This window comes from Pseudomonas sp. B6001, assembly GCF_013386015.1.
Classification (GTDB): Bacteria; Pseudomonadota; Gammaproteobacteria; order Pseudomonadales; family Pseudomonadaceae; genus Aquipseudomonas.
This window is the reverse complement of record NZ_JACAOX010000015.1, coordinates 1-113,356: the sequence shown is the minus strand read 5'-3', so window position 1 is coordinate 113,356 and position 113,356 is coordinate 1. Positions and strand designations below refer to the sequence as shown.

Sequence of the window (113,356 nt, the reverse complement as noted above, 5' to 3'; positions counted from 1 at the left end):
ATGGCCAGCGGTTTCGAGGCTGATTGCCAGGCCGGTAAGGTGACGACTGACTGGCTTGGCGTCATCAACCAGCCAGGTCAGTTCCTGGTACATCTCCTCGGTGATACCGGTTTCTAATACGCCTACCTTCAAGGCGAAGGTGCCGGGAACACCCATGGGAGTCGTCTCCCACCACTCCTGCACTTCAATCAGATAGCCGAGCGGCTCAACTACCCGACGCAACGCGCCGATGGTGCCCTTGTGTGCATGTACGTAGAACGCCGAACGGATGGCCGAGCGCTTGACTGCTTCCGACCAGTTGTTGTCCCAGCGGTCAACCGACCAAGCCCAGGCCAATTGGTGAAGTAATTGCGCCGGACAGGTGTCAGGGTTGTACAAAGTGCGCAACGGCACATCGGTGACTTCGTCGGTCGCCGCTTCAATGGCCCGTTCCAATTGCGTGCTGTTTATAGGCAGTAGGCTTTTCACGACGGCCCCCCCTGCTTCACGGTAAAGCCGATGCAGTAAGCCGCCTGGTACTTGGTCGGCTTGATATCCTGCCAGTTGGGAAGGTCCACACGACCGACACCGCTGATATGTAGCTGCGCGTCGATGGCTGAACGTGGCACCTCAACGCCAAGCCGCCGTCGAGGGTTGACCCAACCCGCCAGACGCTGCTCAGCCGCTGCCAGGATCGCCTCGTTTTCCGAGCCGGTACCGGCCATGTGCAGCACCGCGTCAATGCGGTATTCAATGACCTCAGCGCTTTGCACGGTGAGGCGATCCCCGACTGGCCGGATGTCGTCATCACTGAGGTATTTCATCACCGCATCCAGCAGCGGCTGCTCGGCGACACCATTGCCCTGCAGGTGCAGCACGGTGACTACCACTTCCGCAGGGGATGGGCTTTCGGCCGTTGCATCCGCCACCAGGGCCGACGCGTTGCGAGCATGCAAGATGTAGCTGTTTCGCGGGCCGGCCGTGGTTAGCCCTTCATACACCAGCTGCACTCGCTCGCGCAGAGCGTCGTTGGACTCCATCACCCGAGGCGTCGGCGGAACGGTGTTGAGATTTTCTTCCTGAATCACCAGGCGCTTCAGGCGGACGTTATTAGCTAACTCATCAAGGTCGCCATCAATGGCATAAGCCAGCATCAGCGCCTTGGCCCCGTCATTTACTCGGGCCCGGTTCTGGATGCGCCGGTAAACGCCCAACTCCAACAGCTTGACCACTGGATCGCTTTCCAGCTCGGCGGTCCAGTTTTCGCCCATGTACAAACGAAACGCGGCCAGTTCCTCGGCGTAGGTTTGCTCAAAGTCGAGATCCTCCAGCACAGGCGGCGCCGGCAGCGCTGATAAATCCACAGTGCTCATGCGGCGACCCTCAGTAGCGCGTTTTCGCCCTTGAACAGGCCCTTGAGTTCAAACTCGATTCGGCCATCTAAAACAGCCACCACGCGCACCTGGCTGATACTGAGCCGGGGCTCCCATCGTCCCAGCGCCCGTGCCACTTCGGCCTGGACTGCGCTTTTCCAACCTTCGGTAACTGGCAGGTCGACGAAGCGGCGTAACTGGCTACCGTAGTCGGGCCGTTGCCGTCGGCTGCCCAACGGGGTGGTCAGGATGTCTTCAATGCACTGACGCAGATGCTCGATGCCGGAGATGGGCTGCCCAGTGCGGCGATCCATTCCGATCATCTGGGTTACTCCGGCGCGGGTTCGAGGTCAGGATGGTTTTGAAGAAATTCGTAATGATCAGAGGTCTCAGCGGTCACCACCCCCCTGATAACCACCAGGCTTTGGCCATGCGGTGTGATCAGCGTTCGCGAGGTGAACACGGTGTCGCGAAAACGGCGAGGCAGGCCAAAAGCTTTCGGTGACGACTCTACCTTCGGTGCTGGCAATGACTGGAGAGCAGCCGGCTGCTCGTCCGACTTGGGCTTGTTCATGTGGGCAAACTCCAGAAATGAAAACGCCCGCACGCGGCGGGCAGAAATAAGCGGTTAATCAGTGTTTGTGATTTGGGGTGTTGCCGCCTGCATCAATGATTTTGCCGGCACCGTTGATATCACCCGTTACCGTCAGCGGCCCGGTGATCGTCACATTGCCGGTGAGGCCGATGTCCCCGGACACCACCGTTACGGCGCTATCAGTGACAGTGGCGACGGTGCCGCCGACCATGATGGTGACGACCCCGGTAGGCAGCGTGATGCTGTAGCTACTGGCCTGCCAGTCATAGACCAGCGACCCGCCATCCTCAAACCGCCACACCTCAACATGATCCCGGTTGTCCGGCGGCGAACCAGCATCGCCATACAGGCCAGGAATGAAGGTGCCCATTGCCGGGTTGCCGCTAGGGCTGAACAGCTTGCCCTGCTCGCCCAGGCTGGGGACTCGCCAGTGCCGAGCCTTACCAGCAGCGACGCTGTGCCAGCGCACCCAAGCGCTTGTCCACTCCCCTGCTCTGACCCTGACAACTGGCGGCGAGGCCGTCGTATCAACGGCAGCCACCACGCAATCCATAAGCATGGCGGCGATCATGCGGTCGCTTTCCCCGCTGGAGTAGCTCATGCGAGCAACTCCGGCGCGACGTACTGATCTCGACTGCCTGGGCCAATATCAGGGCTGACACCTATCAACAGCGTGCCCGGCGGCTCATCCGGCCAAGGCCACTCTTCGGTACCGAGATAAATCGTCTGATTCCATTCCACCAGCCAGACCGTGTAACCATCCAGCTCAGGACGGGTCCAGTCCTGCACCGCTTGAATAAACTCGGCGCATTCGATCTCCAGGCCCCAGTTCTGTGCCCGCAGCAACACAATCAGCTGGGTCACCAGTTGCACCACCTTGCGATGATGATCAGCCCGAATGGGGTCAACGATGATCCGCGCTTCGAACTTGCAGATCATGGTGGTTTCGCCGGTTCCGATATCAGCCCCCGGCTCAATCTCGGACATCTCCAGGAACACCGCCGGCAACGGGATGTGATCCTCAATGTTCGGCCAGGCAGCAACGGTTTGAACACCTGGCAGATGCGCCTGCAGGTGCTGCTCGATAGCTTGATAAAGCTGGTCGAGGCTCAACGTTTTGTCAGACACGCGGCGTCCCCTTCAAATACTTCTGCAGTTCAAAGTTGAGTTCCTGCGTGAGGATCTCCAGCAGGCGTTCGTCCGCACGCTTCACCCAGGCATCAAAGTGCGGTCGCACTTGCTCCAACGACACCTTGGCCTTCGCCAGGGGGAAGCGGTTGTCGTTTTCTTCGACGAAGCCAGAGCGTCTGCCACCCTGCGCGGCATCCGGGTAATCGGTGGTGTTGAAGTGTTTGCTCGACGTGCGGATCCAGATATCAGCATTGCTGCCGTAGACCTTCTTGTAGAAAGCCCCCTGGTAACGCCGGCCGGCGACTGAAACACCCGCGCCGGTTTGCCGCGCACGCCCGACGCGGCTGGCCTCGATGGCATTGATACCGAACCACAACTTGCCGCGCATATCGCCGCCGGTCACCGGGTACGCCCGAAGACGTTGCCGGACGGCGCCAATAGCGATGCGTTCTTGCTTGCCGACAGCCCGTGCGATGTGGGTGCGCAACCAACGGATTGTTTTGTTGATTGCACGCCGCTGAGCCGCCGCTGCCGCTTTGGGCACCATGTCGCCGAACTCTTTCAGCGCCTGAACATGCACCGCCGACGGCGTTATGGTGAGCATCCCACCGTCGCGCTTCTGCTGGGTGTAGCTGCCGATGCTCATGCACGCTTCCTCAAGATCAAGGCCACCAGGCCATTGCCGTCCGGCTCAAGCTGCAGCAGGTCATAGTCGCCACCGCCATCCAACGCCGGCAGATCAACGCTGACCCGCAGACCTTTGACCAAGCCATCCGAATCCTTGACGCGAATCTCGAAGCGCGGCTCCCGCAGGCCAGTGTTGAGCTTGCCGAACTGAGGCTGTTTCCAGGGTGCCGAGAACATACCCAGCACCGGCTTCGGGCGCCCCTCGATCACGGCGCTGTCGCCCAGGGTCTCGAACACCACGTTGTCGATGTCGTCGATCAGATCGCGGAAGGCCACGATCACATCTCCAGCAGGATCTGCGCCCGAGGTCGCGTGCACAGGTGCAGCGGGTTGGACTGGGCTTCGCCGGCCACACCCTTGTTGAACGGCAGCGGCTCGATCTTGCTGTAGTACGGGATGCCCTGGGTGTTGACCGTTTCCATGTAGTCGGCCGGTGCGAAGGACGAGATGTACAGATCAGGGACGCCTTCGGGGACCAGCAGCGCCTTGTCGTCGTGGACAAACGCAACGCCGGCAACCTTGCCGCGATAACGCTCCCAGACGATCCCGCCGAACTCGAAGGCTTCACGGGCATCGCCACGTAGAGACGCGGCTTGCATGGTGTTGAGGTAAGTCTCTTTGACCGACTTGTGGACGATCAGCTTGTTCCAGAAGTTCTTGCCGCACATGGCGCGGGAGCCGCTGCTGGTGACGCTGCCGAGGGCTTCTTCCTGCATATCCAGGGCTTCACCGCATTTGACCCGCAGCTCGGTATCTGGACTGTTCAAGCCCATTGGCAGCTTCTGACGATTCACGCCGAAGGATTTATAAATATCCAACAGGACTGTCTTGCCATCGGCGTCCAGCACCTGCCCGTTTAACGCGCCCATGCGCTGGAATTCGTGGGTGGCATCCAGCTGTCGGCGGGCTTTTGCCAGGCGCTTGTTGACCACATCCTGCACGGCCTGCAATTCGCTGCGGGTACCGAAGGCACGGATGCCCTGGATCTCATCAGCCTTGATGGTGAAACGCTCAGGCAGGTGCACGGTGTTGAAAGGGATCAACGTGCGCTTGGTCCCGCCGACCACCAGGCCCGAGGTGCCGCGCTCGCCCGATGGAACCAGGGCCAGGGTGTCGCCGTCTTTCTCGATCTGCACGGTCAACGTGCTGATGCCCTCTTCGCGGAACAGGCCGAGGCTGCTGATACGGCCCGGCAGGTATTCCTGCTCATTGATTGCAGCGGTCAGCGAGGAGACGCTGAATGCATCGTCTTCAAAAATGGCGATATCGGCCATGGTGTACTCTCCAGAAACGAAAAATCCCGCACTCGGCGGGATGGATAGATGAGGTGAAAGCCTTAGCGGACAATCACGAAATGGGCGGCCAGGGCCTTTTCGGCGGCGGGGTCGAGGCCGGTCAAGTGCGCTTCGCTGACCTCGGCCAGCCGCACAATGGCACGACCGCGCCGGGCCACATCGGACTCTCCCAGCGGCCCATACAGAATCGCGACGGCGTTTTCGGTACCGTCCTCGGCGGTTGGCTGGTACGGGGCAAACTCGCTGCTGGCGGTGATTAGGCCGAGGATCTGGCCCGGCTCCAGGGCTGGGCCGGCGGCGACGTTGATCGCTTCGCGGGAAATGTTGCCAGCGCCTTCGGACAACAGGAACTCGCCCGCGTGCATCGATTCGATTTTCATGCTCTTGCTCCTTTCGAGGTTCCGTTCTGTGCCGCCTGACGGGTAGCCCAGATTGATTGGGTGTCGACCTGTTTGGCCGTAATAGTGGGTGCCGGGTCGTTGTCCAGCGGCAGGCTGTTGTTGATCTCAAAACCACCGCCGCTGCTGACCAGCTTGTCAAACAAGCGCGCTCTGACAGCAGCTTCATCCAAGCCAGCTGCTAGGAACTCACCGGTCAGTTCCGGCAATCGTGCCGCGACACACAAGCCGTGCAGCGCTTTTGCCTTGGTCAGCGCCGCAGTGACTACCGCTTCGCTTTCTAGCTTCGTCGAAGCGAGTATCGGGTCCACCAGGTTGCTGATGCCTGCCGCCGCACACCCTTTGGTAACCATCAACGCCAAGCCGGCCGCGTCCAATACGGGTGCTGGATCCGGAGGGTTTACAGGATCAGCCGGCTCGACATCTGGCTCTTCGTCTAACTGGGCCAGCAATTCAGCCGGGGCGTTCTGGAAGCGCTGCAACACACTGCCCTGGCCGAGACAGGCTTTGACCTTAAGGCCGTCGCCCACTTCATCTGCCAGGCCCAGCGCCACCGCCTCATTTGCAGTCAGCCAAGTCTCGGCGTTGACCATGCGCCGCAGCTCGGCCTCGTCAATGTCCGGTGCTTTGGACTTGTAGGCCGCGATGATCGCTTCCAGGGTCTGGTCCAGCACATCAGCAACGCGGCGGAAGTCTTCGGCATCACCACCGGTAAAGGTGTAGGGGTTGTGGATCATCAGCATTGCGTTGGCCGCAATCACAACGCGATGAGCGCCGCACACCGCGACACTCGCCGCACTGGCCGCCAGCGCATCAATGCGCCCGGTACAGCGCTCGCCCAAGCGCGACAACGCGTTGTGGATCGCCAGGCCATCGAACAAGTCGCCGCCGATACTGTTGAACGCAACAATCACAGGCGACGCGCCGTCATCCATGGCCCGTAGGTCCTGAACAAACTGATTAGCGCTGACACCCCAGGTGCCGATCTCGCCGTATACAAATACCTCAATGGTTTGCTGCTCGGCTTCACCGCTGGCCTGGAAGGTGTACCAACTTTTATCCGCGACTTTTACCTGCTTGCCAGCCTTGTCATAAATGCGCGGGATCGCTTTTTTACTCATGGTTGTTCCTTGTCATCAATCGGCTCGATGGCATCAAGCGTGGTGTAGTTGAGGCCCAGGTCCGTGGACCTGGCGAGGTCGGCGGCGTTTTCCGCGTCGATGGTTTCCGCGTCGTAGCCGTTGCGCAGGCACATCTCACTGCGTGAGCCGAAGCCCGCTTGCACTTCCATCCGCCGCGCCTGCACGTCCTGCACCGGCTGGATGTAGGCCCAGCCTTGCGGCACCCAACGTGTGCGCAGGTATTCGCGCCGACGTTGTGCGTAGTCCTCCAGCACCAGGGCGCCGGACAGCACTGCCATGTCCATCCATGCAGCACGCACCGGGCGACACAGTTGATGCACGTACACGCCGAATTGCAGCTGCTCCAGGCGTCGCCGGAACTCGTTGAGCACCACCCGCAACGCCCGGTCGTTGACCTCCCGCATGTCGCCGGTGAGGATCTCGTACGGCGTGCCCGAACCCGCTGCCGCAGCCATCAGTTGTTGACGCATGAAGTCCGGGTAGTTGTTGCCGGCGTCCGGTGGTTTGGAGAACTCCACCTCTTCACCTGGCCCCAGCTCCTGCATCGTGCCTGGCTCCAGGGCCACCATCGGTGTGAAGCCGTCGCGGTCGGTGGTCAGCAGTTGCCCCGTTACCGGGTCACGCGGTTGGTGCCCGCTGTCCGGCGCCGGTCGCTTGATGAAGCCAGCAAACAGATTTGCCACCTCCTGGCGAAACAGCACCGCGTCGTCGTAGTTGTCCAGGCTGCGCAGGCGTTTCAATACCGGAGCCAGACGCGGCACACCACGCAGTTGCCCTGGCTCCATGGGTTCGAAGATGTGCAGCACCTGCGTCGCTGGCACCCGCACCAACTGGTTGTACCCGGCGTTCAATGACGACGAATCGCGTGGGTGCGACAAGTACATCCAGTACGCCACACGCTTGCCGGCCGGGCTGAACTCGATCCCGGCGCGGATGACGTTGCCGTTTTTGGCCGTCTCGAACTTGTCGTGCGGAACAAACTCAGGGGCCAGCGCCTGCAGCTGCAGCGGCACCGCTAAACCTTCGCTTGGACTGCGCGGCCGCAAGCGAACAAAACATTCACCAGCAGTTTCCACCGTGCGTGCCACCAGAGCCTGCATGCCGTAGAAGTCGGTCAGCTCGTCCGCGTCCGCCTCATCCACCCAGTCGTCCCACAGCTGCTGCTTGAGTTTGCGCAGGGCCGCGTCGTCCGTGGTCGGCCTGGGCGTGATGCCGGTGCCGATCAGGTTGCTGACGCGCTTGTCGATGACGTTGAACGCGTACGGGTCGTTACGCACTGCCGCCCGCGAGCGAGCCCGCAGGTTGCGCAAGGCCGGCGTGTTGATGCTGTTGATGCCGTTGTCGGTGGCTTCCCAACTGGCCGAACGACGGCCCTCTCCGGCGCCTTCGTAACTGGCCTTGATGTTCGACGGCAGCAAGAATCCATTACGGGTTAGCGTCGGATAATGTCGGGCCATTAGAGTCCCTTGCCTCCATGCATGAGCCGAACCACGCGAGAGCGCGGCCCGGCGGCGTTGGTCAGCGACGTGCGGATCTCGTCGCGGGCCTTGAGCAGTTCGTCGATGGAGCGGTATTCCACCGTGCGGTCGCTATAGCGCACGGTCTTTTCACCGCGTGCGATGGCGCGCTCGATGGCTTCGAGGTGCTTCGGAGTAAACGACATATCAGCGTCTCTTCAGGTAACCGCTGGTGGAACTGCGGCGTTGTGGGGCTGCAGCGGGTCGCGGTTGGTCGACCGTGGCAACGGGTTGCGGCGCCACTTGCGGTGTCGCGGTAGCCTGTGGGGCAACCGTTACACGCTCAGCAGCGACCACCTTTTCATCGAACAAACCGGACTGTGCCAGCGAGTTCCGTACCCGGTCCCAGTCGTGTTCCTGATACCGGTTGATGCCGAGGTAATGCGCCATTGCCAGGCAATACACCATCAGGTCGAGGGCTTCGTTGCGCTCGGCCTTGCCCTTGATCCACTCGATACGCTTGTGGCCGCGGACGTACTTGGCGACCTTGCGCTCGGCCACGCACTGGGCGAAGAACTCGTCCGGCAGGTCGCTGGCAAAGTGCAGCGCGCCTGGGCCGGACTCGAACGGGTAACGGTTGTAGATCCAGTCCTTTGCGGTGTCGGTACCGACAAACCACAGCTCGGCACCGCCGCGTTCGGTCTGACCCTTCCAGGTCACATCCACCATGGACGGCCGCTGAGCGATTACCGGCTTACCAGGCTTGCTCGCGCCCTTGATGGCGAAGATGTTGCGCCAGCGCCGCACGCGGCAGAACTGGTAGACCTCGTCGGTGTGGTGGCCGCCGGAGTCGACGGCGACCGCGAGAATGCCCAGGCCGACGCCACACGGATGCCGGTACCGCTCTTTCAGCAGTTCATCCAGTACCGCCCAGGTGCGCTCGTCCGAAGGGTCGCCCGCGATCACCCTGTGGTCGATGACCCAGCGCTCCATGCCGACGCCCCAGCCCATTGCCATGAACTCCAGACGGTCAGCCTGTACGTCGACGGCGCCCGTGATCATCATTACGGCGGCGGGCATCGCACCGAGGGAAAACCCTTCCCGGCGCGCCCGCTCGATCAGTACCGATGCCTTGGTCTGCTCTTGCGCGCTGTCCCACACCTTAGCCAGGCGGGTGTTGTAGAACACCTGCATAGGCTCAAGGTCGCCTTTGGACTGGGCCTTTTTCGCCTTCTCGAATTGCTTCGCCAGCGACTTCCAGCCCGTCCAACCCAGCGGTGAATACAGCGCGTTGAGGTGGAAGCCGACCGTCTCGCCATCGCCCTTGGCATGGGCACGCCACTCGCCACGGGCGAGCATATCGCCCTTGTGGTGCTCCTCGATCAGCACGTCGCAGTCAGGCCCGGCGCACTCGTAATGCACCATGCTGAAGTTCTGGGAGTAATGCAGCCGCTCCCACTCCAGGGTCTGCATGTGCCCGCAAGTCGGGCACGGCACGTAGTAGTAACGCTGGTCGCTACCCTCGAACAGATCGTCGATGCGCGAGGCGCCCTTGATCGTCGGCGAACTGGAGAAGTAGAACTTGGCATTGCGGCCGAAGGTACTGCCCCGCGTTTCCGCCAGCTCGATGGGGTCGCCCTCTTCGCCTACGTCGACCTCCCAACGGTCGATCTCATCGCCGTACACGTAGCGCGCCGACAGCTCGGCCAAGTTGGCCGCAGAACCGGCGGTGGTGACGTACAGCGAGCCGCCTTCGAACTCCTTGGTGTCCATGGTGTTGCGCGAGTCCCGCGAGCGGCTCGCCGCCACACGTTCACGCAGCACCGGTGTGGCCTTGATGGTCTTGCCGATCCGCGACGACACACGCTTTGCCAGGCCTAGGCTGGGCAGCAGCGTGAGGATGTTCGACGGCACCATGTGGATCAGCGCGCCGATCCAGTTCAACGCGATCTGGGTTTTCATCAGCTGTGAGGCGACCATGGTCACTACGCGCTTACACGGGTGAGCCGGTGACAGGCACCGCATCGGCTCGCGTGCGTAGGGTGTTCGCACGGTGCGATATTTCCCTGGCTCGGCGGCGCCGGTATCACGCGGGATGCGCATGTACTCGTCGGCCCACTCGTCCACCCACAGGCTGGGGTCTGGACGCAGCCCACGGAAATACGCCTCACGGTACACCTCAGCGCCGTCAGGTTTTTCCGTCTGCATGGGTTAACTCGTAATGATCAGATCGCGTTCAAGGTCAGCCGAAGACATGCGCTCGGCCTCTTCCAGGGACAGCCTTAGCGCCTTGGTCAGATGCTGCTCAATTTCCCAAGGGTCGGACATCGCCGCCAGTTCAGGCGCCAGTTGCGGGGGCATACTGAGCAATTGATCGCGCAGCATGCGTCCGGCGTTGTAGGCCCCGGTGGTGACCGCCTTCATCTCCACCAGCGAGCCCTGCACCTTGTGAAACTCGGCTTCGGCCAGTTGGGCCAGGTAGTACTCGCGGTGTGCGCGGGCCTTCTGAAAGTCGGGTTGCCCGCTCTTCGCGCCAGCAGGCTGCGGCGGCGCAGCCGTGTTAGTCGGCTCGACCATGGGGGACAGTTGGCTGTAAACGTCACGCTGGAGCCGGTCTTGCTGGTGTCGAGCCGCGACGGCGGCCTTGCTGGGGTCGGCAGTTTCGAGGATCAGTGCTTCGGTTGCCAGCACGTCGACCTTCTTGCCATCTGGCGAGAGCACCAGGCGGTTGTTGTCTTTCAGCCAGGTGATGTAGCTCGGCGTCCTGCCGATGCGAACCGCGAAAGCGCTTTTAGACAGGAACAGTGGATCCGTCATAAGCCCTCCTTTTCAACGGCTTTTCAATGGAAACCTTTCAATTTCAATGGATTGAATTTCAGTAAGCTGGCGGGCCTGCCGCTAACGCTTTCCCGCGGGTTTCATGCCCCGTGTCCCTCGAATGCCGCCAGGGTCCCCGGCGACTTTTCGGCGCTCCATTTTGATGCGACGCCCTACAGGCCACGTATTCCTTAGCCTCCAGCCCATCACACTTGACCGCTGCCCGAAGGGGGCAAATCGCACACGCCCAACCGCTTGGCGGCCCAGCGTTCGTAGAGGCCGATGGCTACATCGGCGCCGGCCATCGCGGTGAGGCAGCCAATGCTGCCCGCCGCCAGTACCGACATGCCCGAGGCGTGCAACAACATCATGGTGGAGAGCCCGCAGACCACGCAGGCCCCGGACCGAAGCAGCAAGCGGCGAACCAGTGACCAGCCGCTTACCCCAGCTTTGTCTGCACGCCATGCCTCGCCCGATATCCCGCCGACCAGGGACAGCACGATCACCATCCAGATCGGCATATCAATAAGCGCTTGCTGCTCGTTCGTCATCGCCCTACCCCATAAACGCAAAAACCCGGCGCAATGGCCGGGTTTAGTGTGGTGGTGAGTCCCGCTGCTTGCGGTCGCACCTATCGAAGATGGGTACTTTTTACAGGTGGATTTTACTGGCAGCAAGCGGGTTTTAATGCCATGGCGCAATACGGGTGCAATACAGGTATGACGCAGGGACAACGCAGGGACAACGCATTCAATCGGCCATCGCTTCTGATGCCTTGTCTTACCTGTCCCACTATTCTTGATCGAAGTAGGACAGCTAAAGGCGCCTGAATACGGGGCTCTGCCCTACTGTCCTACCTTTATTCCTTTTCTCTTGTGTATAGAGAGAAAGCTAAAAGCACGCGTGCGCGCCATGGGCGCGACTACGTGCCCGCTATGCTCATGTGTGCGTGGGGCGGGTAAAGGTTGGACGGTAGGACAGACAAACAACGGCGCGGTCTGCGCCTGTCCAACTGCGCTAAATGCGAGTCGGACAACGCAGGACGGTAGGACACAGGCACGCGGAGTGACGTAGAGGGTCATGCAGCCTTCCCCATCAGCATCCCCTGGATGAACACATGGGCGTCATGCAGCCGCATGTAGTACGTCCGCGAGCTGCATGCACAGTGCAATAGCTTCTGTGAAAGGAAGCTTTCGTGGTTGCAGTAGTGCTCCCACACGACCAGTGCAAGGCGGGGCGGCAGGTGCTTCTTGACGATCAGCTCAATATCCACTGATTCATCCAGCAGCACCCGACTACCACGCGTGCCGCGTATCAGCTCCCCTTTGCATTCCATCAGCATGGCGATCATGTTGCCGCCACTCGGCCCGCCAACGTTTTCTGGTACAGGCGAATGCAGATCCTGCGCCCATAGTTTGAGCATCTCGTCGATTCGCTTAATCAAAACAAGGCTCCTCGATCACCGACTGCTGCAACGCAGACGCACGGCCCCAGCCCGCAGGCTTCTCATAGGCCCAAGGCCGTACCCCGCTTTTCGGCAATGCCGGCATTCGCCGCTTGCGCCAACCCAGCCGATGCATGATTGCCCCTACCCGCATCTGCTCGGGCTTGCCCCAATGACCGAAGTCGAGCTTCAGCGCCTGGGTCAGGATCTCGTTGCCAGTGGCGGTTTCGCCGATCTGAGACTCTTCCATCCAGGCCAGGATCGGCCCTTCCCACTCGTCCACCACAAAGCGTTCGTCCTGGGCTTCGGCGAACATCCAAGATTCATCCTTGGTCACCCACCAGATATCGCCGGCCTCGAAGCAAAACAGGGCTTCGGCCCATAGCTGATCGCGGATCTCGCGCAGTTGCTCCAGATCGACCTTGTTGCAGAACACCGGCCAGTAGCGACGGTTGCCCGTGGCGTCCTTGAGGTATTCCTCTTGGTTGGTGGTACCCACGAAAACACACTGGCGTGGCACGTCATTCGTTCTGCGGCCGTAGCTCTCGCGGTAGGTGTCGGTGGACGCGGAGAAGAACTGCTTGGCCTTGGTGCTTTCCGCCTTGTTAAAACTGTCCAGCTCGCCCAGCTCGACGATCCACTTGCCGCGAATCGCCTGGAAGCTGTCCTTGTCGCCGAGGGCAAAAGGCGTGTCCATGAACCACTCCCCACCGAGGACGCCCATGGCCGTGGACTTACCCGCGCCCTGCCCGCCTTCGAGGATCATCACCGAGTCAGCCTTGCAGCCTGGGCGCATTACCCGTGCGACCGCAGAGATCAGCCAGCGCTTGCCGACCTTGGCCGAGTACTCGTTGGCCTGGACGCCCAGCACATCGGTCAGCCAAGTTTCAATGCGGGGCACGCGGTCCCACTCGAGCTTCTCCAGGTACTCGCGCACCGGGTGGAAGGCATGGTCGTGGGCGACCACGCTGACCGCCTCGATCACATGCGAAGCCTTCACGCGTAGGTTGTACTGCTGCGCGAGCCACTTCATCACGCGCATGTCATCAATGTCGGCCCAATCGCCGGCACCGCCGCCGAAGGGAGCAGACCGCAGTTTGACGATCTTGGAGCTGAACACGCTGTAGCCGATGACACCCGCCCAGCGTTCGTCGTTGCCCAGGATCAGCTCGACGTTTTGCATGTGCGCGATCAGGGAGCCGTTTTCGGTGCGCGCCAATTGATCTTTCCAGCCACCCGCTGCAGGAGGTTTGACCACCGCCAGCACCTGACGGCGGACAGCCTCCAATCCCTCGGCGATGTGCAGGTCGTTGAAGTCGGTCCACTTGACCTCGCGCTCGCCAGAGAACACCGGAGCGACTACCTGACCGCCGACAACCAGCGCGGCATTGTTAGCCTTCTCTTCGCCTGGGTTCCAAGGGTCGCCGTTGGGGCGCTTGGTCTTCCAGTCATCATCGCGGCAGATGATCAGCGGGCAACCGGGGAAACGCTCGCGCATGGCCTTGGAGACCGGCAGCAGGTTGCCCGCGTCGAAGGCGATGGCAACAGTAAGCGACGTCGCCATGTGCAGGCTGGCGCCCGTGGCGTAGCCCTCACACACCAGCACCGGCTCGCCGGGTTCAGGATGCGGGCCAATCAGGTGGAAGGCGCCGTCCTTCGACATGCCGTAGGGCCAGTAAGCCTTGTCGCGGCCGGTGTCGTCTTGCTTGGCGGGGAAAATCACCTGCAGGCCGACGATCTGGTCGCGCACATTGCACATAGGCACCAAAAATGCGCCAGTGCGTGGCGCATAGCGAACCTTGAAGCCGACGATCTGCTTTCGATCCAGGTAGGCGCTCTTACCCTTTTCAGGCATGCGCTTGAACAGGCCGGCAGCACGGTTGGCCGCTCGGCGTGATGCGTTGGCCGCGATCTCGGCGGCCTTGCGCTTGGCATCTTCCTGGCGAGCGCGCATGACTTCGCGCTCTTCGGGACTCATGCGCCCGGCCTTCACCTTGATCTTTTGGGTGTCGCCGGAGCGCCAGTCACCGAAGCTGCCGAAGATCAGCGTCTCGTTTTTTTCGGTGCGGTGTTCGTGAATGACGTACCAGCCGTTTTTTTCCTTGCCCTTGTCCTGGGTGGTTTTGCAGCGGGTGAGTTTGCCGAAGATCAGGGGTTGGGCGGGTTCAAGGCCGTAGTCGGAGAACTGATTCAATACCTCATCGAGCATGGCGGGCATTCCTGGCTTCGTCGATGGATTGGCAGGTCACGCAATGCGTGCAGCCGGGGATCGCAACGCGGCGCGCTGTTGGGATCGGCGTGTCGCACTCTTCACAGAACATGAAGGAATGCGCGGGCGTGCCAGTTTTTTTCGCGTTTCGTGCGGCGAGTGCACGGTCCATGCGTTCCTGCACCAGGTCATTTGCAAAGTCGATGTCGTCAGCCACGGTCCGCCCCCCGAGTGGTCTGGTTGACGTATTGGGCGCGATTGAGCATCCCCAACAGCCCCTGGATTCCGCGAAATACCTGCAGGCGAATCTCGGCCAGTTCCTGATCACTCACAACGCCATCGCCAATGCTCTTGGCCCAGGTGTCGGCCAGGTCAGCCACGTGCCTGAAGTACGAGGCAATACCGGTGGTCAGGGTCTCAGGCATGTCGCTGGTATAGGTTTCAGCCAGCTCTTGCCACGTTGTGTCGCCGACCAATGCATGTACCGCATCGAGGATGCGGCGGTCCTTGGTCAATTCGAGGATCTCGCCGAACTCTTGAATGTTGACCGCGTGCGAGGGATGGGTGGGAGACAACTTGTGCTGCAACGTGGTGGCATTGCGGCCGGTGGTGGCGGCGATTGCAGCGGCACCGCCAGGATAGTCCCGTGCGGCGTGGTACAGGGCTAATTCGAGCGTCAGAACTTCCCTTTGCGCTCGTTCAACACAGCTTAAAGCTACTCGGCTCATGGCATTAATCCTACTAAGTTGCCAGTGCCCCGCGACGTGTAGTGGTGATACATTTGCCGCGTGGCTTGAAAGGGCCCAAACGCCGGCCAGATCTTAGGGATCGAAACCGGCACCGTGCCGAGGCGAACAATCCGTTGCTCACCTCTGGCGCAACAGCTGCCTAATCTGTGGTGGAAAAGGCAGCAACCCAAGACATCCGTGTCTTGGCAACGCGATAAAGGGAGGTGGTTTGCATGTGGTGTGCCCTCCTACCTTCGTCGCGACCCGACAGCACTGTGGTGGTGTGTGCCGGGGGAAACTGGGCGGCCCTCGGGCCGCCTTTTTTTCTTCCTAAAGTTTCCTAATTTCTGACTCTGTGATCGCAAAATGGCGAAGTACATCTGCAAGTGAGACAGCCCCTCCGCTTTCTCTACATAGAGCTTTAATCAACGAGACGCTAGGGTCTTTACTCGCGTATTTCACGTGCATCCTCAAATAGTTCGTTGATATACCGCACCTCTTTGCATAGTCACTCAGTGGGTCACGACCCAGGGTGTCAATGTATTTTCGTAGGCTCATCGCTATACCTCCGGAGCGCAAATTAACCTAATAGGTTATTTTTTTCAATACCCAGAAGGACATTCACCTGAAAGGTTAACCAATACAGAATCAGCGCATGAAAATTTCAGATACCCGCCTTAAAAATTTCCGCAGAGTTCTTGCGGACAAAAAAATGCGACTTACCGAAGCGGCAGACCGTTTAGGTAAGGCTCCAGCACAGGTGAGCGCTTTTGGTGGAAAAAATCCTACCAAAGGCATCGGCGACCAGATAGCAAGGGAAATAGAGAGAGCATTTGGACTTCCATTAGGTCACCTGGACGTTCCCTATGAATTTCACGAGTTAAGTAACGCATCAGTGGTCGGCGAAACCGGTCGAAAACTACCCCTAATTGGATCGATTGCGGCGGGTGCTTGGTGCGAAGCGGTTGGTAATTTCGAATCCGGTGATGCCGAAGAATGGATTGATGCTCCAGGACCAGTGGGAGCTAATGCTTTTGTTTTGCGGATAGAGGGCATCAGTATGGAGCCGAAATTTTCTGAGGGCGATAAAGTCGTTATTGATCCATCACTAGAAGCCCTACCTGGCCATTTCGTTGCTGCCAGAAGAGTCAGAGATAATTGTGTAACTTTAAAGCAACTAAAACAGGAAGGTAATGAACAATATCTTTACGCACTCAACCCAGATTGGCCTGAACGAATAATACGTTTAACTGAAGACTGGTATGTTTGCGGAAGAGCGAAGTGGAAAATTTCTGACCTTTGACCACGGCAGCTCTATGGCACATCACACTGAGATATGCCATAGAACCTATACGATTTACAACGCCTTAACCAATACACACCTGCCTTCCTTAAGGTCGGCAGATACTTGTTTATATTTCTTCTCTAGCACGACATCATCAGCGTAACGAACGTAAACTTTCTGATTCCGCCCCAAATGTCGAAAAGGATCCACTATCAAGCTTGAAATTAGTTTCGCGGCTTCTTTCCTAATCCCAGGCCACAACCCTGTGAATGGTGACTCCGAAAATACTCTGGCATCTATTAAGCTATTTAGCTTAATTGCATACTCTATTGCCGTTGCTCTGTCCATGATATTATTAAAATATGTCATGCCATAAAAGTTAATCAATGCAGCCCACTCTGGATCTTTGCGCTCGATAACAGCCTCATATTTTCTCCATACAGAAATGGAAAAGACGAATTCCTCGGAAAAATCCTTACTTAAAAAATGGTGCATCACAAGAATAAGGGCTTCTATATCACTATCTTGTATTAAATCCGTCGGACATCCAGCATAGAGCTCTGTTAAGTACTGACTTTTATATAAATTGTGATCCAGCATGACAGAAGACAGAGCTAGAGCACGATATACTTTGATTTTATTTAATGAAGATGCATTTTCATTCAGGTAACTTTTAGCACAACGAACCAATAAAGAGATACCAGCGCCTTCCTCTGTGTCGCCCACCTCAATGCTATCGTAGAGATCAACAAGCGCGTCAAAAACTGATAATTTACCTCGATAGTATTTAAGAAGTATAAACTTAATCAATCTATCAAAGGCATGTAAGTCCTCTAGAGCATCAAGCTCACACAGAGTTAAGCCCAAGACCCTTTTACTTAAACCAAGTCCCATCTCTGAAACATGAGCCAAATCTATATCATTAGCGATCAAGACATTGATAATTGAACCGACAGCATCAGACTTTATGTTTTTATCTTTAGATAGCTGCGATTTAGAAACCAATAAATACGGCAAGTATTTATTGGGTGATACTTTTACTGCCTGATCTATCATAGCTATCGCTGAGGCAATGTCACCGAGTGCTTGATGTATTTTAGAAGAATTATAATAAGCAGATACGAGATAGTCCAATACCGCTTCAGTACGTTCTGTAATTTGCAGCTCAGCTATCAATTCTGAGCTCAACTCCAGCGCTTCATTTTTAAAGATCTGTATTCCCAGCAGGGTATATAAAAGCAAGAGATTAACTTTCGCATTTATAGAGGTAGTCCAAGTAGGACCTTGTGATGCTGCGAACAACGCGGTATAGGCTCCCTTATAATCCCGCATCTCCAGATTGACAACACCTAAATAAAACCTCACCAACTGTAAAAAAACCAACTCTTCTGATTCAGCAATACAACCTTCCAGTTCAATTTTTGCGTCTGACTTTCTGCCAACATAAAGGTAGCTCAATGCAAGCTCTAGTCTATGCATTCCAGTGAACGCAGACGAATCACCATCTCCGGTCAGCGCATCTTCAAAGCATCGTATTGCAAGCTCGTAATTACGTTGAGCATATGCTTCAGTAGCTGTAACTACACTAGACTGCTGTGCAGAAGTTACATGATCAATCCAGCGATCAGAAAGAGCCTCGTCAATAACCCTATTCTTAATACGTATCTCACCGTTCACTGTCTTAGTAATACCAGATAGAAAAAGGCGGCTTTTGATTTTATCCTCAGGGAATTCTGATCTATTATACCGAATAGAAATTATTGCACTCCGTATCTGAGAATCACTTTCAACGAGAGTCCTAATATGGTCAATAGGAGCACGATCATATTCGTGCAAATATAATGCAGCAACCAGATCATCAACTGTTCCAGTTCCAACTTCCCTGCCTTGCAGAGCAACATCCTCTAGCTCCGAGCATAAATCCCAGGTCATTCTCGGGTTACCATCTACCCAATAATAAATTCTGCTCACTACTTCAGGGCTGAAATTCAGGCCAACCTTAGACAGAAACTCCTCAAACTCCATTCGGTTAAAATCTTCAAGATAAATTTTTTCCCCTATATTGAAAGGAGAAATATCTTTATTCTTTATCAAATCAGTTGGTTCAGCCACCCCAGACAAGACGTAAGTTAGGCGCGAGTACTCAGAAAAATTTACTCTATTAAAATACATGCTCCTTATCTGCGCCAACACGACATCAGAATAACTGCAGCCTACTAAAGAGTCGATTTCATCTAGGACAATCACCAGTTTTTTATTTGTAGAGCGAAGCAATAAGCGCAAATGACGATCATACTCAACGTTCGGCTCCAGCTCTAACTTTACTCGCTGCTCTTTAACTCGCAGCAAGTGCTGATCAAATACATCAGGATCGCACTCGATCAACATATCAATAACATTTCTAAACCATAATTTTGCGGTCTCAAAACGATTAGACAAATCCAAATACAATACCAAATCAGCTTTACGTTCACGCTTCATATTAATAAGTAGATTTGTCTTACCCATTTGCCTAGCAACTAAAATATAAGGAGGGCGCCCCATATTATCAATAACATTACGTAATTGCCTATCAGCGGCCCGCTCTACATATTGACATGAAGATACTATAGTATTGGGCTTGAGTTTTTTATTTATCATATTTCAGATCCTCTTCTACAGACTCAAGCAAATCCATTAACTTCTTATCAGCAAAAACTTCGACTCTGGTCTTTCTGAAGAACGACTTCACGAACCTTGGCGATCCTTTACTTTTGCTGACGATCACATCAAACTCGTGATCTAATAGTGAATGACTTAGCGCAGTGGCAATCATGATTGAAAGCTTCATAATCTCTTCTGCAGACCATCGCTTAAAATCAACAAACTGGACTTTATCATACATTTTATAGCGAGCAGGATTCACATCTGCCTTGGGACATCGCAATGACGAAAACATCCATATTAAACGACCTTGAGCGTTTGCAGTCTCAGCCAAGATAATTAATTGATAGGCAATATCCAAAAACTCTGAATATTCAGCACCTGCGGAAAGAGGAATTTCTTCTATAAGGACAGCTACAGGGACCGTAGAAACAACAGAGGACATATGTGGTCGAAGGTAACTGATAAGGGCGGCGGAATCGTTCGCCGCCGCTAATGACTCGCATACTACTCCATTTTTTTCAAGTAACAATCTACACACATCTTTCATAAGTGTCAGCGGCGATGCATTTTGAAAACTATCAAGAGTCACATGATGGAACTTCCACTTAGAAAGTTCTACCAATCGTCTCAACGATGCGGTTTTTCCTACACCTGGAGGTCCACTTACCCAAACATGCGAACTTTTGATAGCTCTTGACAAACTTTCATCAGCATTTCTAGGTATATAAAATGGCTCTGCCACTTTTGTATATGCATCAAATAGCACGTCACCCTCTATCATACTTTGGGGGCCGACCAAATTGATTACACAAAAGTTTTTAACAAAATTCTTCAAAAAAACAAATCTTATATCTTCTAGATCATCCGGCTTTGTGGCACTGATATGACCACAATCAATTAGAGTTCTTACATTTTCAGCACCAATATAAATATCAGAGCTGTTTCGCGAGACAATAGCATCTCCTCCAGCAACCAAGTTGAGAACTTTGATCTTATCTTCGACTCCCATCTTGATCCAATCGGTATTTAGCAAATCTAAAAAATCCGTATTCTTGCAGAGCTGCTTTAAATGCCTATGACCAAGTGAAAAGTACTTAGCTAAATTCGCAAGCCCAGCACCATTAAGGGGTGACGCATATAGCAAAAGACCAACGACTTGATGTGACCGCCCAGACTTTACTGCATCCAAAATAAAATGCCTAGATATAATCCCTCCCAAACTATGTGCAACTATAATAACTTCCTTATCAAAACAATTAGCTTCAATAAAAGATTGCAGGCCATTAGATAACTCTTTTATGCCCGACATTTTTTGTCCAAAAGGAGCACGCCAGAGACTTGTTGGATATGCGTAGCAATCATAGGCAATATGTGCCAGCTCTGAAGACTCTTGGAGGACCTTTAACATGGCCCCCCACGTACCAGCGGCGGATCCAGAAAGGCCGTGCACAAAGAGAATGACCTGCTTGCTTTCACTTTTCCTTTTAATGGGTATGGGCGAGTCCCAAAAAAAATTTTTTAACTTCTTGAACATTCCCACGACCCCTCCTTTGGAGAGGTCAGCATTGTCATAGAAACAAGCATCCTGAATCCTTTTTGGGTTGCACTGTCCATTTGATGGAACTGGAGTGATCGGCAGGGTGACGCCAACGATATGTCACTATTGCACAAAGCCATCACGTTAAAAACAACCATAAAGGACAATTTCTGGCTTGATTAATTAACCCCAGAGGTTAACATTGACTCACTCTTTCACCACAGAGCGAGGCAACACCATGCACACCACAGCCACTCTGCACGTCCACCCGGCCGCTGCTAACCCCTCCCGCATCTTCGAAATCCGCCGCATGGCACAAAACTACGGCTGCGCTTTCATCGCGTCCAAACCAAAGCTGAAACAGCACACCGCACCGACTCCTTTCGACCCAAACGGCGGAGGGCAAGCGGCATGAGCAAGTACAAACTCGATAACCGCACCCTAACCCTGCTCAAGGCTCAGGTATGCCTGACCGAAACCTTCAACCACTTCCTGCGCGCCGAGACGCAGCGTGAAGCCCTGGCCTTCCGCCTGAAAGTCGAACGCCGCAAAGTCGACACGCACTTCACTGTCGAGCTGGACAGCGAACGCCACACGCTGACCCTGACCAACAGCAAGAAGATGCACCTCAAGCTTGCAGACTTCATTGAAGAGATCGTCAACGGGCCAACCACCTCTGCCGATCCATCTCCTTTGCCGCATGCAAACCGCCGCTACGGCGTGTTTGAGATTGAACACAAGCAGCGGGTGTTCGACCTGGTGCAAACCGGCGGCGTTCTCAGTCTCTACATGGGCTTTGAGCAACCGATCAACCTGGCAATCCACCGCAACAAAACCCGCGCAGGCATCACCACTATCCTGAGCATCGGCATCAGGAAGCCACGCACCAAGTGCTTCACGGTGTACGGCAGTGACGTGGAGATCTACTCCATGGTCGCCGAATCCATCACCCATCTGGCTGCTTTGGCGACACCCGCCGCGCATGCAGCCTAGGAGGCCGAGATGGAACGTAGCCTGGAAAGAGCCGCCAAGTACTTTGGCCTCACTCGTCCCAAGCTGATCGCGCTCATGCGTGAGAAGGGCTTGCTCAACGACCGCAACCTACCGGCCTTCCCCGTCCGAGACCATGAGTACCTGCGGATCAAGGACAGCAACTGGTACCACGAGACCGCCGGCATGCAGTACAGCCAGTCGACTAAGGTCCGGCAGGCCGGCATACGCTGGCTCGCAGAACAGTTGGGCCTCGAACTGCCAGCCATCCCGGCAGACAACCGTGACGTGGCCTAGGGAGTACGCCCGCCAGATCGTCGCCATGCACACACGCGAGGAGCGCAACGCTGCGCTCCTCGAAGTGCCGGAGCATCTGCGGGAGCTGACCAAACGCCACTGCCTGAATGCTTGGAACCACCCTTCACGACTCAAACGCAAGGAGGCCGCTGCCCATGAGCAACATCAGCCAAACACCGCTACGACTGCAACCCGCACCGGATAGCGCCACCATCGAGATGCTGCACCAACTCTTCGGCGACGTGCTTATCCCCCTGGAAAAGCTGCGCGTGCATTACTTCAAAAACCTTAACGAAAAAACCTTCACCGAGGCGATCAACAGCGGCCGTATTCAGCTGCCAGTGACCACCCTGGATCACAGCGTCAAGGCATTGCGGTACGCCCACATAAAACACGTCGCAGCACTGATCGACATCCGCGCCTACAGGGCGGACGAAGACATGCCGCGACCACCAAACGATTCAACCGAGCACGACCAGTAACCCCAATGGCTGCCACCACCAGCCAACAACACACCAGGAGCACACCACATGACGGCAATACAAATCTGCGCACTGATCAGCATCGTTACCGTACTGACCATCCTTTATTGGGTAGGGTACAAAGGCGGCTTAACCGATGGCTTGGCAACTGGGATAGAGGAAGGCAAAAACACCGAGCGGGCCGACAGCGCCAAGGTCATCAAGGCATTGGAAGCCTCTCTGGGCTTCATCCGTGCCGACCACAAACACCTGGCCCTGCGGCACAGGAAGCTCATCGACAACCAAAAACTGAGCCCTGACAACCACCAAAACCTTCTGGCCATCGCCGAAAAACTCAAACTCGCCGCCGATACCTTCCGCGCCGTGAACTCCCAGACCCAGGCCGCGCAAGCCCTTGCCCTGCGCAATAAAGCCTTGGACATGGCAGCCCAGCTGGAGCCAGCCGTACAGGAGAACGCAGCATGAGCCTCGCCATCCCGATGCTGCGCCTGACACCTCAAGCCGCCGGAACCCTGCAACAGCAGCACACCAAGGCAATCAAGGATCTGCGCGCACTGACCCGCTATAACAAGGAATTTGACCGGCAGTTGAAGGCCCTGATCGGCTACGAGGCTCTGCGCCAGTTGCACAAATCAACCAACAACGCCCTGCTACTGGCCGATCTCGTGAAGGAGGCCGCATGAACTGGATCCTCACCTCCACCGGCAAGCGCTTTGACCTGTTCGAGCCTGACGCCGACATGATCGATCCACGGGACATCTCGCACTCGCTGGCCCACCTGTGTCGATTCAACGGCCACACCCGCGAGTTCTACAGCGTGGCCCAACACAGCTGCATCGTCGCCGAGTTGGTGCCGGAGGAATACAAACTCACGGCCTTGCTCCACGACGCACCCGCGGCGTACCTGGGCGACATGACGCGGCCACTCAAGCAGTGGATCAGCGCCTACCAACACTTCGAGGACTGTATCTGGTGGCGCGTTTGCGAGCGGTTCGACATCGCCCCAGAACTCCCCGCCTGCATCTACAAGGCCGACCTGATTGCGCTGCCGACAGAGCGACGCGACCTCATGCCAACCGATCCGGCTATCTGGGATTGCTTGGTCGGCATCGAACCCACGGACGAAACCATCCGCCCATGGCCTGCAGCAGAAGCTCGACTCACCTATCACCAGCGCCTGATGGACCAACTCGCTATCGAACACCGGAGGAAAGCGGCATGACGAATCACCAGGAGAACACCAGCGCCCTGCCCGCTTTGCTCCGCACAGCCAGTGGTGGCGACACGCTAGAAACAAACAGTCTCTGCTGCGCAGCAGCAGGCATTACTGCTCCTTCCAACGCCACTGCCGAGGCACTTCTACCCCACGAAAAGCTGCGCGGGGCAGCGCTCGCTGATGCAACGCTTAACGCTCAGGAGCGCCCGCTCGCGCAGCCTGTCTTGGGGTATGCGCACCATTCGCTCACCAGAACTTTAGAAACTGAAATTTTCTCGGACGAAGAACTGGCCGACCTTACTGGATACAAGCAGCGAGCCCATCAACGGAGATGGCTCAACGACCGCAATTGGGTATTCGTTGAGAGCCGTGGTGGCCGCCCATTGGTCGGGCGCATGTACGCTCGTATGAAGCTTGGCATGACCAGTCCAACGTTCGCAGAACAGAGCACACCGCCGGCGACACCAGCTTGGACACCTGACTTCTCCAGGGTGAACTGAGATGCGACCTCGAAACACCGAAAACAGGGACTTACCACCGGGAATGGTTCGGAGAAAACGCCCTCGCAAGAACGGTAAAGTGTGGGTGGGTTATTACTACAGAGACTCAACGGGAAAGGAGATCCCGCTTGGGGGAGACTTGAGCAAAGCCCGATTGAAGTGGGCAGAGCTTGAGTCCAAAGAAAAACCAGCCGATCTGACGATGATGAAGGGGATCTTTGATCGATACGTCCGCGACGTCATTCCGAAAAAAGGCGAGCGCACCCAAAAGGACAATCTGGCCGAACTCAAACAATTGCGGCCCATGTTCGATGGAGCGCCCATCGACTCAATCACACCAGCCAGCATCGCTGGATACCGCGACGCCCGTACCGCCAAGGTACGGGCCAATCGGGAGATCGCCCTACTCTCCCACGTTTTCAACATGGCGCGGGAATGGGGTCTGACCGAGCGGGAGAACCCGTGCCAGGGCATCCGTAAGAACAAGGAAACGCCGCGTGACTACTACGCGAATGCCGCGGTTTGGGACGCGGTCTACGGGATGGCTGAGCCTGAACTAAAAGAAGCCATGGACCTGGGCTACCTGACAGGCCAGCGGCCAGCAGACGTGATCGTCATGCGCAGGGACGACGTTGAGGGCGATTACTTCTTGGTCACGCAAGGCAAGACAGGGCTGAAGCTAAGGATCCTGATGTGCACAGAGGAGGGAGAAAACAGCTTGGGTAGGTTGATTCGGGAAATTACGGAGAGGAATGCCGGTCACCTCTCGAAGTACTTGCTGATAAACAGACACGGAAAGCGAATGACGAAGGGAATGCTGCGCTTGCGCTGGGACAAGGCGCGGGAGAAGGCTTGTGCCAAAGCAATCGAAGAGGGCGATCCGCTCCTCGCCGCGAAGATTGGCGGTTTTCAGTTTCGCGACATCCGACCGAAAGCAGCATCGGAAATCATCGATATTGGCGACGCAAGCCTGCTACTAGGGCACAGTAAGCAGGAGATCACAAAACGGGTTTACAGGAGGATTGGCGCCACTGCTAAACCATCAAAATAGGCAAAGTTTCGGAACGCCTACCCGAAAGTTTCGGAACGCCTCTCAAAAACCGTCATGTTCCACCCAAACCCCAGAAACACAAAAGCCCCGCAATAGCGGGGCTTTTGAGTAAATCTTGGCGGGAAACCAGGGATTCGAACCCTGGGAACGCTATTAACGTTCGCCGGTTTTCAAGACCGGTGCATTCAACCACTCTGCCAATTTCCCTTGTGCAACACAGGATTAGCGTAGCTCATCCTGCCTCAGCGGGCGCCATAATACCCGAATGAAACACACTGTCAAACTCTCGCCATAGCTTGTTACAGAGCGTCTGTTATGATCCTTGCGACTGAATGTTTCAAAACTGAAGGAGTGTCGCCATGCGCGAACAAAATTACGCAGTGAATGGAAACGCGCAGGCTGAGCAGCTAGAAGTTAGCCGCGTCCTGCGCAATACGTACGGCTTGCTCGCTCTCACCCTCGCGTTCAGCGGCGTGATGGCCTTCGTAGCCCAGCAAATGCGCGTCGGCTACCCGAATATCTTCGTCGTGCTGATCGGCTTCTACGGTCTGTTCTTCCTGACCAACAAGCTGCGCGACTCGGCCTGGGGCCTGGTGTCGGCGTTTGCCCTGACCGGTTTCATGGGCTTTATCCTCGGCCCGATTCTTAACCGCTACCTCGGCATGGCCGGCGGCGCGGAAGTGGTCAGCTCGGCATTTGCCATGACTGCCCTGGTATTTGGCGGCCTGTCGGCCTACGTGCTGATTTCCCGCAAGGACATGAGCTTCCTGGGTGGTTTCATCACCGCCGGTTTCTTCGTGTTGCTGGCTGCCGTACTGGCAGGCATGTTCTTCCAGATCAGCGGCCTGCAACTGGCGATCAGCGCAGGTTTCGTGCTGTTCTCCTCGGCCTGCATCCTGTTCCAGACCAGCGCAATCATCCAGGGTGGCGAGCGTAACTACATCATGGCCACCATCAGCCTGTATGTATCGATCTACAACCTGTTTATCAGCCTGTTGCAGATCTTCGGCATCATGGGCCGCGACGACTGATCGCAGCCGCATGCAAAAAGCCCGCTTCGGCGGGCTTTTTGTTGCCTGCGGCTTTATCATTGCCACAGGTTTTGCCTTCAGAGTGTTCCATGAAGTTCGCGATTGCGCTTTTTTCCGCCGCCCATGCGCCCTCCTCGCGCCGTGCCTTGCTGTTCGCCCAGGCGGCGCTGGCGGGTGGACATGAGATTGTGCGGCTGTTTTTTTATCAGGATGGCGTCTACAGCGCGTCCACTAACATTGTTGCGCCGCAGGACGAGCAGGATATTGCCCGTCAGTGGCGCGAGTTTGTCAGCGAGCATCAGCTTGATGGCGTGGTGTGCATCGCCGCGGCCCTGCGCCGTGGCGTGCTGAATGCCGAAGAGGCCACCCGTTATCAGCGCAGCGCGGTGAACCTGGACGCGCCTTGGGCATTGTCCGGGCTTGGGCAGTTGCATGACGCCGCCCAGTCCGCTGACCGCTTGATCTGCTTCGGAGGGCCGTGACATGTCGAAATCCTTGCTGGTGATCAGCCGACAGGCGCCGTGGTCCGGCCCCAGCGCCCGTGAAGCGCTGGATATCGTATTGGCTGGCGGCGCGTTTGATTTGCCGATTGGCCTGTTGTTTCTGGATGACGGCGTGTTTCAACTGGCCGCGAGCCAGGACGCCAGGGCCGTGCAACAGAAAGACCTGAGCGCCAACCTCCAGGCCCTGGAATTATTTGGCGTCGAAGAGGTGTTTGCCTGCAGCCATAGCCTCGGCGTGCGCGGGCTGGCCACCTCCGGCAACGCACAGCCGCTGAGCAGTGAACAAATTTCACAGATGATTGACCGTTACGACCAGGTGATTACCCTCTGATGTCGACCTTGCATGTGGTATCCCACTCGCCTTTTACCGACAGCCGGCTGGACAGCTGCCTGCGCCTCTGTGGCACCCAGGATGCGATCCTGCTGTGCGGCGACGGCGCCTACGCCCTGCAACCCGCCAGCGCGCCTTGCCAGGCCCTGCAGGCCAGGGGCGTGAAAGTGTTTGTACTGGCCGAAGACAGCCAGGCGCGTAACCTCGCCGTGCCTGAATGGGCCGGCAGTGTCGATTACCCGGCGTTCGTCCAGCTGTCGATCGACTATGACAAGGTCAACACCTGGCTATGAACACTTTGACCGTAGGTGAACGCACCCTCGAACTGGACAAGGACGGCTACCTCGTCGACCTGACCGAGTGGTCCAGCGACGTGGCCAACGCCCTCGCTACTACCGAAGCGCTGGAGCTGACCCCGGAACACTGGGAAATCCTCGAACTGCTGCGCGGCTTTTATACCGAATTCCAGCTGTCGCCCGCCACCCGCCCGCTGATCAAGTACACCGCCTTGAAGCTGGGCCCGGAAAAGGGCAACAGCCTGCACCTCAACCGACTGTTCAAAGGCACTCCCGCCAAACTCGCCGCCAAGCTGGCGGGCCTGCCCAGGCCGACGAATTGCTTATGACTGATTTTGCCCCGTTGATCACTGAAACCCCTGCTGAGCACCCGTTCGCGCCGTTCGTGCGCATCCTCGGCAAAGGCAAGCGCGGCGCCCGCAACCTCACCCGTGAGGAAGCCCGGGAAGCCATGGGCATGCTGCTGGACGAGAAGGTCGAAGACACCCAGCTCGGCGCCTTCCTCATGCTGCTGCGGCACAAGGAAGAAAGCCCGGAGGAACTCGCCGGTTTCACCGAAGCCGTGCGCGAGCGCCTGAATGCACCGTCGCTCAATGTGGATGTCGACTGGCCGACCTACGCCGGTAAAAAACGCCACCTGCCGTGGTACCTGCTGGCAGCCAAGTGCCTGGCACAGAACGGCGTGCGTATCCTGATGCACGGCGGCGGCGCGCATACGGCAGGCCGGCTCTACACCGAGCAGTTGCTGGATGGCTTGCAGATTCCGTTGTGCCGCAATTGGCAACAGGTGGAAGCGGCCCTTGAACAGGGCAACCTGGCGTTTATTCCCCTGGGGGACTGGGCGCCGCAACTGCAGCGCATGATCGACCTGCGCAACACCCTGGGCCTGCGCTCGCCGATCCATTCACTGGCGCGCATCCTCAACCCGTTGAGCGCCCGCTGCGGCCTGCAAAGCATCTTCCACCCGGGCTACCAGGGCGTACACCGCGATGCCAGCGGCCTGCTTGGCGACAACAGCATCGTGATCAAGGGCGACGGCGGCGAGATCGAGATCAACCCGGACACCATCAGCCACCTGTACGGCACTACCGGCGGCGAAAGCTGGGATGAAGAGTGGCCCGCCCTCTCCGCCCAGCGCCACGTCAAGCCTGCGGCCCTGGAGCCCGAGCATTTGAAGGCGCTATGGCGCGGTGAGGTGCAGGACAGCTACCCGCAACTGGCACTGATCGCCACCATGGCCCTGGCCTTGCGCGGCCTCGGCCACCCGCGGGAACAGGCGTTCGAACTGGCCCAACAGTACTGGGATGCCCGGGACAAATCGATTTAGTCGATCATTAACCCCCAGCCTTTGCGCTTTTTGTTCGAACTCAGACCTTTAGACTGCACTCCAACGCTTATTAGCCAAGGAGTCAGTCATGGGTTTGCTGATCGAAGGACGCTGGCATGACCAGTGGTACGAAAGTAGCGCAGACGGCGCCTTCCAACGGGAGCAGGCGCAACGCCGCAACTGGGTGACCGCCGATGGTGAACCCGGCCCGACCGGCGAAGGCGGTTTCGCGGCTGAAGCCGGTCGTTACCATTTATACGTATCCCTCGCCTGCCCCTGGGCGCACCGCACATTGATCCTGCGCAAGCTCAAAGGCTTGGAAAGCCTGATCGACGTGTCGGTGGTCAGTTGGCTGATGCTGGAAAACGGCTGGACCTTCGACAAGGCCCATGGCTCCAGCGGCGACAAGCTTGACGACTTCACCTTCATGCACCAACGCTACACCGCCGACACCGCCAGCTACACCGGGCGGGTCACAGTGCCGGTGTTGTGGGACAAGAAGCTCAAGCGGATTGTCAGCAATGAGTCGGCGGAGATTATTCGCATGTTCAACAGTGCGTTTAATGAACTGACCGGCAATCAACTGGATTTCTATCCCGAAGCCCAGCGCTCGACCATTGATGCACTGAACGATCGAATCTATCCCGCCGTGAACAACGGTGTGTACCGCGCAGGCTTTGCCACGTCACAAAAGGCTTATGAGGCCGCATTTGATGATGTGTTTGCCGAACTGGATCACCTTGAGCAGCACTTGGGTGAGCATCGTTACCTGGCGGGAGAATACCTGACTGAAGCCGATGTAAGGCTTTTCACCACGGCGATTCGGTTTGATGCGGTGTACTACAGCCACTTCAAATGCAACCTGCGGCGAATTGCGGATTATCCGAACCTGTCGAACTGGCTAAGGGAGTTGTATCAGTGGCCGGGGATTGCCGAGACGGTGGATTTTGCTCACATCAAGGGGCATTACTACGCCAGTCACCGCACGATTAATCCGACGGGGATTGTGCCGAAGGGGCCGTTGCAGACGTTTGAGGCGGAGCATGACCGCGCGAGACTGAGCGGAAAAGGCATCTTGAGCTGACAAACCCTGTGGCGAGGGAGCTTGCTCCCGCTGGGCTGAGCAGCGGCCCCAAAATCCTGGGAGCGCTTCGCACTCCAGCGGGAGCAAGCTCCCTCGCCACAGAGACGTTCTCGCCACAGGAGACGTGTCAGACTTGCGACTGAGCGCCTTCAAACCACTTCAGCTTCTCACGCAACTGCACCACTTCTCCCACAATCACCAGTGTCGGCGCATGAACCTCATGTTCCGCCACCATGCGTGGCAGGTCAGCCAGGGTGCCGGTAAACACTCGCTGGTTGGACGTAGTGCCCTGCTGGATCAACGCCGCCGGCGTATCCGCCGAACGACCATGCTTGATCAGCTGTTCGCAGATGATCGGCAAGCCGATCAAGCCCATGTAGAACACCAGGGTCTGCGAAGGGCCCACCAGGTCACTCCACGGCAGGTCCGAAGTCCCGTCCTTCAAGTGCCCGGTAATGAAGCGAACCGATTGCGCATAGTCGCGGTGGGTCAGCGGAATACCGGCATACGCCGCGCAACCACTGGCCGCGGTAATACCCGGCACCACCTGGAACGGGATGCCATGGGCCGCCAGCTCTTCGATCTCTTCACCGCCACGCCCAAAGATGAACGGATCGCCACCCTTGAGCCGCAGCACGCGCTTGCCTTGCCTGGCCAGGTCCACCAGTTGCTGGTTGATCAGGTCCTGCGGCACCGCATGGTCTGCGCGACGCTTGCCGACATACACCCGCTCGGCATCGCGACGGCACAATTCAAGAATCGCCGGCGCTACCAGGCGGTCGTACAGCACCACGTCGGCCTGTTGCATCAAGCGCAAGGCGCGGAACGTCAGCAGGTCCGGATCACCCGGGCCTGCGCCCACCAGGTAGACTTCGCCCGGTGCGTGGGGCGGCGCGCCGTTGATTTTCTCCACCAGCAGACGCTCGGCTTCATCGCCCTGCCCGGCCAGTTGCCGATCAGCAATCGGGCCCTGGAAGACATCTTCCCAGAACGCGCGACGTTGCTGCACATCCGGGAACAAGACTTTGACCTGGCTGCGAAACCGCGCCGCCAGCCCGGCCAACTGGCCGTAAGTCGACGGAATCCAGGTTTCCAGCTTGGCCCGGATCAGCCGTGCCAGCACCGGCGCATCGCCGCCGCTGGACACTGCGATCACCAACGGCGAACGGTCGACAATCGCCGGGAAGATCACGCTGCACAAGGCCGGCGCATCCACCACATTGACCGGTACGCAACGACGCCGGGCATCGCTGGACACTTGCGCGTTCAGCGGCTCGTCGTCGGTCGCCGCGATGATCAGGGTGCAACCGTCGAGGTCGGCCTCCTGATAACCACGCAAAATCAGTTCACCGCCACTGCCCTGCACCAGTTCACGCAACTGGTCTTCAATCTGGGGAGCAACCACCCGCAACAACGCGCCGGCGTCGGCCAGCAGCCGGGATTTGCGCAAGGCAATCTCCCCGCCACCGACGACCAACACACGACTGCCGCGCAGGTTATGAAACAGCGGCAGAAATTCCATTTAGCCGATGACCTCAACGCCCGCCATGTACGGCTTGAGCACTTCAGGCACGCGGATCGAACCGTCAGCCTGCTGGTAGTTTTCCAGCACGGCCACCAGGGTACGGCCTACTGCCAGGCCCGAACCGTTGAGGGTGTGGACCAGCTCGGGCTTGCCGGTTTCCGGGTTACGGAAACGCGCCTGCATGCGACGGGCCTGGAAATCACCGCAGTTGGAGCACGACGAAATCTCGCGGTATTTGTCCTGGCTCGGCACCCACACTTCCAGGTCGTAAGTCTTCACGGCACTGAAACCCATGTCGCCGGTGCACAGCGCCAGAACGCGGTACGGCAGCTCCAGCAATTGCAGGACGCGTTCGGCGTTGGCGGTCAGGCCTTCCAGCGCTTCCATGGAAGTCGACGGCTCGACAACCTGCACCATCTCGACCTTGTCGAACTGGTGCTGGCGAATCATGCCGCGGGTGTCGCGGCCCGATGCACCGGCTTCGCTGCGAAAGCATGGCGAGTGGGCGACAAACTTGATCGGCAACTGCTTGGCGTCGAGGATTTCCCCGGCCACGATATTGGTCAGCGATACTTCGGCGGTCGGGATCAGGTACAAGTCGGCTTCGCCATCGCGGCTGATCTTGAACAGGTCTTCCTCGAATTTCGGCAGCTGGCTGGTGCCCATCAGCGCCGGAGCCTGGACCAGGTACGGGGTGTAAGCCTCTTCGTAGCCGTGCTCGCCGGTGTGCAGGTTGATCATGAACTGCGCCAGGGCGCGGTGCATGCGTGCAATCGGGCCACGCAGCAAGGCAAAGCGCGCGCCGGACATTTTGGCCGCCGTTTCGAAGTCCAGGCCACCGGTCAGTTCGCCCAGGGCGACGTGGTCCTTGATCTCGAAATCGAAGGCTTTTGGCGTGCCCCAGCGACGGACTTCGACGTTGCCGTCTTCGTCTTCGCCGATCGGCACGGATTCGTGCGGCAGGTTCGGGATGCCCAGCAGGATCGAGTCCAGTTCGGTCTGGATAACGTCCAGCTCGACTTTGCCGGAAGCCAACTCGCCAGCCATACGCTCGACGTCCGCCATCAACGGCGCGATGTCTTCGCCGCGCTGCTTGGCCTGACCGATGGATTTGGAACGCGCATTACGCTCAGCCTGCAGTGCTTCGGTGCGGGTCTGGACGGTCTTGCGCTGTTCTTCCAGCGCTTCGATGCGCGCAACATCCAAGGCAAAGCCACGGGATGCCAGGCGGTCCGCTACGTCCTGAAGGTTGCTACGTAACAGTTTGGAATCGAGCATGTCGGTCTCTCGTTTATCAAAGTTTGGTCAAGGACAGGCCAGCCCAGGTGGCGAGCAGCCCGCCGAACACGCTGACGGCCAGGTACCCGAAGGCGACCGGTGCCTGCCCGCTTTCCAGCAGGCGTAGCGTGTCCAGTGAAAAGGATGAAAAGGTCGTCAGACCGCCTACAAAACCGACAATCAAGCCGGCACGAATCTCAATCGGCACTTCCGGGCGAAGCAGAAACCACCCGTACAACAAGCCGATGATCAAACAGCCCACCAGGTTGACCGCCAGGGTCGCCGCATAAAAATGCTTCGGCCAATTGGCGCTGACCCACGTGCTGGTGGCGAAACGCAATAATGTACCAGCGATGCCGGCCACGGACACGGCAAGAATCGTTCTGAGCACTACTTTCTCCGCTGTTTCGGACTGAGCCGGTCAAGTTGGGCAAGGTGATTGAGCTTTTCGCCGATCTTCAGTTCCAGGCCGCGGGGCACCGGCTGGTAGAACGGCTGCGGCTCAAGGTCATCCGGGAAGTAATCTTCGCCAGCCGCATAGGCGTCCGGCTCATCGTGGGCGTAGCGGTATTCATCGCCGTAGCCGAGTTGCTTCATCAGCTTGGTCGGCGCATTGCGCAGGTGCAGCGGCACTTCCAGGGAACCATGCTCGGCGGCAGCACGCAGGGCGGACTTGAAGCCCATGTACACCGCGTTGCTCTTCGGTGCGCAGGCCAGATAGGTGATGGCCTGGGCCACCGCCAACTCGCCTTCCGGGCTGCCCAGGCGTTCCTGCACTTCCCAGGCGGCCAGGCACAGGCTCAGCGCACGCGGGTCGGCATTGCCGATATCTTCGCTGGCCATGCGCACCACGCGCCGGGCGAGGTACAACGGGTCGCAACCGCCGTCGATCATCCGCGCAAACCAGTACAGCGCGCCGTCAGGGTTGGAGCCGCGCACAGATTTGTGCAGCGCGGAAATCTGGTCGTAGAACGCTTCGCCGCCCTTGTCGAAACGCCGGCGGGTGTCGCCCAACAGGCTCTGCAGCAAGTCGACGCCGATTTCGCTGCCATCCTCGGCCAGGTCGGAAGCGTTTTCCAGCAGATTGAGAAAACGTCGACCGTCGCCATCCGCAGCAGTCAGCAGGATCTTGAAGCCTTCCTCACTGACACTCAACTGGCGCTTGCCCAGGCCCTTGTCTTCGCTAAGCGCGCGCTGCAAGAGCTTCTGCATCGCGGCTTCATCGAGGCTCTTGAGCACATAGACACGCGCCCGGGACAGCAAGGCATTGTTCAGTTCAAAGGACGGGTTTTCGGTGGTGGCACCAATAAAGATCAGCGTGCCGTCTTCGACATACGGCAAGAACGCATCCTGCTGCGACTTGTTGAAGCGATGCACTTCGTCGACGAACAGGATGGTGCGCTTGCCGTACTGCCCGGCCTGCTGCTTGGCGACTTCCACCGCCTGGCGGATCTCCTTGACCCCGGCCAGCACCGCCGAGACCGTCTCGAAGTGTGCATCCGAGACTTTTGCCAGGAGCCGCGCCAGGGTGGTTTTACCCACGCCCGGCGGCCCCCAGAAAATCATCGAGTGCAGCGCACCCTGCTCAAGGGCCTCGCGCAAAGGCTTGCCGCGGGCGAGCAGGTGTTCCTGCCCGACGTACTCGTCCAGGTTGGTCGAGCGCAGGCGCGCCGCCAGAGGCTGAGCAATCGGGTCACTTCGAAACAGGTCCATGGGCAGCGTTTGAAACCTCTGGGCAGTTTATTCCTGGATCACGTCGGCACCCTTCGGGATGTCGAACTTGAACTTGGATGCCGGTACCGGCTGGTTGGCCTTGACCCCGGAGAACAGGATATCGGTGCGCTGGCCGACGCTGTCAACCAGGCGCATGTTGTTGATCACGCCGTTGCCAAACGACAGGGACAGCGTGTCAAAGAGCGTGTCCTTGGATTTCGGCTTAAGGGTGAATTCAATCACGTTGCTGGTCTGCTTGGAGGTAATGTCGAAGCTGTCGTTGATCTTCGACACATCGCCCGACAGCAACAGCGCTGGCGTCTGGTTCAGGCGCGGGTCGAGCTTCTTGATGGTCGCCTGCTCCAGGTCCGGGTCCCACAGGGTGACTTTTTGGCCGTCAGAGACGATGGTCTGCTCGGCCTTGCCTTCTGTGTGCCAGTAGAACAGCCCTGGGCGCTGCACAGCCATCTCGCCGGCGGTTTCCTGCAACTGGGTGCCACCGGCATCCAGCGTAAGCTGGGAGAAGCGCGCGGTCAGGGTCTGGGATTTGTCCAACAGGTTTTTCAGGCTGGCGACGGAAGCCGGGTCAGCATGAGCCGAAACAGCAGTCAGGGCCAATGCAGGCAACAACAGCATGCGGATAAGACGCATGGGAGTCCTCTTAGATTCGGTTGCAAGGCGTGCCGCGTGTTGCCACGCGGCACGTAATCAGTCACGCATCTGCGCTGGCGCAATCACTTCGCGCGAGCCGTTGGTGTTCATCGAGGTGACCACGCCGGCCATTTCCATGGCTTCGATCATGCGGGCAGCGCGGTTGTAGCCAATCTTCAGCTTGCGCTGTACGGCGGAGATCGAGGCGCGGCGGCTTTCAAGCACGAACTGCACCGCTTCGTCGTAGAGCGCATCGGTCTCGGCATCATCGTCGCCACCGCCGCTGCCACCGTCGAAGCCGCTGCCGGCCTCTTCGACGCCGGCGAGGATGTCGTCGTTGTATTCCGGGGCGCCACGCAGCTTCCAGGCCTCCACCACACGGTGCACCTCATCGTCGGAGACGAACGCGCCGTGGACACGGATCGGCAAACTGGTGCCCGGCGGCATGTAGAGCATGTCACCGTGGCCCAGCAGTTGCTCGGCGCCGCCCTGGTCGATGATGGTCCGGGAATCGATCTTGCTCGACACCTGGAACGCCATGCGGGTCGGGATGTTGGCCTTGATCAGGCCGGTGATCACGTCCACCGACGGACGCTGGGTCGCGAGGATCAAGTGGATCCCGGCGGCCCGCGCCTTCTGGGCGATACGGGCGATCAGCTCTTCGACCTTCTTGCCGACGATCATCATCATGTCGGCAAATTCGTCGACCACCACCACGATGGTCGGCAATTTGGTCAACAGCGGCGCTTCGTCGTGGATGCTTTCACGCTTGTACAACGGGTCGGTCAGCGGCGTGCCGGCGTCCTGGGCTTCCTTGACCTTGGCGTTGAAGCCCGACAGGTTACGCACACCCATCTTCGCCATCAGCTTGTAGCGCCGCTCCATCTCGGCAACGCTCCAGCGCAGGGCGTTGGCCGCATCCTTCATGTCGGTCACCACCGGGCACAACAGGTGTGGAATGCCTTCGTAGATCGACAGCTCAAGCATTTTCGGGTCGATCATGATCAGCTTGGCGTCATCCGGGCCCGACTTGAACAGGATCGACAGGATCATCGCGTTCACACCCACCGACTTACCGGAACCGGTGGTACCGGCGACCAGCAAGTGGGGCATTTTCGCCAGGTCGGTGATCACCGGCTTGCCGCCGATGTCGTGGCCCAGGGCCAGGGTGACCGGAGATTTGAAGTTGTCGTATTCCGGGGTCGACAGCACTTCGGAGAAGCGCACGATCTGCCGGTCTTCGTTGGGAATCTCGATACCGACGGTAGTCTTTCCCGGAATCACTTCCACCACCCGCACGCTGGTCACGGCCAGCGAACGCGCCAGATCCTTGGCCAGGTTGGAAATGCGGCTGACCTTGACGCCGGCAGCCGGCTGGATTTCGTAGCGGGTAATCACCGGGCCCGGGTGGATCGAATCCACCGAGACTTCGACGCCGAATTCCTTGAGCTTGATTTCCAGCAGGTGGCCGACGGCCGCCAGGGATTCAGGGGAGTAATTGAGCTGTTTCTTTTCCGCAGGATCAAGAATCGAGATCGGCGGCAAGGTGCCTTCCACGGCGCTGTCGACAAACAACGGCGCCTGTTTCTCTTTCTGCACGCGATGGCTCGGCTCGGGGGCCTTCGGCGGCGCAGGGGCAATCACCGGCGGCACTTGCTTCTCGCGGTCCGACATGTGCTTGGTCAGGGCCTGCTCGCGTTCGATCAGGCGTTCCTTGACCTTGGCCTGCTCACGCCGGTCCGGCGTGCTCGGGGCTACCACCTCGTTGACGCGGGTATCCACCTCGCGCAGTTGCGCAACCATGCGTTTGCGGTCCACCCGGGCCGACCACCAGCGATTGGCCGCGCCCTGGAACAGTTCGAGCAGGTCGAGGGTGATCTTGCCGGTCACGTCCATGACCTTGAACCAGGACAGGTCGGTAAACACGGTGAGGCCGAACAGGAACAGCGCAATAAACATCAGGGTGCTGCCCTGGATGTTCAGGGTCCTGCGGGCCAGGTCGCCGAGGCTTTCGCCCAGAGCGCCGCCGGCACCGGCCGGCAGACCGGTAGGTGCATGGAAATGGATATGGGCCAGGGCCGCGCCGGACAACACCAGGAACACCAGGCCGATCAGGCGCCAGGAGAACAGCCAGCCGCTCCATTGCCACGGCTCGTGACGCTGGCGGAAGATCTGCCAGGTCTTGATGGCCAGCAGCAACGGGAAGATGTAAGCGAAGTAACCCAGCACCATGAACAGGATGTCGGCGCTGTAGGAGCCGGCCGGACCACCGAAGTTCTGCACGTCTTCGATCTTGCTGTTGTGGCTCCAGCCTGGATCGTCCTTGCCATAGGTAAGCAAGGCCATCATCAGGAACAGGCACAGCGCGCCGATGGCGATCAGTGCACCTTCCTTGAGTCGGTAGTGCAGGTGCTGGCGCCAGGCGGGCACGACTGCGGCTTTAGGTGTTGCGGCGGATTTCTTCAAAACGGGTCTTTTCCTGCGCCTTTAGCGCGTCCATCTGTTGAATGACTGCAAAACACTGCCCAATCCGGGCAGGTAAAAAATGAACGAGTGCCAGTGGAGCTACTTTTAACACCCTGCTACTGATTCATGAAACGGCGATAACGCCCCAATGGCCGCATTGTACGGGTTTGTGTGCGCGATGCCACGCACTTGGCCCTACGTTACACAGCATAGCCAATGTTCAATTTCATAACGTTCAATTTGAGCATGCATTGTCTTTACTGACAAAGGCTTATGAGCTGTTTTTGCCAATCCAGGCTAGCTTGCCGACCGACGTACGCGATTACGACCACGCCCCCGGCATAGAGTTGCAGAAACACCCGTTCATGCTTATCTGCACCGATCCCATGTTCGGGGTAGCCCCAGAGCGTTTCGTCGACAATAATCACAGCTCTTGCAACGGACAACATCGCCGTTTCCGCCCTCCCCTTCCGTAAGCCTGGATGCCATGCTGACCTGGTTACAACGCAACACCCTGACCTTCCCACCGCTGGCCAAGGCCATGCGCGAACCCAATGGCCTGCTCGCGGCCGGTGGCGACCTGTCGGCCGACCGCCTGATCCAGGCCTACCGCCACGGCTGCTTTCCCTGGTTCTCGGAAGGCCAGCCCATCCTCTGGTGGTCGCCCGACCCACGCACCGTACTCTTCCCCGATGAGCTGCACGTTTCCCGCAGCCTCGGCAAATTGTTGCGCCAGCAGCGTTACACAGTGACCTTCGACCAGGACTTCGCTGCGGTCATCCAGGCGTGCGCGGCGCCGCGCAGTTATGCCGATGGCACCTGGATCACCGAAGCCATGCAGAACGCCTACCTGCAACTGCACCAGCGCGGCTATGCGCATTCGGTGGAGGTGTGGGACGCGGGCGAACTGGTGGGCGGCCTGTACGGCCTGGCGATGGGCCAGTTGTTTTTCGGCGAGTCCATGTTCAGTCGCGCCGACAACGCCTCGAAATACGGCTTTGCCACCCTGGTTCGGCAACTACAGGCCTGGGGCTTTGTGCTGATCGACTGCCAGATGCCCACCGATCACCTGCACAGCCTCGGCGCCCGCGCCATTCCCCGCAGCGACTTCGCCAACTACCTGCGCGACCATTTGGACCAAACCAGCTCTGCTCCGTGGGTTTCCTAGGCGACTTCCCCGCACCTGGCTTACACTTATTTCAAAGCTTATCCGAGGGTTGATCATGACCGAGCTGGCGCGTTTGAAGTTTTATGCCACTCAACCCCACTCATGCAGCTATCTGCCCGATGAGCAGGCCACCACGCTGTTCCTCGACCCCAGCCAGCCGATGGACGTGCATGTGTATGCCGATTTGTCGGAAATGGGCTTCCGGCGCAGCGGCGACCACCTTTACCGGCCGCACTGCCAGAACTGCAACGCCTGCGTACCGGCGCGCATCCCGGTGGCGCAGTTCCTGCCGGACCGCAACCAGAAACGCATCCTGAAGCGCAACGCCGACCTGACCGTTACCGCCACCAAACCCGGCTTCAGCGAAGAATATTTCGACCTTTACCAACGCTACATCGAACAGCGCCACGCCGACGGCGACATGTTCCCGCCCAGCCGCGACCAGTTTTCCACCTTCCTGGTGCGCGACCTGCCCTTCTCGCGCTTCTATGAGTTTCGGCTCGAGGGACGACTGGTGGCGGTCGCCGTGACTGACCTGCTGCCCAATGGCCTGTCGGCGGTCTACACCTTTTATGAGCCCGCCGAGGAACGGCGCAGCCTGGGACGCTTTGCGATCCTGTGGCAGATCGGTGAAGCCTTGCGCCTGGAATTGGAGGCGGTGTACCTCGGATACTGGATAAAAAACTGCAAAAAGATGAACTACAAGACCCAATATCGGCCCATTGAGCTGCTAATTAACCAAAGATGGGTCACGTTGAACTAGAACCTCTTGGCTTAAACACCCTTTTTCGGGCACAATGCACGCCGCTTTTGCCTGGCGCAGTTGCACCGGGCCATTCACTGGATACCGAGGGCTTTACTGCATGTCGAAAGAAGACAGCTTCGAAATGGAAGGCACTGTCGTCGACACCCTGCCCAACACCATGTTTCGTGTGGAGTTGGAAAATGGGCACGTCGTAACCGCGCATATCTCCGGCAAGATGCGCAAGAACTACATTCGTATTCTTACCGGTGACAAAGTGCGCGTCGAACTGACGCCCTATGACCTGAGCAAAGGGCGCATCACTTACCGCGCCCGTTAATCAAGTCAATACAAAACGCCCGGTTATGCCGGGCGTTTTTGTGTGCGCGCGATTTACCTGAAACCAGCAATCCCTTGTGGGAGCGGGCTTGCTCGCGAATGCGGCATATCAGTCACTGACTGTGTCGACTGGCACACCGCATTCGCGAGCAAGCCCGCTCCCACATTTGATCTGCATCGGTTTCAAGACAGCAAAAAGGCGCCTCTCGGCGCCTTTTTGTTTTGTTGCGTCAGCTATCAGGCCATTTCAGCCGTGGTTTCGAAGTCGAAGGTCAACTCGCCGTCCTTCAGATCGATATGCACCACGCCACCATGGTCTGCCAGTTCGCCAAACAGGATCTCTTCCGCCAGTGGGCGCTTGATCTTGTCCTGGATCAGGCGAGCCATTGGCCGAGCGCCCATTGCCGCGTCGTAGCCACCTTCCGCCAGCCAGTTGCGCGCCGCGTCCGAGACTTCCAGCTGCACGCGCTTGTCTTCCAACTGCGCCTGGAGCTCGGTGAGGAACTTGTCCACCACGCTTTTGATGACCTCATGGCTGAGGCGACCAAACTGAATGATGGTGTCCAGGCGGTTGCGGAACTCCGGCGTGAAACTCTTCTTGATCACTTCCATGGCGTCGGAAGAGTGATCCTGATGAGTAAAGCCAATGGAAGCCCGCGCGGCCGTTTCGGCACCGGCGTTGGTGGTCATGATCACGATCACGTTGCGGAAGTCCGCCTTGCGCCCGTTGTTGTCGGTCAGGGTGCCGTGGTCCATGACCTGCAACAGCAGGTTGAAGACTTCCGGGTGCGCCTTCTCGATTTCATCGAGCAGCAGCACGCAATGTGGCTGCTTGGTGATCGCCTCGGTCAACAGGCCGCCCTGGTCGAAGCCGACATAGCCCGGAGGCGCACCGATCAGGCGCGACACGGTGTGACGCTCCATGTACTCGGACATGTCGAAACGCACCAGCTCGATCCCCATGGCCTTGGCCAATTGCCGCGCCGCTTCGGTCTTGCCGACGCCGGTAGGCCCGGCGAACAGGAACGAACCGACCGGCTTGTCCGGCGACTTGAGGCCAGCGCGGGACAGCTTGATCGCGGTGGACAGCGAGTCGATCGCCGCATCCTGACCAAACACGGTCAGCTTGAGGTCGCGCTCCAGGTTACGCAGCAGCTCCCGATCGGAGGTGTTGACGTGTTTTGGCGGAATCCGCGCGATCTTCGCCACAATATCCTCGACCTGAGGCACGTCGATGCGTTTCACACGCTTCTCTACCGGCTGCAGGCGCTGGTAGGCACCCGCCTCGTCGATCACGTCGATGGCCTTGTCCGGCATGTGCCGGTCATTGATGTAGCGCGATGCCAGCTCGGCGGCTGCACGCAGCGCCTCATCGGTGTACTCGATGCCATGGTGCGCTTCAAAGCGCCCCTTGAGCCCGCGCAGGATGCCAATGGTGTCTTCTACCGAAGGCTCGGACACATCCACTTTCTGGAAGCGGCGCGCCAGGGCGCGGTCTTTTTCGAAGATCCCGCGGAATTCCTGGAACGTGGTCGAACCGATGCAACGGATATCGCCCGAAGACAGCAGCGGCTTGAGCAGGTTCGACGCATCCATCACGCCACCGGAAGCCGCACCGGCACCGATGATGGTGTGGATTTCGTCAATGAACAGGATCGCCTGCGGGCGTTTTTTCAGCTCGCCGAGCAGCGCCTTGAAGCGCTTCTCGAAGTCGCCACGGTACTTGGTCCCGGCGAGTAACGCGCCCAGGTCAAGGGAGTAGACGACGCTGTTGGCCAGCAGGTCGGGCACCTGGTTATCAACAATGCGTTTGGCCAGGCCTTCGGCAATCGCGGTTTTACCCACGCCTGCCTCACCGACCAACAACGGGTTGTTCTTGCGGCGACGCGCCAGGATCTGCGCCACGCGCTCAACTTCCAGCTCACGCCCCACCAGCGGATCGATCCGCCCCTGGCGCGCCAGTTCGTTGAGGTTGCTGGCATAAGCGTCCAGCGGGTTGCTCGAAGAAGAAGACTCACCGCCCTCGTCATCCTGCATATCCTGCTCACCTTCCGAGTGATCGCCATGCCCCGGCACCTTGGAAATGCCATGGGCGATGTAGTTGACGACATCAATACGGGCAACGCTTTGCTGCTTGAGCAGGAACACAGCCTGGCTTTCCTGCTCGCTGAAGATCGCCACGAGCACATTGGCCCCTGTGACTTCGCGCTTGCCGGAGCTCTGTACGTGGAAAACGGCACGCTGCAGTACCCGCTGGAAGCCCAGGGTTGGCTGGGTCTCGCGGTCCTCGTCATGAACGGGGATCAACGGCGTGGTGGAGTCGATAAACTCCTGCAGGTCATGCTTGAGTTTGTCGAGATTGGCACCACACGCACGCAGTACGGTGGCGGCAGCTTCGTTATCCAAAAGTGCCAGCAGCAGGTGTTCGACGGTCATGAATTCATGACGCTTCGAACGGGCCTCCTTGAAGGCAAGATTGAGGGTGACTTCGAGCTCGCGGTTTAACATAGCTTCACCTCATACCCAAGTGGTCGGAGTTAACCGTCCTTCTCGATTTCACAGAGTAGCGGATGCTGGCTTTCCCTGGCGTACTGGTTGACCTGCATGGCCTTTGTCTCGGCGATGTCGCGGGTAAACACTCCACATACTGCCCGTCCTTCTGTGTGAACGGCCAGCATTACCTTGGTCGCCAACTCGCGGTTCAGGTTAAAAAACACCTCGAGTACTTCGACGACGAAATCCATCGGTGTGTAGTCATCATTGAACAAAACCACCTTGTACATCGGCGGCGCCTGTAAAGCAGGCTTGGCCTCCTGGACAGCAATGCCTGCAGAACCGTCGTCGTCTTCTTGATGATCCGGGCGATCCTGATTGAATGTTAGTCGAATCTGGCTGATTGCATGCATGGAAAGAAAGGTTCGTCAGTGGTTCAAATACAGTGGTGGGGGCGACCTGTCAGAATTTCAACTCTGACCGACTGGTCGCCTTGACTATCGGCAAATCAGTGTTACAACCAATAGAACCCACAGTGGGTAAAAAAGGTCCGCGCAGTCAACCTTATTTATTCGGGTTAGGACGGATAAACTGGATGATACTCCAGTGATGGAGTCTGGTGCAGAGGGATATGGGCATGGCGAGCGGTAAGGTCAAGTGGTTCAACAATGCCAAGGGTTACGGCTTCATCAACGAAGACGACAAGACTGACGACCTATTTGCGCATTACTCGGCTATCCAAATGGATGGCTACAAGACACTAAAGGCAGGGCAACCGGTTTCCTTCGACATCATTCAGGGACCCAAGGGCTTGCACGCAGTGAATATCAGCGCTCCAGTCAGCGCCACTACCCCCAAAGAGGGCGTCGCTCAAAAATCAAAAAGACAACTGGCCTGATCAGCCACTGAGCAAACGCTCTAAAAAAAACCGGCCCATCAGGCCGGTTTTTTTACGCCCCTGTATCAGCTTACATATGCGAAATCAGCGCATCCCCGAACGCCGACGACGACAGCAACTTGGCGCCGTCCATCAAGCGGTGGAAGTCATAGGTCACCGTCTTGGCCGAAATGGCGCCGTTGGTACCCTTGATGATCAGGTCCGCCGCTTCGGTCCAGCCCATGTGGCGCAACATCATTTCCGCCGACAGGATCAGCGAACCCGGGTTGACCTGGTCCTTGCCGGCATACTTCGGCGCAGTACCGTGGGTGGCTTCGAACATCGCCACGGTGTCGGACAGGTTGGCGCCCGGCGCAATACCGATACCGCCCACTTCCGCCGCCAGTGCGTCGGACAGATAGTCACCATTAAGGTTAAGGGTGGCGATCACGTCGTATTCGGCCGGGCGCAGCAGGATCTGCTGGAGCATGGCGTCGGCAATGGCGTCCTTGACCACCACATTCTTGCCGGTGCGCGGGTTCTTGAATTGCATCCACGGGCCGCCATCCAGCAGGGTCGCGCCGAACTCTTCGGCCGCCACTTCGTAGGCCCATTCCTTGAAGGCACCTTCGGTGAACTTCATGATGTTGCCTTTGTGCACAATGGTCAGCGAGTCGCGGTCGTTATCCACGACATACTGCAAGGCCTTGCGCGCCAGGCGCTTGGTGCCTTCCAGGGACACCGGCTTGATGCCGATCCCGCAGTTCTGGTCGAAACGGATCTTGGTGACGCCCATCTCTTCCTTCAGGAACTTGATGACCTTGATCGCTTCCGGGGAGCCGGCTTTCCACTCGATGCCGGCGTAAATATCCTCGGAGTTCTCGCGGAAGATGGTCATGTCCACATCGCCTGGCTTCTTGACCGGGCTTGGCACGCCTTCGAACCAGCGCACCGGGCGCAGGCACACATAAAGGTCGAGCTGTTGGCGCAGGGCCACGTTCAGCGAACGGATACCGCCACCGACTGGGGTGGTCAGCGGGCCCTTGATGGAAACCACGTAGTCCTTGACCGCATCCAGGGTTTCCTGGGGCAGCCAGGTGTCCTGGTCGTAAACCTGGGTGGCCTTTTCGCCGGCATACACCTCCATCCAGGAGATTTTGCGCTTGCCGCCATAAGCCTTGTTAACAGCTGCATCGACCACCTTGATCATCACCGGGCTGATGTCGACGCCAATACCGTCACCCTCGATGAAGGGGATGATCGGGTTGTCAGGAACATTGAGAGAATGGTCTGCATTGACGGTGATTTTGTCGCCGACTGCCGGAACCTGAATCTTCTTGTATCCCATGCTGAACTCCATCTATGGATTGAACATCTGGCTGCGTTCGAGCCTACTCCAGATAAATGAGGACTGAAACCTCAGGCCCTGCACATTTGCGTCGAAAACAGCATATTTAGCGGCCTACAAGCTTGAAAGCAAAGGGAAAAGCGCCAATCTTGAGCACATCATGCGACTTTAGGCGCAACCCGCTGCCTGCGACCTTTAGACCAATGGACGACACACCTTTTGTATGAAGGCTCGGCGTAAGCATAGCGACCTATGTATAATGCCGCCGCTGACCAAAGAGTCACGACGGCCGACCGCTCTAGACAGACGCCCTCCGCCAGAAAAGCCGAGCTACTACAGTAGCTCACCCGCTTGACGCTCGACTGATGCAACCCAACATCACCGCGAAGAAACTTCGACATTTCGCTCATGGATGACTTTGAACGAACGCGCTTTACCCGGCGCATCTCGAGTTTCTGCGCATGCTTTCAGCAAAGAAGAGAGTTAATCCGAATATGCCCACCCGCTCGAAGATCATCTACACCTTCACCGACGAAGCCCCAGCCCTCGCCACCTATTCACTGCTGCCTATCGTAGAGGCCTTCACCGCTTCCGCTGATATTGCCGTGGAAACCCGCGACATTTCCCTGGCCGCGCGCATCCTCGCAAGCTTCCCCGAGCAACTGGGCGCCAAGGCCGTGCCGGACCACCTCGCCGAACTGGGCGACCTGGCCGTTACCCCTGAAGCCAACATCATCAAGCTGCCGAACATCAGTGCCTCGACCCCTCAGCTGCAAGCTGCGATCAAGGAACTGCAGGCCCAGGGCTACGCCCTGCCGGACTACCCGGAAACCGTAACCACCGACGCGGAAAAAGAAACCCGTGCACGTTACGACAAGGTCAAGGGCAGCGCCGTGAACCCGGTACTGCGCGAAGGCAACTCCGACCGCCGCGCCCCGCTGTCGGTCAAGAACTACGCTCGCAAGCACCCGCACAAAATGGGCGCCTGGGCTGCCGACTCCAAGTCCCACGTTGCCCACATGAGCACCGGCGACTTCTACGGCAGCGAGAAAGCCGTTCAGATCGAAGGCGCTGATGCCGTCAAGATCGAACTGATCGCCAAGGACGGTACCGCTACCGTCCTGAAGGAAAAAACCAGCGTACAAGCTGGCGAGATCATCGACACCGCCGTGCTGAGCAAGAAAGCCCTGCGCAGCTTCATCGCCGCTGAAATCGAAGACGCCAAGAAACAAGGCGTGCTGCTGTCGGTTCACCTGAAAGCCACCATGATGAAGGTTTCCGACCCGATCATGTTCGGCCAGATCGTTGCCGAGTTCTATAAAGACGCGCTGGCCAAGCACGCTGTGGTGCTGGAGCAGATCGGCTTCAACCTGAACAACGGCATCGGCGACCTGTACGCTCGCATCAAGGCCCTGCCGGCCGATCAGCAAGCGCAGATCGAAGCCGACATCCAGGCGGTATACGCTGCTCGCCCTTCCCTGGCGATGGTCAACTCCGACAAAGGCATCACCAACCTGCACGTGCCGAGCGACGTCATCGTCGACGCATCGATGCCTGCCATGATCCGTGACTCCGGCAAGATGTGGGGCACCGACGGCCAGCTGCACGACACCAAGGCGGTGATCCCGGATCGCTGCTACGCCACTATCTACCAGGCAGTGATCGAAGACTGCAAGGCCAATGGCGCCTTCGACCCAACCACCATGGGCAGCGTGCCAAACGTTGGCCTGATGGCGAAAAAAGCCGAAGAGTACGGCTCCCACGACAAGACCTTCCAGATCAAGGCTGACGGCGTAGTCCGCGTCACCGACAGCAAGGGCAACCTGCTGATGGAACAGGCTGTTGAAGCCGGCGACATCTTCCGCATGTGCCAGACCAAAGACGCGCCGATCCAGGACTGGGTCAAACTGGCCGTCAACCGCGCCCGCGCCAGCAACACCCCGGCCATCTTCTGGCTGGACCCACAGCGCGCGCACGACGGCGTCGTGGTCGAGAAAGTTCAGGCTTACCTGAAAGACCACAACACCGAAGGCCTGGACATCCGCATCATGTCGCCAGTCGACGCGATGAAGTTCACCCTGGAGCGCACCCGCAAGGGCCTGGACACCATCTCGGTGACCGGCAACGTTCTGCGCGACTACCTGACCGACCTGTTCCCGATCATGGAACTGGGCACCAGCGCCAAGATGCTGTCGATCGTGCCGCTGATGAACGGTGGCGGCCTGTTCGAAACCGGCGCTGGCGGCTCGGCTCCGAAGCACGTGCAGCAACTGGTTGAAGAGAACTTCCTGCGCTGGGATTCCCTGGGCGAGTTCCTCGCCCTGGCCGCATCCCTCGAGCATTTGGGTGTGACGTACAACAACCCGAAAGCCCTGGTACTGTCCAAGACCCTGGACCAGGCCACCGGCCAGTTCCTCGACAACAACAAGTCGCCATCGCGCAAAGTCGGCAACATCGACAACCGCGGCAGCCACTTCTACCTGGCGCTGTACTGGGCTCAAGCCCTGGCGGCCCAGACCGAAGACACTGCATTGCAAGCGCAGTTTGGCGAACTGGCCAAGACCCTGACCGCGAATGAGGCAACCATCGTTGCCGAGCTCAACGCTGTCCAGGGCAAGCCAGTGGACATCGGTGGCTACTACGCACCGAACGCCGAGCTGACCAGCAAGGCCATGCGCCCAAGCGCCACCCTCAACGCGGCAATCGCTGCGCTGGTGTAAGGTTGTAAGGATGCAAAGAAGCCCCGGCCCTGTGCCGGGGTTTCTGTTTCTGGACATGGCGCTTTTATTGAAGAAACCCAATCAAAATGTGGGAGCGGGCTTGCTCGCGAATGCGGTGGATCAGTCAATACCTCTTTAACTGACACGCCGTATTCGCGAGCAAGCCCGCTCCCACACTGAATGCAATCGCGCCTGAAGACAGCGTTACACCTTGAATCGAGGCACTTTATGACCTGGCTACCTCACATCACCGTCGCCACCATCGTCGAAGACAACGGCCGCTTCCTGATGGTCGAAGAACTCAAGGGCGGCCGCGCCGTGCTCAACCAGCCCGCCGGTCACCTCGACCCGAACGAAACCCTGACCGAGGCCGCCGTGCGCGAAACCCTCGAAGAGACTGGCTGGGACGTCGAAGCCACCGGGATTGTCGGGATTTACCTGTACACCGCTCCCAGCAATGGCGTGACCTATCAGCGCGTATGCTTCATCGCCAAGGCCCTGCAACACCACCCGGACTACCCACTGGACGACGGTATTCTGCGCGCCCGCTGGCTGACCCGTGACGAATTGATGGCCCTGCGCGAAGACTGGCGCAGCGAGCTGATCATCCGCTGCATCGACGATTATCTGGCCGGCCAGCGCCACAGCCTCGAATTGATCCGCCCTTCTCTTTAGCCTTGCAGACGCGAGCCTGCTAGAATCGCGTCCTTTTTAAAGACTCCCGTTGAAATCCTATGCGTGATCCAGCCCCTTCTGACACACAAAAGAAGCGCGTCATCGTCGGTATGTCCGGCGGCGTGGATTCTTCCGTTTCCGCCGTTCTGCTCATGGAGCAGGGTTATGAGGTGGAAGGCCTGTTCATGAAGAACTGGGAAGAAGACGATGGAACGGAATATTGCACCGCCATGGACGACTTGGCGGATGCCCAGGCCGTCTGCGACAAAATCGGCATCAAGCTGCACACCGCCAACTTCGCCGCCGAGTACTGGGACAACGTGTTCGAGCACTTCCTGGCCGAATACAAGGCCGGTCGCACGCCGAACCCGGACATCCTGTGTAACCGAGAGATCAAGTTCAAGGCGTTCCTCGACTACGCGATGATCCTCGGTGCCGACCTGATTGCTACGGGCCACTACGTGCGCCGTCGCGACATCGATGGCCGCACCGAGCTGCTCAAGGGCCTGGACGCCAACAAGGACCAGAGCTACTTCCTGCACGCCGTCGGCGGCGAACAGATCGCCAAGACCCTGTTCCCGGTGGGCGAGCTGGAAAAACCCGAAGTGCGCGCCATTGCCGAGAAACACGGCCTGGCCACCGCCAAGAAGAAGGATTCCACCGGGATCTGCTTTATCGGCGAGCGCCGTTTCAGCGACTTCCTCAAGCAGTACCTGCCGGCGCAACCGGGCGAGATCAAGACCACCGAAGGCGAGATCATCGGCCGTCACCACGGCTTGATGTACCACACCATCGGCCAGCGCCAGGGCCTGGGCATCGGCGGCTTGAAAGACGCCGGCGAAGAGCCGTGGTACGTGCTGGTCAAGGACCTGGAGCACAACGAGCTGATCGTGGGCCAGGGCAATGACCACCCATGGCTGTTCTCCCGCGCCCTGCTGGCCTCGGACATCTACTGGGTCAACCCGGTGGACCTCAGCAGCCCGCGCCGCCTGACGGCCAAAGTGCGCTATCGCCAGAGCGACCAGCCCTGCACCCTGGAAAAAACCGCCACCGGCTATCGCGCCACCTTCGACGACCCGCAGCGCGCCGTAACGCCGGGCCAATCGGTAGTGTTCTATGACGGAGAGATTTGCCTGGGGGGCGGTGTGATCGAAGTTGCCGAACCCTGGAGCAGCCAGGCATGAGCCCGACCCAGGAGCAACTGACGGCACTGGGCGGCGTGTTTCTCGCCGCGGTGCTGGTGGACAAGATCGCCAAGACCGGCCAGGTCACCGAGGCAGGCCTGACCTGCATGCTCGGCAGCCTGCTGATCCGCGACCCGAAGGACACCCTGGAAGTGTACGGCGGCGATGACCTGGCCCTGCGCGAAGGTTATCGCGCACTGGTCGGCGCCCTCGAGCGCGATCCAAGCACCTTGCAGCGCGAGCCGCTGCGCTACGCCCTGTCGATGCTCGGCCTGGAGCGTCAATTGGCCAAGCGCGACGACCTGCTGGACACCATCGGCAAGCGCCTGCCGCAGATCCAGTCCCAGGTCGAGCATTTTGGCCCGGCCCACGAAAACGTGATCGCAGCCTGTGGCGCCCTGTACCAGGACACCCTGAGCACCTTGCGCCAGCGGATCCAGGTGCACGGCGATATGCGCAACCTGCAACAACCGAACAACGCCTCGAAAATCCGCGCCCTGCTGTTGGCCGGTATTCGTTCGGCGCGGTTATGGCGCCAATTGGGCGGTCATCGCTGGCAGTTGGTGGTCAGCCGACGCAAATTGCTGAAAGAGCTTTACCCGTTGATGCGCAACGAATAAGTCGCAGCAACCGATTTTTTTATAGCCCCACGCGTAATACGCCGGTCAGTTGGCAACGGACCGGCGGATTTTTTCATGTATGATACGCGCCCCATTTCGTTGCCCGACTGTCCGAGAACACCCCATGCAGCTTTCTTCGCTCACTGCGGTTTCCCCTGTTGACGGCCGCTACGCCGGCAAAACCCAGGCCCTGCGCCCTATTTTCAGCGAATACGGCTTGATCCGTGCTCGTGTTCTGGTTGAAGTGCGCTGGCTCCAGCGCCTGGCCGCTCACCCTGGCATCAGCGAAGTGCCGGCGTTCTCTGCCGAAGCCAACGCTGTGCTGAACGCCCTGGCGGAAAACTTCGCTCTGGAGCACGCCGAGCGTGTCAAAGAGATCGAGCGCACCACCAACCACGACGTTAAAGCCATCGAATACCTGCTCAAAGAGCAAGCGGCCAAGCTGCCGGAACTGGCCAAGGTCAGCGAGTTCATCCACTTTGCCTGCACCAGCGAGGACATCAACAACCTGTCCCACGCCCTGATGCTGCGCGAAGGCCGTGATGACGTGATGCTGCCACTGATGCGCCAGACTGCCGACGCCATCCGCGAACTGGCGATCCGTTTCGCCGACGTTCCGATGCTGTCGCGCACCCACGGCCAGCCGGCTTCGCCGACCACCCTGGGTAAAGAACTGGCCAACGTGGTGTACCGCCTGGAGCGCCAGATCGCTCAAGTCGCGGCCGTACCGCTGCTGGGCAAGATCAACGGCGCCGTAGGCAACTACAACGCCCACCTGTCGGCCTATCCTGAGATCGACTGGGAAGAAAACGCCCGCGCCTTCATCGAAGACGAACTGGGCCTGGGTTTCAACCCGTACACCACGCAAATCGAACCCCACGACTACATCGCCGAGCTGTTCGACGCGATTGCGCGCTTCAACACCATCCTGATCGACTTCGATCGCGATATCTGGGGCTACATCTCCCTGGGCTACTTCAAGCAGCGCACCATTGCCGGCGAAATCGGTTCGTCGACCATGCCGCACAAGGTCAACCCGATCGACTTCGAAAACTCCGAAGGCAACCTCGGGATCGCCAACGCCCTGTTCCAGCACCTGGCCAGCAAGTTGCCAATCTCCCGCTGGCAGCGCGACCTGACCGACTCCACCGTACTGCGCAACCTCGGCGTGGGCTTCGCCCACAGCGTGATCGCGTACGAAGCCAGCCTCAAAGGCATCAGCAAACTGGAGCTCAACGAGCAGAAGATCGCCGCTGACCTGGACGCTTGCTGGGAAGTGCTGGCCGAGCCGATCCAGACCGTGATGCGCCGCTATAACATCGAAAACCCGTACGAGAAGCTCAAAGAGCTGACCCGCGGCAAGGGCATCACCTCCGAAGCGCTGCAAACTTTCATTGACGGCCTGGACATGCCAGCCGCCGCCAAGGCCGAGCTGAAACTGCTCACCCCGGCCAACTACATCGGCAACGCTGTGGCTCAAGCCAAACGCATCTGATAGAAGCTTGACCCCTTGAGACGCCCGGCAGCGCCGGGCGTTTTTATTCCCGTCTGAAAAGTGCTTTTTTTCAATAGGTTACACATGAATCCTGACATTCCTCTTCAACTTCTGGGCGGCATCACGGCACGGGAATTCCTGCGCGACTACTGGCAGAAAAAACCCCTGCTGATCCGCCAGGCCATCCCTGACTTCGAAAGCCCGATCGACGCCGACGAACTGGCCGGCCTGGCGCTGGAAGAAGAAGTCGAGTCGCGCCTGATCATCGAACACGGCGAACGCCCGTGGGAGTTGCGTCGCGGCCCGTTCGCCGAAGATGCCTTCAGCACCCTGCCCGAGCGCGAGTGGACCCTGCTGGTGCAGGCGGTCGACCAGTTCGTGCCGGAAGTGGCCGAACTGCTGGAAAACTTCCGCTTCCTGCCAAGCTGGCGCATTGACGATGTGATGATCAGCTACGCCGCCCCGGGTGGCAGCGTGGGCCCGCACTTCGACAACTACGACGTGTTCCTGCTGCAAGGTTCCGGCAAGCGCAACTGGAAGATCGGCCAGATGTGCAACTCCGAAAGCCCGCTGCTGCAACACACGGACCTGCGCATCCTCGCTGAATTCGAAGAGACCGCCGAATGGGTGCTGGAACCGGGCGACATGCTCTACCTGCCGCCCCGCCTGGCCCACTGCGGTGTGGCCGTGGATGATTGCATGACCTACTCCGTAGGCTTCCGCGCCCCGAGCGCCGCTGAAGTGCTGACCCATTTCACCGACTTCCTCAGCCAGTACCTGACTGACGAAGAGCGCTACACCGACGCCGATGCCCAGCCGGTCAGCGACCCGCACCAGATCCAGGGCGACGCCCTCGACCGCCTGAAAAGCCTGTTGGCCGAGCACATGAGCGACGAGCGCATGCTGCTGACCTGGTTCGGCCAGTTCATGACCGAGCCGCGCTACCCGGAACTGGTCGCCGGCCCGGAAGTGGAAGAAGAAGACCTGCTGGGCAGCCTGGAAAACGGCGCCGTGCTGATCCGCAACCCGAGCGCCCGCCTGGCCTGGTCCGAAGTCGACGACGACCTGCTGCTGTTCGCCAGCGGCCAGAGCCGCCTGTTGCCGGGCAAGCTGCGGGAACTGCTGAAGCTGGTGTGCGCCGCCGACGCCCTGCACATCGACAACCTCGGCCCATGGCTGGCGGATGAAGATGGCTGCGCCCTGCTGTGGGAACTGGTCAAGCAAGGGAGCCTGGGGTTTGCCGATGAATAAGATTCACGTAAGTGTCGCGGACTGGCAAAAGGATATCGCCGAGATACGGCGCATTCGTGAAGCGGTATTTATCGCTGAACAATCGGTTCCACCGGAGCTGGAATGGGATGCAGACGACGCGAGTGCCGTGCATTTCCTGGCGTTCGAAGGCGACTTTCCCATCGGTACTGCACGCCTGCTGCCTACCGGCGAGATCGGCCGCGTGTCGGTTCTCAAGGACTGGCGCGGCCTGAAGGTCGGCGACAAGCTGATGGAAGCGGTGATCGGCGTGGCCGAGAAACGCGGCCAGACCCGGCAGATCCTCAGTGCACAGGTCCATGCGGCGCCATTTTATGAGCGCCTGGGCTTCAAGATTGTCAGCGATGAGTTCCTGGAAGTCGGGATTCCTCACGTTGATATGGTGCGCGAGGGCTGATCCGAGACCGCGCCGCGCCCTTCGCAGGCAAGCCAGCTCCCACATTCGATCCAGTACATCCTTTGGAATGAGGTCAAATGTGGGAGCGGGCTTGCTCGCGAAGGCGCCATCAGCAACACCTCAAAAGGCCCTGCCATCCCCCGATGCCAGGGCCTTTTGCCGTCCAGGATTCAACTTGCACCCCGCCAGGCCGACAAACTGGCAATATCTAGCCTAAATGACTCGCAGAGATAACGGACATGTCCCTACGCACCCTGCTCACCCTGTTGCTCCTGGCCACCAGTTTCTCGGTGATGGCCGCCACCGAAGTCGTGCCCCTGAGCAACCGCACCAGCGCCGACCTGCTGCCGGTGGCGCAGAACTTTATCGGCAAGGACGGCACCGTCAGCGCCTACGGCAACCAACTGATCGTGAACGCCGAGCCCGACAAGATCCAGGGCCTGCGCGCCCTGCTCGCGCAACTGGATACGCCTTCCAAACGCCTGTTGATCACCGTCGACACCAACGAAAACAACCAGCAGAGCAACGGCAACAATCAAACACAGGTCATCACCTACAGCACCGAAAGCCGTGACGGCGGGATCCAGCAGATCCAGGCCAGCGAAGGCGTGCCCGCGCTGATCCAGGTCGGCCAGAGCGTGCCCCTCACCACCACCCAGCCCGATGCCTACGGCCGCCCGCAGAACCAGACCCAGTATCGCAACGTAACCCAGGGCTTCTACGTGACGGCCAGCGTCACCGGCGAGACCGTTCACCTGAGCATCAGTACCAATCGTGACCGCATGAGCCAAGAACGTCCCGATGTAGTGAACGTGCAAAGTACCGACACAACTGTCAGCGGACGCCTGGGCGAGCGGATCACCCTGGCCGGGATCAACCGCCAGACCCAAGCCGACAAAAGCACTACAACCCGCAGCTACTCTACTCAAGGGCGCGATGACCTGACATTGCGGGTCAAAGTCGACACGCTGAACTGAAGCACCAAAAACTGACTGACGAGTCGTATTAGACTAAAGATGTAGTGCTTTAAAAAAAGCACTACAAAACATTTGACGATCCAAAAAAGCATGGGCATGATGGCCTCGCTCCCGCTAATCAGGGGCCCTGGCAAGGGCCTTCGGATCGTCGCTCAAAGCCACCCACCTGAGCCGATTCGTGTCTGTACCGCCCACAAGGTGTGTTTGACGAGGTTGCGACTGGAACGAAGTTGTCCCGAGGGACGGAAGCTAACCAGGTAACCCGGCAACACACTGATGGATCGTACAAAGGCCCACGACGCCCGAAGACTGTTCGCAGTTCGCCCTTACCTGCTCAACTCCCCCTTGAGCCACTCGTTCATCCCGTCGCCTTCCCCGCCGAGCCTGACTTGACCGCCTAAGCTTCTGGTCAGCGAGCAGCCATAACCACGCACTGATACGTGGCTGGCAAATGGAATTTTCCACCTAGACCTATGCGACGAGGTTTTTCCCCATGGCACTGACACGCGAACAGCAAATTGCAGCCCTTGAAAAAGACTGGGCTGAAAACCCACGCTGGAAAGGCGTGACCCGCGCTTATTCCGCTGCTGACGTCGTCCGCCTGCGTGGCTCGGTTCAACCTGAGCACACCTTTGCAAAACTCGGCGCCGAGAAGCTGTGGAAGCTGGTCACCCAGGGTGCCAAGCCGTCCTTCCGTCCCGAAAAAGATTTCGTCAACTGCATGGGCGCCCTGACTGGCGGCCAAGCGGTTCAACAGGTCAAAGCCGGTATCCAGGCGATCTACCTGTCTGGCTGGCAAGTGGCAGCGGACAACAACTCCGCTGAATCCATGTACCCCGACCAATCGCTGTACCCGGTGGACTCCGTGCCAACCGTGGTCAAGCGCATCAACAACTCGTTCCGCCGTGCCGACCAGATCCAGTGGAAAGCCGGTAAAGGCCCGGGCGATGAAGGCTACATCGACTACTTCGCACCGATCGTTGCAGACGCTGAAGCCGGTTTCGGTGGCGTACTGAACGCCTACGAGCTGATGAAGAGCATGATCGAGGCAGGCGCTGCCGGCGTTCACTTCGAAGACCAGCTGGCTTCGGTGAAGAAATGCGGCCACATGGGCGGCAAGGTACTGGTTCCAACCCAGGAAGCTGTTCAAAAGCTGACGGCTGCTCGTCTGGCTGCTGACGTTGCTGGCACTCCGACCATCATCCTGGCCCGTACCGATGCCAACGCGGCTGATTTGCTGACCTCGGATTGCGACCCGTACGACCAGCCGTTCGTGACTGGCGAACGTACCCAGGAAGGTTTCTATAAAGTGCGCGCCGGTCTCGACCAGGCGATCGCTCGTGGCCTGGCCTACGCGCCGTACGCCGATCTGATCTGGTGCGAAACCGCCAAGCCGGACCTGGACGAAGCTCGCCGCTTTGCCGAAGCCATCAAGAAGGAATACCCGGATCAACTGCTGTCCTACAACTGCTCGCCTTCCTTCAACTGGAAGAAGAACCTGGACGACGCGACCATCGCCAAGTTCCAGCGTGAACTGTCTGCCATGGGCTACAAGCACCAATTCATCACCCTGGCCGGCATTCACAACATGTGGCACAGCATGTTCAACCTGGCGCACGACTACGCCCGCAACGACATGACTGCCTACGTGAAGCTGCAGGAACAAGAGTTCGCTGATGCTGCCAAGGGTTACACCTTTGTGGCGCACCAGCAGGAAGTGGGCACCGGTTACTTCGACGACATGACCACCGTGATCCAGGGCGGCACCTCGTCCGTGACTGCGCTGACCGGTTCGACCGAAGAAGAGCAGTTCCACTAAGTACTGAGTACACGGCCACTGCGGCCCCACGGAAGACCTAACCGCAGTGCCGCACAGCAATCACGCCCCGACTGGTTCGGGGCGTTTTTTTTGCACTGATGAAACCCTGCCTGACACAACACAGATCAAAATGTGGGAGCGGGCTTGCTCGCGAATGCGGTGTATCAGTCAACAGATTCATTGGCTGACCCACTGCATTCGCGAGCAAGCCCGCTCCCACAAGGGGAATGTGTGCATTCTGAAAATTTGTGCAAAACATTGATCTAGAGCGGTATCTGCATCAACCAGATCGGTTAAAAGATCTCCGTCAGCAACTAAGCGACAATCTAGCAAGTAACGGCAACTTCCCCCGCCACACGAGAAACATTCGCTTAAACCCCACGCAAACAATATTCATTATCATTTAGAGCATGAAAACTTCTTTACCGGTTAAACAAAACACAATTCGTGAAAAGCCCGCTAATGCCCGCAGCACAAGGGCTACAGCCCCAAGAAGGTGCACTATGTCCTTATTCCATCGAATAATTTCGCTATAGGAATTTTACTTGCCCGGTGTTTAGCCATAAAATCACCGCGATTGATTGCGCTGCGACATATCGTCACTGCATCGTTACTTTTTCGAGCTCAGAGACCTTTGCTCTCTGTTAAGGATTTCCAGCATGACCGAAGCGACAGGACTCATGGCCCACAACTGGGGCTTTGCCATTTTCCTCCTCGGTGTAGTCGGCCTTTGCGCCTTCATGCTCGGCGTCTCCAGCCTCCTCGGGTCAAAAGCCTGGGGCCGCAGCAAAAACGAACCGTTCGAGTCCGGCATGCTACCTACAGGTGGCGCCCGCTTGCGGCTCTCAGCCAAATTCTATCTGGTCGCGATGCTCTTCGTGATCTTCGACATCGAAGCCCTTTTTCTCTTTGCCTGGTCTGTGTCCGTCCGCGAAAGCGGCTGGACCGGATTCGTCGAAGCCCTCGTTTTCATAGCAATTCTGTTGGCAGGCCTTGTCTACCTATTTCGAGTGGGCGCCCTTGACTGGGCTCCGGAAGCTCGTCGCAAGCGGCAAGCGAAGCTGAAACAATGAGGCTTTGGCGATGCAATACAATCTCACCAGGATCGACCCGGATGCTCCTAACGAGCAGTACCCAATCGGCGAACGGGAAACCGTTTCCGACCCGTTAGAAGACCAAGTCCACAAAAACATCTACATGGGCAAGCTGGAAGACGTGCTGAGTGGCGCGGTCAACTGGGGACGTAAGAACTCCCTGTGGCCGTACAACTTCGGTCTGTCCTGCTGCTACGTGGAAATGACCACCGCCTTCACGGCGCCCCACGACATCGCGCGCTTTGGCGCCGAAGTTATCCGGGCATCGCCGCGTCAGGCGGATTTCATGGTTATCGCCGGTACCTGCTTTATCAAGATGGCGCCGATCATTCAGCGTCTCTACGAGCAAATGCTCGAGCCAAAGTGGGTTATCTCCATGGGTTCGTGCGCCAACTCCGGTGGCATGTACGACATCTACTCCGTGGTTCAGGGGGTGGACAAGTTCCTGCCCGTGGACGTCTACGTGCCTGGCTGCCCGCCCCGCCCTGAAGCATTTCTGCAAGGCTTGATGCTGTTGCAGGAATCGATTGGCAAGGAGCGTCGTCCACTTTCCTGGGTTGTCGGAGATCAAGGCGTATACCGCGCCGAGATGCCGTCACAAAAGGAACAGCGCCGCGAACAGCGTATTCAGGTAACCAACCTGCGCAGCCCCGACGAAGTCTGATCCAGAACCGCTTCTTTTATAGAACGAAAACCTGGCTTCATTCTTTACGTTGACCGAAAGCGATAAAAAACCATGACTACAGGCAGTGCTCTGTACATCCCGCCTTATAAGGCAGACGACCAGGATGTGGTCGTCGAACTCAACAACCGTTTTGGCCCTGACGCCTTCACCGCCCAGGCCACACGCACCGGCATGCCGGTGCTGTGGGTGGCGCGTGCCAGGCTCGTCGAAGTCCTGAGCTTCCTGCGCAACCTGCCCAAGCCGTACGTCATGCTCTATGACCTGCATGGCGTGGACGAGCGCCTGCGCACCAAGCGCCAGGGGCTGCCGAGCGGCGCCGACTTCACCGTGTTCTACCACTTGATGTCGCTTGAACGTAACAGCGACGTGATGATCAAGGTGGCCCTCTCCGAGAGCGACCTGAGCGTTCCGACCGTGACCGGTATCTGGCCCAACGCCAACTGGTACGAGCGTGAAGTGTGGGACATGTTCGGCATCGATTTCCCGGGCCACCCGCACCTGTCGCGCATCATGATGCCGCCGACCTGGGAAGGTCACCCGCTGCGCAAGGACTTCCCTGCCCGCGCCACCGAATTCGATCCATTCAGCCTGACCCTCGCCAAGCAACAGCTTGAAGAAGAGGCTGCGCGCTTCCGTCCGGAAGACTGGGGCATGAAGCGCTCCGGCACCAACGAGGACTACATGTTCCTCAACCTGGGCCCGAACCACCCTTCGGCTCACGGTGCCTTCCGCATCATCCTGCAACTGGACGGCGAAGAAATCGTCGACTGCGTACCGGACATCGGCTACCACCACCGTGGTGCCGAGAAGATGGCCGAGCGTCAGTCGTGGCACAGCTTCATCCCGTACACCGACCGTATCGACTACCTCGGCGGCGTGATGAACAACCTGCCGTACGTGCTCTCGGTCGAGAAGCTGGCCGGCATCAAGGTGCCGGACAAGGTCGACACCATCCGCATCATGATGGCCGAGTTCTTCCGGATCACCAGCCACCTGCTGTTCCTGGGTACCTATATCCAGGACGTCGGCGCCATGACCCCGGTGTTCTTCACCTTCACCGACCGTCAGCGTGCGTACAAGGTCATCGAAGCCATCACCGGTTTCCGCCTGCACCCGGCCTGGTACCGCATCGGCGGCGTCGCCCACGACCTGCCGCGTGGCTGGGAACGCCTGGTCAAGGAATTCATCGACTGGATGCCCAAGCGTCTGGACGAATACCAGAAAGCCGCCCTGGACAACAGCATCCTCAAGGGCCGGACCATCGGCGTCGCCCAGTACAACACCAAAGAGGCCCTGGAATGGGGCGTCACCGGTGCTGGCCTGCGTTCCACCGGTTGCGATTTCGACCTGCGTAAAGCACGCCCGTACTCCGGCTACCAGAACTTCGAATTCGAAGTGCCGCTGGCGGCCAACGGCGATGCCTACGACCGCTGCATCGTGCGCGTCGAAGAAATGCGCCAGAGCCTGAAGATCATCGAACAGTGCATGCGCAACATGCCGGAAGGCCCGTACAAGGCGGATCACCCGCTGACCACGCCGCCGCCGAAAGAGCGCACGCTGCAACACATCGAAACCCTGATCACGCACTTCCTGCAAGTTTCGTGGGGCCCGGTAATGCCGGCCAACGAATCCTTCCAGATGATCGAAGCGACCAAGGGTATCAACAGTTATTACCTGACGAGCGATGGCGGCACCATGAGCTACCGCACCCGGATTCGTACGCCAAGCTTCCCGCACCTGCAGCAGATCCCTTCGGTGATCAAAGGTGAAATGGTCGCGGACTTGATTGCGTACCTGGGTAGTATCGATTTCGTTATGGCCGACGTGGACCGCTAAGCATGAATAGCACGCTTATCCAGACAGACCGTTTCACCTTGAGTGAAACCGAGCGCTCGGCCATCGAGCACGAGCTGCATCACTACGAAGACCCGCGCGCGGCGTCGATCGAAGCCTTGAAGATCGTCCAGAAGGAACGTGGCTGGGTGCCGGACGGCGCCCTCTACGCCATCGGCGAGATCCTCGGCATCCCCGCCAGCGACGTTGAAGGCGTGGCGACGTTCTACAGCCAGATCTTCCGCCAGCCGGTCGGCCGCCACATCATTCGCGTGTGCGACAGCATGGTCTGCTACATCGGTGGCCACGAGTCCGTGGTCAGCGAGATCCAGAGCAAGCTGGGCATCGGCCTGGGCCAAACCACTCCGGACGGGCGCTTCACGCTGCTGCCGGTGTGCTGCCTGGGCAACTGTGACAAGGCGCCGGCGTTGATGATCGACGACGACACATTCGGCGACGTGCAGCCTGCTGGCGTCACCCAATTGCTCGAGGGCTACCCATGACCCTGACTTCCTTCGGTCCTGCCAACCGCATCAAGCGGTCGGCCGAGACTCACCCACTGACCTGGCGCCTGCGTGACGACGGCGAGCCTGTTTGGCTTGACGAGTACCAGGCCAAGAACGGTTACGCGGCCGCGCGCAAAGCCTTTGCCGACATGGCCCAGGACGACATCGTCCAGACCGTGAAAGACGCAGGCCTTAAGGGCCGCGGCGGTGCAGGCTTCCCCACGGGTGTCAAGTGGGGCCTGATGCCCAAAGACGAATCCATCAACATCCGCTACCTGCTGTGCAACGCGGATGAAATGGAGCCGAACACCTGGAAAGACCGCATGCTGATGGAGCAACTGCCCCATCTGCTGATCGAAGGCATGCTGATCAGTGCCCGCGCGCTGAAAACCTACCGTGGCTACATCTTCCTGCGTGGCGAATACACCACCGCCGCCAAGCACCTGAACCGTGCCGTGGAAGAAGCCAAGGCCGCTGGCCTGCTGGGCAAGAACATCCTTGGTTCGGGTTTCGACTTCGAACTGTTCGTGCACACCGGCGCCGGGCGTTATATCTGCGGTGAAGAAACCGCACTGATCAACTCCCTCGAAGGCCGCCGCGCCAACCCGCGTTCCAAGCCGCCCTTCCCTGCCGCCGTGGGCGTGTGGGGCAAGCCGACCTGCGTGAACAACGTTGAAACCCTGTGCAACGTGCCGGCAATCATCGGCGACGGCGTGGAGTGGTACAAATCGTTGGCCCGCGAAGGCAGCGAAGACATGGGCACCAAGCTCATGGGCTTCTCCGGCAAGGTCAAGAACCCGGGCCTGTGGGAACTGCCTTTCGGCGTGACCGCACGCGAGCTGTTCGAGGACTACGCCGGCGGCATGCGCGATGGCTACACCCTCAAGGCCTGGCAGCCAGGCGGCGCCGGTACCGGCTTCCTGTTGCCAGAACACCTGGACGCTCAAATGTACGCCGGCGGCATCGGCAAGGTGGGCACCCGTATGGGTACCGGCCTGGCCATGGCCGTGGACAACACCGTGAACATGGTGTCGTTGCTGCGCAACATGGAGCAGTTCTTCTCCCGCGAATCCTGTGGCTTCTGCACCCCGTGCCGCGACGGTTTGCCATGGAGCGTCAAGCTGCTGATGGCCCTGGAAAACGGCGAAGGCCGCGAGGGCGACATCGAGACCCTGCTGGGTCTGGTCGGTTTCCTCGGCCCAGGCAAGACCTTCTGTGCTCACGCACCGGGCGCCGTGGAGCCATTGGGCAGCGCGATCAAATACTTCCGCTCGGAGTTCGAAGCCGGCATCGCGCCTACCAGCGCCGCCGTCCCGCCTCTGGCAAGGCCGATCGTAGTCGGCGCGTAACGCTTAAAAAGGCGAAGGGTCCGTGCCCTTCGCTTTCTCATGTGCTGACGCCTTCAAGGCTGTGTTGATGCACATGAATAACAAGATTCCATTAGCCACGCCCGCTGACACCGGGCCAACGAAGAACTTTGAACCATGGCCACTATCCACGTAGACGGCAAAGAGCTCGAAGTCGATGGGGCAGACAACCTGTTACAGGCGTGTCTGTCGCTAGGCCTCGACATTCCATATTTCTGCTGGCACCCCGCCCTTGGCAGCGTTGGCGCTTGCCGCCAGTGCGCGGTCAAGCAGTACACCGACGAGAACGACACCCGTGGTCGTATCGTCATGTCCTGCATGACCCCTGCCACCGACGGCAGCTGGATCTCCATCGAAGACGAAGAAGCGAAAGTGTTTCGCGCCAGCGTCGTCGAATGGCTGATGACCAACCACCCGCACGACTGCCCTGTGTGTGAGGAAGGCGGCCACTGCCACCTGCAAGACATGACCGTGATGACCGGCCACAACGAGCGCCGGTATCGCTTCACCAAGCGTACCCACCAGAACCAGCAACTGGGCCCGTTCATTTCCCACGAGATGAACCGCTGCATCGCTTGCTACCGCTGCGTGCGCTTCTATAAGGACTACGCCGGCGGTACCGACCTCGGTGTGTTTGGCGCCCACGACAACGTGTACTTCGGTCGCGTTGAAGACGGCACCCTGGAAAGCGAATTCTCCGGCAACCTCACCGAGGTCTGCCCGACCGGTGTGTTCACCGACAAGACTCACTCCGAGCGCTATAACCGCAAGTGGGACATGCAGTTCTCGCCGAGCATCTGCCATGGCTGCTCCAGCGGTTGCAACATCTCCCCGGGTGAGCGCTACGGCGAACTGCGTCGGATCGAAAACCGCTTCAACGGTTCGGTCAACCAGTACTTCCTGTGCGACCGTGGCCGTTTCGGCTACGGCTACGTCAACCGCGAAGACCGCCCACGTCAGCCACTGCTGGCCGACGGCGCCAAGTTGAGCCTCGACGAAGCACTGGATAAAGCCGCTGACCTGCTGCGCGGTCGCAACATCGTCGGTATCGGTTCGCCCCGCGCCAGCCTCGAAAGCAACTACGCGTTGCGCGAGCTGGTAGGCGCCGAACACTTCTACTCGGGTATCGAAGCCGGTGAGCTGGAGCGTATCCGCCTGGTGCTGCAAGTTCTGAACGACAGCCCGCTGCCGGCTCCGAACATGCGCGACATCGAAGACCACGACGCGATCTTCGTCCTCGGTGAAGACCTGACCCAGACCGCTGCACGCGTGGCCCTGTCCCTGCGCCAGTCGGTAAAAGGCAAGGCCGAAGACATGGCCGACGCCATGCGCGTCCAGCCTTGGCTCGACGCTGCGGTGAAAAACATCGGCCAGCACGCGCTGAACCCGCTGTTTATCGCCAGCCTGACCGCCACCAAGCTCGACGACATCGCAGAAGAATGCGTACACGCCGCGCCTGACGACCTGGCCCGCATCGGTTTCGCCGTGGCCCACGCCCTCGACGCCAGTGCGCCTGCCGTAGAAGGCCTGGACGCTGAAGCCGCTGAACTGGCCAAGCGTATCGCCGACGCCCTGCTGGCCGCCAAGCGTCCATTGATCATTGCCGGTACCTCGTTGGGTTCCAAGGCGCTGATCGAAGCCGCTGCCAACATTGCCAAAGCCTTGAAGCTGCGCGAGAAGAACGGTTCCATCAGCCTGATCGTGCCGGAAGCCAACAGCCTTGGCCTGGCCATGCTCGGTGGCGAGTCCCTCGACGCCGCTCTGCAAGCCGTGACCGACGGCAGTGCCGACGCGATCGTGGTGCTGGAAAACGACCTGTACACCCGCACTGATTCGGCCAAGGTCGACGCAGCGCTGAACGCGGCCAAAGTGGTGATCGTTGCCGACCACCAGAAAACCGCCACCAGCGACCGTGCCCACCTGGTACTGCCCGCCGCCAGCTTTGCTGAAGGCGACGGTACCCTGGTCAGCCAGGAAGGCCGCGCCCAGCGCTTCTTCCAGGTGTTCGATCCGAAGTACATGGACGCCAGCATCCTGGTTCACGAAGGCTGGCGCTGGCTGCATGCCCTGCGCGCCACCCTGCTGAACCAGCCGATCGACTGGACCCAGCTCGACCACGTGACCGCTGCCGCCGCTGCCGCTGCACCGCAACTGGCACGCATCGTCGACGCTGCACCGTCCGCCGCGTTCCGCATCAAGGGCATGAAACTCGCCCGTGAACCGTTGCGTTACTCCGGCCGTACCGCCATGCGGGCTGACATCAGCGTGCATGAGCCACGTACACCGCAAGACAACGACACCGCGTTTGCCTTCTCCATGGAAGGTTACTCGGGTTCGGTCGAGCCACGTCAGCAGGTGCCTTTCGCCTGGTCACCGGGCTGGAACTCGCCGCAGGCCTGGAACAAGTTCCAGGACGAAGTCGGTGGCCACATCCGTGCCGGCGACCCGGGCACCCGCCTGATCGAAAGCACCGGTGACTCGCTGAACTGGTTCGCCAGCGTTCCGCGTCCGTTCAACCCGGCCCAGGGCACTTGGCAGGTTGTGCCGTTCTTCCACCTGTTCGGCAGCGAAGAGACTTCTTCCAAAGCCGCGCCGGTACAAGAGCGCATTCCAGCCGCCTACGTGTCCGTAGCCAAGTCCGAAGCCGACCGCCTGGGCGTCAACGACGGTGCCCTGCTCAGCGTGAACGTCGCCGGCAAGACCCTGCGTCTGCCGCTGCGCATCGACGAAGAGTTGGGTGCTGGCCTGGTTGCATTGCCAAAAGGCCTCGCGGGGATTCCTCCGGCGATCTTCGGCCTTACCGTTGACGGTCTGCAGGAGGCAGCTCAATGACCTGGTTCACCCCTGAAGTGATCGACGTGATCATCGCGGTGGTCAAGGCCATCGTGATCCTGTTGGCCGTGGTCGTGGCGGGCGCCCTGCTCAGCTTCGTCGAACGTCGCCTGCTGGGCTGGTGGCAGGACCGTTACGGTCCGAACCGCGTTGGCCCGTTTGGTATGTTCCAGATCGCCGCCGACATGCTGAAAATGTTCTTCAAGGAAGACTGGACCCCGCCGTTTGCCGACAAGGTGATCTTCACCCTGGCACCGGTCGTGGCCATGAGCGCCTTGCTGATTGCCTTCGCAATCATCCCGATCACCCCGACCTGGGGCGTGGCGGACCTGAACATCGGCTTGCTGTTCTTCTTCGCCATGGCCGGCTTGTCGGTCTACGCGGTGCTGTTCGCCGGTTGGTCGAGCAACAACAAGTTCGCCCTGCTGGGCAGCTTGCGGGCCTCGGCCCAGACCGTGTCCTACGAAGTGTTCATGGGCCTCGCGCTGATGGGCATCGTGGTGCAGGTGGGCTCGTTCAACATGCGCGACATCGTCGAGTACCAGGCGCAGAACCTGTGGTTCATCATTCCGCAGTTCTTCGGCTTCTGTACGTTCTTCATCGCTGGCGTCGCCGTGACTCACCGTCACCCGTTCGACCAGCCGGAAGCGGAACAGGAACTGGCCGACGGTTACCACATTGAATACGCCGGCATGAAATGGGGCATGTTCTTCGTTGGTGAATACATCGGCATCATCTTGATCTCGGCCCTGCTGGTCACGCTGTTCTTCGGCGGCTGGCACGGTCCGTTCGGCATCCTGCCGCAGCTGGCGTTCTTCTGGTTCTTCCTGAAGACCGCGTTCTTCATCATGCTGTTCATCCTGCTGCGCGCTTCCATCCCGCGTCCACGGTATGACCAGGTGATGGATTTCAGCTGGCGATTCTGCCTGCCGCTGACCCTGATCAATTTGCTGGTGACTGCTGCCGTTGTGTTGTTGAACACGCCAGCGGGCGCGGTTCAGTGAGGATTTGACCCATGTTCAAATATATTGGCGACATCGTTAAGGGTACCGGTACCCAGTTGCGAAGCCTGGTGATGGTGTTCGGTCACGGCTTTCGCAAACGCGACACCCTGCAATACCCGGAAGAAGCGGTGTACCTGCCGCCGCGTTATCGCGGCCGCATTGTCCTGACCCGCGACCCCGACGGCGAAGAGCGCTGCGTGGCCTGCAACCTGTGCGCCGTGGCGTGCCCGGTGGGTTGCATCTCGCTGCAGAAAGCTGAAACCGAAGACGGTCGCTGGTACCCGGACTTCTTCCGCATCAACTTCTCGCGCTGCATTTTCTGCGGCCTCTGCGAGGAAGCTTGCCCGACCACCGCGATCCAGCTGACACCGGATTTCGAGATGGCCGAGTTCAAACGTCAGGACCTGGTGTACGAGAAAGAAGATCTGCTGATCTCTGGTCCCGGTAAAAACCCTGATTACAACTTCTATCGTGTTGCAGGTATGGCCGTTGCCGGTAAGCCGAAAGGCGCCGCACAAAACGAAGCCGAGCCGATCAACGTGAAGAGCTTGCTGCCTTAAGGAAGAAAGATGGAATTCGCTTTCTATTTCGCATCGGGTATTGCAGTGGTGTCCACGCTTCGCGTGATCACCAACACTAACCCCGTGCACGCCCTGCTCTACCTGATCATTTCGCTGATCGCCGTGGCCATGACCTTCTTCAGCCTCGGCGCACCGTTCGCCGGTGTGCTGGAAGTGATCGCCTACGCCGGCGCCATCATGGTGCTGTTCGTGTTTGTGGTGATGATGCTCAACCTGGGGCCGGCGTCTGTCGCCCAGGAACGCGTCTGGCTCAAGCCCGGCATCTGGCTCGGCCCGGTGATCCTGGCAGCCCTGCTGCTGGCTGAACTGCTGTATGTGCTGTTCGCTCACCAGAGCGGCCAGGCCATCGGCCACACCACCGTAGACGCGAAAGCCGTGGGCATCAGCCTGTTCGGCCCGTACCTGCTGGTGGTCGAACTGGCTTCGATGCTGCTGCTCGCTGCAGCCATCACCGCCTTCCACTTGGGCCGCAACGAAGCCAAGGAGCAATGACGATGCCTGCTATCCCTTTGGAGCATGGTCTGGCGGTCGCCGGCATCCTGTTCTGCCTTGGCCTGGTCGGCCTGATGGTTCGCCGCAACATTCTGTTCGTGTTGATGAGCCTGGAAATCATGATGAACGCCGCGGCACTCGCGTTCATCGTGGCCGGTAGCCGTTGGGGCCAGCCGGATGGACAAGTGATGTTCATCCTGGTGATCAGCCTGGCAGCCGCCGAGGCCAGTATTGGCCTGGCGATCCTGCTGCAACTGTATCGTCGCTTCCACACGCTTGATATCGACGCTGCCAGTGAGATGCGCGGATGAACATGATCTTTCTGACTTTCGTATTTCCCCTGATCGGTTTCCTGCTGCTGTCGTTCTCCCGTGGACGCTGGTCGGAAAACCTCTCGGCCCTGGTCGGCGTAGGTTCCATTGGCCTGTCGGCAATTGTCGCCGCCTACGTCATCTGGCAATTCAACGTCGCACCGCCTGAAGGCGGTCACTACACCCTGGTGTTGTGGCAGTGGATGTCGGTGGAGGGCTTCAAGCCCAACTTCGCCCTCTACGTCGACGGCTTGTCGATCACCATGCTCGGCGTGGTGGTGGGTGTGGGCTTCCTGATCCACCTGTTCGCGTCCTGGTACATGCGCGGTGAAGCCGGTTACTCGCGCTTCTTCGCCTACACCAACCTGTTTATCGCCAGCATGCTGTTCCTGGTGCTGGGCGATAACCTGTTGTTCCTGTACTTCGGCTGGGAAGGCGTGGGCCTGTGCTCGTACCTGTTGATCGGTTTCTACTACAGCAACCGCAACAACGGTAACGCCGCACTCAAAGCCTTTATCGTGACCCGGATCGGTGACGTGTTCATGGCCATCGGCCTGTTCATCCTGTTCCAACAGGTGGGCACGCTGAACATCCAGGAACTGCTGGTGCTGGCGCCGCAGAAATTCCAGGTCGGCGACTTCTGGATCACCCTGGCGACCCTGATGCTGCTGGGTGGCGCTGTCGGTAAATCCGCACAACTGCCGCTGCAAACCTGGCTGGCGGATGCGATGGCCGGTCCTACCCCGGTTTCGGCACTGATCCACGCCGCAACCATGGTAACCGCCGGTGTCTACCTGATTGCCCGTACCCACGGCCTGTTCACCCTGGCGCCGGAGATTCTGCACCTCGTGGGCCTGGTGGGTGGCGTGACCCTGGTACTGGCAGGTTTTGCTGCCCTGGTTCAGACCGACATCAAGCGTATCCTCGCCTACTCGACCATGAGCCAGATCGGCTACATGTTCCTGGCCCTGGGCGTTGGCGCCTGGGACGGCGCGATCTTCCACCTGATGACCCACGCCTTCTTCAAGGCCCTGCTGTTCCTTGCTTCCGGTGCGGTGATCGTTGCCTGCCACCACGAGCAGAACATCTTCAAGATGGGCGGCCTGTGGAAGAAACTGCCGTTGGCCTACGCCAGCTTCATCGTCGGCGGCGCGGCCTTGTCGGCCCTGCCACTGGTGACCGCAGGTTTCTACTCGAAAGACGAAATCCTCTGGGAAGCCTTTGCCAGCGGTAACCACGGCCTGCTGTACGCCGGCCTGGTAGGTGCGTTCATGACCTCGCTGTACACCTTCCGCCTGATCTTCATCACGTTCCACGGTGAAGCCAAGACTGAAGCCCACGCAGGCCATGGCATTTCCCACTGGCTGCCACTGTCGGTGCTGATCATCCTGTCGACCTTCGTCGGCGCCATGATCACCCCGCCACTGGCCGGTGTTTTGCCGGAAAGCGCCGGCCATGCCGGTGGTGCAGCCAAGCACAGCCTGGAAATCGCCTCGGGCGCCATCGCCATCGCGGGTATCCTGCTGGCGGCCCTGCTGTTCCTCGGCAAGCGCCGCTTCGTCACCGCCATCGCCAACAGTGGCATTGGCCGCTTCCTTTCGGCCTGGTGGTTCGCTGCCTGGGGCTTCGACTGGATCTACGACAAACTGTTCGTCAAGCCGTACCTTGCGATCAGCCACGTACTGCGCAAAGACCCGCTCGACCAGACCATCGGTTTGATCCCGCGTGCCGCCAAGGCCGGTCACACCGCCCTGAGCCGCAGCGAGACCGGCCAATTGCGCTGGTATGCAGCTTCCATGGCGGCCGGTGCCGTCCTGGTAATCGGCGCCATCATCGTGGTCGCGGTCTGACTATGCACATTGCGAACTTTGCGAACTTGCGAAAGGAAACGAGCCCGTCATGATTCTGCCCTGGCTAATCCTGATCCCCTTTATCGGCGGCCTGCTCTGCTGGATGGGTGAACGCTTCGGCGCCACCCTCCCCCGCTGGATTGCGTTGCTGACCATGTCCCTGGAACTCGCGCTCGGCCTCTGGCTGTGGGCCCATGGCGACTATTCATTTGCTCCGGCACCGGGTGTCGATCCCACCTTCGCGCTTGAATTCAAGCACGTGTGGATCCAGCGCTTCGGCATCAACGTGCACCTGGCCCTCGACGGCCTGTCGCTGTTGATGATCCTGCTGACCGGCCTGCTGGGTATCCTCTCGGTACTCTGCTCCTGGAAAGAGATCCAGCGTCACGTGGGCTTCTTCCACCTGAACCTGATGTGGATCCTGGGCGGCGTTGTCGGCGTGTTCCTCGCCCTCGACCTGTTCATGTTCTTCTTCTTCTGGGAAATGATGCTGGTGCCGATGTACTTCCTCATCGCGCTCTGGGGTCACAGTTCTTCGGACGGCAAGAAAACCCGGATCTACGCGGCGACCAAGTTCTTCATCTTCACCCAGGCTTCCGGCCTGATCATGTTGGTGGCGATCCTGGGCCTGGTACTGGTCAACTTCAACAGCACGGGCGTGATCACGTTCAACTACGCCGACCTGTTGAAAACCAAGATGTCCCTGACCACCGAGTACATCCTGATGCTGGGCTTCTTCATCGCGTTCGCGGTGAAGCTGCCGGTGGTGCCGTTCCACTCCTGGTTGCCTGACGCTCACGCCCAGGCGCCGACTGCGGGTTCCGTCGACCTGGCCGGTATCCTGTTGAAGACGGCGGCCTACGGCCTGCTGCGTTTCGCCCTGCCGTTGTTCCCGAATGCCTCGGCCGAGTTCGCGCCGATCGCCATGACCCTCGGTCTGATCGGGATCTTCTACGGTGCGTTCCTGGCCTTCGCCCAAACCGACATCAAGCGTCTGATTGCCTTCTCGTCCGTTTCCCACATGGGCTTCGTACTGATCGGCATCTACTCCGGCAGCCAACTGGCGCTGCAAGGCGCAGTGATCCAGATGCTGGCTCACGGTGTGTCGGCTGCGGCACTGTTTATCCTCAGCGGCCAACTGTACGAGCGCCTGCACACTCGTGACATGCGCGAGATGGGTGGCGTGTGGTCACGTATCGCCTACCTGCCGGCCATCAGCCTGTTCTTCGCCGCCGCATCCCTGGGCTTGCCGGGTACTGGTAACTTCATCGGCGAGTTCCTGATCCTGATGGGTGCCTTCGTGCATACGCCGTGGGTCAGTGCGATCGCTACGTCTGGCCTGGTGTTCGGTTCGGTCTACTCGCTGATCATGATCCACCGCGCATACTTCGGTCCGGCCAAGTCCGACACCGTGTTGCACGGCATGGACGGTCGCGAACTGATCATGGTGCTCGGCCTTGCGGTACTGCTGGTGTTTATCGGCGTGTACCCGCAACCGTTCCTGGATACTTCTGCCGCAACGATGCATGGCGTGCAGCAGTGGTTCGGCACCGCCTTCTCTCAACTCGCTTCGGCCCGGTAAGAGCGCTATGGAATTCACGATCCAACACTTTATCGCGCTTGCGCCGCTGCTGATCACCAGCCTCACCATCGTGGTGGTGATGCTGGCGATCGCCTGGCGCCGCAATCACTCGCAAACGTTCCTGCTGTCCTGTGCGGGCTTGAACCTGGCCCTGCTGTCGATTATCCCGGCACTCAAGGTCGCGCCACTGGCCGTGACCCCGCTGATGATGGTCGATGACTTCGCGCTGCTGTATATCGCGCTGATCCTGGTTGCCACCCTGGCCTGCGTCACGCTTGCCCACGCCTACCTCGGCGAAGGCGGCACCGGCTACCCGGGCAACCGCGAAGAGCTGTACCTGCTGATCCTGCTGGCTGCGGCCGGTGGTATCGTGCTGGTCAGCGCGCAGCACCTGGCCGGCTTGTTCATCGGCCTGGAACTGCTGTCGATCCCGGTCTACGGCCTGGTAGCGTATGCCTTCTTCAACAAGCGCTCCCTGGAAGCCGGCATCAAGTACATGGTGCTGTCGGCTGCCGGTTCGGCATTCCTGTTGTTCGGTATGGCCCTGCTCTACGCAGAAGCCGGCAGCCTGAGCTTCAGCGGTATCGGTCACGCCCTGGCAGCCTCCGGCAGCCCTGCGCCAATCGCCCAACTGGGCCTGGCCATGATGCTGATCGGCCTGGCGTTCAAGCTGTCGCTGGTGCCGTTCCACCTGTGGACCCCGGACGTGTACGAAGGCGCCCCGGCGCCGGTGGCTGCTTTCCTGGCTACCGCGTCGAAAGTCGCCGTGTTTGCCGTGATGGTGCGTCTGTTCCAGATCTCCCCTGCGGCCAACACCGGTGTACTCAGCAACGTGCTGACCATCATCGCCATCGCTTCGATCCTGTTCGGCAACCTGCTGGCGCTGACCCAGAACAACCTCAAGCGTCTGCTGGGTTATTCGTCCATCGCGCACTTCGGTTACCTGCTGATCGCCCTGGTGGCGAGCAAGGGCCTGGCGATGGAAGCCATCGGCGTGTACCTGGTCACCTACGTGATCACAAGCCTGGGTGCATTCGGTGTGATCACGCTGATGTCCTCGCCTTACAAAGGCCGCGACGCCGACGCCCTGTACGAATACCGCGGCCTGTTCTGGCGCCGTCCGTACCTGACCGCCGTACTGACCGTGATGATGCTGTCCCTGGCGGGTATCCCGCTGACTGCGGGCTTCATCGGCAAGTTCTACATCGTGGCCACCGGTGTTGAAGCGCACGAATGGTGGTTGGTTGCTTCCCTGGTACTGGGCAGCGCCATCGGCGTTTTCTACTACCTGCGCGTGATGGTGACCTTGTACCTGATCGAGCCAAACCTGCGCCGTGTGGACGCCGAGTTGCACTGGGAACAGAAAGCAGGCGGCGTGATGCTCCTGGCAATCGCCCTGCTGGCGTTCTTCCTGGGTGTGTACCCACAACCGTTGCTCACCCTGGTGCAGCATGCGGTGATGGCGGGTTGATCGCTTAGTTAAACGCAGCAAGCAAAACGGCGCCTTCGGGCGCCGTTTTGCGTTTCTGGCGTATTAATTTGTTGTCTGACACACAAAGGGAATTTTCCTCGTCGAGATGCCTCCCCTTCCGGCATCACCCTGCCTGGGTCGCTCGTATCGTGGTTGCGTTTTAGGAAACATCCCACAGCAGGGTCACTTGACCCACCGCAGATGGGCCACCAAACTATACGCAGGCTACGTACAGAACATGGATGCTCTATTTATCGAATTGCCAGCCTTTGAGCGGCACCGCAGGGATTATCTGAGTGATGAGTTATTTCACGGCTTTCAACAAGAGTTGATGAGAAACCCGCAAGCGGGCAACGTGATAGAGGGAACCGGCGGGTTACGCAAGGTGCGCTTTGTCGACGAGCGACGCAACAAGGGCAAACGGGGTGGCCTGCGAGTCATCTATTACTGGTGGTCGGGCGGTACGCAGTTCTGGCTGTTCACCCTTTATGGCAAACACGAACAGGACGACCTGAGCGCTCAACACAAAACGGCGCTCAAACACCTGCTGGACAGGGAAATCAAAGCGAGAAAATCTTATGAAACGTGACATCTTTTCCGAACTGGTCGAAGGCTTCGACGCGCTGGCAGATGAACGAGAAGGCAAGGTAACGCTGCGCAGCCACAAGGTGCAGTTGAGCAAGCTGGCACCGCTCACTGCCGACGAAGTAGTCGCTGTGCGTCAACAACTCAATCTGTCGCGCTCGGTGTTTGCGATGTACCTGCGCACCAACACCCGGACCCTGGAAAATTGGGAGCAAGGCCGGGCCACACCCAATGCTCAGGCGGCAACCTTGATTCGGCTGGTGTCGAAGTTTCCGGAGACGGTGGAACGTTTGGCGCTGTTGACCTGATCGATCAATCCAGCCAACCCCATCGGCAACAGGACGTTGCCGATGGGCGAAAGCCTGCAATCAAATCCTGAACTGCCCCACCAACTGACCCAACCGCTGCCCCAGGTCCGCCAGGCTGCGGGAGGTCTGGGCCCCCTGTTGGGTTTCATCGGCCACGCTGTCCACCGCCACCGCGATCTGATGCACGCTGCGGTTGATCTCTTCGGCCACGGCGGTTTGTTCTTCCGCCGCGCTGGCGATCTGCGCGTTCATCGAGTTGATGGTGCCGATCAGCTGCGCCATGGTGTCCAGGGACGCTCCGGCTTCGTTGGCCTGGGCCGATGTGCCATCACCGGCGTCACTGGAACGGCGCATGGACTCCACGGCGGCTTCGGTGCCTTTTTGCAGGCGGTCGATCATGCCCTGGATCTCCTGGGTGCTTTGCTGGGTGCGGCTGGCCAACGCCCGTACTTCGTCGGCGACCACGGCAAAACCACGACCGGCCTCCCCTGCCCGCGCGGCCTCAATGGCGGCGTTGAGGGCGAGCAAGTTGGTCTGTTCGGCAATCGAGCGGATCACGCCAAGCACGCTGACAATCGACGACACATCCTGCTGCAAGCTGTCCAGGGACACGCCGCTGCTGCGGATGTCGTTCACCAGCGCGTGAATCTGCGCGATGCTGCCATCCACGACTTTTTTCGCGGCCTGGCCTTCGGCGTCGGTTTGCTGCGCAGCGACGGCTGCGCCTTGGGCACTGCGCGCCACTTCATGGGCCGCGGAGGACATTTCGTTGATCGCGGTAGCCACTTGGTCGGTCTCGTGACGCTGGCGCTCCATGGCCTTTTCCGAGCGGTTGGCTTGCTCGGCGACCTGGCTCACCAGGCCGGTAAGCTGGGAGGTCATCTCGGTGATCTGGCGTACCAGGCTGTGGATCTTGTCGACAAAGCGGTTGAAAGAGCCTGCCAGTTCGCCAAGCTCGTCCTGGCTGGTGATGGCCAGGCGGCGGGTCAGGTCACCCTCACCGGCGGCGATGTCGTCGAGGTTGATCTTCATCAGGTGCAACGGCCGCAGGATGGTATTGGCCACCAGCATGCCCACGGCGGCAATCACCAACAGCACCACCACGGCAATGCCGATGATGCTCAGCACCACACCTTCCATGCGTTTCTCCACCTTCGCCTGAACCTCGGCAACCTGGGCGTCGATGCCGTCCAGGTTCACCGAGGTACCGATCACCATGTCCCACTTGGGCAAGTATTCGGTGTAGCCAAGCTTGGGCACCAGCTCGGTCTGGCCGGGCTGCGTCGAGCTGTATTGCAGGTAGTGGGTGCCGTCCTTGCCGACTTTCACCAGGTCGCGGTTGACGTAGACGCCGTTCGGGTCGCGGTTGTCCTTGAAGCTTTTGCCGACGCCGTCCGGGCTGTTGCCCTTGAACAGGCGAATGGTCTCGGAGTCGTAGCCGAAGAAATAACCGTCCTTGCCATAGCTGGTGTTGGACAGCAGCTTGACCACTTGCGTCCGTGCGGCCGTATCGCCTTGGGCGGCAGCGTCGTACAGCGGCTTGATGGTGGTCATCGCAACCTCGACGTAGCCGCGCAAGGTGGTCTTGGCGTCGTTGAGCAGGTTCTGACGGGTTTCTTCGACCTCGTTGCGGGCCTGCTCCCGAAGGATCCACACCGTGGTCAGGCTGATGATCACGGCAAACAACAACACGGGCAGGACAGCAAGGGACAGTACTTTGGCCTTTAGACTCAGACGCATGGCTCTTCTCTCTTGAGGGACAACTCAAGAGGTTAACGGCTAGTTACAATAAATCTGTAGGACAATCCCGTCAGAGCGTCATCGCGGCAAACCAGCCAAACGCCAGCAGCGGAATGTTGTAGTGCAGGAAGGTCGGCACCACGGTGTCCCAGATATGGTGGTGCTGGCCATCGATGTTCAAACCGGAAGTCGGGCCCAGGGTGGAGTCCGACGCAGGCGAGCCGGCATCACCCAATGCCCCGGCCGTGCCGACGATGCACACGATCGCCAGCGGGCTGAAGCCCAGCTGCACGCACAGCGGCACAAAGATCGCCGCCAGGATCGGCACCGTGGAAAACGACGAGCCGATGCCCATGGTCACCAGCAAGCCCACCAGCAGCATCAGCAGCGCGCCCACACCGCGGCTATGGCCGATAAATGCCGCGGAGGCTTGCACGAGTGTCTGCACTTCACCGGTGGCCTTGAGCACTTCGGCAAAGCCTGACGAGGCGATCATGATGAAGCCGATCATCGCCATCATCTTCATGCCTTCGGTGAACAGGTCATCGGTGTCGCGCCAGCGCACGATGCCCGACACCGAAAAGATCAGGAACCCGGCCAGGGCGCCAATGATCATCGAGTCCAGCCACAGCTGGATAATGAACGCTGCCGCAATCGCCAGGCCGGCCACCAGCAGGGTCAGCGGGTTGTAGTGCACCGCCACCTGCTCGACTCGCTCGATCTTCTCCAGGTCGTACACACGCTTCTTGCGGTAGCTGACAAACACCGCCACCAGCAAACCGACCACCATGCCCAGCGCCGGTAGGCCCATGGCATGGGTGACATTGACCTGGCTGATGTCGACACCGCTCTTGGCCACGTTGGCCAGCAGGATCTGATTCAGGAAGATGTTGCCGAAGCCCACCGGCAGAAACATGTAGGGCGTGATCAGGCCGAAGGTCATGACGCAGGCGATGAGACGGCGGTCCAGCTGCAGTTTGGTCAGCACATATAAAAGCGGCGGTACCAGCAGCGGGATAAACGCGATGTGGATCGGCAGGATGTTCTGCGAGGCGATGGCCACCACCCAGAGCAGACCGATCAGCAGCCATTTGACGTGACTGCCGCCCGTGGCTTCCTGGCGATCCACCAGCAGCAGGGCTTTATCGGCCAGCGCATGAGCCAGGCCGGATTTGGCAATCGCCACGGCGAACGCGCCGAGCAGCGCGTAGGACAACGCCACCGTCGCACCGCCACCCAGGCCGCTGTTGAACGCCTTGAGCGTCGCGTCGATACCCAGGCCGCCGGTCAGGCCACCCACCAGGGCGCCGACAATGATCGCGATCACCACATGCACGCGGGACAAGCTGAGCACCAGCATGGTGCCGACCGCGGCGATTACTGCATTAATCATCGTTACCTCAAGACAGAAAACATGAAAAAAGCACGCACCTGCCCGGGCTGCTGTCGGGAACGGCTGCCGCAAACCAGGTTTTAAGGGAGTTTTATTAGAGGGCGCGCACTTTGCAGCAGGTGGGCGGGCATGTCAAAGCACGACGTCGCAAACAGCTTTAAATTGATCGTTTGAATAAAGAAAATTTCCGAGCGGCCGATACAGGCAGATCGTCTCTGTCGTATCGAAAGGTTAAGGAAGGCTCCATGTCGCTCAGACAGCTGTCCATTCAATGGAAAATTACCCTGCTGGCCGGTCTTTGCCTGCTGGGCATCGTGACCTTGCTGGTAGGTCTCTCGCTGTACCGCATGGCGCAGAGCTCCGACCTGGTCAAGGCTTCCAGTATGGAAATGCTCGACGAAGCCGCCCAGGCGCGCATCGAAGCCCAGGGTGAGGTCCAGGCCTTGGGCATTCGCCAGCAGTTCATGGACGCCTATCAATACGGCCACGGTTTTTCCCGGCAGGTGTTGTTCCTGCGCGAACAGGCCGAGAAACGCTTCCTGGATGCCTTCGACCTGCGCGAAGACCTGACCCGCCAAGTCAAGGCCGCGCTGCAGGCCAATCCGGAACTGCTGGGCCTGTCCCTGGTATTCGAGGCCAACGCACTGGATGGCAAGGACGAACTGTTCGCCAACCAGCAAGAGCTGGGCAGCAACGACAAGGGCCGCTTTGCGCTGTACTGGTCCCAGCCGACTGCGGCCAAGCTGACTTCAATGTCGCTGCCCGAAAGCGACATGTCCGACACCAGCGTCGGACCCAGCGGCGAAAAAGCCAACGCCTGGTTCACCTGCCCGCGCACCACACTCAAGCCCTGCGTGATCGAGCCGTACTTCTATGTGATCGATGGGCAAAAGGTGCTGATGACCAGCATCGTCTTCCCGCTGATGGTCAACGGCAAAGTCATCGCCTCGCTGTCGGTGGACATCAACCTCAACAGCCTGCAAGCCGTCAGCCAGGGCGCCAGCCAGAAACTCTACGACGGCCAGACCAGCGTCAGCATCATCAGCCCGGTGGGCCTGCTGGCCGGCTACAGTCCGGACGCCGGCAAACTCAGCCAGCGCCTGGATGCCGTCGACACCGCCAACGGCGCGCAATTGATCAGTTCGCTTTCCACCAGCACCCAGACCCGCAGCGTGCGCACCGACCACCAACTCAAGGTGCTCGCGCCGTTCCAGCCGATCCCCGATGGCAAGCCGTGGGGCGTGTTGCTGGATGTTCCGGAAAAAGTCCTGGTGGCTCCGGCTGAAGCCCTGAAGTCCAAACTGGACGCCGATAACGCCAAGGGCACCCTGCTGGAACTGAGCCTGGGCCTGCTGGCAGCAATCGTCGGCCTGTTGCTGGTGTGGCTGATGGCCCGCAGCGTGACCCGGCCGATCCTCGGTGTGGCGCGCATGCTGGAAGACATTGCCAGTGGCGAAGGTGACCTGACCCGCCGCCTGGCCTACGACAAACACGACGAACTCGGCGAATTGGCCGGCTGGTTCAACCGCTTCCTCGACAAGCTGCAGCCGATCATTGCCCAGGTCAAACGCTCAGTGCAGGACGCCCGTGGCACCGCCGACCAGTCGGCCGCCATCGCCACTGAAACCAGTGCCGGCATGGAGCAGCAATACCGTCAGGTCGACCAGGTGGCCACCGCCTCCCACGAGATGAGCGCCACCGCCCAGGACGTCGCCCGCAGTGCAGCGCAAGCCGCACAGGCGGCCCGCGATGCCGATCAGGCGACGCGTGAAGGTTTGACCGTGATCGACCGCACCACCACCAGCATCGGCCACCTGGCGGCGGATATGAGCACCGCGATGACCCAGGTTGAAGGACTGGCGGCCAACAGCGAGAAGATTGGTTCGGTACTGGAAGTGATTCGTGCAATCGCCGAGCAGACCAACCTGCTGGCACTGAACGCCGCTATCGAGGCCGCCCGTGCGGGTGAAGCCGGTCGCGGTTTTGCGGTGGTCGCCGATGAAGTGCGCAACCTGGCGCGACGTACCCAGGAGTCGGTGGAAGAAACCCGCCTGGTGATCGAGCAACTGCAAAGCGGTACCCAGGAGGTGGTCGGTTCCATGAGCAACAGCCATCGCCAGGCCCAGGGCAGCGTCGAACAAGTGGGCCAGGCCGTGACCGCCTTGCGCCAGATCGGCGATGCGGTAACGGTAATCAGCGACATGAACCTGCAGATCGCCAGCGCCGCCGAAGAGCAAAGTGCGGTGGCCGAGGAGATCAACAACAACGTGGCGACGATTCGGGATGTGACGGAGTCGTTGTCCGAACAGGCGAATGAATCGGCGCGGGTCAGCCAGGCGTTGAACAGCCTGGCGAATCAGCAGCAGGGCCTGATGGATCAGTTCAGGGTTTGATGAGTTGCGGGATACTCCGGCAATCAGCCCGAGTATCCCGTAGCAGCTGTCGAGCCTTGGCGAGGCTCGACAGCTGCTACGGTTTGTTTTCAATGGCGGCGTGGCAGGTCGATGATGACCTTTAACCCGCCCAGCTCGCTCTCCTGCAACAGAAGCACCCCGCCCCACACCTCGACAATATCCCGCACGATCCCCAGCCCCAGACCATGCCCGTCAGTCTGCTCATCCAACCGCGTGCCTCGGCTGAACACCTGATCACGCTGGCTCTCGGGAATCCCCGGCCCGTCATCTTCGACAGCCAACCGAAAGCCTTCCGGGGTTTCGCCGATGCTCAACACAATCTCCGCATCCGCCCATTTGCACGCGTTGTCCAGCAGGTTGCCCAACAGTTCCAGCAGGTCTTCGCGGTCCCACGGCAATTGCAAACCGGGCGGCACGCGGTAACTCAAATCCAGGTGTTCGCCGTGGATCATGTTCAGGGTCGCGAGCAACCCCGGTAATTCGCCGTCGCAATCGAACAAGGCACCCGGCAGTGTCTCTCCGGCCAGGCGGGCACGATTGAGTTCACGATTAAGCCGTTGCTGCACCTGCTCCAACTGTTCCCGCAGCAGCTTGCTCAGTTGCGGATGGTCCTTGAGCTGTTCGCTGGATGCCACGCTCAGCAACACCGCCAACGGGGTTTTCAAGGCATGGCCGAGATTGCCCAGGGCATTGCGCGAGCGCTTGAGGCTGTCTTCGGTGTGGGCCAGCAGATGGTTGATCTGCGCCACCAACGGCTCCAGCTCCACCGGCACCTGGGTGTCCAGTTGCGAGCGCTGGCCCTGCTGCAGTTGGGCGATCTGGTTGCGTGCGGTCTCCAGCGGGCGCAAGGCGCGGCGCACGGTGACCCGTTGCAGAATCAGGATCAGCAACAGCGCCGCCAGCCCCAGCACCAGGCCGATCTGGCGCATCAGCCGAAAGCTTTCTCTGACGGGTGTGTAGTCCTGGGCCACGCTGATGGAAATCGACTGGCCAAACCGTTTGTAGTCCGAACGCAGTACCAGCAACTGCTGGCCTTCCGGCCCCAACTGCAGGTTGCCCTTCAGCCCGGCGTGGGGCAACTGCGGCAGTTCCTGGTCCCACAGCGAGCGGGAACGCCAATGGGTGTCGGCAAAATCGATACGGAAATAGTGCCCGGAAAACAGACGCTGGTACGCAGGAGACAACCGCTGCTCATCCAGTTGCACACCCGCCGGCCCGCGCACCAGCGCCACCAGCAGGTTCTCGCTGTCGTTGCGCAAGCCGGACTCCAGGTAACGTTGCAGGCCCATTTCGAACAGCCACAGGCTGGTCTGCGCCAGCACCAGGCCGACGATCACCATCACACTGATCAGCCCCAGGCTCAGGCGCCGCTGGATCGACTTCATGCCGGGCTGGCGCCAAACCGATAACCCTGGCCGCGCCGGGTCTCGATCACGCTGCGGCCCAACTTGCGGCGCAGGTGGTTGACGTGGACCTCCAACACATTTGAGTCACGCTCGGTCTCGCCATCGTACAAATGTTCGGCCAGGTGACTTTTTGAAAGGATTTGCTCGGGGTGCAGCATGAAGTAACGCAGCAGCCGAAACTCGGCCGCGGTCAGCTGGATCTCCTCGCCATCACGCATCACACACTGGCGACCCTCATCCAGGTGCAAGCCGGCAGCCTGCAAGGTGGGCTGATTGGCGTGGCCATGGGAACGACGCAGCAAGGCCTGGATACGCAGGTGCAGCTCTTCGGGATGGAACGGTTTGCTGAGGTAGTCGTCGGCCCCGGCCTTGAGCCCTTCGATGCGCTCGGCCCAGGAGTCGCGGGCAGTGAGGATCAGCACCGGCGTGGCCAGGCCGGCGGCACGCCATTGCGTCAACACCTCAAGCCCGGGCAAACCCGGCAGGCCGAGGTCAAGGATGATCAGGTCGTAGGGTTCGCTGCGCCCCTGGTACACCGCATCGCGCCCGTCCGCCAGCCAGTCGACGGCATAGCCTTGGCGATTGAGTCCGGCCATCAGCTCATCGGCCAGGGGTACGTGGTCTTCCACCAGCAGCAGGCGCATCAGTCGTCTTCCTTGTCTTTGAGCAGTTGACCGGTGTTGGCATCGAGTTCGATCTCGCGCACCACGCCTTCCACCGTCAATAGTTCGATTTCATAGATATAGCGCACAGGGCGATCCTTGTGCTCTTCAAGCTCGGCGTCCAGCAGCTTGGCGCCCGGGTAGCGCTCGAAAGCCGGGCCCAGCAGATGCTCAAGCGGCGCGATCACGCCCTTCTGGCGCAGGCGCAGCGCTTCATCCTGGCCCAGGTCCCGAGCGGCCAGGCCTGAGCAAAATGCCAGGAGCACCAGCGCCACTTGAACGCTGGTGCGTAGATTTACCTTCATTACGTATCCTGATGATCCTTGAGGACGGCACCGGTGACAGCGTCCAATTCCAGGTCCCACTCGACGCCCTGGGCGTCGCGCAGTTCAACCTGATAAAGGTATTTGCCGTATTCCTCTTCAAGCTCGGTTTCATGCACGGTGGCGCCGGGATGTTTGGCCAACGCCGTGGCGTTGAGCTTCTCGAAAGACACAATGGTACCAGCGTCGCGCAACTTCAGTGCTTCGTCCGGCCCCAGGTCGCGAGCCTGGGCGACGCCTGCGGTGAGGGCGATGATACTGCTGGCGATCAAGGCTGTGAGGGTTTTCATGGTGAGTCTCCGTTTCGGGATATTTTGCCTACGGGACTCACGGTACTGGATCCAACTTAACTGAAACTGAATTGCCACCATGGCAATTCTCTGCGAGACCTTTGCCTGCAACCGGGCAAGATTTTCTATACTGCCCTGCTCGCGGTAAATGAGACCGGTATGACTGCTATCCATATGAAGTTCCCCGCCTTGACCCTCAAGGCCGGTAAACGCGCTTTTGCACGCATTCGTGAGCAGGGGCTTGCGCCTGCGGACGTCGGCATCCTTCCCGGCGCTGCCGGCGGGCCCAAGGCGCTGGGCATCCAGGGTCTGGACCTGGCGCTGTTTGGTGACTGGCTGCCCCGGGCGCCCCGCGAGCGTGCGCTGATCGGCGCCTCGATAGGCTCCTGGCGGTTTGCCAGTGCGTGCCTGCCCGACCCGGTGCAAGGCCTGCTCGACCTGGGCCGGCTGTACAACGCACAAAGCTTTGCCAAAGGCGTGACCATGGCCGAAGTCAGCCAGAGCTGCGTGCGCATGCTCGATGACTTGCTGGCCGGCCGCGATGCCCGCGTGCTCGACAACCCGCACTACCGGCTGAACATCATGGTGGTCAAAAGCCATGGCCTGCTCGCCGACGATCATCGCGGTCGGCTTGGTTTGGGGTTGTCCTCGGTGATCGCCGACAACCTGAGGGGCCGCGCGCGGTTGTCCCGGCACTTCGAACGGCTGATCGTCCACGACCCACGCCAGGCGCCACCGCTGCATGCGCTCAAGGATTTCCCGTCGCGCTTCCTTGATCTGGAACTGGGCAACCTGCGCCAGGCCTTGCTGGCGTCGGGCTCGATCCCCATGGTGATGCAAGGCGTACGCGACCTGCCGGGTGCGGGCCAAGGCACTTACCGCGATGGCGGCCTGCTGGACTATCACCTCGACCTGCCCTACCACGGCGATGACATCGTGCTGTACCCGCACTTCACCGACCGGGTCATTCCCGGCTGGTTCGACAAGGGCTTGCCGTGGCGCCGCGCCAATCAACAGGGTTTGCAGGATGTCCTGCTGCTGGCGCCGTCGAAGGAATACCTGGCGCGACTGCCCCACGGCAAACTGCCGGACCGCAGTGACTTCAAGCGCTTCATGGGGGACGACCCGGGCCGCAACAAGTACTGGCAAACCGCAATGAGCGAAAGCCAGCGGCTGGGGGATGAGTTTCTGCAACTGGCCGACAATGGCCAATTGGGCGAACGCCTGCTGGCTCTCTAGCGCCCTCTCCGTAGCAGCTGTCGAGCCCAAGCGAGGCTGCGTCGGCAGCACCTCGGTTTGCCAGACAAATCGCAAACGCAGCCTCGCCATGGCTCGACAGCTGCTACGCGGTATGCGCGCGGCCGCGACAAACTGTTAAACTCGCCGCCTGCCAGACACCTCACCGAGCTGAAAAACCCTGTGGAAATCTTCAAAGAGTTTACCTTCGAGTCCGCCCACCGCCTGCCCCATGTTCCGGAAGGCCACAAATGCGGGCGCCTGCATGGCCATTCGTTCAAGGTGGCGATCCACCTCAGCGGCGACCTCGACCCGCACACCGGCTGGATCCGTGACTTCTCGGAGATCAAGGCGATTTTCAAGCCGCTCTACGAACGCCTCGACCACAACTACCTCAACGACATCCCGGGCCTCGAAAACCCGACCAGCGAAGTGCTGGCCAAGTGGATCTGGAATGAACTGAAACCGCTGTTGCCGGAACTCAGCGCGATTCGCATCCATGAGACCTGCACCAGCGGCTGCATCTATCGCGGCGAATAAGCCGGCGATGTAAAAAACCACCCTTGCGGTGGTTTTTTTATGCCGGTGACTCCCTTACAGTCGTGGCCTCTTGTACAGGAAGCGCTGCGATGCCAACCCATATCCGCCCCGCTACCGGCGACGATATCGCCGCAATTGAAGCGATCGTCCACGCCGCCTACTCCCCTTACATCCAGCGAATCGGGCGCAAGCCAGGGCCGATGCTGGATGACTATCGCCAGCAGGTCGCTGCCGAACGGGTGCATGTGCTGGAGAGTGCGGGCCAGGTCCACGGCTTTGTCGTACTGATTCATCACGATGAGTACCTGCTGCTGGATAACCTGGCCGTCGACCCCGGTGCCCAGGGCTTGGGTTACGGGCGCCTGTTGCTGGGCTTCGCGGAAGGCCAGGCCAGGCATGGCTCCATCCGTCTCTACACCAATGAAGCGATGACCGAAAACATCGCGCTGTACACCCGCAAAGGCTATGTGGAAACCCACCGGGCCGAGGAAAACGGCCTGCGTCGGGTCTACATGCAAAAAGACCTCACCGCCTCGCACTGAAGGAGCTCCCATGGAAAACACCTGGCTGGCCCAGGCCAAGCGCCTGCAAGCATTGGCCTCCACGGGGCTGCACTTCTGCACCGATGACTTCGAGCGCGAGCGCCTTGAGGAAATCGCCCAGATTGCCCACAGCATGCTGGCGCAATTGGGCGAAGTACCGCTGGAGCGCATCACCGGGCTGGTGCCGGATTTTGCCAAACGTTATTCGACGCCCATGATTGATGTGCGGGGCGCAGTGATTGACGGTGACCGGATCCTGTTGGTCCGCGAGCTCACGGATGGCTGTTGGGCATTGCCCGGCGGTTATGCGGATATTGGTTTGTCGGCGGCTGAAAACATCGTCAAGGAAATTCGCGAAGAGGCCGGGCTGACGGTCACGGCCAAGGCGCTGTACAGCGTCACCCACAAGGCCAAAGGCTTGTACCGGCCGGATATCCGGGACTTCTACAAACTCTACTTTCTGTGCGAACGGGTTGATCAACTGGCGCCGGCGGCCGGTTTCGAAACCACCGAAGTTGGCTTCTTCAGCCTGGACGATCTGCCGCCGCTGTCCCGTGGCCGCACCATTGAAAGCGACCTTGAGGCCGCGTTTGCCTTTCATCGCGGGCAGACCACTCACACCCTGTTCGATTGAATAACGGGTGATCCAATTTGTATCACCCTGCACCGCTTTCGCGCCTGAGTGGGCAGAAAGACCAATCCCGCCTGCGTGTTTCCCCTGTTTGGCTATAAATACTGTGCAACCTGCACAGTCCTGACCGTGCGCCCGTCACTGCCTCGCACTTGGCACGACGGGTGCAATAGGCCTGCGTCACTCATTCAGGGAGAACGGCACATGACGCAGAACGAACCGGGCAATGACTACCCTCTCAGCGAGGTGCCCATGCATGCCCGCAAAGGCCTGGCCTCCACCGCCATGGTGCTGCTGGGCTTTACCTTTTTTACCGCGACCATGTTCGCCGGCGGCAAGCTGGGGGTGGCCTTCAGCTTTACCCAGATGCTCGGCGTCGTGGCCCTGGGTAACCTGCTGTTGGGTATCTACGCCGCAGGCCTGGGTTACATCGCGTTCAAGAGCGGTTTGAACTCGGTGCTGATGGGGCGCTTCTGCTTCGGTGAAGTGGGCAGCAAACTCAGCGACTTGATTCTCGGTTTTACCCAGATCGGCTGGTACGCCTGGGGCACCGCCACCGCAGCCGTAGTACTGGGCAAGTATTTCGAGTTGAGCCAGGGCAGCGTACTCGGGCTGATGGTGCTGTTTGGCATGGTGTTCTGCGCGACGGCCTACGTGGGCTATCGCGGGTTGGAGATTCTGTCCTACATCGCCGTGCCGGCCATGGGTATTTTGTTGTTTCTGTCGATGTGGGTCGCCACCGTCAAGGTAGGCGGGCTCGATGGACTGCTGGCGGTGGTGCCGACCGGTGAGCTGGACATGTCCACGGCTATCACGCTGGTGTTCGGCACCTTTGTCAGCGGCGCGACCCAGGCTACCAACTGGACGCGGTTCTCACGCTCGGCCAGGGTCGCGGTGCTGGCCAGCCTGATCGGCTTCTTTATCGGCAACGGCTTGATGGTGTTGATCGGTGCCTATGGCGCCATCGTCTACCAGCAGCCCGACGTGGTCGAAGTGTTGCTGCTGCAAGGCTTCGCCATGGCGGCCATGGCGATGCTGTTGCTGAATATCTGGAGCACCCAGGACAACACCATCTACAACTTCGCCGTCGCCGGCTGCAACCTGCTGCGCACCAAGCGCCGCAAAACGGTGACCCTGGCCGGTGCGGTGATCGGCACCCTGCTGGCGTTGCTGGGCATGTACGACATGCTGGTGCCCTACCTGATCCTGCTGGGCACGGTGATCCCACCGATTGGCGGGGTGATCATGGCGGATTTCTTCTATCGCTACCGCGGCCACTATCCGCGCCTGGCCGATACACGCCTGCCGGCCTTCAACTGGCCAGGGCTGATCGCCTATGCCGTGGGTACGGTGCTGGCCTTTCATTCACCCTGGGTGGCGCCATTGGTGGGGATCGTGGCGGCGTCCCTGACCTACATCGTGCTGACCAGCGTATTGCGGGTGCGGGCACCTTTGGCTGACGTCCAGGCATGAGCCTGACAGTCGCCGATGTGCTGGCCTTGCCCGGCCTTGAATCGATGTGCCTGCGGGCCGGGGAAGCCGGCCTGGAGAACACGGTGCGCTGGCCCTATGTCGCAGAAAACAGCGGCATTGCCGAATGGGTGCTGGGGGGCGAACTGGTGTTCGTCACCGGCATCAATCACCCACGGGACGAGGCCAATCTGTTGGTGCTGCTGGACGAAGCCTGTCAGCGCCAGGTCGCCGGCCTGGTGATCCTCACGGGGCCGGACTATATCCAGGCGATTCCCCAGCGTTTGCTGGAAGCGGCGCAAGCGGCGGGCATGCCGCTGATCGAACAGCCTTACTCGTTGAAGATGGTACTGGTGACCCAGGCCATCGGTTCGGCGTTGATCCAGTCGCAGCAGTTGGGGCGCTCGCGACACGATGTGCTGGAGCGCCTGCTGGCCGGTGATTACCAATCCCTGGATTTGCTGCTGCACCGCGCTGCGCAGTTGGACATGCCGCTGGCCGGCCATTGGCAACTCGTCCAGTTGCAACTGGACGGCAGCGACGCGCTGTTTGCCCAGGGTGAGGCGCCAGTGGTCGAGGCGCAGCTTGCCCGACAACACGATGCGATTACCCGCCGTCTGCGCCAGTTTTCTGCGCAGCATCCGTCGCGCCTGCCCGTGCTGGGGCGTGCCGGACAATGGACGTTGCTGCTGCCTGCGATAGACGCGGGTGCGGCATTGGCCAACCGTCAGTTGTTGGCGGGTTGGTTGAAGGCACTGAATCTGCGCCTGGCACCGTTGAAACTGTTTATCGGCCTGAGTGCTGCCGCGCACCCACCCGCGCGCCTGGCCCAGGCCCTGGATGAGGCGCGCCAGGCATTGGCCGCTGCGCGACGGTTCAGTGAACGCGCCGGGCTGTGTGTCTACGATGAGTTGGGCGTACTCAAGCTGCTCAGTGGCGTACGTGATCGCGCCCTGCTCGATCAGTTCCTCAACGAACGCCTGGGGCCGCTGCTGCGCCACGACCTGCACCATGGCCCAAGCCTGATGCCGACCCTGGAGGCCTGGTTCCACGAGAATGGTAACCTTGTGGCCGCAGCCCAACGGCTGGCGGTTCACCGCAACACCCTGACGCATCGCGTCCAGCGTATCGAAGCCCTGTGCGGGCTGACGCTGGACAATGCTTATGACCGCCTGGACATCGGCATCGCGCTGATGATCTGGCGGCTGTCTGCCTGACTGTTTTTTGCCAAGAGGAACTTGCCCATGCACATCATCAACGCCCGCCTGCGCAACCGTGAAGGCCTGCATGATCTGCACCTGGAACACGGCCGGATCGCCAGCATCACCCAACAAGGCGCTGCCCCCCTGGCAGGCCCCGACGACCTGGACGCCGCCGGCAACCTGGTGGTCCCGCCTTTCGTCGAGCCGCACATTCACCTCGATGCCACCCTGACCGCCGGCGAGCCGCGCTGGAACATGAGCGGCACCCTGTTTGAAGGCATCGAGTGCTGGGGCGAGCGCAAGGCCACCATCACCCTGGAAGACACCAAGACCCGCTCCAAAAAAACCATCCAGACCCTGGCCGCCCATGGCATCCAGCATGTGCGCACCCATGTCGACGTCACCGACCCGGACCTCACCGCGCTCAAGGCCATGCTTGAAGTACGCGAGGAAAGCGGCCACCTGATCGACCTGCAAATCGTCGCGTTCCCCCAGGAAGGCATCGAGTCCTACCGCAATGGCCGCGAGCTGATGGAAGAGGCCATTCGCCTGGGCGCCGACGTGATCGGCGGCATCCCGCACTTTGAATACACCCGTGACCAAGGGGTGAGTTCGGTGAAGTTCCTGATGGACCTGGCCGAACGCACCGGTTGCCTGGTCGATGTGCATTGCGACGAAACCGACGACCCACACTCGCGCTTTCTTGAAGTGCTGGCCGAAGAAGCCCGCAGCCGTGACATGGGCGCCCGCGTGACTGCCAGCCACACCACGGCCATGGGCTCCTACGACAATGCTTACTGCGCCAAACTCTTCCGCCTGCTGGGGCATTCGGGCATCAGCTTTGTCTCCTGCCCTACCGAAAGCATCCACTTGCAGGGCCGCTTCGACACTTTCCCCAAACGCCGCGGCGTGACCCGGGTCAACGAACTGCTGGAGGCTGGCATGAACGTCTGCTTCGGCCAGGACTCCATCGTCGACCCTTGGTATCCCTTGGGTAACGGCAACATTTTGCGGGTGCTGGAAGCCGGGTTGCATATCTGCCACATGCTTGGCTACCGCAACCTGCAAAGTGCCCTCGACCTGGTCACCGACAACAGCGCCCGGGCGATGGCCCTGGGGGATCGTTATGGCCTGGAACCGGGACGCCCGGCGAACCTGTTGATCCTGTCTGCAGACAGCGACTATGAAGTGATTCGCAGCCAGGGCTTGCCGTTGTATTCGATTCGAGCGGGCAAAGTGTTGATGAAACGCCGGCCGGCGCAGGTGGAGTTTTTGTAGGCTCATACGATTGAATCTATATCGAGGGTTTGTGGCTTTCCCCAGCCATCATCCGATTGTGGCGGGATGCTCGCCACTTGGGTGAGTACGCGATTTTGCGGATGAGCGAACCAGCGTTTCAGGCTGGATTGCAGGGTTGGGGATGAAGCGTGGCTGCCGTAGACGTCGCGGGCCTGGAGGCGGCGCCAGCGGAGGGTTGCCAGGCGGTCGCGACTACTTTGCAGACGATCAGCTTCGATGCTCAAGGCCTGGATATCTTCATAACCACGCTGATTGGTCGGTCGATAGCGGTCCAGTTCTCGTTTTTTCTCCCGCAGTTGTTGCCGCATGCTGATCAGCGCTTTTTCGATCAGCTCAAATTCACTCGCAGTCACCAGTGTTCCGTCGGCGTCCACGGTTTGCTGCCAGCGACGTAACGTCGCCCAGGCTGCCGGGATGTAGCTTGCGGTCATAAAGTGCTGCTTGTATTGGACTAGCTGCTTGATCAGGTTGGCCCGGTCCGGCATATCACCGCTGAGTTGAATCGCGCGATTGCATGCAGCTTCTTCGATCGACTCACACCCGGGGTTCCACAATATTGAAGACTGTGTGCCGTCGGGCAAGGCAATCGGCATGAAATGCTGCTGGGAGCCGTGATGCTGATAGGCGTTCCCGCCCACCCGCACCAACCCAAGTGCGAACAGCAGGCCAGCAGGTGCAGGATTGCTGAACAGGGTAACAAGCCCGGGAATCCAGAGTTTGGCAGTTGTGTTCATCCAGGGTGCCGGGACGCTGGGTACCGGGTCGTTATGATTGACGATGCGGTGATGCACCAAAGATGAAGCACCGTCAGTGAACTCAGAGTCGGCAGCGCGGGGAGCGCCATAGGTGTAAAGAAGGATGTTGCGGTCGTAACCTGGAATTCGCCTAAGAGACTCTGCCAGCAGCAGTGCTATGGCGCCGCCGAGACTATGGCCACAAATTATGATGCGCTGGCCTATGTAGAACCGGTCGAGGTAATGCAGCGCAAAGTCACGCATCGCCCGATACGCGCCATAAAAGCCCTCATGAACCTTACCAACACCCTCGACAAAAGCGACCTGGTGAGCATTGGCATCCCTCAGCCCATCGGAACGGCTTGCAGTGCCCCGCACTGCGATCAGGATCACATGGTCGTGATGGCTGATAAACGCCTGAGTATCAGTGCCATTCTCCTCGTCATCAAAAAAATGCAGCTTCGCTGGGTGGGCCGGGGACTCTCCTTGCCCCGATCGATTTTGCTCATACAACTCAGGATCAAAAGGCAACACCTCGAATCGTTGCGAGTACGGCACGTCTTCATACACGGGATAAAAGTGTTCCACCTGGTCGGAATCGAACTTCCAAGCCTCCTGATAGCCCGACAGTTGTTCGGAAAAAAAATTGCCCACACTGGGCTCTATGGGAAAGCTGACCTGGTCCATCGGCGGAGTCGACGGTTCCTGCCCAAAATCGCAATAACTCAAGGTAGCCATAAGCGCCAACTGATAAAGGTTCAAGGCACAGAACTGGTCTTCAATCGACAACAACGGGCGTAACGCACGCAGCGGCCGTACCTCCAGCACAGTGTGCAGGTCAGGAAATAAAACCAGCCCTGTCAGCTTGGGCTGAGGGGAGCCAAACCCAAGTTCAGCCAGCATGCGGAGCGCATGCCGCGGTGGTCGATGGGTTCTGGGCGCCAAGGGAGGCAAGTGAGCAGTGTGCAAGACCAAGTCACTGACCTCGACTTGATAGAATTTGTCTGTTTCCCGCCGTGCCGGGTTTCGCTCGACGCGCTCCCCGTCTACACGTGAAAACCGCGTCTGTTCGGCTCGCACCTGAAGCTCGGTGATAGGCAGTGGATAACAACCACGCGTTTGCAACGTTGCGTAGTAATCCCCGCTCATTTCATACGGCGCATCGAAGATCAGAACCACAGGCCCTCGATATGGGTTGTCCAACTTTGCGAAACCGTTTCCATCCAAACGACCTGCATATTGTTGACCTGTGCTGTCAAAAACCTTGTACGCAAGACCCCCATAAGCGTTTCCGTCACCTGATTCGTCCACCAGACAAAAACTCAGCCAACATCCACGCACTGCACAAGCCGGCATTTTCCCGCTGAAAAAGGGTTGTTTCCATTCTGTAAGCGCCATCGCTGAATATCCTTATTCAGTAAAAGTTAAAGATAAGTACGCTCCCCATCAGATTTCCCCAAACACGAGCCTCACCGTTTTGCCGTTCAACTCATCACGCTGCACACGACCACCCGTTGCTGTCGTTGGCGGCAGTCCTCTTGCATCCACCAGGTTGCATTGAAATACGTTATCAGTCGCCTGCGTTGGCCCTGCCGGCCTGAGTAACCACTGACAGGCCCCCGGCACCTCCAAGGTACCTTCCCCCGGCATTCGAGACATATGGGGTTCAACCCAATCATGCACACCGATAAACGCAAAATCCCCCCCACTGTCCGACAAGTGCTCAGCCGACTTCGCATAGACATCAAACGTCATGTAACGCAGCACTAACGGACACCCGTTCACCGTCTCCGTCAGAGGCAACTCGAAGCTCGCCCGATTCGCCACCGACTTCTCAAGAGCGTCGAATATCTTGATCTCTGGCAGATCACCTGGACGCCATCGTAAAGTGCAAGTCTCACCTGTTCCGGGGACGTAAGTTGCATCGCCTCTGAGTCTGTAATTCGCCGGCAAATCGACCTCCAACGTGAAACTATCAGCAGGCTTCATCACACAACCGGAAACACCCAGCACACTGCAAACGAATACCCCTCGCCACACGCCCGACATAATTCCCCTACGCATCCTGCTGCTCCCGCTCCACCCGACGCCACTCCCCAACCACCCGCTGAAAATGATCCTCCGCCACTTCCCCACGCATCGGCTGCCATCGAACAAGCACGTCCCCAGTGGCTTCCAACAACCGCCGCACGACCAAAAACTCCAGCTGTTCCGGCCTGTCCCATTGCCAGGCCCGCGCTTGCTCCAGCACCTGCGCCAACCAGATTCTCGGGTCTTGAAACTCAACCAGTGCGCTCAACGCCTCGCTGTACTCGGCCAGCAGGTAACGCAGGATATTGGCTTGCAGAATCACTCCCGCCTGGGGATTCGGCACCTCCAGCCACGGCGCAGGATCGGGTACCGGATACCCCCCCGGAGCCGGGTTATCGACACAACTCCAACGCTCACCCTGCCAGTAACACACGCCGATCAGCGGCCCGAGAAAAACAGGCCAGTCCCGAGCAGGCAGGTGAACCAAGGCCCGCGCCAAGGTGCGGTTATCGTGGAAGCGGTACAGCGCCTGACTGCCCGCCGCTCCCACCACCAACCTGTCGCGCCAGTGCCGGATAACACCCGATAAATCATCACCAGGCAGGCTGCCCAACCAGCCCCAATTAAGCTGGGGGTTTTGCAGCAAACCCACCAATGCGGGCTCGCTGACATGGTCGAGCAACAGGAGCATCGGCCCATCCGCTGCCATTTCCGATGCGACGGTTTCACCATAGAGGCAGCGATACTCAGCGACCGTGCGTGTCGCCAGCAGTACCCCACGCGCATCGCTTTCACCCTGTAGAACCAGGCACAGCCGGCGCCCTGCCTGCTGCTGTTCAGCCATCCACTGGCCAGGCGCGATCTCCATCAAGCCGCCCTCCCCGTGGATTCGCACAGGCCTTCACGGCAGCGCTCGCACACTGGACAGAAGTCCGCATCCAGTCTTCTGGCCAGCTCCATGACTGCGCCTTGGATAACCGAAACCTTCGGCCCATCCGCTGCAAATGCGGACGAAGCAGCCACGTCACCCGGTCCAACTGGGTTGGCTGTGCGAATCACGGCAGGCGCACCGCCCAACGTGATCGGCCGACTGCTGAAAATCCCGCCGGCCTGAATCAGCAAATGCTCACCACCGGCCTTGAAGCTCAACTGCGCACCGGCATCGATAACCAGATTGGCCCCCGCCTTCAGATGGACCTGTTGCCCCGCTTCGATCACCAGGGTCTGGCCGACAAGGGTCTGGCTGTTGCCCTGCACGTGCAAGTGATCATCAGCCCCAAGCCGAACCTTGCGGTCGCCGGCGATGCTGCGGTGTTCCTCGCCTCCCAGGGTGGTGGCACTCAAGCCGTGGATGGTTTCCCGACGTTCGCCCACCACCTCCAGCCGACTGTCGTGGCCGACCTGCTGCTCCAGATCGCGTTGGGCGCGCAGGTAGATGAGTTCCTGGCCGCTGCGGTCCTCAAGGTGCAGCTCGTTGGCCCCCGCCCCGCCCGGCGAACTGCGGCTGCGTAGCACACTGCGGGTCTTGTGTTGGGGCAACGGATAGGCAACAGGCTGCAAGGTATTGGGCAGGCAACCATTGATCACTGGCCGATCTGGATCACCTTCCAGGAACGTCACCAGTACCTCCATGCCCACACGCGGGATCATCACCGCGCCATAGCTGTCACCCGCCCATCCGGACGCCACACGCACCCAGCAACTGCTCTTGTCGTCGTGCTGGTCCAGGCGGTCCCAATGAAAGCGAATTTTCACCCGGCCGTGAGCGTCGCAATGCACGTCTTCACCCTCGGGCCCGGTGACGGTTGCGGTCTGGCTGCCACTGATACGCGGTTTGACGTGCTTGAGCGGCGGGCGGTAAGCGGCGCGCCAGGGCGTTGCGGTAAATCGATTGCGGTAGCCGTGGAATGCCTCGACATCCACTACCGCCTCCTCCAGCACCTGCGGTTGATAGCCTTCGTGACGCACGCCGGTGATCAGCCACAAGTCATTACAGGTGCGGTCCGGATGGCCGCGCAGTTCCAGGAAATGCCCGCTGCGCAAAGCCGGCTGGTCACTGCGGCCCAGGGCCCGATGGCGGTCGCGTTGATGACGTTCCAGGCCACGCCGGGCCAACTGCGAACCTCGCAGATGCCCCGTGAATCCCGCGGGGTATTGATAGTCTTCAAGTGCCGGGAAAGACCCGGCCTGCTCCTGCAAGCGCAGCGACGGATGTTCGAAGTCGTAGTCACGCCGAACAACCTGAGCACTGCGCGTGGCCAGGCGCACATCGAAACGCTGGATCACCAGCGTTTCGGCAGCCGGGCCTCCGGCCGGGCAGTAGCGTTGCGCCGGCAAACGACGAAACACCGTCTGGTCATCACCCAACACCAGTACATGGGCGTCTGCACTGTGGCGAAAGTGGTAGTGAATGCCCTCTTCCTCGCACAGCCGCTGGATAAAGTGCAGGTCGGTTTCCGCGTATTGCACACAGAACGTACGCGGTGGGTAAACCACCGGCCCCAGTTCGAAGGTATAGGCATCAGCAAGGATGCCGTGCTGCTCAAGCACTGCCGCGATAATTTGCGGCACGCTGCGCTGCTGGAAAATCCGCTGGTCGCAACGATGGGCCAGGTACGCCACACGCGGCGCAAGGGTGAGGTGGTAGCGGGTCAGCCGCTGCCCCGGGCCTTCCCGGCCAATGCTGTAGATTTGCCCGTGCAGGCCTTCACCGGGCTCGCCAAAATCCAGATAGGCCGGTTGGTGAAGTAACTTCTCCAGATCCAGGCTGGGGTTTTCACTGACCCACTGCACTTCAATGAAAAAAGGCTGGTCAATCGTTTCGCTGCCTTTAAAAGCCAGCACCTGAAATGCCTGGTTCATTCCTGCAACGACCAGTTTGAAACGTGACGAAACAAGCGTATTGAACATCCGTTGTTACCCGCCATTCATTGTCGAGCTGAAATAACTTCTCCCGTAAAACGCAGATAAAGCCACTCAATTCGAAGCCGATAAAAAGTGCCTGAACCCCAGGAATACTAGCGATTTCAGGCGAAATTCGGCCGCTTCAAAATAAAAAAGAAGATTCGTACATTGATATTGGAAGGGTCTTTTATAAATACAGAAATGCAGTTAAACAGCCGGTACTGACTAACGGGAATACTCTTACACCACCATTCACCAGAGCTGCTTGTTTATAGAGAAACAGCTGACAAAGATGATTAAGCCCGCCACTGCCTTTTTCAAACTTCCTGCAGCCGCGCAGTCCCGAACAGGCTAACGCTCAGCAACTCACCCGGCTCTGCTTGCAACCGTACGGGTGCGGTACCGCCCGGCATCACCACCGCCACCTGACCCGCCGTCACCCATCCTACAGACCAGGCGGCGCATGCCACCGCACTGGCGCTGGTCCCGGAGGACGCCGTGGGCCCCTCACCACGCTCAAACACTCGCGCGATCACGCGATTGCCTGAATCCCGGGCGACCCATTGCAGGTTGACCCCGGAAATACAAGGTTGGCCGGCCCCGGCAGGTGGTGCGAAAGCAATCGCCCTCAGCGGATCGAACCAGGCTGATCGATGCAGCTGGGCGTTGTCCGGCAACGCTGACGCGTCCTGTACCAGCGTCACACAATGCGGGTTGCCCACACGCACAAACTGGCTGTGATTCCACTCGGGGTTGAGCGCAGCCAGTGGCGAAACATGGCTCACCTCAGTTCCCTCAAGCGAGACCGCGCCCACACCAACAGCCCCTACCGCCAAAGGTCCGAACTCGGGACGCCCGAGCGCCAGCCAAAAGCCCTGCACCTGTTCGTACTCCGCCGGCTCAACCCGCGTAACCACCGGCGACAGTGCGTCTGTCTTGTCGTGATGCACCCGCAACTCACAGCCTTGCGCCATCAATCCCTGGTCGGTCAACGACTGGGCAAAGATCGTCAGGCCATTGCCACTGCGTTCGGCCAGGGAACCGTCGGTGTTGACGATCAACAGGTCAAAAGGCGGCGCGGCCTGGAACGGCCCCACCAACAAACCGTCACAACGATGCGCCTTGGCCTCTGCCGGGCGCGGCAACTCATCCCAACCGCACTCGGCGGCAATCGCCACCAATGCCCAAACACCTCGGGTGCCAGCGGCCAAGTCGGCACGGTCCGGCACGTCGATACCCTTGCTGCGTAACTGCGCCGGGCTTACCACCCCGTAGATATTCCCGCGGGCGTCGTAGAACAGGGTCATTGCGCAGTCCGCATAAAGATTCGTACCACCTCTTCCAGGTGCTTGCGCATCGCCTGCCGCGCACCCTCCACGTCTCGCAATTCCAGTGCATCGAGGATCTTGCGGTGCTCGTCTTCCGAGCGATGGGGCATGTCGTCCGAGGTGTAATGCGCCTGCAACCGCTGGAACATGCTGCCGTAACGATGCCCCAGCAAATGCGCAATCATCAACGCATACGCCGGATTGCCCGAGGCCTGGGCGATGCGAATGTGAAACAGGCGATCGCCCGGATGGGTATGGGAGCCGTCGCGGTTGTCCTGCACATTACGCTCGAAGGCCTCGCGGATCCCCGCCAGCTCTTCGTCGGTGGCATGTTTGGCGGCCAGGGCGGCGGCTTCCGGCTCAATCAGGCGACGGGCCTGGAGCAGGGAAAACGGTGGAATCTCGGCATTGAAGTCGACGTGCAGGTTGAGTTCCGGATCGAACTCTTTCCATTGATCCCGGGTGGCCTGGGCCATCACCGGTTCCTGGCTGACTGTCGGTTTCACGGGTTCACACACCAGCACGCCGTTGCCCACCCGCACGTCTACCAGGCCGATCACCTCCAGGGCAATCATCGCCTCACGCACGGAAGCGCGACTCACGCCCAGCAGTTTGGCGAGTTCACGCTCAGCGGGAAGTCGACTGCCCGGCGGAAATTCTCCGCTGTCGATCAACGCTCGCAACTGGTCGGCAATCTGTCGATAAAGACGTTGGTTATCAATCACTTGAAATGGCATCTAGGCTCAGCTCGATTCATGCACAGCACGGTCAAAGCGATCAACCCGCAAAAAAGCCGCTTGTTGACCGGGATGACCCATGCTAAAAATTGGATCAATGGCCTGACCATTGGATCGTTTCCAGTGTGCTGATCATAGCAAACCCACCAGGGTTCGCTATGCCGCAGATGCAGGTGTTTCACGCCCTCAATGGCCTGACCATTGAGCCAATAATAACAATCAAGGGAGTCTGTCATGGACCTCACCGGTAAACGCGTGCTGATCACCGCCGCCGCCCAGGGCATTGGCCGCGCCAGCGTCGAAGCCTATCTGGCGGCAGGGGCCGAAGTGATTGCAGCCGACATCAATCAACAGGCGCTCGCTGACTTGTCGGGCGCGCAAACGGTCTTGCTCGACGTCACCGACGCCAGCGCTATTCAACGCCTTGCTGCCGAGATCGGCCCGCTCGATGTGCTGTTCAACTGCGCAGGCGTGGTGCATGCCGGCAATATCCTCGAATGCCCGGAAAGCGACTGGACGTTTGCCCTCGACCTGAACGTCACCGCCATGTACCGCATGATCCGCGCGTTTCTGCCGGGGATGCTGGCGGCGGGCGGCGGCTCGATCATCAACATGTCGTCGGTGGCCTCCAGCCTCAAGGGCGTGCCCAACCGCTTTGCCTATTGCGCCAGCAAGGCGGCCGTCATCGGCCTGACCAAATCCGTCGCGGCCGACTTTGTCACCCAGCGCATCCGCTGCAACGCTATCTGCCCGGGCACCGTGGAGTCGCCTTCGCTGCAGCAACGCATCGTCGAACAAGCCCGCCATGAAGGCCGTCAACAGGACGAGGTGTACGCCGCCTTCACTGCGCGCCAGCCGATGGGACGCCTGGGCACGCCCCAGGAAATTGCCCAGCTGGCGCTGTACCTTGGCTCCGATGCCAGCGCGTTTACCACCGGCACCACCCAGATCATTGACGGCGGCTGGAGCAACTGACCGCCCACTTCCAATAAGAGGATTGCTCATGAAATTGCTGCGCTATGGTGAAAAAGGTCAGGAACGCCCGGCCCTGCTGGACGCTGATGGACGTCTGCGTGACTTGTCCGCTCACATCAGTGATATCGCCGGTGGCGCCCTGCTCCCGCAAAACCTCGCTCGCCTGCAAGAACTCGACCCCGCGAGCCTGCCCCTGGTACCGGGCAATCCGCGTTTGGGCGCCTGTGTCGGCCAGGTAGGAAAATTCATCTGCATCGGCCTGAACTACGCCGATCACGCTGCCGAAACCGGCGCCCCCATCCCTGACGAACCGATCATCTTCAACAAGTGGACCAGCGCCATCGTCGGCCCCAACGACAACATCGAAATCCCCCGCCACTCCACCAAGACCGACTGGGAAGTGGAGTTGGGGGTGGTGATCGGCCAGGGTGGCCGCTACATCGAGGAAAGCCAGGCCATGCAGCACGTGGCCGGCTACTGCGTGATCAACGATGTCTCCGAGCGCGAGTTCCAGCTGGAACGCGGCGGCACCTGGGACAAGGGCAAGGGCTGCGACACCTTCGGCCCGCTCGGCCCCTGGCTGGTCAGCCGCGATGAGATCGCCGACCCGCACCAACTGTCGATCTGGCTGGAAGTCGACGGCCACCGCTACCAGAACGGCAACACCCGCACGATGATTTTCCAGATCCCCAAACTGATCAGCTACCTCAGCCAGTTCATGAGCCTGCAACCGGGGGATGTGATTTCCACCGGCACCCCGCCCGGTGTCGGCCTGGGGATCAAGCCCGTGCCGGTCTACCTCAAGCCCGGGCAAAAAATCCGCCTGGGTATCGAAGGCCTCGGCGAACAGAACCAGACCACGGTCGACGCCTGACAAGAGACTAGGAGCCGTTCATGACTACCATTACCGCGATTCGCGTCGAAGATATCCGCTTTCCTACGTCCCAGTCCCTGGACGGTTCCGACGCCATGAACCCGGACCCGGACTACTCGGCCGCCTATGTGATTTTGCAGACCGACAACCCGGCCCTTGAAGGCCATGGCCTGACCTTCACCATCGGCCGTGGCAACGAGATTTGCTGCGCGGCGATCCAGGCCATGCAGCCGCTGCTGGTGGGCTTGACCCTGGAATGGATCGCCGAAGACATGGGCCGCTTCTGGCGGCATGTCACCAGTGACAGCCAGTTGCGCTGGATCGGCCCGGACAAGGGCGCAATCCACCTGGCCACCGGCGCGATCGTCAATGCCGCGTGGGACTTGTGGGCCAAGGCCGAAGGCAAACCCCTGTGGCGCCTGGTCGCCGACATGAGCCCGGAACAGCTGGTGCGCTGCATCGATTTCCGCTACATCACCGACTGCATCACCTCCAGCGAAGCCCTGGCCTTGCTGCGCCAACGCGCCGAAGGCAAGGCTGAACGCCTGGCCGACCTGCAAGCCAACGGCTACCCCTGCTACACCACCTCCGCCGGCTGGCTCGGTTACGGCGACGAAAAGCTGCGCAGGCTGTGCCAGGAAGCGGTGGATGCCGGCTTCAACCACGTCAAGCTCAAGGTCGGCCACGACTTGCAGGATGACCTGCGGCGCGTACGCATCGCCCGCGAAGTATTGGGCCCGGACCGCCAATTGATGATTGACGCCAACCAGGTGTGGGAAGTCGACACCGCCATCGATTGGGTGCGCGAATTGGCGTTTGCCAAGCCGTGGTTCATCGAGGAACCCACCAGCCCCGACGATATCGAGGGCCATCGCAAGATCCGCCAGGGGGTGGCGCCGGTCAAGGTCGCCACCGGCGAGATGTGCCAGAACCGGATCATCTTCAAGCAATTGATCATGCGCGAAGCCATCGACGTGGTGCAGATTGACGCCTGCCGCCTGGGTGGGGTGAACGAGGTGCTGGCAGTGATGCTGATGGCGGCCAAATATGGCCTGCCCGTGTGCCCGCATGCCGGCGGTGTCGGGCTTTGCGAGTACGTGCAGCACCTTTCGATGATCGACTACCTGTGCATTGCCGGCACCCACGAAGGCCGGGTGATCGAGTATGTCGACCATTTGCACGAGCATTTCGAGGAACCTTGCGTGGTGCGCGGTGCGGCCTATCTGCCGCCGAAGGCGCCGGGCTTTTCGATCCAGATGAAAGCCGCGTCCCGGGAGCAATACCGCCACCGGCCGTGAGCTGAACCGCAATTTGAATGGACGGAGCACAATAACAATGTCGTCCCCATCACCTTTGAGGCTCGATGCGCACCAGCATTTCTGGCGCTACCGGGCCGCTGATTATCCGTGGATCGGTACGGCTGAGGCTGACCTGCGGCGGGACTTTCTCCCACAGGACTTGCGGCCGTTGCTCGACGCTGCCGACCTGGATGGCTGCATTGCCGTGCAAGCCCGCGCCGGTGAGCAGGAAACCGACGCGCTGCTGGAAATGGCGCGGCAGCACCCATGGATACTCGGCGTCGTCGGCTGGGTCGACCTGTGCGACCCACGCCTGGAACAGCACCTGGAACAGTGGCGCGACGCACCGGGACTCAAGGGCTTTCGGCATCAGATTCAGGATGAGCCTACGCCTGCCAGCTTTATGGCTGACGCGAAGTTCTCCCGTGGCCTGCAACACCTGCAGCAACAAGGCTACGTCTACGAAGTGCTGATCCGCTGCGCCGACCTCGACGCCGCGACAGCCCTGTGCCAGCGCCACGACCGGCATCATCTGGTGCTGGACCACCTGGGCAAACCGGACATCGCCAACGGCCCCGTCGGTTGGGCCGAACACCTGGCGCCACTGGCCGCCCTGCCCCACGTCAGTTGCAAGCTGTCGGGCCTGCTCACCGAAGCCGGGCCCGAGCAACGCAACGCCCGAGCCCTGCGCCCCTACATCGAACTGGCGCTGGAATTGTTCGGCGCCGAGCGCCTGATGTTCGGTTCGGACTGGCCGGTGTGCCTGCTGGCCGGGGAATACCAGGGCACCTGCCAATTGCTGCAACAAACCCTCGGCCCACTGTCGCCCGATGAACAGCAGGCCATCTGGGGCGGCACGGCCCAGCGGGTCTATCACCTTGAAGGAAACTTCCCATGAATCTGCATTTGCAGGACCGCGTGATCATCGTCACCGGCGGCGGCTCGGGGATTGGCGCCGCCATTTCCCTGGGATTGATTGCCGAAGGCGCAATCCCGGTAATTTTCGGCCATCAACCGTTGTCGCCGGCCTTCGCGGCCGAGCTTGAGCAGCACGGTCAAAGCCACTTCATCCGTGTCGAGTTGCGCGATGAGGACGCCTGCCGCGCAGCCGTCAACGAAGTGTTGCGACGTTTCGGACGCATCGACGGCCTGGTGAACAACGCCGGGGTCAACGACGGCGTGGGCCTGGATGCGGGCCGTGCAGCGTTCGTCGAATCCCTGGAAAAGAACCTGATTCATTACTACTTGATGACCCACTTGTGCCTCGATGCCCTCAAGGCCAGCCGCGGGGCAATCGTGAATATCAGCTCCAAGACGGCCCTCACCGGCCAGGGCGGTACCAGCGGTTATACCGCCGCAAAAGGTGCGCAGCTGTCACTGACCCGGGAATGGGCCGCCTCCTTGCTGGAGTTCGGCATCCGGGTCAATGCCGTGGTGCCCGCCGAGGTGCTGACGCCGCTGTATCAACGCTGGATCGACGGCTTCGACAACCCCGAGGCCAAGCTCGCCGCCATCGTCGAAAAAATCCCCTTGGGCAAACGGATGACCACTCCCGAGGAAATTGCCGACAGCGTGCTGTTCCTGCTCTCACCCCGCGCCTCCCACACCACCGGACAGTGGCTGGTGGTGGATGGAGGCTACACCCACCTCGACCGGGCGCTGACATGAGCGGCCAACGTTACTGCCTGGCCCTGGACCTGATCGACGATGCGGCATTGATCGCCGAGTACCAGCAGTTGCATCGACGCATCTGGCCTGCCGTGGCAGAGCATCTGCGCAGCCAGCAAATCCTGGAAATGCAGATCTGGCGCCTGGGCACGCGGCTGTTCATGGTCATGGACACTGCGGCCGGGTTCAGCTTCGAAGGGCTGGACCACGCTGCACGCGCCAACCCCGACGTGCAAGCCTGGGAAACCCTGATGTGGCGCTTCCAGGCCCCCACGCCGTGGACTGACCCCGGCGGCAAATGGCAGCCCCTGGAGCAGATTTTCTGCCTCACCGACCAACCCTGATACCCGCTGCATCGCACGCCTTGATCCCATAAAAACAACAGGAGAAGCGTCATGTTAAGCAAAGATACACACCTGCCAGGCACCCGTGCCGTGCCGACCTATCGCTGGGCGCTGATGCTGGTGACCAGTCTGTTTTTCCTCTGGGGCTTGTCCTACGGTTTGCTCGACGTACTGAACAAGCACTTCCAGGAAGCCCTGCACGTCAGCAAGGCCCAGTCCGGGCTGTTGCAAAGCGCCTACTTCGGCGCGTACTTCCTGATCGCCTTGCCGGCCGGGTTGTTGATGGACCGCCACGGCTACAAGGCCGGGATCCTGCTGGGCCTGTGCCTGTATGCGGCGGGCGCGCTGCTGTTCATGCCGGCGGCTGCGGCGGCGAGCTTTCCGTTTTTCCTGTTCGCGCTGTTTGTCATCGCCTGCGGCCTGGGCTGCCTGGAGACCGCTGCCAACCCCTATGCCACCGTGCTGGGCGAACCTCAGGGCGCCGAGCGGCGGTTGAACCTGGCGCAATCATTCAATGGCCTTGGCCAGTTCTTCGGCCCGCTGATTGGCGGCGCGATGTTCTTCAGCGCCGGCAGCACACCGGCCTCGGACATGAGTTCGTTGCAGACCACCTACGTAGTGATCGCGGTTCTGGTACTGCTGGTGGCACTGCTGATCGCCCGCACGCCGCTGCCGGATTTGCGCGCGCAGGAACAGGCACTGCAACCGACGGCCGGCAAGGGTCTGTGGCAGCACCGGGAGTTCGTCGGTGGGGTGATCACGCAGTTTTTCTATGTGGCGGCCCAGGTCGGAGTCGGCGCATTTTTCATCAACTACGTCACCGAGCATTGGGCACAGATGGGCAATCAGCAAGCCGCCTACCTGCTGTCGATCGCAATGCTGGCCTTCATGTTCGGGCGCTTCTTCAGTACCTGGCTGATGGGCCGGGTCAGCGCGCAGAAGCTGCTGCTGATTTATGCGCTGATCAATATCGCGTTGTGCGGCCTGGTGGTGATCGGCCTGGAAGGTATCTCAGTGATCGCGCTGATCGCAGTGTTCTTCTTCATGTCGATCATGTTCCCGACGCTGTTCGCCATGGGCGTGAAGAACCTCGGGCCGCACACCAAGCGCGGCAGTTCGTTCATGATCATGGCGATCGTCGGCGGCGCCCTGATGCCCTACTTGATGGGCAAGGTGGCGGACAACAGCACAGTGGCGCTGGCTTACCTGTTGCCTATGGGGTGTTTCGTGATTGTGGCGGTATATGCCCGTAGTCGCTTGCGCCATCCGTGAAGTACCGCCCCGGCGTCGTCCCGAACGTACGCCGGAACATCGCAATAAAGGCACTGACGTTTTCATAACCCAGGTCCAGCGCAACCCGGGTCACGGGTGCATGCGCCGCCAGCAACTCCAGGGCGCGCAACAATCGCGCGCGCTGGCGCCACTGGCTGAAGGTGAACCCGGTCTCGGCAACAAACCGCCGGGCCAGGGTACGCGGCGAGACACCGGCCCACTGCGCCCAGTGTTCCAGCAGGCGGTTGTCGTCGGGACTGTCGGCCAGCGCCTGGGCGATGCGCAACAGGCGCGGGTCCCGGGGCAGCGGCAAGCCGAATGGCTCCTGGGGCAACCCGGCGATTTCATCAAGGATCACCTGGGCGATCCGTGACTGTGGCGGCTCGAGCAGCGCCTGGCTCCAGGTTGCCGCGCGCCTGACGGCTTCCAGCAACAAGGCCGACGTGGCGATAACGCACGTCTGTCGGGGCAGCCCTGCACATGCCTGGGGTTCGACATACACACTCCAGCCATCAAACGGCCCGTGGGAACGCAAGGCGTGGGAACAATCGGGGGCAATCCACACCGCATGGGTGGCCGGTACTACCCAATGCTGGTGCGCCGCCTGCACCGACAACAACCCGCGCTGGGCTCCGAGCAATTGCCCGCGGGCATGCTGATGAAGGGCCGTGGTGCGTGCTACCGGACTGCTGCGCAACGTCGCCACCAGCAACGGACCGCCGGTCGCATTGGCGAGCTGGGCTGAAACGAGTGTTGACGGCATATGGCAGCTTTACCGTATTGAATGACCTGGATAAGGCAGTGTAGCCATTTGCGCACGCCCAGACTGCGGATTCATTCATTGAGGGCTCCGCCATGCGTGCAGAAGACGTGCTTCCCGACCATCTCGACCAAGGCCAATTCAATGGCGTGACCGTGCGCAAGGGCACGGTGGGCGCATTCCTCGCCAACGCCAGAACCTGGTGCGATCCGGCCACCCCGGACGAGCAGCGCTTGCTGGCCGAACAGGACATCCTGCAAGCCCTCCCCGCCCTGCAGGCCCTGGGCTTGTTTGAAGTGTTGCAGGTGCGGGATGGCAAACTGGCGCGGCTGCTGAAGTGAGAGGATCGGCCTGGAAGGTGGTAATCCGTCGCTGGAAGCCCGGGGTTCACCAGTTCTCGCGGGGATTACGCACCTTCCAGGCCACCTCGCACCTCAAGTGGTTACTTGTCCTACGAACTGATAGTGGTTGGAAAGGCCTGTCGCGTTCCATGATCCTGGAAAAAATGTTTGGCCCTGTGTTCAGGCATGCCAAGGGAACCCGGCTCGCTCGATACGGCCTGATGTGCAAGGATGTTGCGCTGCACATCGTTCGTTGAACGCAAAACCAAGGATTTTTCATGACCGCCATCAGCACCCCAGCGCCCGTGGTACCCGGGCGGCTGGAACAAATGTCGACCCGCATCGCGTTTTTCATCGCCGGCTTCGGCATCGCCGCCTGGGCACCACTGGTGCCTTATGCCAAGGCCCGCGCCCAACTCAATGAGGGCACCCTCGGCCTTTTGCTGTTGTGCCTGGGGGTGGGCTCGATGATCGCGATGCCGGTCGCCGGGGCCCTGGCGTCGCGCTACGGTATCCGGCGAGTGGCCACCGGCGGCACCCTCCTGATCTGCCTGGGCCTGCCGATGCTGGCCACCGTCACCTCGATTCCCTTGCTGATGGCCGCGCTGTTTGTGTTTGGTGCCGGCCTGGGCACGGTGGACTCCACGGTCAACCTGCAAGCGGTGATGGTCGAGCGGGCCAGCGGCAAGACCATGATGTCGGGCTTCCACGGGCTGTTCAGCCTGGGCGGGATCGTCGGGGCGGCAGGTGTCAGCGGGCTGCTGGGGTTGGGCTGGTCGCCGTTGCAGGCCACCCTCGCGGTGATCGTCGTCATCGTAGTGGCCTTGCTCAAGGCCGGGCCACACCTGCTGCCCTACGGCAGTGAAAGCTCCGGGCCGGCCTTTGCCGTGCCCCACGGCGTGGTGCTGTTTATCGGCTGCCTGTGCTGCATCGTGTTTCTTGCCGAAGGCGCCGTACTGGACTGGAGCGCGGTGTTCCTGAGTGCCGAGCGCGGCCTTGACGAGGCCTATGCGGGCCTTGGCTACGCAGCCTTTGCCTTGACCATGACCGTCGGGCGCCTTACCGGCGACAGGATAGTTCGCCGCCTGGGCGCAACCCGGGTGATTGTATTCGGCGGCGCGCTCGCCGCCGGCGGCATGCTGTTGGCGACGCTATTCCCTGCGTGGGAAACCGCCCTGCTGGGGTATGCATTGGTCGGTGCCGGGTGTTCGAACATCGTACCGGTGCTGTACACCGCCGTCGGCAAGCAGACCGTCATGCCGGAACACATTGCCGTGCCCGCCATCACCACCCTGGGCTACACCGGCATTCTCGCCGGCCCTGCGGTGATCGGCTTCATCGCCCATGGCAGCAGCTTGAGCACTGCCTTTGTGCTGATTGCCGTACTGCTGATCGGTGTGGCGATCAGCGGGAAAATACTGCGGGTCTGACCACCCAGCCCCATCACGCCTCGTATATTGAGGCGTCAACCCGGGATCATTTGGCTTTCTGGAGTTCCAGCCAGCGATCAAGGGTTTTGTTGCTGAGCCAGCCCGCCTGGTGATGGCTGCCGAAAATTCGCCGACCGCTGTCGGCGGTGTTTTCCAGCGACCGCAACAAGCCCGGCCGGTCCACAAGGTTTTTCGCCATATACACCTGCTGTTCGTCGTATTTCTTCTTCGGTAGCCCCGTGGCCGGGTCCAGTACAACTTGGCCATGGCTGTCGAGCTCATCCGGGTCTTTGCTCATCATCGCCAGCACCTCGATGTTGACGTAGCAGATCTGCTCGAAAAACCCCATGCGGTCCCGCGACCGGTCCCGTAACTCGGTGAACATTTCCTTGAACAGACGGACGAGATCGGCATTGTTTTTTGTGTGGAAAGGGTCCGGGCTGAAGGCACTGGGATCGCTGTTGCCGAACACGACGTTCTCGGCCTGTGCCAGGCTTTCGCGGGTGATGTAGCCGTCCTGGTCGAGGATCGCATCGATCAGGCGCGGACGCTGGATGATCGCCTTGGCAAGCAGGATAGCGCTGTCGGCCTCTCGGCTGGCACCGAGCTTTTTACTGGCGATTCGTTGCAGTGAAGACAGCTTCAGTCCGTCAGTTCTCATGGAGTTTTTTCAGCATGGCAAATTGGGCGTTCGCCGCGCTCACCAAATCGCTGTCCGGCAAACGAATGTAGGGATTGGGCCCGCGGAGGCGGCTGGCCACTTCGTTCTGAAGCCCCAGGTGTTGCAGCAGACTCCTGCAGTGACTCTCCCCCCGCAAAGGAGGCCGATAGCCTGATGAGCGGACAGGCGCCCCGCCGGATTGATGGCTGTGCTTTCGCGCAGCCTCACCGGGTTCACTTGAAGCGGCGTGAATTGCCCGTGTACCGCCGTCCAGTGCCGGGGCAATACAGGGTGTAGCACCGAGGTGCTGGCAGACCGACCCGCCGTTGATTGTCATGATTCATCTCCACCATTTTCCGGTTCCACATTGACCTGGTCATCATCCCGGCAATCGCCGTATCGCTCAGGTGAAAACAGGCCAAAGGTGTGTGGTGTGCCGGTGGCAATGGTTCCGAGATAGAGCAGCGTTCCAATGACAACATGTAAAAACCGAAGAATCAGTCGGCTTTTCGAGACCCTGGCGAGGTCGGTTTTGTCTCCTGCCAAAAGTCTTTGATCGCTGCGACCATAGCGCCCATCACCGCGCGCAACGGGCGTAACCCAGGCGCGTGGGAGGCAGGCAACTGAGCGTGCGGCAACATGCCTTTGATGAAGTCGTCAGCCGCTGGCGCCTGGAATGTGTGCTGCCCGGTGAAGTTCTTCACTCGCCGGGCTTCGGCGCCCTCTTCGCACCGTTTGCCCTGTGCGGCAACGGGGGGCGGTTGCAGGGTATCGCTGCCCGTCGGCGCAAGACAGGCTGGCTGATAGCCAGGATTTTGCGATCCACACGAAGGTGTAGCCATGTCTGAGCCCTAGCTGAGAGTTTGAAAGCAGCGGATTGAGCAAGGCAGGTCATCACGCCGCGAGAGGGTCGCGGCGTGATCGAGCTAAAACAGGTTCAGAGAGAGGTGGCGCAGGGCGGCTCTGCCGATCTTGCCGTCATACCGGTCAAGAGAGTCCATCAGCGTTAACAGGCTTGAGCGCTGAGTGACTTCCTTGGCCAACTCGATGAGCCGCTGTTGCTTTGGGTCGCTCGACGACGATGCGGCCAATTTTTTCAAATCTTTGATACTGATGGAGCGGCTCCAGATACCCTTCAGGGCGTCGAAGTCCTTCAACATCTGTTCGGCGAGCTGTTTGTCGGTCTTGTACTTCAAGGCGTTGCCGGAGTCGAGCACGGCGTTGAGGTCCCGCCGGGAGATTCGACCATCCAGATCACCGGTCCTGCCGGCTCGGTCAAAGGCTTGTATTACGTCTGGGCGTCGCAGCAGTTCCCGGGCCAACAGAATGTTCTCATTACGGTCCTGGTCGTTGGTCAACCGTCTGCCCGCCATCTCCTCCAGGCTTTGTTTTGTGATGAAGGGCTGGCCCGGCACCGTGAACGCATCAAATTTGTTCTTGAGGAGGTTCCCCAGTTGATCGGGGGTTTGCCTCGAAAAGTGTGGGTCCGGGCGACCGTATCCCGGGTCAGGCTTGCAGGGGGTCGGACGGCAGTGTCCGGGAAGAGGCCTGAGTGGAATGGAAGGGTCAGGACGACCATAACCGGGGTGAGGCCGGAACGGATTGAACAGCTTGTGCAGAAAGTCCTGAAGCTGTCCGATCAGCCCGCCCAGGAACGAGTTTGCATAGGACGCCCGGAATGAGTTGTTGGCGGCACCATGGCGATCCATCGTGCTCTGCGTCGTCGTCCAATTCGAATATCCCGGGCCGATCCCATTCTGTGGCAAGTTGAAGCTGATGTGGATCGACCCCTGCCCGGAGCGTGAGCGTGACTGCGTCGATGTGGCGGCATCAGTATGCGGCTGCGCGGCGTTATCAAAGGGGTTGGCAACAGTTGAGTTGGATAAGGTTACCGACATAGGCATCTCCAGTTCGGCGTATTGACACGATTCACTCCCGGCTCAAAGACACCTCGGCGATACAAGGTATCCCATGGAAAGTGGGCACCTCCTTGTGTGGTAGAGCTGTCGGATTCAGTTCCTGCGGACGCAGAAAATCGTTAGAAAAAGAGTAGGAAGAAGGGCTATGGCGAGGGGGCTTGCGCCCCCTCGTCACTGTCGATACCTGGGATCAGGCACGCATCAGAAGCCCACGCTGGCCTGCACGAAGAACGTGCGCGGTTCACCCAGGTAGATCCCGGAGTTGTTGTCGCTGGAGCGGGTGTAGTGTTCCTGGTTGAACACGTTTTTTACCCCGACGCCCAGCTTCAGGTTCGACAGTTGCGCACCGAAGTCATAACCGCTGCGCACGTTGACCGAGACGTAGCCGGGAATATCCCCGTACTGGCCATCAGCAGTCGGCTGGGTGATGTAGGTGGTACCGGTGCCCGGCGCACGCTGGCCGGACTGGGCATAGACGTCCAGGTTGTGGGTCCAGTGGTTGATGTCGTAACGCAGCCCCAGAGTGGCCACTTCACGGGAGTACAGCGGCAAGTCGCGGCCCTTGAAGGCAACGTCGCCTTCGGAGGTGGCCCTGGTGTAGGTGAAGCCGGCGTTGGCGGTCAGGCCGTCCAGGCGCGGGTCGAGGTTCGACAGGTCGTAATGGGCCGACGCTTCGATGCCCTCGTGCTTGGTAGCGCCGAGGTTGGTCCAGCCCACATCGTTGCTGACGTATTGCAACTCGTCCGAGAAGTCGATGTAGAACAACGTCACTTCGCCGCCCCAGACGCTGTCGTTGTAGCGGGTACCGATTTCGTAGGTCTTGGCTTTTTCCGGGTTCAGGCCGTTCGCGGTCTGGTCGCCGTTACCGCCCTGGCCCAGCTGGAAGTATTGCAGGCTGCCGAAGGAGGTTTCGTAGTTGGCAAACAGCTTCCAGGCATCGGAGACGTGGTACATCACGCTCAGGGCCGGCAGCGGTTCGTTGTTGTGGATCTCGCGGCGCTTCTCCTGAACCGTGGCGCCATTGAGGCCTACCACCGGACGGTCGTGCCATTCGGTGCGGATCTGCTCAAAGCGAATGCCCGGGGTGACGGTCCATTTGCCGATATCAATCTTGTTGTCGATATAGAACGAGTTGGCCTCGGTGCCACCGGTACGGTCCTGGTACACGTGGCCGTCACTCTGGCCCACGGGCGTCGGCACGTTGTTGACCAGCGCCAGGCTGGTGGCCTGCTCGTGCATGCCTTCCTTGAGGTAGCGATAACCGACGCTGACTTCCTGGGTGCTCGGCCCCAGGTCAAATACATGGGACACACGCGGCTCGATGCCGAAGGTGTAGTAGGTGCGCGGGTAGGAACCCAGGGTCTTCAGGTCGCGGTTGGCGATGTTGCTGCCGCGGAAACTGTCGGAGTAGTAGGTCAGCACTTCAGCCTGGGTGCGGTCGTCGATCTGCCGGATGTACTTGAAGGACATATCCTTGCGCCGGCCATTGAAGTTGTCCCAGTCACGTACCGATTGATACGGGTTGGCGTCGTACTGCTTCTGGGTCAGGCCGCCGGGCATGTCGGCGCTGGCGTCGTAGTAGTGGAAATTCAGCGAGAAATCGTCTTGATCGGTCGGCGCCCAGTGCGTCTTGAAGATCACGTCGTCGATGTCGTTGGAGTTGTTGCGGTCGCGGTAACCATCGCCCTTGGTCCCGGAATACAGCAACGCAGCACCGATACCGTTGTCGGCGGTGCCGCCGATGAAGGCGTTTTCAATGTGTTTCCAGCCGCCGTGGGCCGCGGTTTCCAGGGTGGTGCCGACTTCGCCGGAGAATTTTTCCGGGATGGCCCGGGTGACGAAGTTGATCACGCCGCCGACGTTCTGTGGTCCATAACGTACGGAGCCTGCGCCACGCACCACGTCGATGCTGTCGAGGTTGCCGGAGGAAATCGGCGCCATCGACAACTGCGGCTGGCCGTAGGGTGCAAACGCTGCCGGTACGCCGTCGATCAATACCGTGGAGCGTGGCGACAGACGCGAGGTCAGGCCGCGTACCCCAACGTTGAGGGAAATATCACTGCCACCGGTGCCGTTGGCCTCCTGTACCTGCACCCCGGGAATGCGCCGCAGCACGTCACCGACGTTCATCGCGCCCTGCTCCACCATGGCTTCACGGCGCACCACGGTGCGCGCCCCCGGGTGGTTCTGCACCACTTGGGCATTCGCGTCGCCGAGCCAGTCGCCGACCACCTTGATGTCGGTGGCACCCAACTCCAGCGGCGAACCGGCTTCGCCGGTGCCCTTGCCCAGCGGGCGCAGGGTCACGGAGCCCGCATCGATCTGGTAATCCAGGCCGCTGCCCTGCAGCAACTGGCGCAGCGCTTGTTCGGGCGACAGGTTGCCGTCGACGGCCGGGGCTTGTTTGCCGGCCACCATGTCGGGGCTGAAGAACACTTGCAGCGACGTCTGCTGACCCAATTGGCTCAAGGCCGAACCCAGGGACTGGGCCTGGATATGAATGCCATCGTCAGCATAGGCCGCCGGCAGTGCGGCGCTGACGGCCAGCGCCAGGGCGAGGGGTGCCCAGCGCGATGATTTATTGTTTTTCATGGCGAGTTTTTTCACGTCGAACGTAGTCCTGTGATCGCAAGAGAGTGCGGCTGTTAATGCAAACCAGTTGCAGTTGCACAAGAAGACGAAGAACTCGAAAAAAACCTGAATCTATCGCGAAATTATTTCCTGGCTACCGTCCGGCAAGGTGCGCAAGGCCACCGGAAGAATGTGCGGCAAGGCCTTGAGCAAGGCGTCGGTGTCGGTGGATTTGAACACGCTGGTCAAGCGCAGGTTGCTCACCGCGGGCGCGCTGACCCGCAAAGGTTGCTCGCGGTAACGTGAGACCTCCCGAGCCACTTCGCCGAGAGTGGCGTTGTTGAACACCAGTTTGCCGGTGCGCCAGGCCGTGAGCTCTTCAGGGTTGACGGCGTAGGCAGCCGCCACCTGGCCCCGGGTATCCACATGGGTGCCCCGACCGGCCGTGAGCATCACGATGTCATCGGATGAGCGCCCTTGCACTTTGACCGTACCGGCCTCGACCACCACGCGGGTCTGGTCGTCATCGCGGCGCACGTCGAAACGCGTACCGGTGACCGTCACCTGCCCTGCCCCGGCGTCCACCACGAAGGGCCGGCTGGTGTCGTGCTCGACGCTGAACATGGCCTCGCCCTGCTTGAGCTCGATGCCGCGCTGGCCTTTTACATAGTGCACGGCCACCACGCTGCGGCTGTTCAAGTCCATCAGCGAGCCGTCGGGCAACGCCACCTGCCGGTGCTCCCCTAATGCAGTGCGGAACTCGGCGTTATACGTCGCCGGATGATCCAGGCCACTGAACAACCCCAGGCCCAGGGCCACCGCCAGCACACTTGCAGCCACTGCATAACGCAGCACGGGCCGGCGCTTCGCACGCGGCTGCGGGGCATCGCACAACGCCTGCAAGCGCGCCTTGGGCACCAGGTCGGTGGCACTCCACAAACCTTGCAGCACATCAAATTCGTACTGGTGCTCGGCATGCTCTGCACGCCAGGCATCAAAACGCTCGCGTTCTTCTGCGCTCAATGGGCTGTCCTGCACACGCACAAACCATTGCGCCGCCTCGTCGCGGGCCGTCGCACTGCCGCAGGCACACTCACGGGTATCCATCATGGAAGATCCTGTTTCAAAGCGGGCATTGGTCATGGTGCCATCGCATCCAGGCGGTCACGTAGATGCCGCAGGGTGCGGATCATATACTTTTCCACCATGTTTTTAGACAGGCCCAGGCGTTCGGCGATTTCCTGCTGGGTCAGGCCCTCGATTTTCTGCCAGATGAAAATCTTGCGGCAATTGAGCGGCAGCTCGGCCAGGGCTCGCTCGATGGAATCCGCCAGCTGGATCGCGTGCATGAAATGCTCCGGGTCGCCACTGTGGGGCGAACTCTGATCAAAGGCTTCCAGGGCCATCGCCTCCCGCCGGTCCTCGCGGCGATAGGCGTCAACGGCGATATTGCGCGCCGTTTGATGCAGATAGGCGCGAGGTTGCTCAACCTTGGTGGCGTTGGACTCAAGCACCCGCACAAAAGTGTCGTGGGCCAGGTCTTCGGCCTGCTGACGGTTTCTCAGGCGGCGCGTCCAGGTCCCGATCAACTCTTCGTAGTGCTCGAAAAAGCCTGTTCTGCGGGGCGGCTGAGGAGTCATCAAGGAAGCACTGGGGAGGCGGGGTGTGAATAGTAATGCTTCCTATTAAGTGGAGCAATTGCTTCCCGTCGTCCTCTTTCCTTGACCCTTGTACATCCCGCCCAATCCCGGCAGCATTCGCCCGTGACTTTCACGGACGAGCACCTTATGACCCTGCCTTTTTTCGCCCCCTTTCTCCTCACCACCGAGCGCCTGGGCCTGCGCCCTCCCCATCAGGATGATTGGCGCGCGCTGTTTGCCATCTGGTCCGATCCCGAAGCCATGCGCTACTTTTCCTTTCCCACCATGACCCGCGCCGAGCAGGCCGTTGAACGCTTCGGCCAACTGATGGAAGCCTCGATTGCCGGTGAAGACCTGGTGTGCATGGTGGAGTTGCTGACCACCGGCGAGGTGATCGGCAGTTGCGACCTGTTCAATGTGGATGAGCAATGCGGTCGTGCCGAAATCGGCTTTACCCTGAACCGCCAGCATTGGGGCAAGGGCTACATGAGCGAGGCGGCCCGTGCCGTGATCGACCACGGCTTCAACACCGTCGGGCTGCGCCGCCTTGAAGCCGATATCGACCCACGCAACCTGGGCTCCGCAAGATTGCTCGAGCGCCTGGGTTTTGTGCGCGAAGGCCTGTTGCGCGAACGCTGGGTGGTCGGCGATGAGATCTCGGACAGCGCGCTGTATGGCCTGCTCAAGCGTGACCGCCCTGCCTGACCCACAACGGGCGTCCCTTCTTCATTGCCACGATCAAGGCCAACAGAATCAAGCCCATGGCCTGCCACTGGGAAACCCCGGGGCGCTCCCCCAGAATCAGCATTGAGCTGACGACGCCAAACACCGGGATCAGCAGTGACAGGGGCGCCACCCGGGAAACCGGGTACTCGCGCAGCAGCAGGTTCCAGCCCCAATAACAGAAGTGCGTCGCGCCATACACCTGAAACGCCAGCGAGAACAACGCCACGCGGTTCAACTGAGCAGGCAAGGCGATAAAGGCTTGCGGGCCGTCCAGCAGCCACGTCAACAGTACCAGCGGCAGCGGTGCAAACAGGCTGGCCCAGACCACGAAGGCAAAGATCTCCCGCACCCCGGAGACCTTGATGATGATATTGCCAATGCTCCAGGCCAGCGCACTGAACAGCACCAGGGCAAACCCCAGCATCGTCGCCGCCCCCTGCACACCCAACAGCATGCCCACCAAGCCCATGGCCGCCAGCGCCACGCTGATCAATTGCGGCAGGGACAGGCTTTCACGAAACAGCAGCACGCCCCAGCCCAGGGTGAAAAATGCGCTGAACTGGATCAGCAATGACGCGCTGCCGGGCGGCACGCCCATGGCGATCCCGAGGTTGATCAAGGCCCACATCGCCACCCCGAAGATCAAGCCGTAGGCCGCCAGCCACTTCACCGCCACCTGGGGCCGTTTCACCAGAAACACCCAAGGCAACGCAGCCAGGGTGAAACGCAGGGCCGTCAGCAACAATGGGTTGATCTCGGCCAGGCCCAGCTTGGTAATGGGGAAGTTGAATCCCCACACGGCCGTCACCAGGACGGCCAGTAACAGGTGTTTGTGCTTCATGGTGACGGGGTCCATTTGCTGGTTGGCACGACAAGAGGCCGTGCATCCGGCAGATTTTTTCGCAAACTGCGATGGCCCGCCTGCGATTGTGGGTCAACAAAGGCTAGAATCAGGCCATGCCCGATATTCATCCCTACGAAAACACCCCCCGCGACGTGGTCGTGACCGCCATCGACTATGCCGACGGCCAGTTGTTCCCCGACCACGCGCACCCACGCGGGCAGTTTGCGTATGCCAGCCGGGGCGTCATCACGGTCTACACCGCTACCGGTAACTGGGTCGTGCCGCCCCGCCGCGCGATCTGGGTGCCGCCGCATGTGTCCCACGCCATGCTGATGCGCGGGCCGGTGACGATGCTCAACACCTACATTCGCCCGCAGGCGGCGCGGCGGCTGGAGTTGCCGCAACAGTGCCAGGTGCTGGATGTGTCGCCGCTGCTTGGGCAGTTGCTGGAGAAGGCCGTCGAGGTACCTGCGCGTTACGCGATGGGTGGCCGCGACAGCTATTTGATGGGCTTGCTGCTGCACGAGATCGCCCGGATGCCGGTGCTGCCGCTGTGTGCGCCGTTGCCGGCCGAGCCTCGATTGGCGAAGGCCTGCGAAGAGTTCCTGGCCGGGCCTTCGTTGGAAATCGGCATTGATGCCATGGCCCTCTGCACGGGTATGAGCCGCCGGACTTTTACCCGCCAGTTCCGCCAGGCCACGGGGATCAGTTACCTGCAATGGCGCCAGCAAGCCTGTTTGCTGGCGGCGATCGTGCGGCTGGGCAATGGGGAACCGGTGACCAGGGTGGCGCTGGATCTGGGGTATAGCAGCCCGAGTGCGTTTGCCACGGTGTTCAAGCGTGTGTTGGGTGAGGTACCGAGCCGTTATTTCACCAGGGAGTTGCGGGGGGTGGGTCGCGGTACATATCCGTTATTTAGGTAACGACCACCTAGGATTCCGCTCTTACAGCGGGTCACTTTTGAACAGCCGGAATGCGGCCCAGTCAAAAGCAAGCAAAACGCTCTTGCCCCACCACTCGGCACCTCGCCTAGGCTCGGTGTGCCCTCACTCCGGCTTTGGAC

General features: G+C 59.9%; 113 protein-coding genes, 1 tRNA gene and 2 pseudogenes (1 of these 116 cut by a window edge). 64 read left to right on the top strand and 52 right to left on the bottom strand.

Going from position 1 to position 113,356, the window contains the following annotated elements:
• The 20 genes from HX821_RS16525 to HX821_RS16430 all read right to left on the bottom strand — a co-directional run.
• Window positions 1-468, bottom strand: the 5' portion of a protein-coding gene (locus HX821_RS16525) for a phage tail protein I (protein ID WP_177036072.1). Its footprint begins 138 nt before the window's first position; the window shows 468 of its 606 coding nt (coding positions 1-468); the start codon lies at window positions 466-468; the stop codon falls past the left edge of the window.
• Entirely contained in the window at window positions 465-1,352 is an 888-nt protein-coding gene (locus HX821_RS16520; RefSeq protein ID WP_177036071.1) for a baseplate J/gp47 family protein, read from the bottom strand. Before HX821_RS16520 ends, HX821_RS16525 begins: the two co-directional genes overlap by 4 nt.
• On the bottom strand, window positions 1,349-1,675 hold the full coding sequence (locus HX821_RS16515) for a GPW/gp25 family protein (protein ID WP_043046683.1): 327 nt from the start codon (window positions 1,673-1,675) through the stop codon (window positions 1,349-1,351). The genes HX821_RS16520 and HX821_RS16515 overlap by 4 nt, the downstream gene beginning before the upstream one ends.
• 5 nt (window positions 1,676-1,680) lie before the next feature.
• The gene (locus HX821_RS16510; RefSeq protein ID WP_177036029.1) at window positions 1,681-1,926 is read right to left on the bottom strand and encodes a hypothetical protein; all 246 of its coding nucleotides are present in this window, start codon (window positions 1,924-1,926) and stop codon (window positions 1,681-1,683) included.
• A gap of 58 nt (window positions 1,927-1,984) precedes the next feature.
• Window positions 1,985-2,548 (bottom strand): phage baseplate assembly protein V, encoded by a 564-nt coding sequence (locus tag HX821_RS16505; protein ID WP_177036070.1) that lies wholly within the window; start codon window positions 2,546-2,548, stop codon window positions 1,985-1,987.
• On the bottom strand, window positions 2,545-3,075 hold the full coding sequence (locus tag HX821_RS16500) for a hypothetical protein (RefSeq protein WP_177036069.1): 531 nt from the start codon (window positions 3,073-3,075) through the stop codon (window positions 2,545-2,547). The genes HX821_RS16505 and HX821_RS16500 overlap by 4 nt, the downstream gene beginning before the upstream one ends.
• Window positions 3,068-3,724 (bottom strand): phage tail protein, encoded by a 657-nt coding sequence (locus HX821_RS16495; RefSeq protein WP_177036068.1) that lies wholly within the window; start codon window positions 3,722-3,724, stop codon window positions 3,068-3,070. The genes HX821_RS16500 and HX821_RS16495 overlap by 8 nt, the downstream gene beginning before the upstream one ends.
• A complete protein-coding gene (locus tag HX821_RS16490) occupies window positions 3,721-4,041 on the bottom strand; it encodes a hypothetical protein (RefSeq protein WP_177036067.1) in 321 nt (106 codons plus the stop codon). Before HX821_RS16490 ends, HX821_RS16495 begins: the two co-directional genes overlap by 4 nt.
• A 2-nt stretch (window positions 4,042-4,043) precedes the next feature.
• The gene (locus tag HX821_RS16485) at window positions 4,044-5,039 is read right to left on the bottom strand and encodes a major capsid protein (protein ID WP_150689209.1); all 996 of its coding nucleotides are present in this window, start codon (window positions 5,037-5,039) and stop codon (window positions 4,044-4,046) included.
• A 62-nt stretch (window positions 5,040-5,101) separates the two neighbouring features.
• Window positions 5,102-5,440 carry a head decoration protein gene (locus HX821_RS16480; protein ID WP_177036066.1) on the bottom strand — a complete coding sequence of 113 codons (339 nt, stop codon included), beginning with the start codon at window positions 5,438-5,440 and terminating at the stop codon, window positions 5,102-5,104.
• The gene (locus HX821_RS16475) at window positions 5,437-6,579 is read right to left on the bottom strand and encodes a head maturation protease, ClpP-related (RefSeq protein ID WP_177036065.1); all 1,143 of its coding nucleotides are present in this window, start codon (window positions 6,577-6,579) and stop codon (window positions 5,437-5,439) included. The genes HX821_RS16480 and HX821_RS16475 overlap by 4 nt, the downstream gene beginning before the upstream one ends.
• A complete protein-coding gene (locus HX821_RS16470) occupies window positions 6,576-8,057 on the bottom strand; it encodes a phage portal protein (RefSeq protein ID WP_069557847.1) in 1,482 nt (493 codons plus the stop codon). Before HX821_RS16470 ends, HX821_RS16475 begins: the two co-directional genes overlap by 4 nt.
• The gene (locus tag HX821_RS16465; RefSeq protein WP_056783432.1) at window positions 8,057-8,263 is read right to left on the bottom strand and encodes a phage head-tail joining protein; all 207 of its coding nucleotides are present in this window, start codon (window positions 8,261-8,263) and stop codon (window positions 8,057-8,059) included. The genes HX821_RS16470 and HX821_RS16465 overlap by 1 nt, the downstream gene beginning before the upstream one ends.
• A 1-nt stretch (window position 8,264) precedes the next feature.
• Window positions 8,265-10,265, bottom strand: coding sequence for a phage terminase large subunit family protein (locus tag HX821_RS16460; protein WP_177036064.1), 2,001 nt, complete (start codon window positions 10,263-10,265; stop codon window positions 8,265-8,267).
• A gap of 3 nt (window positions 10,266-10,268) precedes the next feature.
• The gene (locus tag HX821_RS16455; RefSeq protein ID WP_177036063.1) at window positions 10,269-10,874 is read right to left on the bottom strand and encodes a terminase small subunit; all 606 of its coding nucleotides are present in this window, start codon (window positions 10,872-10,874) and stop codon (window positions 10,269-10,271) included.
• A gap of 206 nt (window positions 10,875-11,080) precedes the next feature.
• Window positions 11,081-11,425: a phage holin family protein gene (locus HX821_RS16450; protein ID WP_177036062.1), complete on the bottom strand. Its 345-nt coding sequence runs from the start codon at window positions 11,423-11,425 to the stop codon at window positions 11,081-11,083.
• Window positions 11,426-11,952: 527 nt separating this feature from the next.
• Window positions 11,953-12,318, bottom strand: a complete 366-nt coding sequence (locus HX821_RS16445; protein ID WP_177036061.1) for a hypothetical protein — start codon at window positions 12,316-12,318, stop codon at window positions 11,953-11,955.
• The gene (locus HX821_RS16440) at window positions 12,311-14,527 is read right to left on the bottom strand and encodes a VapE domain-containing protein (RefSeq protein WP_177036060.1); all 2,217 of its coding nucleotides are present in this window, start codon (window positions 14,525-14,527) and stop codon (window positions 12,311-12,313) included. Before HX821_RS16440 ends, HX821_RS16445 begins: the two co-directional genes overlap by 8 nt.
• A complete protein-coding gene (locus tag HX821_RS16435; RefSeq protein WP_177036059.1) occupies window positions 14,517-14,744 on the bottom strand; it encodes a TraR/DksA family transcriptional regulator in 228 nt (75 codons plus the stop codon). Before HX821_RS16435 ends, HX821_RS16440 begins: the two co-directional genes overlap by 11 nt.
• Window positions 14,737-15,255, bottom strand: coding sequence for a phage regulatory CII family protein (locus HX821_RS16430; RefSeq protein ID WP_177036058.1), 519 nt, complete (start codon window positions 15,253-15,255; stop codon window positions 14,737-14,739). Before HX821_RS16430 ends, HX821_RS16435 begins: the two co-directional genes overlap by 8 nt.
• Before the next feature lie 655 nt (window positions 15,256-15,910).
• Here HX821_RS16430 and HX821_RS16425 point away from each other — a divergent pair.
• Entirely contained in the window at window positions 15,911-16,558 is a 648-nt protein-coding gene (locus HX821_RS16425; protein WP_177036057.1) for a LexA family transcriptional regulator, read from the top strand.
• Window positions 16,559-16,612: 54 nt separating this feature from the next.
• Here HX821_RS16425 and HX821_RS16420 read toward each other — a convergent pair whose 3' ends face one another.
• Both HX821_RS16420 and HX821_RS16415 read right to left on the bottom strand, forming a co-directional pair.
• Window positions 16,613-19,180 carry an AAA-like domain-containing protein gene (locus HX821_RS16420; RefSeq protein WP_177036056.1) on the bottom strand — a complete coding sequence of 856 codons (2,568 nt, stop codon included), beginning with the start codon at window positions 19,178-19,180 and terminating at the stop codon, window positions 16,613-16,615.
• Complete coding sequence (locus tag HX821_RS16415; protein ID WP_177036055.1) at window positions 19,170-20,720, bottom strand: alpha/beta fold hydrolase; 1,551 nt, start codon at window positions 20,718-20,720, stop codon at window positions 19,170-19,172. The genes HX821_RS16420 and HX821_RS16415 overlap by 11 nt, the downstream gene beginning before the upstream one ends.
• A 414-nt stretch (window positions 20,721-21,134) precedes the next feature.
• Here HX821_RS16415 and HX821_RS16410 point away from each other — a divergent pair, with 414 nt between their 5' ends.
• From HX821_RS16410 to HX821_RS16370, 8 genes are all read left to right on the top strand, one after another.
• Window positions 21,135-21,716, top strand: coding sequence for a hypothetical protein (locus tag HX821_RS16410; protein ID WP_177036054.1), 582 nt, complete (start codon window positions 21,135-21,137; stop codon window positions 21,714-21,716).
• Window positions 21,717-21,725: 9 nt separating this feature from the next.
• Window positions 21,726-22,010, top strand: a complete 285-nt coding sequence (locus tag HX821_RS16405; RefSeq protein WP_177036053.1) for a phage antirepressor KilAC domain-containing protein — start codon at window positions 21,726-21,728, stop codon at window positions 22,008-22,010.
• Window positions 22,011-22,165: 155 nt separating this feature from the next.
• Window positions 22,166-22,492, top strand: coding sequence for a pyocin activator PrtN family protein (locus HX821_RS16400; RefSeq protein WP_177036052.1), 327 nt, complete (start codon window positions 22,166-22,168; stop codon window positions 22,490-22,492).
• A 48-nt stretch (window positions 22,493-22,540) separates the two neighbouring features.
• Window positions 22,541-22,957: a hypothetical protein gene (locus HX821_RS16395; RefSeq protein ID WP_177036051.1), complete on the top strand. Its 417-nt coding sequence runs from the start codon at window positions 22,541-22,543 to the stop codon at window positions 22,955-22,957.
• Window positions 22,954-23,175, top strand: a complete 222-nt coding sequence (locus HX821_RS16390) for a hypothetical protein (protein ID WP_177036050.1) — start codon at window positions 22,954-22,956, stop codon at window positions 23,173-23,175. Before HX821_RS16395 ends, HX821_RS16390 begins: the two co-directional genes overlap by 4 nt.
• Window positions 23,172-23,714 (top strand): phosphohydrolase, encoded by a 543-nt coding sequence (locus HX821_RS16385; protein ID WP_177036049.1) that lies wholly within the window; start codon window positions 23,172-23,174, stop codon window positions 23,712-23,714. The genes HX821_RS16390 and HX821_RS16385 overlap by 4 nt, the downstream gene beginning before the upstream one ends.
• Window positions 23,715-23,932: 218 nt before the next feature.
• Window positions 23,933-24,208 carry a DUF4224 domain-containing protein gene (locus tag HX821_RS16375; protein WP_177036089.1) on the top strand — a complete coding sequence of 92 codons (276 nt, stop codon included), beginning with the start codon at window positions 23,933-23,935 and terminating at the stop codon, window positions 24,206-24,208.
• A 1-nt stretch (window position 24,209) separates the two neighbouring features.
• Window positions 24,210-25,259, top strand: a complete 1,050-nt coding sequence (locus HX821_RS16370) for a tyrosine-type recombinase/integrase (protein ID WP_177036048.1) — start codon at window positions 24,210-24,212, stop codon at window positions 25,257-25,259.
• Window positions 25,260-25,375: 116 nt separating this feature from the next.
• On the opposite strand, the gene HX821_RS16365 is transcribed toward HX821_RS16370, so the two are convergent.
• Window positions 25,376-25,466 (bottom strand) — tRNA-Ser (locus tag HX821_RS16365).
• A 152-nt stretch (window positions 25,467-25,618) separates the two neighbouring features.
• Between HX821_RS16365 and HX821_RS16360 the strand changes: the two genes are divergently transcribed.
• From HX821_RS16360 to HX821_RS16330, 7 genes are all read left to right on the top strand, one after another.
• A complete protein-coding gene (locus HX821_RS16360; protein WP_003219636.1) occupies window positions 25,619-26,290 on the top strand; it encodes a Bax inhibitor-1/YccA family protein in 672 nt (223 codons plus the stop codon).
• An 89-nt stretch (window positions 26,291-26,379) separates the two neighbouring features.
• Window positions 26,380-26,772: a sulfurtransferase complex subunit TusD gene (gene tusD / locus HX821_RS16355; protein WP_003219632.1), complete on the top strand. Its 393-nt coding sequence runs from the start codon at window positions 26,380-26,382 to the stop codon at window positions 26,770-26,772.
• Window position 26,773: 1 nt separating this feature from the next.
• Entirely contained in the window at window positions 26,774-27,124 is a 351-nt protein-coding gene (gene tusC / locus HX821_RS16350) for a sulfurtransferase complex subunit TusC (protein WP_008431550.1), read from the top strand.
• A complete protein-coding gene (gene tusB / locus HX821_RS16345) occupies window positions 27,124-27,417 on the top strand; it encodes a sulfurtransferase complex subunit TusB (protein ID WP_003219628.1) in 294 nt (97 codons plus the stop codon). The genes tusC and tusB overlap by 1 nt, the downstream gene beginning before the upstream one ends.
• Window positions 27,414-27,749: a TusE/DsrC/DsvC family sulfur relay protein gene (locus HX821_RS16340; protein WP_008431552.1), complete on the top strand. Its 336-nt coding sequence runs from the start codon at window positions 27,414-27,416 to the stop codon at window positions 27,747-27,749. The genes tusB and HX821_RS16340 overlap by 4 nt, the downstream gene beginning before the upstream one ends.
• Window positions 27,746-28,747: a glycosyl transferase family protein gene (locus tag HX821_RS16335; RefSeq protein ID WP_102369435.1), complete on the top strand. Its 1,002-nt coding sequence runs from the start codon at window positions 27,746-27,748 to the stop codon at window positions 28,745-28,747. Before HX821_RS16340 ends, HX821_RS16335 begins: the two co-directional genes overlap by 4 nt.
• Before the next feature lie 88 nt (window positions 28,748-28,835).
• Window positions 28,836-29,831: a glutathione S-transferase family protein gene (locus tag HX821_RS16330; protein ID WP_102369436.1), complete on the top strand. Its 996-nt coding sequence runs from the start codon at window positions 28,836-28,838 to the stop codon at window positions 29,829-29,831.
• 127 nt (window positions 29,832-29,958) lie between these two features.
• Here HX821_RS16330 and cysG read toward each other — a convergent pair whose 3' ends face one another.
• The 6 genes from cysG to ftsK are packed head-to-tail and all read right to left on the bottom strand — an operon-like array spanning window position 29,959 to window position 37,464.
• Entirely contained in the window at window positions 29,959-31,353 is a 1,395-nt protein-coding gene (gene cysG, locus HX821_RS16325; RefSeq protein WP_177036047.1) for a siroheme synthase CysG, read from the bottom strand.
• Complete coding sequence (gene serS, locus HX821_RS16320) at window positions 31,354-32,634, bottom strand: serine--tRNA ligase (protein ID WP_003219618.1); 1,281 nt, start codon at window positions 32,632-32,634, stop codon at window positions 31,354-31,356. It lies immediately after the preceding gene.
• A gap of 16 nt (window positions 32,635-32,650) precedes the next feature.
• Window positions 32,651-33,025, bottom strand: a complete 375-nt coding sequence (gene crcB / locus HX821_RS16315) for a fluoride efflux transporter CrcB (protein WP_003219617.1) — start codon at window positions 33,023-33,025, stop codon at window positions 32,651-32,653.
• The gene (locus HX821_RS16310) at window positions 33,025-34,347 is read right to left on the bottom strand and encodes a replication-associated recombination protein A (protein ID WP_010172481.1); all 1,323 of its coding nucleotides are present in this window, start codon (window positions 34,345-34,347) and stop codon (window positions 33,025-33,027) included. The genes crcB and HX821_RS16310 overlap by 1 nt, the downstream gene beginning before the upstream one ends.
• A gap of 27 nt (window positions 34,348-34,374) precedes the next feature.
• A complete protein-coding gene (gene lolA, locus HX821_RS16305; RefSeq protein ID WP_016975527.1) occupies window positions 34,375-34,998 on the bottom strand; it encodes an outer membrane lipoprotein chaperone LolA in 624 nt (207 codons plus the stop codon).
• A 57-nt stretch (window positions 34,999-35,055) separates the two neighbouring features.
• Complete coding sequence (gene ftsK, locus HX821_RS16300; protein ID WP_003219614.1) at window positions 35,056-37,464, bottom strand: DNA translocase FtsK; 2,409 nt, start codon at window positions 37,462-37,464, stop codon at window positions 35,056-35,058.
• 487 nt (window positions 37,465-37,951) lie between these two features.
• Here ftsK and aat point away from each other — a divergent pair, with 487 nt between their 5' ends.
• From aat to infA, 3 genes are all read left to right on the top strand, one after another.
• Entirely contained in the window at window positions 37,952-38,632 is a 681-nt protein-coding gene (aat, locus tag HX821_RS16295) for a leucyl/phenylalanyl-tRNA--protein transferase (RefSeq protein WP_003219611.1), read from the top strand.
• Between the two features lie 55 nt (window positions 38,633-38,687).
• Window positions 38,688-39,395, top strand: coding sequence for an arginyltransferase (locus HX821_RS16290; RefSeq protein WP_003219609.1), 708 nt, complete (start codon window positions 38,688-38,690; stop codon window positions 39,393-39,395).
• 100 nt (window positions 39,396-39,495) lie between these two features.
• On the top strand, window positions 39,496-39,714 hold the full coding sequence (gene infA / locus HX821_RS16285) for a translation initiation factor IF-1 (RefSeq protein ID WP_002553999.1): 219 nt from the start codon (window positions 39,496-39,498) through the stop codon (window positions 39,712-39,714).
• A 236-nt stretch (window positions 39,715-39,950) separates the two neighbouring features.
• Here infA and clpA read toward each other — a convergent pair whose 3' ends face one another.
• On the bottom strand, window positions 39,951-42,221 hold the full coding sequence (gene clpA, locus HX821_RS16280; RefSeq protein WP_003219606.1) for an ATP-dependent Clp protease ATP-binding subunit ClpA: 2,271 nt from the start codon (window positions 42,219-42,221) through the stop codon (window positions 39,951-39,953).
• 29 nt (window positions 42,222-42,250) lie between these two features.
• The gene (gene clpS, locus HX821_RS16275) at window positions 42,251-42,619 is read right to left on the bottom strand and encodes an ATP-dependent Clp protease adapter ClpS (protein WP_003219604.1); all 369 of its coding nucleotides are present in this window, start codon (window positions 42,617-42,619) and stop codon (window positions 42,251-42,253) included.
• A gap of 224 nt (window positions 42,620-42,843) precedes the next feature.
• Between clpS and cspD the strand changes: the two genes are divergently transcribed.
• Window positions 42,844-43,104, top strand: coding sequence for a cold shock domain-containing protein CspD (gene cspD / locus HX821_RS16270; protein ID WP_023658953.1), 261 nt, complete (start codon window positions 42,844-42,846; stop codon window positions 43,102-43,104).
• A 70-nt stretch (window positions 43,105-43,174) separates the two neighbouring features.
• Here the strand turns inward: cspD and icd are convergent, their stop codons facing one another.
• Window positions 43,175-44,431 carry an NADP-dependent isocitrate dehydrogenase gene (gene icd / locus HX821_RS16265; RefSeq protein ID WP_003219599.1) on the bottom strand — a complete coding sequence of 419 codons (1,257 nt, stop codon included), beginning with the start codon at window positions 44,429-44,431 and terminating at the stop codon, window positions 43,175-43,177.
• A gap of 494 nt (window positions 44,432-44,925) precedes the next feature.
• Here icd and HX821_RS16260 point away from each other — a divergent pair, with 494 nt between their 5' ends.
• From HX821_RS16260 to HX821_RS16145, 24 genes are all read left to right on the top strand, one after another.
• Window positions 44,926-47,151, top strand: coding sequence for an NADP-dependent isocitrate dehydrogenase (locus tag HX821_RS16260; protein ID WP_008431567.1), 2,226 nt, complete (start codon window positions 44,926-44,928; stop codon window positions 47,149-47,151).
• A gap of 228 nt (window positions 47,152-47,379) precedes the next feature.
• The gene (locus HX821_RS16255; protein WP_008431568.1) at window positions 47,380-47,826 is read left to right on the top strand and encodes an NUDIX hydrolase; all 447 of its coding nucleotides are present in this window, start codon (window positions 47,380-47,382) and stop codon (window positions 47,824-47,826) included.
• 59 nt (window positions 47,827-47,885) lie between these two features.
• Window positions 47,886-49,010, top strand: a complete 1,125-nt coding sequence (mnmA, locus tag HX821_RS16250; RefSeq protein ID WP_003219588.1) for a tRNA 2-thiouridine(34) synthase MnmA — start codon at window positions 47,886-47,888, stop codon at window positions 49,008-49,010.
• A complete protein-coding gene (gene hflD / locus HX821_RS16245) occupies window positions 49,007-49,630 on the top strand; it encodes a high frequency lysogenization protein HflD (protein WP_003219586.1) in 624 nt (207 codons plus the stop codon). The genes mnmA and hflD overlap by 4 nt, the downstream gene beginning before the upstream one ends.
• 124 nt (window positions 49,631-49,754) lie before the next feature.
• A complete protein-coding gene (gene purB, locus HX821_RS16240; protein WP_003219584.1) occupies window positions 49,755-51,125 on the top strand; it encodes an adenylosuccinate lyase in 1,371 nt (456 codons plus the stop codon).
• 84 nt (window positions 51,126-51,209) lie between these two features.
• Entirely contained in the window at window positions 51,210-52,376 is a 1,167-nt protein-coding gene (locus tag HX821_RS16235; RefSeq protein ID WP_177036046.1) for a cupin domain-containing protein, read from the top strand.
• Complete coding sequence (locus HX821_RS16230; RefSeq protein WP_003219580.1) at window positions 52,369-52,791, top strand: GNAT family N-acetyltransferase; 423 nt, start codon at window positions 52,369-52,371, stop codon at window positions 52,789-52,791. The genes HX821_RS16235 and HX821_RS16230 overlap by 8 nt, the downstream gene beginning before the upstream one ends.
• Window positions 52,792-53,030: 239 nt before the next feature.
• Window positions 53,031-53,768: a secretin N-terminal domain-containing protein gene (locus tag HX821_RS16225; RefSeq protein ID WP_177036045.1), complete on the top strand. Its 738-nt coding sequence runs from the start codon at window positions 53,031-53,033 to the stop codon at window positions 53,766-53,768.
• Between the two features lie 493 nt (window positions 53,769-54,261).
• A complete protein-coding gene (gene aceA, locus HX821_RS16220; RefSeq protein WP_003219577.1) occupies window positions 54,262-55,587 on the top strand; it encodes an isocitrate lyase in 1,326 nt (441 codons plus the stop codon).
• Between the two features lie 659 nt (window positions 55,588-56,246).
• Window positions 56,247-56,660, top strand: coding sequence for an NADH-quinone oxidoreductase subunit A (locus HX821_RS16215; RefSeq protein WP_003219575.1), 414 nt, complete (start codon window positions 56,247-56,249; stop codon window positions 56,658-56,660).
• Between the two features lie 10 nt (window positions 56,661-56,670).
• The gene (locus tag HX821_RS16210; protein ID WP_003219572.1) at window positions 56,671-57,345 is read left to right on the top strand and encodes an NADH-quinone oxidoreductase subunit B family protein; all 675 of its coding nucleotides are present in this window, start codon (window positions 56,671-56,673) and stop codon (window positions 57,343-57,345) included.
• A gap of 72 nt (window positions 57,346-57,417) precedes the next feature.
• Window positions 57,418-59,202, top strand: coding sequence for an NADH-quinone oxidoreductase subunit C/D (gene nuoC / locus HX821_RS16205; RefSeq protein WP_003219570.1), 1,785 nt, complete (start codon window positions 57,418-57,420; stop codon window positions 59,200-59,202).
• Between the two features lie 2 nt (window positions 59,203-59,204).
• Window positions 59,205-59,702 (top strand): NADH-quinone oxidoreductase subunit NuoE, encoded by a 498-nt coding sequence (nuoE, locus tag HX821_RS16200; protein ID WP_003219568.1) that lies wholly within the window; start codon window positions 59,205-59,207, stop codon window positions 59,700-59,702.
• Complete coding sequence (gene nuoF / locus HX821_RS16195) at window positions 59,699-61,054, top strand: NADH-quinone oxidoreductase subunit NuoF (RefSeq protein WP_003219566.1); 1,356 nt, start codon at window positions 59,699-59,701, stop codon at window positions 61,052-61,054. Before nuoE ends, nuoF begins: the two co-directional genes overlap by 4 nt.
• A gap of 135 nt (window positions 61,055-61,189) precedes the next feature.
• On the top strand, window positions 61,190-63,904 hold the full coding sequence (gene nuoG / locus HX821_RS16190; RefSeq protein ID WP_177036044.1) for an NADH-quinone oxidoreductase subunit NuoG: 2,715 nt from the start codon (window positions 61,190-61,192) through the stop codon (window positions 63,902-63,904).
• Window positions 63,901-64,908, top strand: a complete 1,008-nt coding sequence (nuoH, locus tag HX821_RS16185; protein WP_003219563.1) for an NADH-quinone oxidoreductase subunit NuoH — start codon at window positions 63,901-63,903, stop codon at window positions 64,906-64,908. The genes nuoG and nuoH overlap by 4 nt, the downstream gene beginning before the upstream one ends.
• An 11-nt stretch (window positions 64,909-64,919) precedes the next feature.
• The gene (gene nuoI, locus HX821_RS16180; RefSeq protein WP_003174725.1) at window positions 64,920-65,468 is read left to right on the top strand and encodes an NADH-quinone oxidoreductase subunit NuoI; all 549 of its coding nucleotides are present in this window, start codon (window positions 64,920-64,922) and stop codon (window positions 65,466-65,468) included.
• Window positions 65,469-65,477: 9 nt separating this feature from the next.
• On the top strand, window positions 65,478-65,981 hold the full coding sequence (gene nuoJ / locus HX821_RS16175) for an NADH-quinone oxidoreductase subunit J (RefSeq protein WP_017476146.1): 504 nt from the start codon (window positions 65,478-65,480) through the stop codon (window positions 65,979-65,981).
• A gap of 2 nt (window positions 65,982-65,983) precedes the next feature.
• Complete coding sequence (gene nuoK / locus HX821_RS16170) at window positions 65,984-66,292, top strand: NADH-quinone oxidoreductase subunit NuoK (RefSeq protein WP_003219560.1); 309 nt, start codon at window positions 65,984-65,986, stop codon at window positions 66,290-66,292.
• Window positions 66,289-68,142: an NADH-quinone oxidoreductase subunit L gene (nuoL, locus tag HX821_RS16165; RefSeq protein WP_003219559.1), complete on the top strand. Its 1,854-nt coding sequence runs from the start codon at window positions 66,289-66,291 to the stop codon at window positions 68,140-68,142. The genes nuoK and nuoL overlap by 4 nt, the downstream gene beginning before the upstream one ends.
• A gap of 49 nt (window positions 68,143-68,191) precedes the next feature.
• Window positions 68,192-69,724, top strand: coding sequence for an NADH-quinone oxidoreductase subunit M (nuoM, locus tag HX821_RS16160; protein ID WP_003219558.1), 1,533 nt, complete (start codon window positions 68,192-68,194; stop codon window positions 69,722-69,724).
• A 7-nt stretch (window positions 69,725-69,731) separates the two neighbouring features.
• A complete protein-coding gene (nuoN, locus tag HX821_RS16155; protein WP_003219557.1) occupies window positions 69,732-71,195 on the top strand; it encodes an NADH-quinone oxidoreductase subunit NuoN in 1,464 nt (487 codons plus the stop codon).
• 238 nt (window positions 71,196-71,433) lie between these two features.
• Window positions 71,434-71,784, top strand: coding sequence for a toxin (locus HX821_RS16150; protein WP_032899042.1), 351 nt, complete (start codon window positions 71,434-71,436; stop codon window positions 71,782-71,784).
• Complete coding sequence (locus HX821_RS16145; protein WP_003219555.1) at window positions 71,774-72,088, top strand: DNA-binding transcriptional regulator; 315 nt, start codon at window positions 71,774-71,776, stop codon at window positions 72,086-72,088. The genes HX821_RS16150 and HX821_RS16145 overlap by 11 nt, the downstream gene beginning before the upstream one ends.
• Window positions 72,089-72,148: 60 nt before the next feature.
• On the opposite strand, the gene HX821_RS32005 is transcribed toward HX821_RS16145, so the two are convergent.
• From HX821_RS32005 to HX821_RS16135, 3 genes and pseudogenes are all read right to left on the bottom strand, one after another.
• Window positions 72,149-72,904, bottom strand: a complete 756-nt coding sequence (locus HX821_RS32005) for a methyl-accepting chemotaxis protein (protein WP_371136008.1) — start codon at window positions 72,902-72,904, stop codon at window positions 72,149-72,151.
• Window positions 72,905-73,006: 102 nt separating this feature from the next.
• Window positions 73,007-73,828, bottom strand: a pseudogene (locus HX821_RS32000) (cache domain-containing protein); the annotation flags it as partial.
• A gap of 70 nt (window positions 73,829-73,898) precedes the next feature.
• Window positions 73,899-75,218 carry a Na+/H+ antiporter family protein gene (locus HX821_RS16135; RefSeq protein WP_161635727.1) on the bottom strand — a complete coding sequence of 440 codons (1,320 nt, stop codon included), beginning with the start codon at window positions 75,216-75,218 and terminating at the stop codon, window positions 73,899-73,901.
• Window positions 75,219-75,466: 248 nt separating this feature from the next.
• Between HX821_RS16135 and HX821_RS31995 the strand changes: the two are divergent.
• Both HX821_RS31995 and HX821_RS31990 read left to right on the top strand, forming a co-directional pair.
• Window positions 75,467-76,756, top strand: a pseudogene (locus HX821_RS31995) (HAMP domain-containing protein); the annotation flags it as partial.
• 102 nt (window positions 76,757-76,858) lie between these two features.
• On the top strand, window positions 76,859-77,614 hold the full coding sequence (locus HX821_RS31990; RefSeq protein ID WP_371132963.1) for a methyl-accepting chemotaxis protein: 756 nt from the start codon (window positions 76,859-76,861) through the stop codon (window positions 77,612-77,614).
• An 89-nt stretch (window positions 77,615-77,703) separates the two neighbouring features.
• Here the strand turns inward: HX821_RS31990 and HX821_RS16125 are convergent, their stop codons facing one another.
• From HX821_RS16125 to HX821_RS16110, 4 genes are read right to left on the bottom strand one after another with little or no spacing between them, the layout of a single operon-like run.
• Window positions 77,704-79,020, bottom strand: coding sequence for a sensor histidine kinase (locus HX821_RS16125; RefSeq protein WP_177036042.1), 1,317 nt, complete (start codon window positions 79,018-79,020; stop codon window positions 77,704-77,706).
• On the bottom strand, window positions 79,017-79,685 hold the full coding sequence (locus tag HX821_RS16120) for a response regulator transcription factor (protein ID WP_003219550.1): 669 nt from the start codon (window positions 79,683-79,685) through the stop codon (window positions 79,017-79,019). Before HX821_RS16120 ends, HX821_RS16125 begins: the two co-directional genes overlap by 4 nt.
• Window positions 79,685-80,008, bottom strand: coding sequence for a PepSY domain-containing protein (locus HX821_RS16115; RefSeq protein WP_102369441.1), 324 nt, complete (start codon window positions 80,006-80,008; stop codon window positions 79,685-79,687). The genes HX821_RS16120 and HX821_RS16115 overlap by 1 nt, the downstream gene beginning before the upstream one ends.
• A complete protein-coding gene (locus HX821_RS16110; protein WP_003219548.1) occupies window positions 80,008-80,316 on the bottom strand; it encodes a PepSY domain-containing protein in 309 nt (102 codons plus the stop codon). Before HX821_RS16110 ends, HX821_RS16115 begins: the two co-directional genes overlap by 1 nt.
• A 159-nt stretch (window positions 80,317-80,475) precedes the next feature.
• Between HX821_RS16110 and HX821_RS16105 the strand changes: the two genes are divergently transcribed.
• The 7 genes from HX821_RS16105 (at window position 80,476) to codA (ending at window position 87,215) form a co-directional block, all read left to right on the top strand.
• Window positions 80,476-81,555: a hypothetical protein gene (locus tag HX821_RS16105; protein WP_003219547.1), complete on the top strand. Its 1,080-nt coding sequence runs from the start codon at window positions 80,476-80,478 to the stop codon at window positions 81,553-81,555.
• A gap of 180 nt (window positions 81,556-81,735) precedes the next feature.
• Window positions 81,736-82,092: a 6-carboxytetrahydropterin synthase QueD gene (gene queD, locus HX821_RS16100; protein WP_003190259.1), complete on the top strand. Its 357-nt coding sequence runs from the start codon at window positions 81,736-81,738 to the stop codon at window positions 82,090-82,092.
• Between the two features lie 89 nt (window positions 82,093-82,181).
• Window positions 82,182-82,634: a GNAT family N-acetyltransferase gene (locus HX821_RS16095; protein WP_087693060.1), complete on the top strand. Its 453-nt coding sequence runs from the start codon at window positions 82,182-82,184 to the stop codon at window positions 82,632-82,634.
• A 10-nt stretch (window positions 82,635-82,644) separates the two neighbouring features.
• Window positions 82,645-83,268: an NUDIX hydrolase gene (locus HX821_RS16090; protein WP_008432778.1), complete on the top strand. Its 624-nt coding sequence runs from the start codon at window positions 82,645-82,647 to the stop codon at window positions 83,266-83,268.
• Window positions 83,269-83,469: 201 nt separating this feature from the next.
• Window positions 83,470-84,738 (top strand): cytosine permease, encoded by a 1,269-nt coding sequence (gene codB, locus HX821_RS16085; protein WP_003219542.1) that lies wholly within the window; start codon window positions 83,470-83,472, stop codon window positions 84,736-84,738.
• Window positions 84,735-85,952, top strand: a complete 1,218-nt coding sequence (locus tag HX821_RS16080; RefSeq protein ID WP_177036041.1) for a PucR family transcriptional regulator ligand-binding domain-containing protein — start codon at window positions 84,735-84,737, stop codon at window positions 85,950-85,952. Before codB ends, HX821_RS16080 begins: the two co-directional genes overlap by 4 nt.
• A gap of 27 nt (window positions 85,953-85,979) precedes the next feature.
• Entirely contained in the window at window positions 85,980-87,215 is a 1,236-nt protein-coding gene (codA, locus tag HX821_RS16075) for a cytosine deaminase (protein WP_003219538.1), read from the top strand.
• Window positions 87,216-87,217: 2 nt separating this feature from the next.
• Here the strand turns inward: codA and HX821_RS16070 are convergent, their stop codons facing one another.
• From HX821_RS16070 to HX821_RS16045, 6 genes are all read right to left on the bottom strand, one after another.
• Window positions 87,218-89,368 (bottom strand): lipase family protein, encoded by a 2,151-nt coding sequence (locus tag HX821_RS16070; RefSeq protein WP_177036040.1) that lies wholly within the window; start codon window positions 89,366-89,368, stop codon window positions 87,218-87,220.
• 48 nt (window positions 89,369-89,416) lie between these two features.
• Entirely contained in the window at window positions 89,417-89,959 is a 543-nt protein-coding gene (locus tag HX821_RS16065; RefSeq protein ID WP_158660302.1) for a hypothetical protein, read from the bottom strand.
• A gap of 67 nt (window positions 89,960-90,026) precedes the next feature.
• Window positions 90,027-90,869 carry a DUF4123 domain-containing protein gene (locus tag HX821_RS16060; RefSeq protein WP_177036039.1) on the bottom strand — a complete coding sequence of 281 codons (843 nt, stop codon included), beginning with the start codon at window positions 90,867-90,869 and terminating at the stop codon, window positions 90,027-90,029.
• On the bottom strand, window positions 90,869-92,911 hold the full coding sequence (locus HX821_RS16055; protein ID WP_177036038.1) for a type VI secretion system tip protein VgrG: 2,043 nt from the start codon (window positions 92,909-92,911) through the stop codon (window positions 90,869-90,871). Before HX821_RS16055 ends, HX821_RS16060 begins: the two co-directional genes overlap by 1 nt.
• 311 nt (window positions 92,912-93,222) lie before the next feature.
• A complete protein-coding gene (locus HX821_RS16050) occupies window positions 93,223-94,212 on the bottom strand; it encodes a diaminopimelate epimerase (protein ID WP_177036037.1) in 990 nt (329 codons plus the stop codon).
• Window positions 94,209-94,970, bottom strand: a complete 762-nt coding sequence (locus tag HX821_RS16045; RefSeq protein WP_177036036.1) for a FadR/GntR family transcriptional regulator — start codon at window positions 94,968-94,970, stop codon at window positions 94,209-94,211. Before HX821_RS16045 ends, HX821_RS16050 begins: the two co-directional genes overlap by 4 nt.
• Before the next feature lie 234 nt (window positions 94,971-95,204).
• On the opposite strand from HX821_RS16045, the gene HX821_RS16040 reads away from it, so the two are divergent.
• From HX821_RS16040 to HX821_RS16010, 7 genes are read left to right on the top strand one after another with little or no spacing between them, the layout of a single operon-like run.
• Window positions 95,205-95,945, top strand: coding sequence for an SDR family oxidoreductase (locus tag HX821_RS16040; RefSeq protein ID WP_008432765.1), 741 nt, complete (start codon window positions 95,205-95,207; stop codon window positions 95,943-95,945).
• A gap of 28 nt (window positions 95,946-95,973) precedes the next feature.
• Window positions 95,974-96,819, top strand: a complete 846-nt coding sequence (locus HX821_RS16035) for a fumarylacetoacetate hydrolase family protein (RefSeq protein ID WP_177036035.1) — start codon at window positions 95,974-95,976, stop codon at window positions 96,817-96,819.
• A gap of 20 nt (window positions 96,820-96,839) precedes the next feature.
• The gene (locus HX821_RS16030) at window positions 96,840-98,117 is read left to right on the top strand and encodes an L-fuconate dehydratase (protein ID WP_003219522.1); all 1,278 of its coding nucleotides are present in this window, start codon (window positions 96,840-96,842) and stop codon (window positions 98,115-98,117) included.
• A gap of 37 nt (window positions 98,118-98,154) precedes the next feature.
• Window positions 98,155-99,015, top strand: coding sequence for an amidohydrolase (locus HX821_RS16025; protein ID WP_177029069.1), 861 nt, complete (start codon window positions 98,155-98,157; stop codon window positions 99,013-99,015).
• Window positions 99,012-99,785, top strand: coding sequence for an SDR family oxidoreductase (locus tag HX821_RS16020; protein ID WP_003219518.1), 774 nt, complete (start codon window positions 99,012-99,014; stop codon window positions 99,783-99,785). Before HX821_RS16025 ends, HX821_RS16020 begins: the two co-directional genes overlap by 4 nt.
• Window positions 99,782-100,129, top strand: coding sequence for an L-rhamnose mutarotase (locus HX821_RS16015; protein WP_003219515.1), 348 nt, complete (start codon window positions 99,782-99,784; stop codon window positions 100,127-100,129). Before HX821_RS16020 ends, HX821_RS16015 begins: the two co-directional genes overlap by 4 nt.
• 51 nt (window positions 100,130-100,180) lie before the next feature.
• Window positions 100,181-101,401, top strand: coding sequence for a sugar MFS transporter (locus HX821_RS16010; protein WP_177036034.1), 1,221 nt, complete (start codon window positions 100,181-100,183; stop codon window positions 101,399-101,401).
• Here the strand turns inward: HX821_RS16010 and HX821_RS16005 are convergent.
• Window positions 101,343-102,164, bottom strand: a complete 822-nt coding sequence (locus HX821_RS16005) for a helix-turn-helix domain-containing protein (protein WP_177023249.1) — start codon at window positions 102,162-102,164, stop codon at window positions 101,343-101,345. The two genes, HX821_RS16010 and HX821_RS16005, sit on opposite strands and share 59 nt — an antisense overlap.
• A 92-nt stretch (window positions 102,165-102,256) precedes the next feature.
• Here HX821_RS16005 and HX821_RS16000 point away from each other — a divergent pair, with 92 nt between their 5' ends.
• Together HX821_RS16000 and HX821_RS15995 are read left to right on the top strand one after the other, a co-directional pair.
• Entirely contained in the window at window positions 102,257-102,502 is a 246-nt protein-coding gene (locus HX821_RS16000; RefSeq protein WP_008432748.1) for a hypothetical protein, read from the top strand.
• A gap of 278 nt (window positions 102,503-102,780) precedes the next feature.
• Complete coding sequence (locus HX821_RS15995; protein ID WP_087693074.1) at window positions 102,781-103,932, top strand: MFS transporter; 1,152 nt, start codon at window positions 102,781-102,783, stop codon at window positions 103,930-103,932.
• Window positions 103,933-103,978: 46 nt separating this feature from the next.
• On the opposite strand, the gene HX821_RS15990 is transcribed toward HX821_RS15995, so the two are convergent.
• From HX821_RS15990 to HX821_RS15970, 5 genes are all read right to left on the bottom strand, one after another.
• Window positions 103,979-104,593: a hypothetical protein gene (locus HX821_RS15990; RefSeq protein WP_008432744.1), complete on the bottom strand. Its 615-nt coding sequence runs from the start codon at window positions 104,591-104,593 to the stop codon at window positions 103,979-103,981.
• Between the two features lie 926 nt (window positions 104,594-105,519).
• A complete protein-coding gene (locus tag HX821_RS15985) occupies window positions 105,520-106,491 on the bottom strand; it encodes a type III secretion protein (protein ID WP_177036033.1) in 972 nt (323 codons plus the stop codon).
• Window positions 106,492-106,713: 222 nt separating this feature from the next.
• A complete protein-coding gene (locus HX821_RS15980; protein ID WP_177009178.1) occupies window positions 106,714-109,119 on the bottom strand; it encodes a TonB-dependent receptor in 2,406 nt (801 codons plus the stop codon).
• A gap of 96 nt (window positions 109,120-109,215) precedes the next feature.
• Window positions 109,216-110,190 carry a FecR family protein gene (locus HX821_RS15975; RefSeq protein ID WP_087693093.1) on the bottom strand — a complete coding sequence of 325 codons (975 nt, stop codon included), beginning with the start codon at window positions 110,188-110,190 and terminating at the stop codon, window positions 109,216-109,218.
• A gap of 32 nt (window positions 110,191-110,222) precedes the next feature.
• The gene (locus HX821_RS15970) at window positions 110,223-110,723 is read right to left on the bottom strand and encodes a sigma-70 family RNA polymerase sigma factor (protein ID WP_087693078.1); all 501 of its coding nucleotides are present in this window, start codon (window positions 110,721-110,723) and stop codon (window positions 110,223-110,225) included.
• Between the two features lie 147 nt (window positions 110,724-110,870).
• Between HX821_RS15970 and HX821_RS15965 the strand changes: the two genes are divergently transcribed.
• Window positions 110,871-111,428, top strand: coding sequence for a GNAT family N-acetyltransferase (locus HX821_RS15965; protein WP_177036032.1), 558 nt, complete (start codon window positions 110,871-110,873; stop codon window positions 111,426-111,428).
• On the opposite strand, the gene HX821_RS15960 is transcribed toward HX821_RS15965, so the two are convergent.
• Window positions 111,406-112,290 (bottom strand): EamA family transporter, encoded by an 885-nt coding sequence (locus HX821_RS15960; protein ID WP_177036031.1) that lies wholly within the window; start codon window positions 112,288-112,290, stop codon window positions 111,406-111,408. The genes HX821_RS15965 and HX821_RS15960 overlap by 23 nt on opposite strands.
• Window positions 112,291-112,406: 116 nt before the next feature.
• On the opposite strand from HX821_RS15960, the gene HX821_RS15955 reads away from it, so the two are divergent.
• Complete coding sequence (locus HX821_RS15955) at window positions 112,407-113,216, top strand: helix-turn-helix transcriptional regulator (RefSeq protein WP_177036030.1); 810 nt, start codon at window positions 112,407-112,409, stop codon at window positions 113,214-113,216.
• The last annotated feature ends 140 nt before the right edge of the window (window positions 113,217-113,356 follow it).

Bases quoted from the DNA above. Each gene is read 5' to 3' on its own strand.
- HX821_RS16260 (WP_008431567.1), top strand. From the start codon at position 44,926: ATGCCCACCCGCTCGAAGATCATCTACACCTTCACCGACGAAGCCCCA.
- HX821_RS16400 (WP_177036052.1), top strand. From the start codon at position 22,166: ATGAGCAACATCAGCCAAACACCGCTACGACTGCAACCCGCACCGGAT.
- HX821_RS16475 (WP_177036065.1), bottom strand. From the start codon at position 6,579: ATGAGTAAAAAAGCGATCCCGCGCATTTATGACAAGGCTGGCAAGCAG.
- HX821_RS16330 (WP_102369436.1), top strand. From the start codon at position 28,836: ATGGGTTTGCTGATCGAAGGACGCTGGCATGACCAGTGGTACGAAAGT.
- HX821_RS16225 (WP_177036045.1), top strand. From the start codon at position 53,031: ATGTCCCTACGCACCCTGCTCACCCTGTTGCTCCTGGCCACCAGTTTC.
- HX821_RS15960 (WP_177036031.1), bottom strand. From the start codon at position 112,290: ATGAAGCACAAACACCTGTTACTGGCCGTCCTGGTGACGGCCGTGTGG.
- HX821_RS16115 (WP_102369441.1), bottom strand. From the start codon at position 80,008: ATGAAGGTAAATCTACGCACCAGCGTTCAAGTGGCGCTGGTGCTCCTG.
- HX821_RS15975 (WP_087693093.1), bottom strand. From the start codon at position 110,190: ATGGATACCCGTGAGTGTGCCTGCGGCAGTGCGACGGCCCGCGACGAG.
- tusD (WP_003219632.1), top strand. From the start codon at position 26,380: ATGAAGTTCGCGATTGCGCTTTTTTCCGCCGCCCATGCGCCCTCCTCG.
- HX821_RS16000 (WP_008432748.1), top strand. From the start codon at position 102,257: ATGCGTGCAGAAGACGTGCTTCCCGACCATCTCGACCAAGGCCAATTC.
- cysG (WP_177036047.1), bottom strand. From the start codon at position 31,353: ATGGAATTTCTGCCGCTGTTTCATAACCTGCGCGGCAGTCGTGTGTTG.
- aat (WP_003219611.1), top strand. From the start codon at position 37,952: ATGCTGACCTGGTTACAACGCAACACCCTGACCTTCCCACCGCTGGCC.
- HX821_RS16340 (WP_008431552.1), top strand. From the start codon at position 27,414: ATGAACACTTTGACCGTAGGTGAACGCACCCTCGAACTGGACAAGGAC.
- HX821_RS16060 (WP_177036039.1), bottom strand. From the start codon at position 90,869: ATGGAGATCGCGCCTGGCCAGTGGATGGCTGAACAGCAGCAGGCAGGG.
- HX821_RS16410 (WP_177036054.1), top strand. From the start codon at position 21,135: ATGAGCAAGTACAAACTCGATAACCGCACCCTAACCCTGCTCAAGGCT.
- HX821_RS15990 (WP_008432744.1), bottom strand. From the start codon at position 104,593: ATGAGAACTGACGGACTGAAGCTGTCTTCACTGCAACGAATCGCCAGT.
- HX821_RS16360 (WP_003219636.1), top strand. From the start codon at position 25,619: ATGCGCGAACAAAATTACGCAGTGAATGGAAACGCGCAGGCTGAGCAG.
- nuoJ (WP_017476146.1), top strand. From the start codon at position 65,478: ATGGAATTCGCTTTCTATTTCGCATCGGGTATTGCAGTGGTGTCCACG.
- HX821_RS16090 (WP_008432778.1), top strand. From the start codon at position 82,645: ATGGAAAACACCTGGCTGGCCCAGGCCAAGCGCCTGCAAGCATTGGCC.
- HX821_RS16095 (WP_087693060.1), top strand. From the start codon at position 82,182: ATGCCAACCCATATCCGCCCCGCTACCGGCGACGATATCGCCGCAATT.
- HX821_RS16480 (WP_177036066.1), bottom strand. From the start codon at position 5,440: ATGAAAATCGAATCGATGCACGCGGGCGAGTTCCTGTTGTCCGAAGGC.
- HX821_RS16520 (WP_177036071.1), bottom strand. From the start codon at position 1,352: ATGAGCACTGTGGATTTATCAGCGCTGCCGGCGCCGCCTGTGCTGGAG.
- HX821_RS16390 (WP_177036050.1), top strand. From the start codon at position 22,954: ATGAGCCTCGCCATCCCGATGCTGCGCCTGACACCTCAAGCCGCCGGA.
- HX821_RS16235 (WP_177036046.1), top strand. From the start codon at position 51,210: ATGAATCCTGACATTCCTCTTCAACTTCTGGGCGGCATCACGGCACGG.
- HX821_RS16505 (WP_177036070.1), bottom strand. From the start codon at position 2,548: ATGAGCTACTCCAGCGGGGAAAGCGACCGCATGATCGCCGCCATGCTT.
- HX821_RS16030 (WP_003219522.1), top strand. From the start codon at position 96,840: ATGACTACCATTACCGCGATTCGCGTCGAAGATATCCGCTTTCCTACG.
- HX821_RS16370 (WP_177036048.1), top strand. From the start codon at position 24,210: ATGCGACCTCGAAACACCGAAAACAGGGACTTACCACCGGGAATGGTT.
- HX821_RS16255 (WP_008431568.1), top strand. From the start codon at position 47,380: ATGACCTGGCTACCTCACATCACCGTCGCCACCATCGTCGAAGACAAC.
- HX821_RS16210 (WP_003219572.1), top strand. From the start codon at position 56,671: ATGCAATACAATCTCACCAGGATCGACCCGGATGCTCCTAACGAGCAG.
- HX821_RS16020 (WP_003219518.1), top strand. From the start codon at position 99,012: ATGAATCTGCATTTGCAGGACCGCGTGATCATCGTCACCGGCGGCGGC.
- cspD (WP_023658953.1), top strand. From the start codon at position 42,844: ATGGCGAGCGGTAAGGTCAAGTGGTTCAACAATGCCAAGGGTTACGGC.
- HX821_RS15955 (WP_177036030.1), top strand. From the start codon at position 112,407: ATGCCCGATATTCATCCCTACGAAAACACCCCCCGCGACGTGGTCGTG.
- HX821_RS16080 (WP_177036041.1), top strand. From the start codon at position 84,735: ATGAGCCTGACAGTCGCCGATGTGCTGGCCTTGCCCGGCCTTGAATCG.
- HX821_RS16230 (WP_003219580.1), top strand. From the start codon at position 52,369: ATGAATAAGATTCACGTAAGTGTCGCGGACTGGCAAAAGGATATCGCC.
- HX821_RS16025 (WP_177029069.1), top strand. From the start codon at position 98,155: ATGTCGTCCCCATCACCTTTGAGGCTCGATGCGCACCAGCATTTCTGG.
- HX821_RS16425 (WP_177036057.1), top strand. From the start codon at position 15,911: ATGAAAATTTCAGATACCCGCCTTAAAAATTTCCGCAGAGTTCTTGCG.
- clpA (WP_003219606.1), bottom strand. From the start codon at position 42,221: ATGTTAAACCGCGAGCTCGAAGTCACCCTCAATCTTGCCTTCAAGGAG.
- HX821_RS16415 (WP_177036055.1), bottom strand. From the start codon at position 20,720: ATGTTCAAGAAGTTAAAAAATTTTTTTTGGGACTCGCCCATACCCATT.
- HX821_RS16215 (WP_003219575.1), top strand. From the start codon at position 56,247: ATGACCGAAGCGACAGGACTCATGGCCCACAACTGGGGCTTTGCCATT.
- HX821_RS32005 (WP_371136008.1), bottom strand. From the start codon at position 72,904: ATGGAGCGCCAGCGTCACGAGACCGACCAAGTGGCTACCGCGATCAAC.
- HX821_RS16470 (WP_069557847.1), bottom strand. From the start codon at position 8,057: ATGGCCCGACATTATCCGACGCTAACCCGTAATGGATTCTTGCTGCCG.
- HX821_RS16005 (WP_177023249.1), bottom strand. From the start codon at position 102,164: ATGCCGTCAACACTCGTTTCAGCCCAGCTCGCCAATGCGACCGGCGGT.
- codA (WP_003219538.1), top strand. From the start codon at position 85,980: ATGCACATCATCAACGCCCGCCTGCGCAACCGTGAAGGCCTGCATGAT.
- infA (WP_002553999.1), top strand. From the start codon at position 39,496: ATGTCGAAAGAAGACAGCTTCGAAATGGAAGGCACTGTCGTCGACACC.
- HX821_RS15985 (WP_177036033.1), bottom strand. From the start codon at position 106,491: ATGTCGGTAACCTTATCCAACTCAACTGTTGCCAACCCCTTTGATAAC.
- serS (WP_003219618.1), bottom strand. From the start codon at position 32,634: ATGCTCGATTCCAAACTGTTACGTAGCAACCTTCAGGACGTAGCGGAC.
- HX821_RS16440 (WP_177036060.1), bottom strand. From the start codon at position 14,527: ATGCTCGATGAGGTATTGAATCAGTTCTCCGACTACGGCCTTGAACCC.
- purB (WP_003219584.1), top strand. From the start codon at position 49,755: ATGCAGCTTTCTTCGCTCACTGCGGTTTCCCCTGTTGACGGCCGCTAC.
- nuoN (WP_003219557.1), top strand. From the start codon at position 69,732: ATGGAATTCACGATCCAACACTTTATCGCGCTTGCGCCGCTGCTGATC.
- nuoG (WP_177036044.1), top strand. From the start codon at position 61,190: ATGGCCACTATCCACGTAGACGGCAAAGAGCTCGAAGTCGATGGGGCA.
- HX821_RS16070 (WP_177036040.1), bottom strand. From the start codon at position 89,368: ATGGCGCTTACAGAATGGAAACAACCCTTTTTCAGCGGGAAAATGCCG.
- HX821_RS16515 (WP_043046683.1), bottom strand. From the start codon at position 1,675: ATGATCGGAATGGATCGCCGCACTGGGCAGCCCATCTCCGGCATCGAG.
- HX821_RS16485 (WP_150689209.1), bottom strand. From the start codon at position 5,039: ATGGCCGATATCGCCATTTTTGAAGACGATGCATTCAGCGTCTCCTCG.
- HX821_RS16150 (WP_032899042.1), top strand. From the start codon at position 71,434: ATGGATGCTCTATTTATCGAATTGCCAGCCTTTGAGCGGCACCGCAGG.
- HX821_RS15995 (WP_087693074.1), top strand. From the start codon at position 102,781: ATGACCGCCATCAGCACCCCAGCGCCCGTGGTACCCGGGCGGCTGGAA.
- codB (WP_003219542.1), top strand. From the start codon at position 83,470: ATGACGCAGAACGAACCGGGCAATGACTACCCTCTCAGCGAGGTGCCC.
- HX821_RS16460 (WP_177036064.1), bottom strand. From the start codon at position 10,265: ATGCAGACGGAAAAACCTGACGGCGCTGAGGTGTACCGTGAGGCGTAT.
- lolA (WP_016975527.1), bottom strand. From the start codon at position 34,998: ATGCGTCTTATCCGCATGCTGTTGTTGCCTGCATTGGCCCTGACTGCT.
- HX821_RS16035 (WP_177036035.1), top strand. From the start codon at position 95,974: ATGAAATTGCTGCGCTATGGTGAAAAAGGTCAGGAACGCCCGGCCCTG.
- HX821_RS16430 (WP_177036058.1), bottom strand. From the start codon at position 15,255: ATGAGCCGAGTAGCTTTAAGCTGTGTTGAACGAGCGCAAAGGGAAGTT.
- HX821_RS16040 (WP_008432765.1), top strand. From the start codon at position 95,205: ATGGACCTCACCGGTAAACGCGTGCTGATCACCGCCGCCGCCCAGGGC.
- HX821_RS16495 (WP_177036068.1), bottom strand. From the start codon at position 3,724: ATGAGCATCGGCAGCTACACCCAGCAGAAGCGCGACGGTGGGATGCTC.
- HX821_RS16110 (WP_003219548.1), bottom strand. From the start codon at position 80,316: ATGAAAACCCTCACAGCCTTGATCGCCAGCAGTATCATCGCCCTCACC.
- HX821_RS15970 (WP_087693078.1), bottom strand. From the start codon at position 110,723: ATGACTCCTCAGCCGCCCCGCAGAACAGGCTTTTTCGAGCACTACGAA.
- HX821_RS31990 (WP_371132963.1), top strand. From the start codon at position 76,859: ATGGAGCAGCAATACCGTCAGGTCGACCAGGTGGCCACCGCCTCCCAC.
- clpS (WP_003219604.1), bottom strand. From the start codon at position 42,619: ATGCATGCAATCAGCCAGATTCGACTAACATTCAATCAGGATCGCCCG.
- HX821_RS16015 (WP_003219515.1), top strand. From the start codon at position 99,782: ATGAGCGGCCAACGTTACTGCCTGGCCCTGGACCTGATCGACGATGCG.
- hflD (WP_003219586.1), top strand. From the start codon at position 49,007: ATGAGCCCGACCCAGGAGCAACTGACGGCACTGGGCGGCGTGTTTCTC.
- HX821_RS16045 (WP_177036036.1), bottom strand. From the start codon at position 94,970: ATGCCATTTCAAGTGATTGATAACCAACGTCTTTATCGACAGATTGCC.
- HX821_RS16510 (WP_177036029.1), bottom strand. From the start codon at position 1,926: ATGAACAAGCCCAAGTCGGACGAGCAGCCGGCTGCTCTCCAGTCATTG.
- HX821_RS16290 (WP_003219609.1), top strand. From the start codon at position 38,688: ATGACCGAGCTGGCGCGTTTGAAGTTTTATGCCACTCAACCCCACTCA.
- HX821_RS16050 (WP_177036037.1), bottom strand. From the start codon at position 94,212: ATGACCCTGTTCTACGACGCCCGCGGGAATATCTACGGGGTGGTAAGC.
- HX821_RS15965 (WP_177036032.1), top strand. From the start codon at position 110,871: ATGACCCTGCCTTTTTTCGCCCCCTTTCTCCTCACCACCGAGCGCCTG.
- nuoI (WP_003174725.1), top strand. From the start codon at position 64,920: ATGTTCAAATATATTGGCGACATCGTTAAGGGTACCGGTACCCAGTTG.
- HX821_RS16335 (WP_102369435.1), top strand. From the start codon at position 27,746: ATGACTGATTTTGCCCCGTTGATCACTGAAACCCCTGCTGAGCACCCG.
- HX821_RS16055 (WP_177036038.1), bottom strand. From the start codon at position 92,911: ATGTTCAATACGCTTGTTTCGTCACGTTTCAAACTGGTCGTTGCAGGA.
- HX821_RS16450 (WP_177036062.1), bottom strand. From the start codon at position 11,425: ATGACGAACGAGCAGCAAGCGCTTATTGATATGCCGATCTGGATGGTG.
- aceA (WP_003219577.1), top strand. From the start codon at position 54,262: ATGGCACTGACACGCGAACAGCAAATTGCAGCCCTTGAAAAAGACTGG.
- HX821_RS16065 (WP_158660302.1), bottom strand. From the start codon at position 89,959: ATGAAGCCTGCTGATAGTTTCACGTTGGAGGTCGATTTGCCGGCGAAT.
- HX821_RS16310 (WP_010172481.1), bottom strand. From the start codon at position 34,347: ATGGACCTGTTTCGAAGTGACCCGATTGCTCAGCCTCTGGCGGCGCGC.
- mnmA (WP_003219588.1), top strand. From the start codon at position 47,886: ATGCGTGATCCAGCCCCTTCTGACACACAAAAGAAGCGCGTCATCGTC.
- HX821_RS16465 (WP_056783432.1), bottom strand. From the start codon at position 8,263: ATGTCGTTTACTCCGAAGCACCTCGAAGCCATCGAGCGCGCCATCGCA.
- HX821_RS16385 (WP_177036049.1), top strand. From the start codon at position 23,172: ATGAACTGGATCCTCACCTCCACCGGCAAGCGCTTTGACCTGTTCGAG.
- HX821_RS16125 (WP_177036042.1), bottom strand. From the start codon at position 79,020: ATGAAGTCGATCCAGCGGCGCCTGAGCCTGGGGCTGATCAGTGTGATG.
- nuoC (WP_003219570.1), top strand. From the start codon at position 57,418: ATGACTACAGGCAGTGCTCTGTACATCCCGCCTTATAAGGCAGACGAC.
- tusC (WP_008431550.1), top strand. From the start codon at position 26,774: ATGTCGAAATCCTTGCTGGTGATCAGCCGACAGGCGCCGTGGTCCGGC.
- nuoF (WP_003219566.1), top strand. From the start codon at position 59,699: ATGACCCTGACTTCCTTCGGTCCTGCCAACCGCATCAAGCGGTCGGCC.
- HX821_RS16105 (WP_003219547.1), top strand. From the start codon at position 80,476: ATGACTGCTATCCATATGAAGTTCCCCGCCTTGACCCTCAAGGCCGGT.
- nuoH (WP_003219563.1), top strand. From the start codon at position 63,901: ATGACCTGGTTCACCCCTGAAGTGATCGACGTGATCATCGCGGTGGTC.
- HX821_RS16145 (WP_003219555.1), top strand. From the start codon at position 71,774: ATGAAACGTGACATCTTTTCCGAACTGGTCGAAGGCTTCGACGCGCTG.
- tusB (WP_003219628.1), top strand. From the start codon at position 27,124: ATGTCGACCTTGCATGTGGTATCCCACTCGCCTTTTACCGACAGCCGG.
- nuoE (WP_003219568.1), top strand. From the start codon at position 59,205: ATGAATAGCACGCTTATCCAGACAGACCGTTTCACCTTGAGTGAAACC.
- HX821_RS16010 (WP_177036034.1), top strand. From the start codon at position 100,181: ATGTTAAGCAAAGATACACACCTGCCAGGCACCCGTGCCGTGCCGACC.
- HX821_RS16395 (WP_177036051.1), top strand. From the start codon at position 22,541: ATGACGGCAATACAAATCTGCGCACTGATCAGCATCGTTACCGTACTG.
- nuoM (WP_003219558.1), top strand. From the start codon at position 68,192: ATGATTCTGCCCTGGCTAATCCTGATCCCCTTTATCGGCGGCCTGCTC.
- HX821_RS16420 (WP_177036056.1), bottom strand. From the start codon at position 19,180: ATGATAAATAAAAAACTCAAGCCCAATACTATAGTATCTTCATGTCAA.
- HX821_RS16120 (WP_003219550.1), bottom strand. From the start codon at position 79,685: ATGCGCCTGCTGCTGGTGGAAGACCACGTACCCCTGGCCGATGAGCTG.
- icd (WP_003219599.1), bottom strand. From the start codon at position 44,431: ATGGGATACAAGAAGATTCAGGTTCCGGCAGTCGGCGACAAAATCACC.
- HX821_RS16455 (WP_177036063.1), bottom strand. From the start codon at position 10,874: ATGACGGATCCACTGTTCCTGTCTAAAAGCGCTTTCGCGGTTCGCATC.
- HX821_RS16405 (WP_177036053.1), top strand. From the start codon at position 21,726: ATGGAACGTAGCCTGGAAAGAGCCGCCAAGTACTTTGGCCTCACTCGT.
- nuoL (WP_003219559.1), top strand. From the start codon at position 66,289: ATGAACATGATCTTTCTGACTTTCGTATTTCCCCTGATCGGTTTCCTG.
- nuoK (WP_003219560.1), top strand. From the start codon at position 65,984: ATGCCTGCTATCCCTTTGGAGCATGGTCTGGCGGTCGCCGGCATCCTG.